The 81,872-nt window shown below is 38.8% G+C and carries 79 protein-coding genes, 1 riboswitch and 1 other annotated feature; of the genes, 25 read left to right on the forward strand and 54 right to left on the reverse strand.

All coding sequences use genetic code 11. The annotated features are described in order from the left end of the window. Positions 1–236: 236 nt before the first annotated feature. Positions 237–515 carry a DUF1292 domain-containing protein gene (locus tag JOC76_RS23120; RefSeq protein ID WP_205181135.1) on the reverse strand — a complete coding sequence of 93 codons (279 nt, stop codon included), beginning with the start codon at positions 513–515 and terminating at the stop codon, positions 237–239. 137 nt (positions 516–652) lie between these two features. Here JOC76_RS23120 and yxiS point away from each other — a divergent pair, with 137 nt between their 5' ends. Then, positions 653–949, forward strand: coding sequence for a protein YxiS (gene yxiS, locus JOC76_RS23125; RefSeq protein ID WP_205181136.1), 297 nt, complete (start codon positions 653–655; stop codon positions 947–949). Positions 950–995: 46 nt separating this feature from the next. Here yxiS and JOC76_RS23130 read toward each other — a convergent pair whose 3' ends face one another. The 13 genes from JOC76_RS23130 to JOC76_RS23190 form a co-directional block, all read right to left on the reverse strand. Then, complete coding sequence (locus tag JOC76_RS23130; protein WP_205181137.1) at positions 996–2,369, reverse strand: nucleoside recognition domain-containing protein; 1,374 nt, start codon at positions 2,367–2,369, stop codon at positions 996–998. A 3-nt stretch (positions 2,370–2,372) separates the two neighbouring features. Next, a complete protein-coding gene (locus JOC76_RS23135) occupies positions 2,373–3,062 on the reverse strand; it encodes a FeoB small GTPase domain-containing protein (RefSeq protein ID WP_205181138.1) in 690 nt (229 codons plus the stop codon). Continuing rightward, complete coding sequence (locus JOC76_RS23140) at positions 3,052–3,306, reverse strand: FeoA family protein (RefSeq protein WP_205181139.1); 255 nt, start codon at positions 3,304–3,306, stop codon at positions 3,052–3,054. Before JOC76_RS23140 ends, JOC76_RS23135 begins: the two co-directional genes overlap by 11 nt. Before the next feature lie 128 nt (positions 3,307–3,434). Continuing rightward, complete coding sequence (locus tag JOC76_RS23145; RefSeq protein WP_205181140.1) at positions 3,435–5,711, reverse strand: ATP-dependent DNA helicase; 2,277 nt, start codon at positions 5,709–5,711, stop codon at positions 3,435–3,437. Between the two features lie 82 nt (positions 5,712–5,793). Next, entirely contained in the window at positions 5,794–7,035 is a 1,242-nt protein-coding gene (locus tag JOC76_RS23150) for a glutamate-5-semialdehyde dehydrogenase (RefSeq protein ID WP_205181141.1), read from the reverse strand. Between the two features lie 6 nt (positions 7,036–7,041). After that, positions 7,042–8,154 (reverse strand): glutamate 5-kinase, encoded by a 1,113-nt coding sequence (gene proB / locus JOC76_RS23155; protein WP_205181142.1) that lies wholly within the window; start codon positions 8,152–8,154, stop codon positions 7,042–7,044. A gap of 59 nt (positions 8,155–8,213) precedes the next feature. Then, positions 8,214–8,416: a binding site (T-box leader), on the reverse strand. Positions 8,417–8,511: 95 nt separating this feature from the next. Beyond that, the gene (locus JOC76_RS23160; protein ID WP_205181143.1) at positions 8,512–9,840 is read right to left on the reverse strand and encodes an FAD-dependent oxidoreductase; all 1,329 of its coding nucleotides are present in this window, start codon (positions 9,838–9,840) and stop codon (positions 8,512–8,514) included. 50 nt (positions 9,841–9,890) lie between these two features. Then, positions 9,891–12,137, reverse strand: a complete 2,247-nt coding sequence (locus tag JOC76_RS23165) for an AAA domain-containing protein (protein WP_205181144.1) — start codon at positions 12,135–12,137, stop codon at positions 9,891–9,893. 900 nt (positions 12,138–13,037) lie between these two features. After that, positions 13,038–13,853, reverse strand: coding sequence for a uroporphyrinogen-III synthase (locus tag JOC76_RS23170; protein ID WP_205181145.1), 816 nt, complete (start codon positions 13,851–13,853; stop codon positions 13,038–13,040). Between the two features lie 95 nt (positions 13,854–13,948). Beyond that, positions 13,949–15,049, reverse strand: coding sequence for a GerAB/ArcD/ProY family transporter (locus tag JOC76_RS23175; protein ID WP_205181146.1), 1,101 nt, complete (start codon positions 15,047–15,049; stop codon positions 13,949–13,951). Then, a complete protein-coding gene (locus JOC76_RS23180) occupies positions 15,046–15,270 on the reverse strand; it encodes a hypothetical protein (protein ID WP_205181147.1) in 225 nt (74 codons plus the stop codon). The genes JOC76_RS23175 and JOC76_RS23180 overlap by 4 nt, the downstream gene beginning before the upstream one ends. A 4-nt stretch (positions 15,271–15,274) precedes the next feature. Then, positions 15,275–16,429, reverse strand: a complete 1,155-nt coding sequence (locus JOC76_RS23185) for a Ger(x)C family spore germination protein (RefSeq protein ID WP_205181148.1) — start codon at positions 16,427–16,429, stop codon at positions 15,275–15,277. Continuing rightward, the gene (locus JOC76_RS23190; RefSeq protein ID WP_205181149.1) at positions 16,426–17,985 is read right to left on the reverse strand and encodes a spore germination protein; all 1,560 of its coding nucleotides are present in this window, start codon (positions 17,983–17,985) and stop codon (positions 16,426–16,428) included. The genes JOC76_RS23185 and JOC76_RS23190 overlap by 4 nt, the downstream gene beginning before the upstream one ends. A gap of 212 nt (positions 17,986–18,197) precedes the next feature. On the opposite strand from JOC76_RS23190, the gene JOC76_RS23195 reads away from it, so the two are divergent. Continuing rightward, entirely contained in the window at positions 18,198–18,491 is a 294-nt protein-coding gene (locus JOC76_RS23195) for a hypothetical protein (protein WP_205181150.1), read from the forward strand. Positions 18,492–18,558: 67 nt separating this feature from the next. Here JOC76_RS23195 and JOC76_RS23200 read toward each other — a convergent pair whose 3' ends face one another. The 4 genes from JOC76_RS23200 to JOC76_RS23215 form a co-directional block, all read right to left on the reverse strand. Beyond that, a complete protein-coding gene (locus tag JOC76_RS23200; RefSeq protein ID WP_205181151.1) occupies positions 18,559–19,155 on the reverse strand; it encodes a branched-chain amino acid aminotransferase in 597 nt (198 codons plus the stop codon). A gap of 135 nt (positions 19,156–19,290) precedes the next feature. Next, complete coding sequence (locus JOC76_RS23205; RefSeq protein ID WP_205181152.1) at positions 19,291–19,770, reverse strand: PaaI family thioesterase; 480 nt, start codon at positions 19,768–19,770, stop codon at positions 19,291–19,293. A 35-nt stretch (positions 19,771–19,805) separates the two neighbouring features. Further along, positions 19,806–20,801: a VanW family protein gene (locus tag JOC76_RS23210; RefSeq protein ID WP_205181153.1), complete on the reverse strand. Its 996-nt coding sequence runs from the start codon at positions 20,799–20,801 to the stop codon at positions 19,806–19,808. A gap of 375 nt (positions 20,802–21,176) precedes the next feature. Next, a complete protein-coding gene (locus JOC76_RS23215) occupies positions 21,177–22,001 on the reverse strand; it encodes a formate/nitrite transporter family protein (protein WP_205181154.1) in 825 nt (274 codons plus the stop codon). A 292-nt stretch (positions 22,002–22,293) separates the two neighbouring features. On the opposite strand from JOC76_RS23215, the gene JOC76_RS23220 reads away from it, so the two are divergent. Continuing rightward, positions 22,294–22,731 carry a hypothetical protein gene (locus tag JOC76_RS23220; RefSeq protein WP_205181155.1) on the forward strand — a complete coding sequence of 146 codons (438 nt, stop codon included), beginning with the start codon at positions 22,294–22,296 and terminating at the stop codon, positions 22,729–22,731. Positions 22,732–22,821: 90 nt separating this feature from the next. On the opposite strand, the gene JOC76_RS23225 is transcribed toward JOC76_RS23220, so the two are convergent. Further along, positions 22,822–23,808 (reverse strand): proline dehydrogenase family protein, encoded by a 987-nt coding sequence (locus tag JOC76_RS23225; RefSeq protein WP_205181156.1) that lies wholly within the window; start codon positions 23,806–23,808, stop codon positions 22,822–22,824. Positions 23,809–24,005: 197 nt separating this feature from the next. Further along, positions 24,006–25,172 carry a cell division protein FtsZ gene (gene ftsZ / locus JOC76_RS23230; RefSeq protein WP_205181157.1) on the reverse strand — a complete coding sequence of 389 codons (1,167 nt, stop codon included), beginning with the start codon at positions 25,170–25,172 and terminating at the stop codon, positions 24,006–24,008. A gap of 341 nt (positions 25,173–25,513) precedes the next feature. Between ftsZ and JOC76_RS23235 the strand changes: the two genes are divergently transcribed. Both JOC76_RS23235 and JOC76_RS23240 read left to right on the forward strand, forming a co-directional pair. Continuing rightward, positions 25,514–26,488, forward strand: a complete 975-nt coding sequence (locus JOC76_RS23235) for a 2-hydroxyacid dehydrogenase (protein WP_205181158.1) — start codon at positions 25,514–25,516, stop codon at positions 26,486–26,488. A gap of 46 nt (positions 26,489–26,534) precedes the next feature. Next, positions 26,535–27,212 carry a YdeI/OmpD-associated family protein gene (locus JOC76_RS23240; protein WP_205181159.1) on the forward strand — a complete coding sequence of 226 codons (678 nt, stop codon included), beginning with the start codon at positions 26,535–26,537 and terminating at the stop codon, positions 27,210–27,212. A gap of 106 nt (positions 27,213–27,318) precedes the next feature. Here the strand turns inward: JOC76_RS23240 and JOC76_RS23245 are convergent, their stop codons facing one another. Continuing rightward, positions 27,319–27,822, reverse strand: coding sequence for a DinB family protein (locus JOC76_RS23245; RefSeq protein WP_205181160.1), 504 nt, complete (start codon positions 27,820–27,822; stop codon positions 27,319–27,321). 137 nt (positions 27,823–27,959) lie between these two features. Continuing rightward, positions 27,960–28,730: an NAD-dependent protein deacylase gene (locus JOC76_RS23250; RefSeq protein WP_205181161.1), complete on the reverse strand. Its 771-nt coding sequence runs from the start codon at positions 28,728–28,730 to the stop codon at positions 27,960–27,962. Positions 28,731–28,860: 130 nt separating this feature from the next. On the opposite strand from JOC76_RS23250, the gene JOC76_RS23255 reads away from it, so the two are divergent. Next, positions 28,861–29,001: a hypothetical protein gene (locus tag JOC76_RS23255; protein WP_205181162.1), complete on the forward strand. Its 141-nt coding sequence runs from the start codon at positions 28,861–28,863 to the stop codon at positions 28,999–29,001. A gap of 56 nt (positions 29,002–29,057) precedes the next feature. Here JOC76_RS23255 and adhE read toward each other — a convergent pair whose 3' ends face one another. Further along, complete coding sequence (gene adhE, locus JOC76_RS23260; RefSeq protein ID WP_205181163.1) at positions 29,058–31,661, reverse strand: bifunctional acetaldehyde-CoA/alcohol dehydrogenase; 2,604 nt, start codon at positions 31,659–31,661, stop codon at positions 29,058–29,060. A 117-nt stretch (positions 31,662–31,778) separates the two neighbouring features. Beyond that, entirely contained in the window at positions 31,779–32,006 is a 228-nt protein-coding gene (locus tag JOC76_RS23265; RefSeq protein WP_205181164.1) for a hypothetical protein, read from the reverse strand. Between the two features lie 292 nt (positions 32,007–32,298). On the opposite strand from JOC76_RS23265, the gene JOC76_RS23270 reads away from it, so the two are divergent. The 4 genes from JOC76_RS23270 (at position 32,299) to JOC76_RS23285 (ending at position 36,609) form a co-directional block, all read left to right on the forward strand. Further along, positions 32,299–33,432, forward strand: a complete 1,134-nt coding sequence (locus JOC76_RS23270) for a CAP domain-containing protein (protein WP_205181165.1) — start codon at positions 32,299–32,301, stop codon at positions 33,430–33,432. A 157-nt stretch (positions 33,433–33,589) separates the two neighbouring features. Continuing rightward, positions 33,590–33,768, forward strand: a riboswitch (Lysine riboswitch). 121 nt (positions 33,769–33,889) lie between these two features. Beyond that, on the forward strand, positions 33,890–34,777 hold the full coding sequence (dapA, locus tag JOC76_RS23275; protein WP_205181166.1) for a 4-hydroxy-tetrahydrodipicolinate synthase: 888 nt from the start codon (positions 33,890–33,892) through the stop codon (positions 34,775–34,777). An 80-nt stretch (positions 34,778–34,857) separates the two neighbouring features. Further along, on the forward strand, positions 34,858–35,694 hold the full coding sequence (locus JOC76_RS23280) for an SDR family oxidoreductase (protein WP_205181167.1): 837 nt from the start codon (positions 34,858–34,860) through the stop codon (positions 35,692–35,694). 132 nt (positions 35,695–35,826) lie between these two features. After that, positions 35,827–36,609, forward strand: coding sequence for an aldo/keto reductase (locus JOC76_RS23285; protein WP_205181209.1), 783 nt, complete (start codon positions 35,827–35,829; stop codon positions 36,607–36,609). Between the two features lie 34 nt (positions 36,610–36,643). Here JOC76_RS23285 and JOC76_RS23290 read toward each other — a convergent pair whose 3' ends face one another. Together JOC76_RS23290 and JOC76_RS23295 are read right to left on the reverse strand one after the other, a co-directional pair. Further along, positions 36,644–36,841 (reverse strand): hypothetical protein, encoded by a 198-nt coding sequence (locus JOC76_RS23290; protein WP_205181168.1) that lies wholly within the window; start codon positions 36,839–36,841, stop codon positions 36,644–36,646. Between the two features lie 404 nt (positions 36,842–37,245). Next, complete coding sequence (locus JOC76_RS23295; RefSeq protein ID WP_205181169.1) at positions 37,246–38,799, reverse strand: NAD(P)H-hydrate dehydratase; 1,554 nt, start codon at positions 38,797–38,799, stop codon at positions 37,246–37,248. A gap of 146 nt (positions 38,800–38,945) precedes the next feature. On the opposite strand from JOC76_RS23295, the gene JOC76_RS23300 reads away from it, so the two are divergent. Beyond that, a complete protein-coding gene (locus tag JOC76_RS23300; RefSeq protein ID WP_205181170.1) occupies positions 38,946–39,140 on the forward strand; it encodes an alpha/beta-type small acid-soluble spore protein in 195 nt (64 codons plus the stop codon). Between the two features lie 49 nt (positions 39,141–39,189). Here JOC76_RS23300 and JOC76_RS23305 read toward each other — a convergent pair whose 3' ends face one another. Continuing rightward, positions 39,190–39,363, reverse strand: a complete 174-nt coding sequence (locus JOC76_RS23305) for a hypothetical protein (protein WP_205181171.1) — start codon at positions 39,361–39,363, stop codon at positions 39,190–39,192. Positions 39,364–39,655: 292 nt separating this feature from the next. Here JOC76_RS23305 and JOC76_RS23310 point away from each other — a divergent pair, with 292 nt between their 5' ends. Next, positions 39,656–39,949, forward strand: a complete 294-nt coding sequence (locus JOC76_RS23310) for a hypothetical protein (protein ID WP_205181172.1) — start codon at positions 39,656–39,658, stop codon at positions 39,947–39,949. Between the two features lie 37 nt (positions 39,950–39,986). Here JOC76_RS23310 and JOC76_RS23315 read toward each other — a convergent pair whose 3' ends face one another. The 6 genes from JOC76_RS23315 to JOC76_RS23340 form a co-directional block, all read right to left on the reverse strand. Beyond that, complete coding sequence (locus JOC76_RS23315) at positions 39,987–40,718, reverse strand: TerC family protein (protein ID WP_205181173.1); 732 nt, start codon at positions 40,716–40,718, stop codon at positions 39,987–39,989. Positions 40,719–40,890: 172 nt separating this feature from the next. Next, positions 40,891–41,430, reverse strand: coding sequence for an NADPH-dependent FMN reductase (locus JOC76_RS23320; RefSeq protein WP_205181174.1), 540 nt, complete (start codon positions 41,428–41,430; stop codon positions 40,891–40,893). A 119-nt stretch (positions 41,431–41,549) separates the two neighbouring features. Beyond that, positions 41,550–42,041: an aminodeoxychorismate lyase gene (locus JOC76_RS23325; protein ID WP_205181175.1), complete on the reverse strand. Its 492-nt coding sequence runs from the start codon at positions 42,039–42,041 to the stop codon at positions 41,550–41,552. After that, positions 42,031–42,414 (reverse strand): hypothetical protein, encoded by a 384-nt coding sequence (locus JOC76_RS23330; protein WP_239557926.1) that lies wholly within the window; start codon positions 42,412–42,414, stop codon positions 42,031–42,033. The genes JOC76_RS23325 and JOC76_RS23330 overlap by 11 nt, the downstream gene beginning before the upstream one ends. 392 nt (positions 42,415–42,806) lie before the next feature. After that, positions 42,807–43,736: an aldo/keto reductase gene (locus tag JOC76_RS23335; RefSeq protein ID WP_205181176.1), complete on the reverse strand. Its 930-nt coding sequence runs from the start codon at positions 43,734–43,736 to the stop codon at positions 42,807–42,809. 72 nt (positions 43,737–43,808) lie between these two features. Next, on the reverse strand, positions 43,809–44,432 hold the full coding sequence (locus tag JOC76_RS23340; protein ID WP_205181177.1) for a hypothetical protein: 624 nt from the start codon (positions 44,430–44,432) through the stop codon (positions 43,809–43,811). A gap of 142 nt (positions 44,433–44,574) precedes the next feature. Here JOC76_RS23340 and JOC76_RS23345 point away from each other — a divergent pair, with 142 nt between their 5' ends. From JOC76_RS23345 to JOC76_RS23355, 3 genes are all read left to right on the forward strand, one after another. Next, complete coding sequence (locus tag JOC76_RS23345) at positions 44,575–46,164, forward strand: acetolactate synthase large subunit (protein WP_205181178.1); 1,590 nt, start codon at positions 44,575–44,577, stop codon at positions 46,162–46,164. A gap of 297 nt (positions 46,165–46,461) precedes the next feature. Continuing rightward, entirely contained in the window at positions 46,462–47,472 is a 1,011-nt protein-coding gene (locus tag JOC76_RS23350) for a 2-oxoacid:acceptor oxidoreductase family protein (RefSeq protein ID WP_205181179.1), read from the forward strand. An 18-nt stretch (positions 47,473–47,490) separates the two neighbouring features. Next, the gene (locus JOC76_RS23355) at positions 47,491–49,803 is read left to right on the forward strand and encodes a thiamine pyrophosphate-dependent enzyme (protein ID WP_205181180.1); all 2,313 of its coding nucleotides are present in this window, start codon (positions 47,491–47,493) and stop codon (positions 49,801–49,803) included. Between the two features lie 331 nt (positions 49,804–50,134). Here the strand turns inward: JOC76_RS23355 and JOC76_RS23360 are convergent, their stop codons facing one another. The 3 genes from JOC76_RS23360 to JOC76_RS23370 form a co-directional block, all read right to left on the reverse strand. After that, positions 50,135–51,085 (reverse strand): ribose-phosphate diphosphokinase, encoded by a 951-nt coding sequence (locus JOC76_RS23360; protein WP_307784758.1) that lies wholly within the window; start codon positions 51,083–51,085, stop codon positions 50,135–50,137. 155 nt (positions 51,086–51,240) lie between these two features. Next, positions 51,241–53,061 (reverse strand): ATP-dependent zinc metalloprotease FtsH, encoded by a 1,821-nt coding sequence (gene ftsH, locus JOC76_RS23365; RefSeq protein ID WP_205181181.1) that lies wholly within the window; start codon positions 53,059–53,061, stop codon positions 51,241–51,243. Positions 53,062–53,074: 13 nt separating this feature from the next. Beyond that, positions 53,075–53,686 carry a TetR/AcrR family transcriptional regulator gene (locus JOC76_RS23370; RefSeq protein ID WP_205181182.1) on the reverse strand — a complete coding sequence of 204 codons (612 nt, stop codon included), beginning with the start codon at positions 53,684–53,686 and terminating at the stop codon, positions 53,075–53,077. A gap of 237 nt (positions 53,687–53,923) precedes the next feature. On the opposite strand from JOC76_RS23370, the gene JOC76_RS23375 reads away from it, so the two are divergent. Genes JOC76_RS23375 through JOC76_RS23385 form a run of 3 tightly spaced genes read left to right on the forward strand, consistent with a single transcriptional unit; the run spans position 53,924 to position 55,813 of the window. Next, positions 53,924–54,127, forward strand: coding sequence for a DUF3311 domain-containing protein (locus JOC76_RS23375; RefSeq protein ID WP_205181183.1), 204 nt, complete (start codon positions 53,924–53,926; stop codon positions 54,125–54,127). Continuing rightward, a complete protein-coding gene (locus JOC76_RS23380; RefSeq protein ID WP_205181184.1) occupies positions 54,127–55,617 on the forward strand; it encodes a sodium:solute symporter family protein in 1,491 nt (496 codons plus the stop codon). Before JOC76_RS23375 ends, JOC76_RS23380 begins: the two co-directional genes overlap by 1 nt. A gap of 58 nt (positions 55,618–55,675) precedes the next feature. Beyond that, positions 55,676–55,813: a hypothetical protein gene (locus tag JOC76_RS23385; protein WP_205181185.1), complete on the forward strand. Its 138-nt coding sequence runs from the start codon at positions 55,676–55,678 to the stop codon at positions 55,811–55,813. A gap of 421 nt (positions 55,814–56,234) precedes the next feature. On the opposite strand, the gene JOC76_RS23390 is transcribed toward JOC76_RS23385, so the two are convergent. The 11 genes from JOC76_RS23390 to allC form a co-directional block, all read right to left on the reverse strand. Next, complete coding sequence (locus tag JOC76_RS23390; protein ID WP_205181186.1) at positions 56,235–57,350, reverse strand: NAD(P)/FAD-dependent oxidoreductase; 1,116 nt, start codon at positions 57,348–57,350, stop codon at positions 56,235–56,237. A gap of 89 nt (positions 57,351–57,439) precedes the next feature. Continuing rightward, the gene (locus JOC76_RS23395) at positions 57,440–58,003 is read right to left on the reverse strand and encodes a YitT family protein (protein WP_205181212.1); all 564 of its coding nucleotides are present in this window, start codon (positions 58,001–58,003) and stop codon (positions 57,440–57,442) included. A gap of 140 nt (positions 58,004–58,143) precedes the next feature. Continuing rightward, positions 58,144–58,872, reverse strand: a complete 729-nt coding sequence (queE, locus tag JOC76_RS23400) for a 7-carboxy-7-deazaguanine synthase QueE (RefSeq protein WP_205181187.1) — start codon at positions 58,870–58,872, stop codon at positions 58,144–58,146. Further along, positions 58,865–59,341: a 6-carboxytetrahydropterin synthase QueD gene (gene queD / locus JOC76_RS23405; protein WP_205181188.1), complete on the reverse strand. Its 477-nt coding sequence runs from the start codon at positions 59,339–59,341 to the stop codon at positions 58,865–58,867. Before queD ends, queE begins: the two co-directional genes overlap by 8 nt. Before the next feature lie 7 nt (positions 59,342–59,348). Beyond that, a complete protein-coding gene (queC, locus tag JOC76_RS23410; RefSeq protein WP_205181189.1) occupies positions 59,349–60,008 on the reverse strand; it encodes a 7-cyano-7-deazaguanine synthase QueC in 660 nt (219 codons plus the stop codon). Positions 60,009–60,153: 145 nt separating this feature from the next. Continuing rightward, positions 60,154–61,092, reverse strand: coding sequence for a carbohydrate kinase family protein (locus JOC76_RS23415; protein WP_205181190.1), 939 nt, complete (start codon positions 61,090–61,092; stop codon positions 60,154–60,156). Positions 61,093–61,122: 30 nt separating this feature from the next. Further along, the gene (locus JOC76_RS23420; protein ID WP_205181191.1) at positions 61,123–62,310 is read right to left on the reverse strand and encodes a MalY/PatB family protein; all 1,188 of its coding nucleotides are present in this window, start codon (positions 62,308–62,310) and stop codon (positions 61,123–61,125) included. A 206-nt stretch (positions 62,311–62,516) separates the two neighbouring features. Continuing rightward, on the reverse strand, positions 62,517–63,314 hold the full coding sequence (locus JOC76_RS23425; RefSeq protein ID WP_205181192.1) for a hypothetical protein: 798 nt from the start codon (positions 63,312–63,314) through the stop codon (positions 62,517–62,519). A 298-nt stretch (positions 63,315–63,612) separates the two neighbouring features. Then, positions 63,613–64,458, reverse strand: coding sequence for a spore coat protein (locus JOC76_RS23430; protein WP_205181193.1), 846 nt, complete (start codon positions 64,456–64,458; stop codon positions 63,613–63,615). 104 nt (positions 64,459–64,562) lie between these two features. After that, complete coding sequence (locus JOC76_RS23435) at positions 64,563–65,774, reverse strand: pyridoxal-phosphate-dependent aminotransferase family protein (RefSeq protein ID WP_239557930.1); 1,212 nt, start codon at positions 65,772–65,774, stop codon at positions 64,563–64,565. A gap of 54 nt (positions 65,775–65,828) precedes the next feature. Continuing rightward, positions 65,829–67,076 carry an allantoate deiminase gene (allC, locus tag JOC76_RS23440; RefSeq protein ID WP_205181195.1) on the reverse strand — a complete coding sequence of 416 codons (1,248 nt, stop codon included), beginning with the start codon at positions 67,074–67,076 and terminating at the stop codon, positions 65,829–65,831. A 199-nt stretch (positions 67,077–67,275) separates the two neighbouring features. On the opposite strand from allC, the gene JOC76_RS23445 reads away from it, so the two are divergent. From JOC76_RS23445 to uraH, 5 genes are all read left to right on the forward strand, one after another. After that, entirely contained in the window at positions 67,276–68,877 is a 1,602-nt protein-coding gene (locus tag JOC76_RS23445; RefSeq protein WP_205181196.1) for a PucR family transcriptional regulator, read from the forward strand. A 208-nt stretch (positions 68,878–69,085) separates the two neighbouring features. Next, positions 69,086–70,411, forward strand: coding sequence for a nucleobase:cation symporter-2 family protein (locus tag JOC76_RS23450; RefSeq protein ID WP_205181197.1), 1,326 nt, complete (start codon positions 69,086–69,088; stop codon positions 70,409–70,411). Positions 70,412–70,428: 17 nt separating this feature from the next. Further along, on the forward strand, positions 70,429–70,938 hold the full coding sequence (gene uraD / locus JOC76_RS23455; protein WP_205181198.1) for a 2-oxo-4-hydroxy-4-carboxy-5-ureidoimidazoline decarboxylase: 510 nt from the start codon (positions 70,429–70,431) through the stop codon (positions 70,936–70,938). Positions 70,939–70,980: 42 nt separating this feature from the next. Then, positions 70,981–72,408, forward strand: coding sequence for a flavin-containing monooxygenase (locus tag JOC76_RS23460; protein ID WP_205181199.1), 1,428 nt, complete (start codon positions 70,981–70,983; stop codon positions 72,406–72,408). A gap of 50 nt (positions 72,409–72,458) precedes the next feature. Next, on the forward strand, positions 72,459–72,812 hold the full coding sequence (uraH, locus tag JOC76_RS23465; protein WP_205181200.1) for a hydroxyisourate hydrolase: 354 nt from the start codon (positions 72,459–72,461) through the stop codon (positions 72,810–72,812). Between the two features lie 160 nt (positions 72,813–72,972). On the opposite strand, the gene JOC76_RS23470 is transcribed toward uraH, so the two are convergent. The 5 genes from JOC76_RS23470 to JOC76_RS23490 form a co-directional block, all read right to left on the reverse strand. Continuing rightward, positions 72,973–73,503 carry a chromate transporter gene (locus JOC76_RS23470; RefSeq protein ID WP_205181201.1) on the reverse strand — a complete coding sequence of 177 codons (531 nt, stop codon included), beginning with the start codon at positions 73,501–73,503 and terminating at the stop codon, positions 72,973–72,975. After that, entirely contained in the window at positions 73,500–74,081 is a 582-nt protein-coding gene (locus JOC76_RS23475; protein ID WP_205181202.1) for a chromate transporter, read from the reverse strand. Before JOC76_RS23475 ends, JOC76_RS23470 begins: the two co-directional genes overlap by 4 nt. A gap of 582 nt (positions 74,082–74,663) precedes the next feature. Further along, entirely contained in the window at positions 74,664–76,319 is a 1,656-nt protein-coding gene (ggt, locus tag JOC76_RS23480; protein ID WP_239557928.1) for a gamma-glutamyltransferase, read from the reverse strand. Between the two features lie 22 nt (positions 76,320–76,341). Beyond that, on the reverse strand, positions 76,342–77,547 hold the full coding sequence (locus JOC76_RS23485) for an amidase (protein ID WP_205181203.1): 1,206 nt from the start codon (positions 77,545–77,547) through the stop codon (positions 76,342–76,344). Positions 77,548–77,745: 198 nt separating this feature from the next. Continuing rightward, positions 77,746–77,997, reverse strand: coding sequence for a ferredoxin (locus JOC76_RS23490; RefSeq protein ID WP_205181204.1), 252 nt, complete (start codon positions 77,995–77,997; stop codon positions 77,746–77,748). A gap of 205 nt (positions 77,998–78,202) precedes the next feature. On the opposite strand from JOC76_RS23490, the gene JOC76_RS23495 reads away from it, so the two are divergent. Next, complete coding sequence (locus JOC76_RS23495; RefSeq protein WP_205181205.1) at positions 78,203–79,378, forward strand: sulfite reductase subunit alpha; 1,176 nt, start codon at positions 78,203–78,205, stop codon at positions 79,376–79,378. Positions 79,379–79,552: 174 nt separating this feature from the next. Here the strand turns inward: JOC76_RS23495 and ilvA are convergent, their stop codons facing one another. Next, entirely contained in the window at positions 79,553–80,764 is a 1,212-nt protein-coding gene (ilvA, locus tag JOC76_RS23500) for a threonine ammonia-lyase (RefSeq protein ID WP_205181206.1), read from the reverse strand. 75 nt (positions 80,765–80,839) lie between these two features. Then, a complete protein-coding gene (locus JOC76_RS23505; protein WP_205181207.1) occupies positions 80,840–81,232 on the reverse strand; it encodes a hypothetical protein in 393 nt (130 codons plus the stop codon). A 179-nt stretch (positions 81,233–81,411) separates the two neighbouring features. On the opposite strand from JOC76_RS23505, the gene JOC76_RS23510 reads away from it, so the two are divergent. Beyond that, positions 81,412–81,780, forward strand: coding sequence for an SET domain-containing protein (locus tag JOC76_RS23510; protein WP_205181208.1), 369 nt, complete (start codon positions 81,412–81,414; stop codon positions 81,778–81,780). The last annotated feature ends 92 nt before the right edge of the window (positions 81,781–81,872 follow it).

Genomic DNA, 81,872 nt, shown 5'->3' on the forward strand with positions numbered 1-81,872 from the left:
TTTAATAATTTTATTATAAAACAAAAAAGCAGTTGAAAGGTCGATAAAATCTACCTTTCAACTGCTTAAAATGTGGACTTTTTCAGTGCCCTCGCCAATGCGCCTGTGGGGTCTCCCCTGCCCCGTACTCCCGCAGGAGTCGACTGCCTTCCGCTCCAATCAAAATGGTTTCAAAATCAAAACGACCTTTAACATAGCAAAAAAAAGAGAGGTGTAAATCCTCTCTCTAAAAAAAATCATTCTTCCTCTTCTTCCTCATCCATCATTTCATCAAATGCAGCGGAAACCTTATCGAATTCCTCATCACTTTCAATAGCTGAAAAATCGCCATCCTCATCCACTTTTAAAAAGAAAATATCAATATCCTCTTCTGTTTCTTGTTTTACATCTTCCGCAAATGCAACAGCGACATAATCATTTTCTTCAATGGTCATCACACCCAAAACTTCTACTTCTTGCTCCTCGTTACTTTCATCACTAATCGTAAAAATTTCGCCTACTTCAATCTTGCTCATCACAAATTCCCCTTTAACTAAAAAATTTTATTCACTGACAGTATCTCATAAAAGCCTTTCTATACCAAATTGTGCTGATATTTTTATGGTAAAATAAATCGTATAAAGCTTTTTATCGTCACAAAGGAGAAATTAACATGCATTCAAAAGATTTAGAAGAAAAAATCGTACAACAATACCAAGGTGAAGAAAAGATGATGATTCTTGTTTTTGCCCAGTGGTGTGTGAACCATGATCTTGATCCAGAAGAACTCTATTTGCGGGCCTATCCAAATCAGTCATCCAATCCTGCTTTAAGAGAAGCCATTGAATTAACTGTCCCAAAAGAGGAAGCAGGGGAAATTGCCGATCAAACGCTGCTAGGTGTTCTTTCCTTGTTCGGCAACGATGATCTTGCATTTGTAATCACAGAGGAAATTCAAAAACGGAAATAAAAAGAGGCAGTAGTTTCCGGGTTACACCAGAAACGCTGCCTTTATTTTAAAGAATATCAAGAAATTTTACTGTCTGTGTAATAACCAATGGTACAATGATGGCAATTACGGTCGGAATAAGAAACGCTAGAAACGTCCACTTTTTACTCTTCGTTTCTTTATAAATATTAAGTAGTGTAGTACCGCAAGGATAGTGCAGCAGGGAAAATAACATCATATTAAGAGCGGTCAGCCACGTCCATCCTTGATCGAGAAAAATTTGTTTCAAATCAGCTAAATTATCGACTTCTGTTAAGGAACCGGTTGAAAGATAGCCCATTAAAAGAATCGGCACAACAATTTCATTTGCCGGAAGACCGAGGATAAACGCCATCATAATAAAACCATCAAGACCAAGCAACTTACCGAAGGGGTCTAAGAAATGAACTGCATACATGAGGATACTTGTGTCCCCGATATAAATGTTAGCAAACACCCATGTAAGAATAGCTGCAGGAGCGGCCACTTTAACAGCCCGAACTAAGACAGACCAAGATTTAGTTAAGGAAGATCGGATGACTGTATCAAGAATTTTAGGCTTCCGATATGGCGGCAATTCTAACGTATAGTGTGTGGGTACCCCTTTAAGTGCTGTTTTAGAAAGAACCCAAGAGACGAAGAAGGTCACGATAATTCCAAATAAGACAATCCCCACGATAACACCTGTAGTGATTAATGATTTTATACCACCTGTAAAATTAGCCGCCATAAATAACGAAGCAAACAGAATCAATGTACCCCAACGGCCATTACAAGGGACAAAGTTATTGGTTAAAATCGCAAGCATTCTTTCCCGTGGCGATTCAATGATTCTTGTTGAGATTACAGCCGCTGCGTTACAGCCAAACCCCATTGCCATCGTTAGCGATTGCTTCCCATGAGCCCCAACCCGTTTAAATAGCCGATCCATATTAAAGGCTACTCTAGGCAGGTAACCGTAATTTTCTAAAAGAGCAAAGGCTGGAAAGAAAATAGCCATTGGCGGTAGCATGACACTAACAACCCATGTGGTACCCCGGTATAAACCAAGTACAAGAATTCCATGAATCCAATTCGGTGCATGTATAGCCTGAAAGAGGGATGTTAGTTTCCCTTCAATGAAACCAAACAACTCTGCTAGCATAGAAGAAGGAAGATTAGCTCCGGCGATTGTTAAATAAAACAATACCCCTAACATAGTAATCATAATCGGGAAGCCAAATATTGGGGAAGTTAAGATGTGATCAAGTTTTTCTGTTCGAGTATCTTGTTTAGTTTTTGAATATGAAATCCCTTCATTACATAATTGCCGGCTTTTTGTATATAGCTGCTGGACAATTTCATCTCTAAGTTTTGCCGTTGACAGGGATTGTGCCTCTGTATAAAGCTCCTGAATGCTCATTGTTTACACCACCTCCGGCACCATTCGTTTATTGATTTCATTAAGAAGCGCTTCATCCCCATCTAATAATCTTAGAGAAACCCAGCGAGAAGATAAGTCACTGCCAAGCAATTTTTGTACCTTTGGTTCAATGATTTTTATCTTTTCTTCAATCTCATCAGGATACATCATTTGGATAGGAACACATGAAATTTTCCCCGTAATAATTCGATCAATAGTGTCAAGGAGCATCTGAAATCCCTTTTTATTTCTTGCCGAAATTTTTATCACCGGGACCCCTAAACGATTCGTTAGCAGCCGTTCATTGATATGAATGCCCTGCACTTCGGCGACATCGATTAAATTAATGCAAATCACCACATTTTTCGTCATCTCTAATACTTGCAGCGCGAGATTTAAATTTCGTTCAAGCGCAGTTGCATCCAAAACAACAAGAGTCACATCTGGTTTTTCAAAAACAATATAATTTCTAGCAACCTCTTCATCGGTTGAATTTGAAAAAAGGGAGTAGGTTCCTGGCAAATCAATTAAATGAAAGGTCTTATCCTTGAATGGAACACTGCCTTCCGCCATGGAAACCGTCTTTCCAGCCCAATTACCTGTATGCTGTCTAAGACCGGTTAAGGCATTAAACAAAGTGCTTTTACCCGTGTTGGGATTTCCAGCCAGAGCAATTCTGTATTCATTCCCCATACGATATCAGAACCCCCTCTATTTTTGAGCTTTCTTCTTTTCTAAGCGCGATGGTGGTTTGACTGACACGGAAAGCAATTGGATCGCCCAAAGGACTTTTTCGGACCACTTCCACTAATGCTCCCACTACAAAACCTAAATCTAATAATCTTCTCCTCATCACACCCTCTAAATTTAATGAAGTAATTTTAATGATATTTCCTTTTTCCCCATTAACTAATTGAATTTTTTTAGGTTTATCCATCTCTCTTTCCCCTTCTCTAAAGTTTTTCCCGTGCGCAACTTTTCTTTAATTATATGATACTTCCGAGAATTATGTCACGGAAAATAGAAAAAAAGCAGCCTTTTTTTGACCGCTTCATAAATCTCTATTTAAATCATTGTAAATTGTTTCCATTCCTTTGGAAGCAACTGTTGATACCTACTCTGTAAGAACCGATCGTCAATTAAGACAATCGTCCCATGGTCTGTTTCCGAGCGGATCAATCTCCCTCCTGCTTGTAAAACCTTATTGAGTCCCGGAAACACATAGGCATATTCATAGCCGTTTTTCCCTTGGTCCGCAAAGTGGTCTTTAATAAGATTTCGTTCGAAACAAACCTGAGGTAATCCAACGCCAATCACGATTACTCCATTTAAGCGGTCACCGATTAAATCAACACCTTCCGAAAAAATCCCGCCAAGGACAGCAAAACCCACTAAGGACTCTGTTTGATTTGGTTTAAATGCCGCTAAAAACGCTTCTCGTTCAACTTCCGTCATTCCTGCTTCCTGAACAATGGTGTTGGTCGCTTCATTGAATTGTGTAAATTGCTCATAAACTGACAGTAAATATTGATAGGAAGGGAAAAAGATAAGGTAATTCCCAGGACGATTAGTGATTAAAGTTTGAATCTCCAAAACTATTCTCTCTCTCGTCTTTTCCCGGTCATGGTAACGTGTGGACAGTGCTTTAATATAAACATCGACTTGCTCTTCTCTAAAGGGTGACGGGATGCTAATCGCATAATCTCCCTCTCCTCCGCCAAGAATATCCTGATAATATGGCATGGGCGAAAGGGTGGCGGAAAAAAAGATCTTGGCGCGATAGCCTTTTCCCATCTGGCGAAGAAGAAGGGAAGGATCGATACAAAACAATTTGATGGTTACATCGTTTCGTTCTTTTGCAGCATAAATAACAAAATGTTCATCAAGTAGTTCTGCTATTTTCACAAATTGATTGACCTTAAAATACGTTTCTAGTAGTAGTGGTGGAGCTTCTAATGGCAGAACTTCTTCAGCTGCAATCAAAAATTGATGGATTCCTGCTAAAAAATCTTCACCGAGTTGTTCTAAAACAAACTCTCTTTTATCCTCTTCAACTTTTTTTAATTGAATAAATAACAAATTGATTTTATTGGCTGCTTCATATATTTCTTGAACTTTCCCCTTAAAGTCCTTCTTTAATTGAAGGAAAGGCTCTTTGTTTAAGCTGGCAGAAAACATCTCCCGCCCTCGGTCTACAAGATTATGCGCTTCATCCACGAGGATGGCAGTCGATTTCTTTTGCTCTTCTAATAAGCGTTTTAACGAGACACGCGGGTCAAAAATATAATTATAGTCACATATAATGGCATCTGCTGAGTAGGCCAAATCTAGAGAATATTCAAATGGACAAACCCTATGTTTACGAGCATACTGTTCAATCACGTCCCGATTTAGGGTGTTTTCGTTCGTTAATATATCAAAAATGGCTTCATTGATTCGATCATAATAACTATTCGCGAACTCACAGGCCTCCTTTTGACAGTTGGTTTCCTCTTGAAAACATACCTTGTCTTTCGCTGTAATGGTCACGGTCTTCATACATAATCCACAGGAACCCATTCGCGCAAAAGCCTCTTCCACAGCTGTTCTGGTAATGGTCTTGGCTGTAAGATAAAAAACTCGATTAATCTGTTCTTCTCCCATTGCCTTCATAGCTGGAAATAGTGTTGAAATGGTTTTTCCAATCCCAGTTGGGGCTTTGGCAAATAAATTCTTTTGATCTTTAATAGTCTTATAAACAGCCCCAGCTAATTTTCTCTGCCCATTTCGATAGCCCTTAAACGGAAAGAGCAATTCTTTGCAACTTTCATTTCTTTTATTGCGATGGTCGTCCAGTAATTTGGCATAGGGAGCATAGCTTTGAATGACCTCTAAGACAAACCTTTCAAGCTCATTCAGTGTAAACCTCTGTTTGAGAAACCTTTTCTCTTCCGTCTCCACGTGTACATAGGTTAACTGTACATCAACTTCTTCCAGTTCCCTGTCCTTCACCGTAATATAGGCATACATTTTGGCTTGGGCCCAGTGAACAGCATATCCTTGCGGTTCTAATTGATTGAGCGGCTGTGAAAAGGATTTGATCTCGTCGATGACCATCCGACCATCTTGGAACAATAACCCGTCACATCTGCCATCAATCAAGAAGTTCAGTCCCTCATAGGGGATCACAGTACTGAGATACACTTCCTTTTGATCGCCTTCTTGATAGGTCTTCTGAATTTTTTGATGAATCTTGGTCCCATCCACCATGGCTGATTGCGAACGAAAGCGAGCATCAATACTGCCGCTCTTAAAAACATGTTCAACAAGTGTTCTTACTGATATTTGAATGTTAGTCGTCATGCGTTACCAACTCACTATATGAGAATATACGTTTGTATTTAGTATAACAAAAAATAGCGCATTTCTGCGCTATTTTCATATCTTAAGATCGAATTTGTCCAGTTCCGCGTACAATTGCTTTAGTCGTCGTTAATGCCTTAAGTCCCATTGGACCACGAGCATGCAGTTTTTGTGTGCTAATCCCAATTTCAGCACCATAGCCAAACTGTTCCCCATCCGTGAAACGAGTTGAAGCATTATGATAAAGAACTGCCGCATCGATCGCTTGGAAAAATAAGCGCACATTTTCGGCATTTTCACCAATAATGGCTTCCGAATGCTTAGTACCATATTGATCGATATGGCTAATCGCTTCTCTAACATCACTAACTTTTTTAACAGCTAAAATTGGTGCTAAAAATTCTGATGCCCAATCTTCCTCTGTTGCTTGTTTCACAAATGTATAATCAGCTACCAACGATTCATCACCGCGCAGTTCAACCCCTTTATCCTGCAAACTGCTTAATAATTCTGAAATATAAGGCCAGTTTTCATGAACAAGCACAGTTTCCGCCGCATTACAAACGGATGGACGATGTAACTTTGCATTGATGGCAATATCAATCGCCATTTTCTTTTCGGCGGTTTCATCAATAAAAACATGACAATTACCAACACCTGTTTCTAGAACAGGTACTGTCGCATTCTGAACAACGGTTTGAATCAGCCCAGCCCCGCCGCGTGGAATCAATACATCCAAATATTCATTTAATCTAAACATTTCAGCGGCAGTTTCTCGGCTAGTATCTTCAAGTAATTGTACGGCATCCTCTGGAATCGCTGTTCCTTTTAATGCTCCCTGCATTACCTGAACTAATGCCTTATTGGAATGAATGGCTGATGAGCTTCCACGCAACAGTACTGCATTGCCTGCCTTTAAACAGAGACTTCCGGCATCCACTGTAACATTTGGACGAGCCTCATACACCATGCCTACTACTCCAAGCGGAACACGGATCGTTTCAATTTGTAACCCGTTTGGTCTCTCCCATGCTTCAATGGTTTCACCAATCGGATCATCTAGATGAATTAACTGCCGTACTCCATCGACAATTTGTTCGATTCTTTCTTCTGTTAAAAGCAGGCGATCAAGTAGGGATGTAGAAAGTCCGTTGTCCTTACCTGCTTCGATGTCCTTGGCATTTTCACGCAGAATATATTCTTTTTCTGTTAATAGGTGGTCTGCCAGTTTCAATAGTGCTTCGTTTTTTTCAACAGTCGAGATCATGCCTAATTGTTTTGATGCCACTTTAAGTTTCTTTGCTTTTTCCAACAGTTCTCCCATACCCAATCACTCCTTCGGTAATGTGACCCAATTATCACGATGGATCACTTCTGCTTTTTTGTTAATTGAATAACTCTTCGCTTCATTGCTTGGCAACCCTTTGACCGTTTTAAGATCCTGTGCAGAATAAAAAACTTGTCCTTTGCCAACTGTTTTCCCTTTTTGATTTCTTACCTCGACGACATCTAAGGCATTAAAGTCTCCATTGACTTTAGTAACCCCTACGGGCAATAAACTTTTTCCTTGGAATAAAATCGCTTTTTCAGCCCCATCATCTATTTCTATGATTCCTCCGACTTGAGAATGATAGGCAATCCACTGCTTTCTCATTTGCATTTGGGAGTGGAACGGGCCGCCAATATAGGTGCCGTCCCCTTTTCCTTCTAAGATATCAACAAGCTTTTCTTTCCCTTTTCCTGTGCCTACAAACACACTGACACCAAGCGAAAGAGCCTTCTTCGCCGCCAGCAATTTCGATTTCATACCGCCAGTACCGACAGATGAACCACTTTCTCCAGCAAATCCAAGTAAGTCATCTGAAACCTCAGGAATGAAATTAAACTTTTTCGCATCCTTGGATACATTTGGATTGCCATCATAGAGTCCATTAATATCTGTTAAAATAATCAAGGCATTCGCATGTAAAAATCCACTGACAAGGGCTGATAGTAAATCGTTATCCCCAAAGGTTAATTCCTCAATCGAAACAGAATCATTTTCATTAATAATGGGCATGACCCCTCTTTGGAGCAGTTCATAAATTGTTGAGAATAAGTTTTGAAAGCGTGTCTGGCTATAAAAATCTTCTCTCGTTAATAACATTTGCGCAGGAATGATATTAAACTCGTTAAAAAGTTCAATATAATGTTGCATTAAGAGTCCTTGCCCGACTGCAGCGGCCGCCTGTTTCCCAGCTGTCGTTTTGGGTCTTGTCGGATAGCCAAGCGAGCCAAATCCCGCTGCAATAGCACCGGATGATATCAAAATCACTTCATGGCCCTGTGCTTTTAAATAGGCAAGTGCCTCCACATGATCACGCATTTTCTCTTCGGATATGGTTCCCGTAGCATTTGTTAATGAGCTGCTTCCAATTTTTACGACCACCAGCTGTTTTTTCATTTTTAGTACGACCTTTCATAATAAAAAATAAATAAAAAAAACGATTCTACTGTCCTTGAAAAAAGGACGGAAGAATCGTTTCCGCGGTACCACCTTTATTGATGCAATTGCATCCTCTTGAACCCGTAACGAGGGGAACGGCCTATGTTTGCATAAGCAGCTTTTAAAAGGGCAGGTTCAATTATCTTTCCGTGAGAAACCTTTCAGCCAATGGGTTTCACTCTCTAACACATTCCAATAATTTACTAATCCCATACCATTTTCAATTTATAATTTATTTGATTATCTTAAGAAATTGAAAAATTGTCAAGATGAAAAACATAAAAAGATAAATTGATTACTGTGACGAAGCCCTATTTATTTTTTTCGATTAAAGACTTCTTTTAGGGTCGATGGTTTAAAAAGGATCGTTGCAGGATCCACTAGATTCATTACCCTCACTAAATCTTTATAGATTGCTTGATTCTTAGCAGATAATAAAAATATTTTTTTTACATACCATTGTTGGAACGTCAAACCAAATGGTTTCTTCCCTTTCACATCACTATATCTAAAATCTTCACAAAGAACCATCGACCAAACGGGGGAAATAATTTTTGCTAATTGTTTTTGTAATTTTTTCATTGGACCTATGTGGGATGTTGTAGCAAAGTAATCTCCAATCGCAAGCGCTTCTAAAGCCGCAATACTCATGCCCTGTCCAAAAACGGGATTGATTCGGCAAATCGCATCACCTGCTACTAATAATCCATCAGGTAAATCTACTTTTTCAAAGTGACGCCACTGTATCTGAGGAACCTGATAAATAGCTGTATCCGATATGGAAGTTCCATTCTGTAATTCTTTAAAAATATCAGGCAGTGGTAACTTCTCCGTCATTTTGAGAAAGCCCTCAGAATCTTTGACATCGACAGGATTGAGAGTATTTAGATAACCGTTGATCGTAACTATACATTGATTGTTTTCCACCATTGACAATGTACCGCCTAATGTTTCCTTAGCGGGATCCGGATAAAGAATCTTTATTTTAAAATTCTTTGGCGGCTCAGAGAGTGTATATTTTCGTGTAGCATAACAAAGGCCTATTTCGACTGTTTCTTTAGGGACTGTCCTTCCCTGCTTTTCTAACCACCCTCTTGTAAAGGAGGCCGCTCCGCTCGTGTCAATGATCAAATCTCCCTTTATCCTTTTTGGCTTACTTTCATGAAGAACATCAACACCACAAACCTTGCTTCCGTCCTCTGATAATAGAAAGGATTGTACTTTTATACCGTATTGATAAGTCACATTGCCAATTTGCTTTACCCTTTCCTCAATATACGATTCTAGCAAGGTCCTCGTTTGTAAAAAAGTAATATTATTGCTTGGAAAACGCAGTTTCCAAACTCCGTGATGAAACCAAGCAAGGTCATTTAAGGAATCAATCTTGATTGATCCGTGTTTTACCATGTCCTCTTGAAATCCAGGAAAAAGGCGTTCTAAGGCATGGTCACCAGCATGAAGGAGCAAATGGAGATGATGTGCTTGTAGAACGCCATTTCTGATGGTGGTTTGACTTTCCGGTTTTGCATCTTTTTCTAAAATTCGTACTCTATGAAAATAAGGTGAAATCGCGGCGGCAATTAATTTGCCTGCTATTCCTCCTCCAATAATAATCGCTTGATGGTTCCCCTGGTCATACTTCAATTTCAACTTTTCCCCTTTTTTGTCTATATTCAATTGACGATACAGTAATTCTATTCCCGCGTGATAAATTGACTTAACAGATATTCACTGACCTTCTCTGAATCCAGTCTGGCTGCTACAAACGGAGGTTGAATTTCCTTTGTTCCTTCTAGTGGAAGACCTAGCCACAAAAACTGTTGATCCACGATGATAAAGGGAAACGACAAACCTTCTGCCACTCTATGATCCGGTCGAAGTTCCATCCATTCTGATTCAGAAATTACAGTTAATTTTACGATTTTTTCACGATTATTAAGCTTCTCCAGCCATTCTGGGGAAAGTCTTGTATGAGCAGGCAAGGAAATCACAATCGATGCCCTAGCAGTTTCAATATCTTGAAATACATTTTCTAATTTTCGGGCATGCATCCATTGTAACTTGAGGTGCTGATGTTTAATCCACTTACCAATATCCTTTGTTTCCACCGTCTGCAGTTGCTTTACCTGATGCTCGACTAACTGCCTTAATGTTTTCCCTTGAAATACATGTCTTCGGATAAAGGCTTGATTGCTGACATGGATAAACTTCCCTTTTGTCCTTGTTATGGCAACATTGATTAATCGTTCACTATCCTTACCCGTTAATAGCATACCTGCTCGACTTTGCGGTGCACCTTCGACCGTATCAAATATCATCACATCCCGCTCGCTGCCTTGGAATCTGTGAACGGTTGCCGCAATGATGTCTGCATTCAAGCGTTGTTCTTGATATAAATCCTCAAGAATCAATTCCATTAACTGGGCCTGAGCACGGTAGGGAGTCACATAACCGATAGAACGTAAGCCACTCAAATAGGACTCATGAATTAAGTGAAAGGATAACAGTACCTGCCAAATATTGATTCTTGATTGGGAGGTCCTCTCCGTCAAACAATAGGCCCCTGTAAAACTAGTATCAACTAGAATGGAGGCGCGATTTGGAAACGGAGCGCTTTCCACTATTTTGTTCCTGCTCTTTCTAACACTCTCATGGTCACCAACAAGTGAATGATAGATATATTGATTGGTAAAAGCAGAAATATCCGGGTGCATACGCCGTTGTTCTTCTAATAGAAATAGATGCGGATGTAGTCTACCGTCATTTACCCAATCAACTACTCCTGCTCGGTGAAAAATATCCTCCCTTAACCATTTCGTTACCAATGAGTCCCTTGAGGCAGCAATTGGCGGCAGCTGCTTAAAATCGCCGCAAATAATGACCCGTTTCCCAAGTGCGGCAGCGAATGCCGCTTGAGGTACATACGCCATACTCGCTTCATCGATGATAACGACATCAAATGTTTTTTCATAAATAGCCGGATCGCTGGCTGCTTTCGCGAGCGTTACCCCCACTATATACGCATCTTTAACAAATTCTATTTCCTTTTGACGAATTTTTTCCAATACTCTGGCAATCTTCGTCTCAAGCTCCAGAAGTTGATTCGTATCCCTTTTACTAAAAGAACGAGCAATGTCTTGCTTTACCAGTTTTCTATCTTCAAGTAATTTTTCCTTTTCTTCTGCAAGACTAGGATCTTGATTCTGAAGCAATTCAGTGGTGGTAATCGCCTGCCGATTATCCGTGCGTTCACCTGTACCGAATCCATAACGAAGAACGTCCCCTTCACGGAAACGGTCTTTCTTTTGGATAAAGTCCGTTAATTCACCGAGGAGAACATCTACTGCTTGATTGCTATGCGAGAGGATTAAAACACGCTTTTCTTGAAAATATTTATTGGCTGCCGTTCTCGCTAGTGTATAGGTTTTACCCGTACCAGGTGGTCCCCATACAAAGGTGACAGGATTGTATTTTGATCGAAGAACTAACTCATGTACATTGCTCTTTATTTTTTCAAGCGGGTGATTGGCTGGCATCGAAGGATCCATTAATTTTTTAACTCGAAGCCTCTTTTGTTTGTCCTTTTTGATTTCATCCAGTCGTTCTATTAGATGATCAAGAAGTTCCCATGGATCATGAAACAAAGTGGCTTCCGAAATGAGGTCTCCAAACGATTGTTCAAGTGCTAAGATGACTCCTTTTCCCTCTGAAGACAAGACTCTCCCTTGCTGAGACATACTTCCCCATTCGAGTCGAACGGATGAACCGACAGGTATCCTTAGTGAAGTGGTTGTTTCAAAATAATAGGAATAGGAACCATCTGTAGATAACAGCCTGCCGTTGCTAACAAGGAATTTATTACTGCCAAATTTTTTTAAAAATTGAATTTCACTCTGGAGTGCCTGCTGCCACTCTTTTATATAAGAAACTACGGTGTTCATTTTTCTCATCCTTTAATAGGGGTTACCTTGTGCTGTAAATTACTATAGCATTATACCATCAAAAAGAAAAAAGCATTCGGTTATTGGTTAACGGGTTCACTTCAGGAGGAGTTTTACCCAAAATAACCAAAAGATTAGTAGACCATATCGCTTAATCGGAATGGTCTACTTTAATTAATATAAAGCCGTTTTCAAGGTTTTTATGCGAAAAAATACGTTGGTTTCAGTAGTAGAAAAATAATGTACAATGATTTATGTTCTTGCTAATTTTGGTGGATTTTATTGTCTAAATCTACTGTTAAAATTGTGCAATTTTACAGTTTAAGGATCTGTTATTATTCATTGTTGATTTTCGTGTAGATATGAGAATTCATAGGCGGAGAATTTCCGGGTAATGTATAAAGAGGAAGGTTAAGAAGCAGATATAAGCGGAGAAATTCCGTTTAACTGCTCTAAATAAGACAAAATCCAAAGATTTGGATAATATAAACGGAAAAACTTCCTTTATTTTTAAGGAAAATAGTGTATTTCCCCATTTAGGCGGAATTTTACCGTTTATTTTTCAAACACAGTAAATCAACATTTAGTAATAACAGAGACAAGTTTAAAGGAATCTCTAGAAATGCAGTCCCTACCTGGCAAACAAGAGGAAAGCGAAATGAAGTTTATCGGGGATAAAGAATCATTAAATGGTGATTTGCAAGATTTATTTTTGTGGTATATGAAGAAAATAGATGAATGGAAAAGAGCACCTAAATGATGCTCTTTTCTTTTTAAAATAATGTTATTTTTGAGTAAATTTAGTTACCGAATTAGATGCGAAAGACTGTGTTTTTTTCACAACTCCCCATCAAGAGAACTCGTTAGTTATTGGTCGAATGCTTTTACAATATGGGCGGATTAGCAGCTTGCTTTCAGGTAATAATTTGCTAGGGTAATAATCATGGCACCCATTCGTTCATTTTCAGGTGCTAACACACGGTCAATTCCCTCTTCCTTTAACGCTTCTAGAGTGACCTTGCCAACAGCAACCGCTAGAGTATGTCCCTTAAATGCTTCAACCAGTTCATGAGCATAATTATGTTGCTTGGCATAGTTAAATAATGATCGAACTTGAACGGCTGTCGTAAAACAGACGGCATCACACTCTTGGTTTTTCAGTTCCTCACAGAGAGTTTTAACAGTCTCGGTTTCGGGTTCAATATGTTGATAGGGGAGAATTTTTTGGACTTCCGCACCCTGTTCTTCTAAATATTGAGTTAATGCTGGTGCGGTTTCGCCATGAAGCTGCAGCATGACTCGTTTTCCAGTAAAATCAATTCCTTCAAAAGCACGCACTAGACCCTTTGTCGTCCCATCATCTGCGGTTACAATAGGCTCAATTTGTAATTTCTTCAGCGCGGACAAAGATTTATAACCGCGTGATGCGACTTTTGCCATACGGATTTTGTCAATAAAAGCTTCTTCTAGCCCCAACTTTGCAGCAATATTTAATAATGTTTCGATTCCAATACCAGTCGTAAAAATGACCCAATCGGCGCCTTGCTCAATAAATTCAACTAAATCAGGCTCCACTTCCTTCTCTGCTAAAAACACAGTCCCTTGCAGTGAACGAACAACAGGAATGCCACCTTGTTTTTCGATTAATGTACTAATTTCTTCAAGTTTCCTAGAACCGCCAACCACGATTCGTTTTCCTGATAGACCCTTTTCCATTTAGGTACCTCACATCTTTTTTTATTTATAAATGTAACATATTTTGAAACAAAAAAAGATGGTTTTTCTCTCACTTTTTTCCGTTGATAAATGTATTAAGTCTCTGCTTCCTTGTTTTTTAACCTTATTTTTATATTTCTTTTAACAAAAAGGAAGAGAAAAATTAACATCATTTCGATGATAAGACCAACTATATTCCATGTAAAGAAAGAAAACCGTAAAAGGTCCATTGTATTCTTAAACATTAGGATGGACAAATAACCAACAATAAAAGCGATCGGAAACAAGAATTTGTTCGTATTTCCCTTGTATAGATAGCTAAAGCAATGATTGATTGCATAAAGAAGAAAGGCCACCTTCGTAAAAATGGTTGGCAGCCATACAACCGTAATGACCAAATCAAGCCGATCAAGAAAATCGGTAATATTAATTTGTTGAATTAACATGAGGCTAGGGTAAGTAGATTCTCGGATAATCTTTACTCCTAATACAGCTAAAGAGGAAAGGATTACAACTAAGAAGAGAAACAAACCAAGCCCGGTTCCTATCATTACTGCTCGACGTGCTTTATGTGGTGGGTCGATATTTGAAATAATGATTAAAAAAAATAAAATCTCTCCCATCCATGAGAAGGTTATAAAAGTCGCTCTTAAGATGGTTGTAATAGATTCCATCCCAAGGAGGGGCTGTAGATTTCCAAAATCCCATTCATTCATTAATAATAATGGAAGCATAGTCACAATAATGAATAGTAAAGTAAAGTGGATGGCCGTTACTCGGGCTATTACCTCAATCCCAGAAAGAGCAATGTATACCATCACTAAGATAGAAAGTACCATTAAGATATCATTTGGCGTCGTGGGCAAAAGGACTGTTGCCACAAAATCAAACATCCCTCTTAAATCCCTAATTAAAGTAAAAAGGACAAACAGAAGGAAGATTAAAATGAACCCCTTCTCGCTCCATTTACTTTTACTGCCAATCAACAGAACATTTTGTAACCATTCTTGCTGAGTGTTTTTACCAAAAATAATAAAGATAAAAGAAATTAAAAGCGGGTAGATGATAATCGGGACGACCCATGCATTTTGGTCGCCTTGTTGTAAAATGATTTGTGGCAGACTGATGATGGGTCCAGCAAATATTAAATTTGCTACTAATAGTGATAATTGAAAAGCCGAGACCTTTTGTTTCATAATTTCACAACCATTCTCAAAATACCCTCAAAAGTTACATTCAAAAATGTAGTAATGGTGCTGAGTGATAAGTGAAAAAAATCTAGCATTGAAATACCTAATGCAGCGCCTACAAAAACATACACCCATTTTCGTTCTTTTTTACTGACAATATTTTTTTTAAAGACAAAAAGGATATAGGAAATAAGACTTATCCAGACAACAATCATACCTAATTTCATATTGTCATTCCTTTTCTACAATTCCTGAATTCGCGGATCTTTGAATATCAGCGTCTACTTTAATCGTGACTTTTAAATTTGGCAGGATCGTGCGCCAGTCGTTCTTCCAATTTTGATTCCATTCTTGATGCTTATATTTAAAGAGATACCAGCCAAACCCAAACACATCTACTCCCTGTGAATGAGCATGATTTAAGATTGCTTCAATTTCTTTTTTTATTTGACCTTCCATTTTGCTAATAACTAACCGATATGTTTGGGGATCCTCAATTCGATAATTAGGCTCATTCTCGAATAAGACGCCTACAGTCTTGACAGTGAGGAGAAAAGTAGGTTTTCCGTCTACAATCTTAAGCTTTGGTTTAGTTTGATTTTCAAAAATCTGAACAGAAATCTCTTCATTTTTTGCTACCGGAAAGGAAGCAGATTTCTTTAGCATTTTTTCAAATAACCATAATACGCCTGCACTTTCATTCTTATTCGTAGAAAAGACAAGTTTATCATCTTTAAATACAGCAAACCTCTGCATTTGGACTTCTTTTTTTGTTTTATCTGTTTTCGTTGTACCAGCTGTATTGATCATAGGAATAATCATGTCCTTCCCTTCACGATACAAATCCTGAAGAGCACTGCGCACTGTCATATTAAGACTGTTTTTAGACATTTCTCTCATTCCCTCGCCCGAATATTGTTCCATCCTGGGTTGTGTCTTTAATAGATTTACGGCATCTCCCTTTGAAATAAGCAGAAAGGTTGAAATCCTTGAGCGAGGCTGTGTGAAGACTGCATTTAATGTTTTCTTGATCCCTGCTTCTGCTAGAGATTCTCCAATTATATGGACTCTTCGGTGACCTAAATAAACCCTTCTAGATAATTTGGTTTGGATTTCCTCCATCGCTTGGCGTTCATTTCCGCCTGTCCCTTGGGCTACTAGGTATGGACCTTCACCGCTTGTACCCCCGCCGCCGCCGCTTGACCCTGCACCTCCCATAGAGCTGGGAAGTGGAACCTGCAAGGAAAATAAAAATTGGTTTTTTTCTCCTTTATCCACCCCTGTTGCGACCACAAAAGCGATATCATTAATTTCCGAGCGATCCCAACAGCCTGTCAATAAAAAAATGGAAACAATACAAGGTAACGAAAGTCGGATTGCTTTCATGTTGGATTCCCTTCTTCACTGCCTTTTCCAGGACTTGGCTTTAGATCTTCCCCTTCTCTTGTTCGATCGTTTTTAACGGTCTGACTTGGACGCTTATTCATGGACCACCAAGGCGCCCTTATAAAAACATCCTTTTGACCTTCCTTAGACATAGGAGAAATTGGAGATAAATAGGGGATACCAAAAGATCTTAATTTGCTTAAATGGGTTAAAATGATCAAGATGCCTAAGACAATTCCGAATAAACCAAACATCCCGGCTAGAAATATAAATGGAAAGCGCAAAAGCCGGATAGAAATAGCCATATTGAATCTTGGAATCGTGAACGAGGCAATCCCTGTAAGTGAAACAACAATTACCATTGGTGCTGAAACAATGCCAGCTTCAACTGCTGCCTGCCCAATTACTAGTGCCCCGAGAATACTTACTGCTTGACCTACGATTTTTGGAAGCCTTACTCCTGCTTCCCTCAGAGCTTCAAAGGATATTTCCATGATTAATGCTTCTATAAAGGCTGGAAACGGAATCGCTTCCCTGCTTGATGCAATACTAAATAGGAGGTTTGTAGGAAGCATCTCTTGATGGTAGGTCGTCACTGCCACATAAAGACTCGGCAAGGTGAGCGCTATGAACACAAAGATAATCCGCAAAAACCGAAGAAAGATGGAAATATGGAAGCGATGGTAGTAATCCTCACTTGCTTGCATGAATTGCCAAAAGGTAGCTGGCATAATAAGCGCTAAAGGTGTACCATCGATAATGATCGCCACTCTGCCTTCTAATAAATTGGCTGCAATCGTATCAGGACGTTCAGAATTTTGAATTTGCGGAAAAAAACTCCAAGGATTATCTTCAATTAACTCTTCTATATAACCACTTTCTAAAACACCGTCTATTTTGATACGGTCAATACGAGCTTGGACTTCTTTTAAAAGTTCTGGTGACACCAAACCATCAATATACATGATGGCGATTCCAGTCTTTGTTTCTTCTCCAACATCTTTAGCGATCGCTTTCAGTCGATTTGAACGAATTTTTTGTCTGACAAGGGCTGTATTTACCCGGATACTTTCAGTCAGACCCTCACGGGGTCCACGAACGACAGACTCTGTTTCAGGCTCTGTTACCCCTCTTCTTTGTCCTCCTTTTGCATCAATAACAATTCCGGTTTTAACCTTATCGACTAAAAGAACAGTATTTCCTTTCAGAATATTTGTAACCGCATCATCGAGCAACGTTATTTCTAAAACCGAGCTTGCAGATAATATTTTCTCTACTAAAAAGTCGGCAGTTATTCGATCTGTTTCTATCTCCTTAAGAATCTGATGAATCCCATGAAGTTGGATGCTGTTGGTATCAATTAGCCCATCTACAAACAGTAGATAAGCATTCACATTACCGGCAACGATATGCCGAAAGACAATATCCGAACAATCGGCAAATAGTTCTTTCAATCGGTCAATATTAATTGATAAATCTGCCTCAATTTCCTTATCCATTTTCTCACTTGGGACTGATTTCTGACCTTCTTTAAGAAATTTTTTAAATTTTCTCATCGAAATACTCCGAATTGTTAAATTTTTAGACAAAATAAATCCATGACAAACGTACTATGTGATAACAGAATAGTTTCTAAAATTACTTTCTATAATTTGCACCAAGAATTGAAAAATATTCCTGAATCTCTTTAAATTAGGCTTGATTTTATAAGCATTGGACATACTGAAAAATGTCAAAAAATTTGTTGGTAAGGAGGAGCGGAATATCAATGGAAGGTCAATTTAGTAATTTTATTAATGAAGTATCCATTCAAGCAAAAATGGAAAATGTCTGGGGATATACATGTAGGTCTTGGCAAAATTGTAATCAGGAAACGATTCAATCGTTCCTCTCTCAATGTTTTGAATATAATATCGATCCTCAGTACTGTATGAGTTGGGTCGAGCAGCACAAGGACGAAATTCCGAATTGGGAGGCTGTATCTGAAACATCACTAGGCTGGGTGAACGAACACACATCCACTGGATCTGCGATTTCCATCACAGAGCAGGAATTAAGCTAATCAACTTAGAAAAGGACATACAGAAACTCCTAACCAGCTTACACGCTGATTAGGAGTTTTTTGGTCCCTATTGATTTTTTTCGATTGCTTCCACCAATTTGAATAAGAAATGATAGATTAACTGGAATGCCTCACCCATTGTTAAATCATCCTGGTATCCTTTTATGTAATTCAAAGCAAAATTGACATTCCATAATCCATCTTCATTGCTAAACATTAAATCGAACTTAGCTTCCTCACCATGTAAATTTGCATTTAAATACTCTTTTATCTTTTCGTGAAATTTTTTCTGAAACTTCAATCCAAGCATGACGTCATAGGTTCCAAACACATCATCTACTTCAAGAGAGATGGCATCAACATTCACAAAATCAAACCATTTAGATTCGAGATAAATAAACTCATTTTTATGCTTCATCAAATACTGAAGTGGTTCAGATAAGAAAGCGGAAGTCTCATTTTTTAACATATTTTCCGTCTCTTTATCACAACGTTCAATATAAGCATCTGCAAAACGGATACTTGCGTCCTTTTCCACGATATGACTCTCATTTGAAAGTTGGTTTTGTTCAGCAAATTCGATTTCCTCTCTAAAGAGAACAACTCCCTCTTTAGTTTGATTTTCCCTTCCCGAAATGTAGTTTATAATCTTTTCTTTTAACAATCAAAACCCTCCTATTTCACCTACTTGAACTAATCTTAAAACACTTTACGAAAAAAGCAAATTTTCTTGATGCAAAAAGATTAAAAATATAAACAAGCAAAAAAAGGTGCCAAGCCGTGCCTGACACCTTTCTTACTATTTAAGAAAACCTTTTGGCATAACGACTGCGACGACTTCACCTCGAGCGCAAAGATTCTCTTCAGCATATACTTCTGCTGTTACTTTAAATTTCTTTGGATGAATTTCTTCAACCTTACCGACTGCTTTTAATGGGACACCGTGTGGGGTCGGCTTTAGAAAATCTACATTTAAGGAAGCGGTTACAAAGCGAGGTGGTTCTGTGCCTTCACCTGGTTCAAATCCATTCTTCCTCAGCAGAGCTAAGGAAGCGGATCCGGTACCGTGACAATCAATTAAAGAGGCAATTAGACCTCCATATACAAACCCAGGCAAAGCCGTATGTTCCGGTTTCGGTGTAAAAAAGGTAACAGTTTTATCCCCTTCCCAGCCTGTTCGGAAATGATGGCCGGCATCATTTAAGCGACCACATCCATAACACCAAGCAAAATCATCTGGATACTCATCTTGAATGGCCTTTATCACTTTTTCATCCATTTGCTAACCCTCCGTTTCGGCAGCATCCTTTGAAGTTATTTTTTTATTTGATTCTGGTAAACTGCCGATGTTCTCACTTCAACCGTTAATTTGCCATTTGCGTAAATCGCTTTGATTAAAAACGGGACTCCTGTGGTGTTCTGAAAACGAAAATCCGGACCGCCATAGGAAACGGTAGCATCTCTTCCTTGTGGCACGTAACCAACGGTTAATGAATGATGGTGTTTTTCCACATACCTAACACTCACTTGGTCCACTGCATTAAATAACGTCGACGACGTCTGGCAAATGCCTCCGCCGATCCCCATTACCATTTGCTTATTAACAATTTCCTTTGCTGGTTGGTAGCCATGAGCAGCGTCACTTGGCCCAACCGTTGTATTAAAAGAAAATATATCCTGTGCTCCAACAATGACATTATTTATTGCTTGTGCCGATAGCTCGATATTTTTCGAACGGCCGACAACCCCACTGTTAAAATAGGTTGAATAGCTTGCAACGACCACATCATTTAAATGAGCTACATCTTCAGGCTTATACCCGCTGTCTGTCAACGTTAGAGGCAGTTCAACCGTACCTCCTTCTACCGAAGCTGTCATGACTCGATTCACTAATTCCGCTTCGTCTAAAATGATCAAAGGCTTCCCTTTAATGATTTGACCATTTGCATCGATTTTATCAAGAACCATCCGCTGGTCGTATCCCTTTGTAGTCTCGGTTCCTCTCGCCAAGTCCTTCGCCCATTGTTCCACATTTTGTTTATATGAAGCTGGATTTCTCGTAAACCCTAATTCTGCTGGTAAAAAGGTTTTCACGGTACCTTTTGTATTCGGATCTATGACGTTAACGACAACTGGTTTTTGTTCCTCTTCCTTTTGAGGCTGCACCTCGTTTTTTTGGACCGGCTGCTTTTGTGGTTCCTTGACCTTTTCTTGTTCGGGGGTCTTCGTTGCCGTGCCCCCATTACATCCTGCTAAACCTAGTAAACTCCCAATTAATAAAACTGAAATTGCCCATCTCTGCTTAGCCATTTCCTTAACTTCTCCTCTGTTCCTATACTGTATTTCTACAACAACTAATCAATTACCTTCATTCACCTATTTTATTCTCTTTAGAATGTAATATGATTGATAAAAAAGGGATGTAAGTGGGCATTTAAATATAAGATGTATTAAACATGGATGTTGATTTCCGCTCCAGGCGTTCGCTTTCCGCGGGCGTGCCGGGGAGCCTCCTCGGCGCTGAAAGCGCCTGTGGGGTCTCCCCTGCCCCGTACTCCCGCAGGAGTCGAGCGCCTTCCGCTCCAATCAACATCGTTCCAAAATCAACAAGTACCCTTTATCACAGCCTAAAAAATAAAATAGCAGCCTGAACAAATAGGTTCAAAGCTGCTTTTGGAGATATATTTACCTAGTTCCTGTTTTAGCCATTGGCTTAATCACTTTTGCTTCAGTTAAAACAGGCAGATATTTTTTATAAGTATGCCAATATGCCATCGCAATAAATATGGTACCTCCAACTGCATTTCCTAAAAAGACTGGGATAAAATTATGAATATAATCCATCCAGGTAAAATGTCCAGTGAAAATGGCTGCTGGAATCACAAACATATTAGCCACAACGTGTTGAAATCCAATGGCAACAAAAGCCATGGTAGGGAACCAAATACCTAAAATTTTTCCAGACATATCATCGGCTCCATAGGAAAGCCATACAGCTGAAGCAACCAGCCAGTTACATCCTATCCCTGAAATAAATGCCTGAAGAAATGTTGCTTCAAGTTTATGACCCGCAATACTAACTGTTTTATCTAAAAACGGAGCGGCTTCTGTTAATCCTACAAGATGACCAAAGAAATAGGCTACAAAAATGGCTCCTAAAAAGTTACTGATCGTTACTAAGAACCAGTTATATAAAACCTTTCCCGTGCTAACCCTTTTTGACATTCTTGCTAGTGGTACGGCCATCATATTCCCAGTCAATAATTCTCCACCTGCTAATAAAGTAAGAATAAGTCCGATTGGGAATACACTAGCTCCTATTAAACTGCCTAGTCCTTCCAGATTGCCGGTCAGTGTTGCCGTTACTCGGATAAATAATAAATATCCGAGAGCTATAAATGCACCAGCTTCAAAGCCTAAAATCACCGTTTGCACTGGTGCATACTTCGTTTTTTTAACCCCATTTTCTACAGTAATGGCCATAATTTGATCCGGTTTACTATACCCCATAATAATTACTCCCTCATTTTTTTTTCACTTCGTTTGTGAAATAATTAACATACTTCTATTTTATAGCATTTTCTTCAGAAAACCTGTGAATATTTCTTCAATAATTTTGTAGCGCTTACATCCACTTATTAAAAATAAAGTATGACAAAAGTCACTATTTACAATTGAAAGCAAGGAATATGTTATAATAAAAACATGTTTTAATTCTACTAGTAAAACACTTATTTTTATTGCATAGTCCTATTTGCCACGATATAAACATAATTATTACTTTATGAATGGATGTGTTAACTTGGAAAATACGATTGAAACGATTTATCGATTAGAGAATCCGGAGGAAAACATTATTAAATTTGTAACTGGAACACAGCTTCGTTATGAGGATGTGATTAAAGAGGTTTTTGGTGTGGCAAGTGTAAATGATTTACACATGATGATTCAATATAACAAAAATTTTCAAACAAGTATTTGTAACAGTTATGGGATAAGTGAAAAGAAAATTACATTAGATAAAATCATTCGCATTGCATCCAAAGCCGATATTCTCTTCCTAAAACAACAACTAATAAACGAAAAAAAATCGAACCCTCAAAAGGATGATCAAAACAATCCTGGCGAAGAGGATCACCATATCAACCGCCCCTTCGACACCATCATTCAGCTTCAAGAAGGAATCTACCAATGGGATGACAACAATTTCTCCTACAACGCTATAACAATTGGTGCCTGACACCAAAAATAAAAAATGGAAGATACTCTACAAGCATACGGATTTTAATGTAGTAGTAACCTTCCATTTCATATCTTGATTTATGTTTACTTAACTTCTATTTTTATTACTTTTTGATTTGGTCATTCTGCCTAACAGGAACGCTCCCGCTGCGACACCAATAATCGTATTTGTTTTCTTATTAAAAACCTGCTTTGCAATCAAATTTAAGTTTTGTGGTCTTTCAGCTAACCGTCTCATGAAATAGCCATACCAATCGTTCCCAAACGGAACATACGTACAAAAAGGATAACCTTCATCCGCTAAACTTAACTGGAGCTCTCTTCTGAAACCATACAACATTTGAAATTCAAATTGATCTTTTGGAATATTGTTTTCCTTTACAAATTTTTTCACATGATTAATGATCCGATGGTCATGTGTCGCAATAGATGTAAATTTCCCATTCAATAAATGCCATTCTATTAACCTAATAAAATTGGCATCAATATCCTTTTTATCTTGATAGGCAATTTCTGCTGACTCTTTATAAGCCCCTTTTACAATTCGAATACGGAAATTCTGATACCTTGCAAGATACTCCATAGCTTGATGAAAATAGGCCTGAATAACGGTTCCGACGTTATCAAATTCTAGCGAAAGGTCATCTAATAGATTAAAAGTTAAATCAAGATGCTTAAAGTCTTCCATATCGATATTAACGAACATATCATATTGGCTCGCTCGTTCCACAATTTCTCTAATATTAGTTAAGCAAAAGGAATAATCAATATCTAATCCCACTTGAGTAGGTTTTAGGGAAATATGGGCATTCACTTGGTTCTCGTGAATCGCCTCGATTACCTTAATAATTTGATCTTTCGCAGCTGTCGCTTCTTCTTCTTTAAAAACAAATTCCCCTAAATTGTCGACGGTACAAGAAATTCCACGAGCATTTAATTCCTTAATACTTTTTATCACTTCTGGAATATTAGTCCCAGCCACAACACTTTGTGCACCCATTTTCAAGCCATACTTTTTAGCAGCATTATTTAGAAATTGATTTTGTGATAAACCCATGAAAATATCCTTCAACATCGCGATTTCCCCTTGCTGACTATTTTTTAACTACATTATAGCATACGCTTTCAATAAAAATTATTTTGTGAATATTCCAAAATATGACGTTCTTATATGGCTGAATTTATGGTCCTCGGACTTAAAAATATAATTACCAGAAAAAATTAAGACACCCCCAATCCATCTAATTGGGGGTGTAAGGATCTACCTATCATTTATCGTCGTCTATTCCGATTACGTAAAAAAGTTGGAATATCTAGTGAGTCGTCTTGTCCCTGATAAGACCGATCACTTTCAAGATGTTCTTCATACTGATGCCTTTGTCCAGCACGTTCTTGAACTGGTTGTTCATACGTTTCTTCACGTTTTGGTTTCTGGGCAGCTTCTTTTGAAGGAGCGGCCGCCATTGATCTCTTGGATGACGCTTCTTCATTAGTAAATCCTGTTGCAATAACCGTAATCATAATTTCATCTTTTAAATTATCATTAATGATGGAACCAAAGATCATATTTAATTCATGATCAGATGCTGATGCGACAAGGTCCGCCGCTTCTTGTACTTCAAAAAGACTTAAATTGCTGCCGCCAGTAATGTTCATTAACACACCTTGTGCCCCATCAATAGAAGTTTCAAGTAAAGGACTTGAGATCGCTTTTTTCGCTGCCTCAACTGCACGATCCGGCCCTTTGGCAACACCAATCCCCATTAAGGCTGTACCCTGGTTCGTCATAATTGTTTTTACATCAGCGAAGTCGAGATTAATTAATCCTGGAACAGCAATTAAGTCAGAGATGCCTTGTACACCTTGACGAAGAACATTATCAGCTTCACGGAAAGCTTCTAGCATCGGCGTTTTTTTGTCAACAATTTGTAGTAAGCGATCATTTGGAATGATAATTAGTGTATCTACTGCCTCACTCATTAATGCGATTCCATTGGCAGCATTTACGGCACGCCTCTTTCCTTCAAATCCGAACGGACGTGTAACAACACCAATAGTAAGGGCTCCAAGTTCACGAGCAATTTCCGCAATAGCAGGAGCCGCTCCTGTTCCGGTGCCACCGCCCATGCCAGCTGTAACAAACACCATATCGGCCCCTTCGAGAACCTCTTGGAGCTGCTTTCTGCTCTCTTCTACTGCCCTTCTTCCTACTTCAGGGTTGGCGCCTGCCCCGAGTCCTCTTGTAAGAGTAGCCCCTATTTGCATTTTGATTTCCGCTTTTGAAAGATTAAGAGCTTGTGCATCCGTATTAACAGCAATAAATTCAACACCTTGAATACCATCTTCAATCATTCGATTAACGGCATTATTACCGCCGCCACCTACACCAATAACTTTTATTCTTGCAATTTGATCTATATTCATATCAAGATCCCACATTTGTAAATTCCTCCCAAACTATATTACTCCATTATTCAGAAAATTACCTTTAGAGTAAAAAGTACTTTTTTCCTAAACATTCCTCTTAGTATTTTAGCAAAATAATAGGCTACTTTGTATAGTACCACGTATTCATTTCAGCAAAAAATATAAAAAAAAACTCAAAATATGAGAGAATTTTATTTTTGCTATTCATTTTTCCATCTTTCCGCTCCAATCGAAGTGCACCAGTCATTTTTTATTTACGATATTAAGAAGGCTGTCTTAAGAAAAGTTGACTGTTTTATGCCGTTGTGTCACTTTAAAGAGGCATATAGTAAACAATGAGGAGAATGTTACAAGTGAAACGAAAAATCATTGCTTATAATTTTGAGCTAACAGAAGTTCTTGAGAAACTAGATGATCAGTTTGAAGTGCAAATTTTCGATAGTATCAATCCTAAAACTGATCCAGCTTTTATACATGCGCTAAAAGATGTTGAGGGAATTGTTGGTCTGGCCTTGCCGGTTGACCAAGAATTACTTGAGCGGGCGCCGAAATTAAAAATAGTATCTAATAATTCCACCGGCTATAATAACCTTTCGATTGAAGAGATGACCAAGCGGGGTGTTATGGGTACCAATACGCCTGGTGTCCTAGAGGAAACGACTGCTGATGCTATTTTTGGAATCCTGATTGCTTCTGCCCGCAGGATAGCGGAATTGGATCAATTTGTGAAATCTGGAAATTGGAAAGGACACTTAACCACCGCAGAATACGCCATCGATGTTCACCAGAAAACACTTGGGATTATTGGTATGGGAAAGATTGGCTCAAGAATTGCCAAACGTGCTCACTTAGGATTTGATATGAATATCTTATATTATAATCGTAACCGAAATTTGGAGGCCGAAGAAAAATATAATGCCACCTACAGCGATCTTGATACTCTGCTAAAAGAAGCTGATTTTGTCTGCCTCATGACACCACTTACAAAGGAAACAGAGAATCTTATTGGTGCTCGGGAATTTAACCTAATGAAAAGGTCTTGTATATTTGTAAACGGTTCACGTGGTAAAACCGTTGATGAGTCTGCACTCATAAAGGCATTAGAAAATAAGGAAATTCACGCCGCCGCGTTAGATGTGTACCAAATAGAGCCGATAAAAATGGATAATCCTTTGCTGCAGTTTCCAAATGTAGTCACCACACCACATCTTGGTTCATCAACCTTTGAAACAGAACGTAAAATGGCCGAGCTTGCCATCGAAAATTTACTTGCAGGGTTAACAGGAAAACGCCCTAAAAACTTGATTAATCCAGAAGTGCTCCATTAAGATAAGAGAGATCATCACTTTATTTGAACGTAAAGGAGTAAAAATCATGGCAGAGGCAAAGAGTGTCATTGAAAAATTAAATTTGCAGAAATATACTGACAAACTCATTCTAAATAAACCTGAACAAATTGAGGATTTTCAAGAACTAGAGTATGATTCTTCTATTAAGAAAGACAAATATGATTTAATCTTCCATTTTATTTTTAGCATAGAGGAGTTTACCAAAGTACTTGAAACCGTGATTGAGAAAAAAATGTTAGAGGACAATGGCTATTTATACTTCGCCTACCCGAAAAAGAACAATAAGGTATATAAAGAATACATAGACCGCGACAGTTTTATCAATGCCCTGCCTGCTGATGAGGAAGGTTATGTACGGGGTAGCGATATCAAATTCGCAAGAATGGTAAGTTTAAATGATGTTTTTACAGTGGTAGGCTTAAAATCTACACCAAAAAAGGCGAAAAAGACTGCTAGTACGAAAAGCAGCCAATGTGTGGATGACTACATCAACAATATCGAGGATATTAAGCTGTATTTACAAAAAAATGAGGAACTATTAAACAAATACAATGATCTAACCCCCGGCTATCAAAAGGATTGGGCTCGATATATTTATAGTGCCAAAAGAAAGGAAACACAAGAAAAACGTCTGCTCGACATGGAGACTGTTTTAGGCGAAGGCTATAAAACGATTGAATTATATCGACAAGCTAAAAGGTAATAGTATTTTAAAAAAGTGCCCGGTTTTGTTTCATGAACCAGACACTTTTTTCTATCCTTTATTAATTTAAATCATGTTATTATTGTCTTTCTTTTTTTATCGAAAATTATAAAGCCGGAGCTTCCATTCCCATTTGGCTCCATTCTTCCCTTGCCGGTCCATAGACACCTGGCACCTTTAAGCCTGCTTGACGCATTAAGACTGTCATTTGGCCGCGATGATGAATGATATGCTTAATTAATAAAGAAAGAGTAACAGCTTTTGGCATCTGTCTTCCAAACACATTTTGTACTTCGGTTAATGATTCATCCGTCCACTGCTTCTGTACCTGTTCTGCAACCTCCGCACTAACTTTTCTAAAAGTGTCAGCGATTTCTTTTGCAGATGTTGGAATAGTCTCCCCGCTGCCGACATTTTCAATCGTAATTCCAAATTCATTTAACATACCAGGTGTACTTGCAACAATATGCCAAGCAATTTTGCCTAATGTCCGATCATCTTTAGAGACTGCTTGTCCGAGAGATTCATCTGTTAAGGCATCCAATACCCTTTGAGTAGAAGCGGCTTCTTGGTTCCATTCCTGGCTAAATTCATTAATAGAAGTAAACATACATAACTCCTCCAATTTTCTAATCTATCCATATTCATCGCTAAATTATGGCAAATAAAGTATATCATTCCAGATAGAAAAGATAAAATAATGTCTACCAAGCTTGGGAACCATCTCAAAAGTAGTACAGCACTAATTCAGTTGAACTTCCCATCAATCATACTAAGGGTTTCTCCAATTGATTCTTGCATAACAAATGTATTCGGCGCATGGTCGTAAGGGGTATCTCCCTTATTAATAATAATTAACGGTACCCCAGTGTTCTTATATTGTGGAAAGGTGGAGAAAGGGGTCACTTTCAAACTAGTTCCTAATACAAGCAAACAATCTGCCTGTCGGATCTGGTTAAGGATATGGTTAAATCCTTCCATCGAAAACCATTCACCCGTATCCCCAAACAAAACCACGTCAGGTTTAATGAAATGGTCTTCCTCCCTTTTTGTTTTACAATGATTACAAATGTAAAAGTCATCCATTGTTTTTAAACGGTTGATCATCTCACTTGTAGAATATGACTTTCCACAGTTCAGACAAGTGGCTGTTTTAATGGTTCCATGAAACTCAATTACGTTTTCACTGCCAGCTTTTTGATGAAGCCCATCAATATTTTGCGTAATGATAGAAGTGACTTTCCCTTCCTTCTCCCACTTCGCCAAGATTTGATGGCCTTCATTAGGAATAGCATCAGGGTGGTACAGATTTTCAATAGCAAACTGATAAAATTCCTTTGGCTGTTTATAAAAATAATCCAGCGAGAGTATGTATTCGGGTGCTAGTTTATAAATCCCTGTTCGCGAGCGAAAATCTTTAATTCCTGATTCAGTACTGATACCCGCTCCAGTCAAAACAACCATGTTTTTGGCATTTTCTAATCTCTTAATGCATGTTTCTATAGTGTTACTAGACATTTTGATTCTCCTTCCAACTCGATTGTCCTCCCCTTCTTTTTGAACTCCTATTGTATTTTTCAAAAAATATCAGGGATATTAATCTTATAATGAACGATTTTAATAAAAAAACAAAGAAGGATGCTGAAAAATGATTGAAATCCCAAGAACCCTATATTGTGAACATTGCCAAAAGGAAACGGAACACATGGTTCGCGAAGATGCCCTTGAAATTGAATACACCTGTACGGAATGTCATAAACACGAAGATATTGTTAAGTCATTTTTTTAAAGACATGTTAACACAAAAAAACTCAAACCTAGGCTTGAGTTTTTTTAAATCTTTAATTAAATTCCTTTATAAGCTAAACGATAGATTTCTGCTAATTCACTTACTAACGGAAGCTTAGGATTTGCTGTTGTACATTGATCCTCAAAAGCTTTCTCTGCAAGGTAGTCAACTTTACTTTCAAATTCAGCTGCTTCCACACCATTTGCAGCAATGCTCATGGGAATTTCTAATTCTAATGCTAAGCGAATGATTTCCTGAACTAAGCTTTCTACACCTTCTTCGGTCGTTGCAGCTGGTAACCCTAAAGTTCTTGCAATCTCTGCATAACGCTCATCAGCCTTAAAGTGATTGTATTTAGGGAAAGCTGTAAACTTCTTCGGTTTAGTTGCATTATAGCGAATAACATGCGGCATTAAAATTGTATTTGAACGTCCGTGTGCAATATGGAATTCCGCTCCTAATTTATGCGCAAGGCTGTGATTAATACCTAAGAACGCGTTTGCAAACGCCATACCCGCAATGGTTGATGCGTTATGAATTTTTTCACGAGCTTCTTCATCATTTCCATTTCGATATGCTCTTGGCAGATATTCAACTACAAGCTGAATGGCTTTCATCGCTAGACCATCTGTAAAATCGTTCGCCATACAAGATACATATGCCTCAATTGCATGTGTTAAAACGTCCATACCAGTATCTGCAGTAATATGTTTTGGCACAGTCATAACGAACTGCGGATCAATAATTGCCACATCTGGTGTCAACTCATAATCAGCTAAAGGATATTTAATGTTTGCCTCTTTATCAGTAATGACAGAGAATGATGTTACTTCAGATCCAGTTCCTGATGTGGTTGGAATTGCCACAAATTGTGCTCTTTGACCTAAGTGAGGATATTTTACAATCCGTTTGCGAATATCAAGGAATTTTTGTTTTAAGCCAAAGAATTCAGCATCTGGATATTCATAGAATAGCCACATTCCTTTCGCTGCGTCCATTGCAGAACCTCCACCAAGGGCAATAATGACATCTGGCTGGAACTTAGCCATCATTTCGGCACCTTTCATAACGGTTTCGATTGATGGATCTGGTTCAACCTCAGAGAAAATTTCGCAATGTACATAATCTGGACGTTTACGCAAGTAGTAAAGCACTCTGTCCACATATCCTAATTTCACCATGCCAGGATCAGTAACAATAATGGCTCTAGAAATTTTAGGCATTTTTGCTAAGTACTGAGTAGAATTTTTCTCAAAGTAAATTTTAGATGGGACCTTAAACCACTGCATATTAACATTCCTTTTTGCTACTTTTTTGATATTAATTAGGTGAACGGCACCAACGTTTGTAGACACAGAGTTACCTCCATATGTTCCGCAGCCAAGTGTTAATGATGGCATATAGGCATTGTATATATCACCAATCGCCCCTTGTGAAGATGGAGCATTGACAATGATTCTTCCTGCTTTCATCCGTAGGCCATACTGATTAATCACGTTTTGATCGTTTGTATGAATAACGGCAGAGTGACCTAAACCACCAAACTCAAGCATTTCTTCCGCTCTCTTTAAGCCTTCATCAGTTGAATTCACTTTGTAGCAAGCTAAAACTGGGCTTAATTTTTCCCTAGATAGCGGATATTTAGGACCAACGCCTTTCAATTCAGCAATCAGGATTTTTGTGCCTTCTGGAACTGTTAAACCAGCCTTTTCAGCAATTTTATATGCAGGCATACCAACAATGTCAGGATTTACAGCACATGATTGTTCATTAATGACCAACTTCTCTACTTTTTCTTTTTCCTCTGCATTTAAGAAATAGCAGTTGTTCGCAATCATTTCATTTTTTACATCATGATAAATTTCTTTATCAATAATAACGGCTTGCTCAGATGCACAAATCATTCCGTTATCAAAAGTTTTGGAAAGAATTAAATCATTCACCGCTTGTTTTAGGTTTGCTGTTTTTTCAATGTAGCATGGTACGTTACCTGGTCCAACACCTAGAGCTGGTTTTCCAGAACTATATGCAGATTTCACCATTCCCGCACCGCCTGTGGCAAGGATCATGGAAATCCTATTATGGTTCATTAAAGCTTGAGTCGCTTCTAATGATGGTGTTTCAATCCATTGGATGCAATTCTCTGGTGCTCCAGCTTTAATAGCGGCATCCCTTAACACCCTTGCTGCTTCACTGCTGCATTTTTGTGCAGATGGATGGAAAGCGAAGATGATTGGGTTCCGAGTTTTAATAGAAATAAGTGCTTTAAACATGGTTGTAGATGTTGGATTTGTGACTGGTGTGACCCCTGCCACAACACCCACTGGCTCAGCAATTTCAATCATGCCTTCATGTTCGTTTTCGTTAATGATGCCGACTGTTTTGTTATATTTAATGTTGTGATAAACATACTCTGTTGCAAACATGTTTTTTATGATTTTATCCTCGTATACGCCTCTTCCAGTTTCTTCGACAGCAAGTTTTGCTAAAGGCATATGTTGATCAAGACCTGCTAAAGCCATTTCCTTCACAATCTTATCGATCATCTCTTGATCAAAACCTCTAAATTCCTGTAATGCTTTTAAACCTTTTTCTACTAATCCATTAATCATGTTAGCTACATTTTGTTTGTCTTTCACTGTTTTTTCTACTACTGACATGTTAATCCCTCCAATGATTATATGTGTGAAACATTTCACATATATTTTTTAAAAAAAGATTTCATTACTGCATTTATTTAATTTGTGAATTTTTTCACAATTAAAACAAAAAATAAATCATTCACATACAGGGTTGCGTGGAATTTTTTCGAATTGGATCTCAGTTAAAACTTTAGAGTATTTTTTTACATTGACGACATAATTGACTGTCCAAATATAATTTGGGATCTCTTCATTTTCTTTTATTAACATTGCCTCAAATGGATCACCTACAATTTCTTCGAAGGTTTCTTGAGTATAGGTTTCAGCGTCTGTTGCGAAGGTTTTCCATTCACAAATCATCATGTCTTATCACTCCTTGTTTCTTTATGATTACATCATATCATGAAAAAAAGATAATTGTTTGTGAAATATTGAACAATCTTTGAACGTTGGTTCGTTTTACTAATTTTAGTTCTTTGGTACTAAAAACGCATTTTTTCCCATTATTAAGGATCCTATTTTGAATTAGCAACGAAAACGCTTCCATTTTAAAATTATATTAATATAACAACCTTCAACAGTAATTACCATAAGCAAATTACTTATATATTTAAAGATTTTTGGTTAAAATTCTAATAGAAATGGAGGAAATTCAATGTTTCGTTTTCTTATGATTATTATTACTATTTTTTTAATACATTCTTCTTGGCCATTTATAGAAAAAGAACTTAACAATACCAGCATTACCAACGGTATTTCCGAAGTAAATACACTAAAAGATAGCCCTGAAGTAAAAACAACCATTCAAAATATTTACACTGAAATTCAATCAGCCTTGGAACAACTTGTTTCTCTATTAAATTCCCCTAGTGAGCAGAATCAAAAATCAGCAGAATCAAATAGTGTGCCCAAGGTAGAATTAACGAAACCTGCACAACAGGAATTTTCTATTTTTAACATTGAGCTTGGCGATAGTAAAGACGACGTTGTATCAAACATAGGGACACCAAACCGTTCTACCTTGAATGAATACGGGACCAATTGGAATGCCTATCATGACAATTACCATCATTTTTTTATGGTGATGTATGATAATCAAAATAAAGTAGCTGGCTTATACACCAACCAAGATTTAATTGCCTCTAAAAATGGGATCAAATTAGGGACGGCAAAAGACACAGTCCGTAACTTGCTCGGAAAGCCTCTGACCAGTATTCAAAAGGGGCTTGTCCTTTACAAATTACCCGAACAGGATGAATATGATATGTTCTTGATTGATAACACCTATGTAACGGTTTTTTATGATCAACATCAAAACAACACCGTGACGGCTGTTCAATTAATTAGTAAGGATTTAGAAGATAAGAAAACCGATATTTACTCAAAACCTAGCTCCCAATTAAAAGCTGGCTTTGAGTACCAATTATTTGATTTAACCAATGCGGCACGGGTTCAGCATCAGCTCCCAGTCCTTACATGGGATGAACATGTTCAAGCTACCGCTCGGAAGCATAGTACAGATATGGCAGTTCATCACTATTTTGATCACACCGACCTTAAAGGACAATCACCATTTGATAGAATGGCAGCGGATCATATTGTCTTTCAACTTGCCGGTGAAAACCTTGCTTACGGTCAATTTAGTAGTATCTTTGCCCACGAAGGTTTAATGAATTCACTTGGGCACCGAGAAAATATACTACGTAATGGTTACAAATATTTAGGCGTTGGCGTTGCCTTTAATAATGAATCACAGCCATACTTTACAGAAAACTTTTATGCTAAATAAAGAAGGAATCACGGGGACGGTTCTATTGATTTTTAAGAATCAATAGAACCGTCCCCACTGCTTCTGCAAAAATTGGCGGATTATTTTTCTTGAATAAAGTTAAAAAATTTGATATATTACAAACAATTACATATCTTCTTACTTCAATAACTCTTGAAGTGAGGATAGAGGCGCAAAGACCATTAGTATACTATTAGAGGATAATGAGGTCCTATGACTTTAGTAGAAAGGGGAATTTGCCGAAGCGGAAAGAATCTCATTGATCTTGAAGCTGGTTCTGTATTGAATAAGTACAGAATTGTCATATAGGGAACTATATGGAGGGCTATCTCACGCATAGGAACTTGTACTTAGATGTTTCTACAGCAGCAGCGAACCCTCGATGCTGCTTCTTTGCGTTCACACTAGGATGTCCTTACCCCTCTAATTTATAAACAATTACAAAGGGTGAGAAAAAATGAATTTTGGCAAAGTAATAACTGCAATGGTAACACCATTCGATGAAAAAGGTGAAGTGGATTATAGCGCGACAAAAGCGTTAGTTAATCATTTAATTAACAATGGAACAGAAGCATTAGTTGTTAGCGGTACAACGGGTGAATCCCCTACCTTAACAACAGAAGAAAAAGTATCCTTATTTAAGTTAGTTGTTGAAGAAGCAGCTGGTAGAATTCCAGTTATTGCGGGTACAGGCTCCAATAATACTAGAGCATCAATCCAATTAACAAATCTTGCAGCTGAAGTAGGTGTGGATGGTATTTTACTAGTTGTACCATATTACAACAAACCTTCACAAGAGGGAATCTATCAGCATTTTAAAGCCATTGCCGAATCTACTGTTCTACCAGTCATGTTATATAATATCCCTGGTCGAAGTGTCGTGAACATGTCTGTTGAAACAGTCGTTCGTCTTTCAAGCATTCACAATATTGTAGCGATTAAAGAAGCAAGTGGCAACTTAGATGCAATGGCGGAAATCATCAGTAAGACCCCTGATCATTTCTCTTTATATACTGGTGATGATGCACTAACCCTTCCAACCTTGGCAATCGGTGGTACGGGGGTGGTTTCGGTTGCTTCCCACATTATCGGCAACGAAATGCAGGACATGATGACGAAATATAAAACGGGACAGCTCGAAGAAGCAGCGGCTGCACATCGTAAACTCCTCCCGCTAATGAAGGGTTTATTTGCTGCCCCTAACCCAACACCGGTTAAGGCTGCTCTTAACATGACGGGCATCCGGGTTGGTGATGTGCGCTTGCCATTAGTACCATTAACAGAGCAAGAAAAAAACACATTGGAAATGCTCCTGCCAGCTGACAAACTCGTAAGTGTAAGTTAAAATTAGGCTGCCTTTAGAAAGGCAGTCTTTTTTATTCATGAAACTCCCCTTTTAATTTGATCCATGAAAGGAAAATCGGAATGAGTAGAAAAACTGCCATTGTGACGGGCTCGTCAAGCGGCTTTGGTTTTTTATGCGTAATTGAACTTGCCTTGAAAGGATTTACGGTTATTGCCACAATGAGAGACACGAACAAGGCAAAAGCTTTGTTGGACCTCGCCAAAGAAAAGGAATTAGATAATGATATTCACGTTACCTCCCTGGATGTTACTTCAAGTGACTCCATCCATGATTTTAAAAAATACTTAGACAATTACTCTCAAATTGATGTATTGATAAACAATGCCGGCTTTGCCGTCGGTGGTTTTAGCGAGGAACTGTCTATAGAAGATTATCGGCGTCAATTTGAAACCAACTTCTTTGGCGTGATCGCAGTAACAAATGCCGTTTTGCCCATCATGAGGGCAAGCAAACAAGGTCGAATTATCAATATGAGCAGCATTAGTGGAAGATTTGGTTTCCCAGGCTTATCTGCTTATACTGCCTCCAAACATGCGCTTGAAGGCTACAGTGAAAGCTTGAGACTCGAACTCCGTCCTTTTGGAATCGATGTGTCCCTCATTGAACCGGGATCATACCAAACCAATATCTGGACGAGTGTGGACCAACTCGAGAACAACCCGGATTCTCCTTATACCTTTTATACGGAGAGTCTTTTAAAAGAAATAAATAATGGCAAAGCGGATTATGGCGACCCTAGTGATGTGGCTAAGCTAGCAGCCCAGATTGCTTCCAATCCCGGACCCTCTGACCTCCGCTATCCTGTTGGCAAAGGCGTAAAAACTAATCTTTTTTTAAAAAAGACACTGCCGTGGAAATTGATTGAAAATGTGGTCTTAAAAAGATTTAAGCTTTAATTTGTGCAGTTAAGCTTCTGTTTGGTTGATTCTTCCACATAAGAGGGACTATACTAAGTCTTGAATGAAGATAAGGAGGAGAAGCTCTTGAACAGCTTACAGTCAACCACTACGCTACATAATGGTGTGAAGATGCCATGGTTTGGTCTTGGTGTCTACAAGATCCCAGAGGGTGAAGAAGCTCTCGAATCAGTCAAAATGGCTATAAACGCAGGTTACAGAAGCATTGATACAGCGGCACTTTATCAAAATGAAGAAAGTGTGGGTCAATCCATTAAAGAGTCAGGCGTTCCCCGCGCAGAGCTATTTATCACCACCAAAGTTTGGAATGAGGATCAGCGCAATAATTCCGTTGAAGAAGCTTTTGAAACAAGCTTACAGAAGCTTGGTCTTGACTATGTAGATTTGTATTTAATCCACTGGCCAGTTAAGGAAAAATACAAAGACTCATGGAAGGTGCTTGAAAAGTTATATAAAGATAAGCGTGTTCGAGCAATCGGAGTGAGCAATTTCAACATTCACCACTTAGAGGATTTGATGTCTATTGCAGAAATTAAGCCTATGGTAAACCAAGTAGAGTTACATCCTCTTCATTCACAGCCAGAACTTCGCGATTATTGCAAAAAACAGGAAATTCAAATTGAAGCATGGGCTCCGCTTGGACAAGGCAGACTGCTCGACCACCCTGTTCTTCAAGATATTGCTTCAAGCCACCACAAGTCAATTGCTCAAGTCATCTTACGCTGGGATATTCAGAATGAAATTGTGACAATTCCAAAGTCCGTTCGTGAAAACCGTATCAAAGAAAACGCTAATATCTTTGATTTTACGTTATCTTCTAGTGATATGGAAAAAATAAATGCACTTAATGAAAATCAACGTTTTGGTGCGGATCCAGATAATTTTAATTTCTAATACTAGTGTGACTGTCCTTAAAGGGCGGTCTTTTTTATAGATGATTGTAAAAATATTCATCAAAGGCCTGTTCAATGCGGCTCTGAATTAAGTTGTACTCTGCTAGGGCAATGAAAGGTCCGTTCATCGACCGTCTCTTACCTCTTTGACCTCGCCTCGGGCAATGAAAAGCCGTTTCATTTACCGTTTGAACCAATTTGACCTTCGCATGGGCAATGAAAGACTGTTTCATTTACCCTATAAACCATTTGACCTCCGCTCGGGCAATGAAAGACTGTTTCATTTACCCTATGAACCAATTTGACCTTCGCATGGGCAATGAAAGACTGTTTCATTTACCCTATAAACCAATTTGACCTCCGCAGGGCAATGAAAGACTGTTTCATTTACCCTATAAACCAATTTGGCCTCCGCTCGGGCAATGAAAGACTGTTTCATTTACCCTATAAACCAATTTGATCTTCGTATGGGCAATGAAAGACTGTTTCATTTACCCTATAAACCAATTTGACCTTCGCTCGGGCAATGAAAGACTGTTTCATTTACCCTATAAACCAATTTGATCTTCGCATGGGCAATGATAGAACGCTTCATCGACCCAAAATCAAAAAATCCTTCAACCCCATTCCATGACCATCACTCCCCCAACCCCCTTAACTGCTCCCTGACCCCATCAATCAAATCCAACGGACCTACCCCATAACTTGATAACTCCTTCGCTTTCTCTTCCCCAGCTCTAGCATGTAGATAGCTCGCAGTCACTAGAGCCTGAACAGGTGATCCACCTTGTGCAAGAAACGATGCAATCATCCCGGTCAAAACATCCCCACTTCCGCCTTTACCAAGTGCATCATGACCAAGCGGGTTAACAAAAACCTCTCCATGTGGAGTAGCAATAATCGACCGATGTCCCTTCAACAGCAAATAAACGCCATAATCTTTAGCAAAAGTCTTAGCAATCTCGATTCGGTCCTCTTCCACTTCTTTTACCGTCTTATGTAACAATCTTGCCATTTCCCCTGGATGCGGCGTAAATAGAACATCCCCTCTATACTCTCGTACCAGACCCAACACACCCCGAAGCAAATATAACGCATCCGCATCAACCACTACAGGCTGTGTCGTTAATAACGACATGAAAGCTTTCATCCACGCCTCGCCGCCAGGAAATCTGCTAATCCCCGGACCAACCGCCACACTAGAAAATGGACCAATCAATGCTTGCAATTCGGTTAGAGCATCTGCAGCAAAATGTCCATCTTCTTCTGCTAATGGCAAAAATAAGGACTCTGGATTTTGCGCAGCAGCCATTGGGTAAATACTCTCCGGCACCGCTAAGGTAACAAGTCCTGCACCTGAATTTAAGGCCGATTTTGCCGAAAATATTGGTGCTCCAACATAAAACTTTGATCCGCCTAACACCAAAACATGACCGAACGTTCCCTTATGCCCATGTTTTGGTCTCGATGGGATCATCTCTTGCACCAAATCCTCTGTTATTAATCTCGGCATAGCAAGTCCCAACTCACCAACAATCGAAGGTGGAACAGAAATATCTACAGCCTTCCACTCCCCTACATACTTCGGACCATCCTGCAAAAAGAACCCTCTTTTTGGAAAAACAAACGTAACAGTCTTGGTTGACTTAATAGCGAGCCCTTCCACCTTGCCAGTATCACTATTCAAGCCTGAGGGAATATCGACAGACATTATTAGTTTTTCCCCTGCATGCTCATTTACCATAGCGATGATCGTTCCAAACGGTTCTCTTAAAACACCTTTCACACCTGTTCCTAAAAGTGCATCAACGATAACATCCGCTTGATTCAGTTCTGAGCGAACCATTTTAATCGAGGTTTCATGCAGGAATACAAGTGGTAGCTTACGGTTTCGATACACCTCAAAATGAACTTTCGCATCACCCTTAATGCGTTCAGGTGGTATAACTAAACATAGCAGCACATTAAATCCTAAATCCACCAGTCTTCGACCAATGACAAACCCATCGCCACCATTATTTCCACCGCCCGCGAGGACCATCACTCGTTGGTTTCGTGAAGGAACGCTTGCCACTATTTCCTCAACAACCTTTGCTCCAGCATTTTCCATTAACACAATCCCAGGCAAGCCAAGCTTGTCCATTGTAAATTGATCCATTAATTGCATTTCCTTCTGCCCTGCAATAAACATAACATTCCACCTCTTTCCTCCATTATAAACCTTTCCCCTCCCCTTTCCAGTTACCGCCAATACGAATTTCAACAAAACAAATGGGGCAAAATATATACGAGCAATTTTTATATTGCTCAAAAAAAATTCGTCGGGAGTGATGTATCATGGGTAGAAACAAACTTTTGGTTCCTGGTTCAGGTGATGTCCTAAATCAAATGAAAGAGGAGATTGCCAACGAGTTTGGCGTTCATCTTGGTGCTGATACGACCGCGCGAGCAAACGGTTCAGTCGGCGGCGAAATGACCAAACGTCTTGTCGCTTACGCTGAACAAACATTACGAAATCACCAAAATCAATAACTGGTGAAGTCAAAAGGGTGTCCAATCTGGACACCCTCCTCAGATAAATTTAATTAGCAAAAAGAATCTTTATCTCACTTTCCGCTTCAACCATCCTGCCAAATCGATAGCCTTCGATTAGTAGATGTCGTTCATGGTCCGTTAAACGACGGTTCCATTTTGTTTCTAAGTAAAGGATTACTTCGTTATAAAAAATTTCCGGATATTCAAAAGGGGTATTCATCTCCTTCTCCTCCTTTTCTTCATCGCCTCTTCCTTTACCATCATGTCCAAATTCTCGACTATTTAAAAAGGATCATCGCAATATGGCGAAAGATCACAAACGAGTTTTAGAATAATCCCTTTTCTTTTTATTTATGCAGAAATTTAAAATTGGTATAGGTCAATCGATTTAGGCAAGATTCATTATTTTTGAAAAATAGGAAATAATAGTCTTGGAACTGGTTAAAGAACTATGTAAATGGATGGTAATCGGTTTATAAATATTATATTATGAGAAAGCGGTGAACGTGTTTATGAATCAAGATTTTACCATTAATCATGAACAGATACCCAATTTTAAGAGTCATGACGAAGCACGAACATATTTAAAAAATCTTTATGGTGATCGTTTTTTATTAAGATTGACAGAAATGAGGGATGGGAAACGCGTAAATATGTACCATCTTGTGAAAGATCCTGAGGTTTATCAACCTTATATGGAAAGCTTTTCTCATGACGTTAAACATGATATAACCAACATTGATGTATTTAAAAGTTATAATACCATCGAAATAGATGAAAATGGACACGTGCGTTTTCAATCATGAAAAAGGAAGGCATATTATTTGCCTTCCCTCAATAGCTTTAAATGGTGCTCTGTTTCCCCAAGATTTTTCGGATAAAATGAACAATAAAAGTACTTAAGAAAATGCCAATTAAGATACTAAAAAACACAAATTCATCCATATGAAATCCAAAAGCAGAAACAATCATCTTCACGCCAATGATTGCCACAAGGACAAATGCAGTCGTTTCGAATTCTGGCACCCTTTCGATGAGTGCCAGAAATAGGTGTGCTACTCCCCTCATCATCAAGATTCCAATTACTCCTCCAAGCAACAAAATCCACTCTTGATTTGATACACCAAACGCAGCGATGACGCTGTCAAAGCTAAAAGCAATATCCATCAGCTCTACAGTTATAACGGTCTGCCAAAAACCCTTCTTTCTGCTCGTAACTTCGTCTTCCTCATCATTTTTATTTAAAAGGTTTTGAAACACAATCCAAAGGAGATAGTGCCCTCCAACAATTTTTATCCAAGGAATGGTTGTTAAGGTTACGCCAACTCCAATGGCAAATACTCGAAAAAAATACGCGCCAAATATCCCATAAAATAAGGCTTTTCTTCGCTGGTTCTTGGGCAGGTGTTTTACCATCACCGCTAAAACCAGAGCATTATCGGCCGACAATAACCCTTCAAGAATAATCAAGGTACCGATAACTCCCCAACTAGCAGGATTCGTAAATACTTCTTTGAATGCCTCGAATGAAAAGATGGTTGTATAACTATTTATCATTTCATGTAAGAAGTCCATCTGGATCTGTTTCTCCCTTTCTTTTTCCAGTAATGTTTGTCCAATTAAACAGGATTGTCTTCTTACTTAAATGTATGTAGGGTAAATCGATATATGACAAGCATTCTCTATTGTTACCAAGTTAACAAAAAACCTGTATACCATTTACTAAACGGTATACAGGCGGTAGTTCCTATTCATTGATTAGATTGATAAAACGCTCAACGACTTCATCGACAAATTTCACCGTTGCCTCATCTGTAAGACGACCGGAGTTCACATCAAATTTCGTCATAGCTTGATTAATGAGAATTTCGTTGCCCACTGGTGATAAGAGCTTAACTTGTAAAGCTGTTAAAATTTGTCTTAATTGAAGCTGCGCACGCAATGTTCCCATTAATCCGGTAGCAGCCCCGGCTGTCATGACTGGCTTCCCAATTAATACTTTATCTACTCGTGATAACCAATCTAAGGCGTTCTTTAACACCCCTGGAATCGACCAGTTGTATTCCGGAGTAATGATGATGACACCGTCAGCTTCATTTACTTTTTGTTTAAATTCAACTACTGATTCGGCAGGATTGAATTCTTCATCCTGGTTAAAATACGGAAGCAAGCCGAGATCTAGTACCTCTAGTTCAAATTTAGCTGCAAATCGATCCTGAATCGTAAAGGCTAGTTGCTTATTATATGAATCTTTCCGCAAACTTCCTACTAGTGCTACAATTTTCATACTATTTCCACCTTTTTTATGTAATTTAATTCGATTATAGAAATAAATATAGTTAAATTCAAATGACTTGCTCCTATGTTAGAAAAAAAGCTGATTTCAGGTGAAATCAGCTTTTGTCATTATTTGTAAATAGCAGCCACAACCTGGTCATAGGTCATTTTACTATCAACCACATATACACCAGGTTTTAATTTATTTTCTAGTCCTTTTCTCTCGATATCCTTTGAAAATTCAAAGGCGTTCTTCACCAGATTTGCTCTAACAAGGGTTCTGCCCACATCAATACTAGTCATTCCATCAGATACATTAACAACAACACGTGTGACTGTGTTAGAAGCAGGAGTGGCAGCAGTCGCTTTTGCTTGTACCGATGCTTTTGCATCTTGTACCTGCTTATCATTTTCAGCCTTCGTTTGTACAATATAGCCAGTTGCTTGAAGTTGCTTTTTCATTTCATCAGCGGTTAGTTGAACCTTCTTAGTGACCGTCGTCACAGCTGGTTTAGTGGTTGTTTTGGCAACATCATTTTTTCCAGTAAGATAAATTGCTCCACAAATGGTGGTCGTGATCAGCATACCGGCAGCAAAACTGCTAAGTAAGTTAAATTTCATTTGCAACCTTTCTCCCTTCCTTTATTGTCCGGTAAGGAGCAAGTACCTGCTCGATTTTTTCAATGCTTACTTGTTTCATGTCGGCAATACTCTCGGTCGAGTAATTCCGGTTCGCTAAATCGAGGACTTCACGCATGAACACTTTTTCTTCAGAAGAAAGTTGAACGCCTGCTTCCTTCATTATGACTTCAAGATCAAGTTCGATGTTTCTAATTGACTCTTGAAGAGCATTGATTTCCTTCATAGTTTCAATATGAATTAAATCAATTTGTTTATGTTGTGCCTTTGATTTTTGAGAAGTTCTGGAAATAGAAATCACTAGCAAAATAATAGAAATCCCAAATAACCCGGCTAAAGTCCATAGCATCATCATTAGTACCTCCAATAATTAATAACAATACACTATTATACAACCATTCTAGTTTTTTTGGCTAATTTTATTGCAAAATACAGCTAAAGTCGTAGAGATTTGGAAAATTTCAGCGAAATATGTAAACATATTTTTCAAATTCGACATTAATCTACCAATAAAAAAACGATGAGATACAATTCTCATCGTTACTTTTTATTAAGCTTTGTTAAATTGGGCTGTTAATTTCCGCTGCAGGTGCTCGCTTTCCGCGGGCGTGCCGGGGTGCCGGGGTGCCTTCACGGCGCTGAATGCGCCTGTGGGGTCTCCCCAGCCCCGTACTCCCGCAGGAGTCGAGCACCTTCCGCTCCAATCAACAGAATATAAAAACAACCATATCGTTTAATAGAGCCTTTTTAAGATTGGAAAACTCGATCGATTTCTTGGATTTCAGCATCCGTTAATTGGATTTCTAAGGTTTTGAGGTTGTTCAATACTTGCTCAGCTCGTTTAGCACCCGGAATAATGACATCAATCGCCTCACGTGTCAAATACCATGCAAGGACAACATGGGCAACCTCTGCTCCCTTTCCATTGGCAATGTCGCGAATATGTTCCATTTTTTCCAATGTCGCTTCAAATGTTTCTTTTTGAAAGAATTTACCGCGCTTTTCTTCTAGATTTGTATTCTTGTTGTATTTGCCAGTTAACAAACCAGAAGCAAGTGGGAAATACGGGATATAAGAAATTCCATTATTAATGGCATAAGGAAACAATTCTTTTTCTGCATCTCGGCTCAATAAGTTATACTCACCTTGATAAACATCAACATAGCCATCTTTATTCGCTTCTCTTAACTGCTCAATTGAAAAATTGGATACACCGATTGCGCGGATTTTCCCTTCATCTTTCAGTTGTTTTAATACACCAACAGCTTCATCTTTTGGTGTATCTTTATCAGGAAAGTGAATATAAAATAAATCTATGTAATCGGTTTGCAAACGCTGTAAACTTTCTTCGACAGATTGCTTTAAAAAGGAAGGTGAATTATCGATGACGATGTCTTTCCCTACGAATTTATGAGCTGCCTTTGTCGCGATAACAAGCTGTGAGCGCGAGCCGATTTCTTTTACGACTTCCCCAATGATTTCTTCCGAACGTTTTGGACCATAAATAAAAGCGGTATCTAAGAAATTAATGCCATTCGCAATTCCCGTCCGAACTAACTCCCTTCCCGCTTCTTCGTCAAGGTTTTGGAATAGATTGTGACCACCTACTGCATTGGTGCCTAACCCAATTGGATTAACATATAAGTTAGTTTTACCAATACGAACTTGGTTTGACATTTCTAATCATCTCCTTTTTTTGCCTATGAATATAATAGCAGACTTTTGATTTTTCAACTAAGAAAAGGCTTTCTAGCTTCTAAAAATTAACTTCTTTAACTCATCCTCTGTATAGTGATCCTTAATCCCAGGTTTTGTTTGTAAATAATGAAAAATTTCTTCATTAGGATAGTCTACTTTTAATCCCTTAATAATTGTGGTTAAGTATGCATGTGAGGGCTTTTTCGATTCAACATCATTAATATTCCAAGGAGCTGTAAAGCTGAAAACAGGATAGCCCTCTTCCTCACCCAAATACAGTATATTTCCGTACCAAGCATCTCGGAATACTTTTGATCCATTTTTGATCACTTCATCCATATCAATATGAAAATCGATTCCGTTGTTTTCCTGGCTTACAATATCCCTAAACTGCTCCAAGGTAATTAAATATCTTTTACTTAACGTAGCACAGCCGGGATCTTCGGTTAGGTCTATAAATGCCACCCCTTTAGATCCCCATTTGCGAGCTTCTTTTGCAAAGTAAAGTGGATAGTTCATAGTGAATGTAGATGAAGCGATTGGAAGTGAGGGATCTTTACATCCGGTCTCTACCTTTGTTGAACCCTCAGGTTTGCCTCCTTTTATATAGCATAAAAAACGCTCAGTATTAATATTTGAACCATAACTCGCATACCAGACATACTTTTCAGTCAAGATTGATCACCCACATTCTACCTGTTTTTATCTATTTTAACACTCTTTAAAGAAAGGTTATTCCTAACAGTACAATATTAATAGACCATTTAAAAATAGCTCAAACTATTCACATACTATTTCCTTTTAATAGGAGGATAAAATGAAACTAACCGATCTACTTATAAAATGCTTAGAAAACGAAGGAGTTGAATACATATTTGGAATTGTTGGGACCGAAACATTGGATTTCGCAGATTCTTTATCAAAATCAACTCAAATCCAATATGTAAATGTCAGACACGAGCAAGGGGCGGCTTTTATGGCTGATGTTTATGGGAGATTAACAAAAAAAGCAGGCGTCTGCCTATCAACTCTTGGTCCTGGAGCAACCAATCTCGCTACAGGTATCGCCAGTGCACAGCTCGACCATTCTCCACTAGTCGCAATCATTGGACAAGCGGGTGTAGAACGGCAGCACAATGAATCACACCAATTTATCGACGTCAAAAGTCTACTAGAACCGGCTACTAAATGGAACACCCAAATTCAAGATTCAAAAGCGGTTCCAGTTAGTATCCGAAAAGCTTTTAGATTAGCCCAAATGGAGAAACCGGGTTCAGTCGCCATTATCCTACCGGAAAACTTTGCAGCCGAACAGATCATGAATGAACCTTTACCCGTGACCCCAACACCTGAGACCGTTCCGGATGTAACATCTTTACAGGCTGCGAAGGAACTTATTCAAATGCATAGTAGACCATTCATTATCATAGGAAACGGTGTTATACGCCAGGAGGCGGCTATGGAGCTTGAAACCTTTATCAATACCCTTCAAGCTCCTTGCACTCACAGTTTTATGAGCAAAGGGGTATTACCGAAGGATCATCCACTTAATTATTTCACTTTTGGATTGAAAGAACACGATTATGTTCTCCTTGGAATGGATGAAGCAGACCTTTTAATTGTCATCGGTTTCGACTTTGTTGAACAATTGCCCAATGCTTGGAATAAAAATAAACTCCCGGTTTTACATATTGATACCTTACCAGCCGAAGTAAATGAATATTACCCTGTTAAATGCGAGCTGGTCGGTTCACTAAAAAAGACGATTCATGCCTTAAACCAAGCAGAAATACCAGTCAAACCATGGCAGCCATCAGGGGAACTTCAAATACAAATAAAAACGAACTATCAAATTTACGACCAATCGGATGAATCCCTAACAATAGAGAGTGTCCTACATCTTATCGAAAAGCTTTCAACAGAGAATACGATTGTCATTTCCGATGTGGGCGACCATAAAGTATCGATTGCTAAAACCTATCAACCTAAAAAACCAAACCGGTTAATCATCTCAAATGGATTAGCCTCTATGGGCATCGCGATTCCAGGGTCGATTGGAGCCAAACTAGCCTGCCCTGATGATCCTGTTATTTGTATTACGGGTGATGGCGGGGCTCTTATGAATTTTGCTGAACTGGAGACTGCTAGGCGGCTTGGTCTTTCCTTTACCATTATTATATTAGATGATTCCATGTTAAAACTCGAAGTAAAGCAAATGGACAAAAAGTTTGGTGACCACTATGGAGTAACCTTCCAAAACCCTGATTTCGTCCAATTAGCAAATAGCTTCGGGGTGAAGGGCATCCGACCGAAATCAAAAGCTGAACTGGAAAATATCCTTAAAGAGCCACAGAGGGAAATAGTTGTCATCGATCTTGTAACCAAAAATAAATCCTATCCCAAGTAACCTTGGATAGTCACAAAAAAAATAAGACCATGCCTGTAGCCAAGAATGGTAAAAGGCATGGCTTTATTTGTTATATAACAAACTAAACTGTACTATATCAAACAGATGAAAAATTGTAACGGGAGCTAAGACAATTATTACTTATCATGAATTTAGAGCTAAGAAAACCGCTTACAATTTTATAACAAAAATTCTGTTGTAACTAAATTTGCATCCTGTTACAATCAAATCATAGAATTTATAGAAAATTTATAAAATTCTAATTGTTATATCCACTTGTGATTGGAGGAGTATTGGTTGTCAAAATTACCAAAAGTGAATGAATTAGGTTTCTTTGAAATCCGATTGGAATCGATTGGCGGTTTAGGAGCCAATTTAGCCGGGAAACTGCTTTCCGAGGATGGAGTGGTCGGAAACGGACTCAATGGGGTCGGTTTTTCATCCTATGGATCTGAGAAAAAAGGATCGCCTGTAAAAGCACATATCCGCTTTTGTGACCCAAAAATAAATATACGTGACACCACACCAATTGAACGTCCTCATGTAGTCGCTATTTTCCATGATGCCCTTTTCAAGACCAACCATTGTACAAGTGGAATTTACCCTGATAGTACCATTTTAGTCAACTCTCAAAAATCTTCTGATGAACTTAAAAATGAATTGAAAATTCCTAGCGGCACCATTGCCATTGTTGATGCAACAGGAATTGCCCTCGAAGAACAAACCAAAGCCAACACTGCCATGCTCGGAGCGCTTTATCGAATTTTAACTTTCTTAAACCCAGAGTCCATGAGACAGACCATCCGCCGCACATTCGAAAAAAAATACCCACACCTAGTTGAACCCAACATCCGTACATTTGATCGAGGCTTTAATGAAGTCATTTTCCAAACGTATGAAAATGATGACTCGATCCCATTAGCACCATTTAAGCGAGCTGAGCCAATACTTGGTTATGAAACACAGACCATTGGCGGGACCATAACCAATCCCGGAAATAGTATCCTAAAAGACTTAAGTATTTCTCGAGCCGGGATGCTTCCTCATTTTCATGAAGATAAATGCATTAATTGTGCCGCATGCGATACCGCTTGCCCAGACTTCTGCTTTGTTTGGGAAGAGAAAGCAGACAAACGCGGGCGTCCGCAAATGTTCCTGCAAGGAATTGATTACCAATATTGTAAGGGCTGCTTGAAATGTGTTCATGCTTGTCCTGTTGACGCCTTATCAAGTGAACGGGAATACAATGACGGTTACGCAGACAAAAATCGCGTACCACATTTATGGGATCTAGTTATTCAAAACTAAGGAAAGGGGCAGAAATTGATGACCATTGAAATAAATCAAGAAAATATAACCGTTCCAAAAGGAACGATTGAACAGAGTATTGTCTTTGAATCTGGTAACGAAATGGCTGCCTATGCAGCCCACCAAATTAATTATCATGTAATGGGCTATTATCCAATCTCCCCTTCCACTGAAGTCGCTCAATTCCTTGATGGGATGAAAGCGAAAGGTGAACATGATATTGTTCTCATTCCTGCTGACGGAGAGCACGGTTCAGCTGGTATCTGTTATGGCGCATCCACTGGCGGCGGACGTGTGTTCAACGCCACTAGTGCTAATGGTTTTTTATATATGTTAGAGCAGCTGCCGGTTCAATCCGGTACTCGCTTTCCTATGGTCTTAAATTTAGTGAACCGGTCTGTGTCAGGTCCATTAAATATTCATGGTGATCATTCTGATCTCTATTTTGCATTGAATACCGGCTGGCCGATTCTAATGGCGCGTGACCCGCAAATCGTTTATGACATGAACATTATCGCTATTAAACTAGCAGAAGACCCTGAAGTCCGCCTTCCGGTTATTGTGTCATTTGACGGTTATTTTACCTCACATCAAAAACGACGTGTACAAGTTGTAAAGAATCGGGCAGATGTTCAAAAGTTTATCGGCGAACCGCCAAGAAACTTCCCGCATGCGCTCGACCGTGAGAATCCTGTTACGATCGGTCCCTATATGAATGAACCGGACTATATTAATAATTGCTATCAGCAATCGGAAGCGATGTATAAGGCTGAAGCTGTTTTCGAGAAAATTTCAAAAGAATATGCGAAATTAACAGGCCGCGAATATCCTGTTCTTGATTTATATCGGATGGAAGATGCGGAGATTGCGGTATTTATGCTGAATTCAGCTGCTGAAGTATGTAAAGACGTTGTTGACAAGTTACGTGCTAAAGGAATGAAAGCGGGGGTCATCTCCCCTAATATGATTCGTCCATTCCCACAGCAAAAGTTAGCTGAAGCATTAAAAAATGTTAAAGCGGTTACAGTTGGTGATCGTGCAGATTCTTACGGTGCACATGGCGGTAACATGGCCCTTGAGGTACGTGCTGCACTCCAAACGGTAGGTAACAGTCATACCAAAGTGGTAAACCGTGTGTATGGATTAGGCGGCAAGGATTTTTATGCGGATGAAGCTGAAACTTTTTTCCAATTAGCTGAAGAAGCTGCTGATAATGGTTTCGTAGAAAAGCCATTCGATTACTTTGGCCACAATCCAGGAAAGGCAGAGTTTGCACCGAAACGAGTTTTAAATCCGATGAAAAAAGAAGATTTAAATTCCGGATTAATTAATGTCACTCCTGACGAAGAAACGGGAGAATTAAAAGTAAAAATTCCTCCATTAAGAAGCCTTACGAAAAAACCAAAACGCTTGGCATCAGGGCACGGCGCATGCCCTGGGTGCGGAATCTTCTCGGGATTGGAGCTATTTTTTAAAGGCATTGAAGGAGATATTGTGGCGCTTTTCCATACAGGATGTGCGATGGTTGTTACAACTGGATTCCCTTACAGTTCTCACAAAGCAACCTATATTCATAATCTCTTCCAGAATGGATCGGCGACATTATCCGGTCTTGTCGAAATGTTTCATGAGAGAAAACGTCGTGGTGAATTAGATGAACTGGGATTGTCAGATGATTTTACTTTTGTGATGGTAACCGGTGACGGTGGAATGGATATTGGCATGGGGCCTGCCATTGGAACCGCTCTTCGTAATCATAAAATGATCATTCTTGAGTATGATAACGAGGGTTACATGAATACTGGCAGTCAATTGTCTTATTCAACACCGATGGGTCATATGACAAGCACTTCTAGTGTTGGGAAATTCCAAAAAGGAAAACCGTTCCATCACAAAGACACGGCGCAAATAATGGCGGCAACTCATATTCCATATGTCTTTACGGGAACTGAAGCGTTTGACCGGGATCTTTTGAAAAAGGCAGCTAAAGCTCAATGGTTCGCGCAAAATGAAGGATTGGTGTACGGAAAAATTTTAATTACCTGTCCGTTGAATTGGAAATCAAAAGATGAATTAGGTCAGTCAATCGTCGAGGCGGCAGTAAACTCCTGCTTCTTCCCGCTCTACGAGGTGGAGAATGGACTTACCACCATTACTTACGATCCTGAAGCTAAAAACAAGCGATTACCGGTGACGGATTGGCTAAAGATGATGGGCAAAACCAAACATTTGTTAAACGAAGACGCACAAGATTTATTGAAAATGTTTGATGATGAGGTAGAACGACGTTGGCTGAGACTGAAGGCAAAACATGAAAGTCCATACTTATAATTTGAAGATTTTTTATTTTCACTGATAAATTTTAAAAAACGCTGATTTATGGAAAAAATCGCTGAAAAGCGTTTAAAAATCGCCGATATATGAAAAAAATCGCCGATAAGGTGTAATATTATACGAAAATAAACTAAAAATCCCGCTGCGAGCACTCTCACAGCGGGATTTTTCTAAAAGTTAAGCTAATAAATTTGGACTTCGAGAAATGTCCAGCTCCAGGCGCCTTCGGCTCGAGGTCACAAGTCAATCCATCCAAAAGGTTAAAAAACAACCTTTCGACCGGCTCGCCTTGTGCTTGTCGCCGATATGCGGGCGCCTTACGCTTTTCTTATTCAAACAATGGACTTACTGCTTTTTGATTATGAATTCGATCAATCGCCTCTACTAGTAATGGGGCAACTGATAAAGTTGTAATTTTGTTGATCCGCTTTTCTTCTGGCATCTCAATCGTATTGGTTACAACTAATTCTTTAATCGGTGAAGATTCAATTTTACTAATCGCATCAGCAGAGAATACAGGATGGGTACAGCAAGCATACACGGTATTTGCTCCCCTCTCTACTAAAGCATTTGCAGCCATGGTGATTGTTCCACCAGTATTAATTAAATCATCAACAATAATGGCATTTTTACCTTCAATATTCCCAATGACATTCATGATCTCCGTTTCACCGGATTCATCCTGTCTTCTATCAATTAAGGCAATCGGCGCATTTAACATACTTGCCAACTTTCTAGATCGAATGACTGCACCATTATGAGGGGCAACCACTACGACATCCTCTAATCCTTTTTTCTCAAAATAAGTTCCAAGGATGGGGTTGGCAATCAAGTGATCAACCGGAATATCAAAAAAGCCTTGTACTTGTGGGGCATGAAGGTCCATTGTTAAGACTCTCGTTGCTCCGGTTCTTTCTAACAGTCTTGCTACTAATTTCGCTGTAATTGGCTCACGAGGTCTTGCTGTACGGTCTTGGCGAGCATAGCCATAGTAAGGTATAACTACGTTAATCATTCCAGCTGAGGCTCTTTTCAAGGCATCCACCATAACCAAGAGCTCCATAATATTATCATTAATAGGATGTGAAGTGGATTGCATCAAAAATACTTCACTGCCCCGAACACTTTCTTCAATATTAACTTGAATTTCCCCATCACTAAATTGGGTACTAGAGCTTTTTCCTAGTTCACACCCTAACAACTTAGCCATTTCATTAGCTAGCTCACGATTCGAATTTAATGAAAACATCTTAAAACTCTTCTTCAGTTGATACGTCACCTTTGATCCCCCAAAATATGTTTATTGATTCATTATTAACTCTTGTCCATTTCTCTATTCTACATGAAGAAAAGAAATCAGGGTAGAATTTGCACTTAAAAATTAAACAAAAAAACCAAGGTAGTGCATTCTACCTTGGTTTTCTATTTTACCATTTATTCATTTGCTAATAAAATAGACATAAATTCATCGCCTGTGATGGTCTCTTTTTCTAACAGATATTTAGTCAATTCATGTAATTTATCCTTATTTTTTTCTAAAATCTCAATTGCATTTTGGTGGCAAGATTTAATAATCTTTAGAATTTCAGCATCGACTCTTGCAGCAGTTTCCGCTGACACCATAAGTGATGTATCGCCGCCTAAATAAGGGTTATTTACGGTTTCCAGTGCCATCATATCAAACTCTTCACTCATACCAAACCTTGTTACCATGGCTCTAGCAATTTTTGTAGCTTGTTCAATATCAATGGAAGCTCCTGAAGTCACTGTTTTAAAAATAATCTCTTCAGCGGCACGGCCTCCCATATAGGTAGTGATTTTATCCAAGGCCTGTTCTTTCGTCATTAACACCGTCTCCTGCTCGTCTACTTGCATGGTGTAGCCTAGAGCACCAGAGGTTCTTGGGATAATCGTAATTTTATGAACAGGTGCTGAATGGTTTTGTTTGGCTGCTACCAAGGCATGCCCGATTTCATGATAAGAAATTGTTAGTTTATCCTTCATAGAAATCACTGCATTTTTGCGCTGGTAACCGGCAATCACGACTTCAACAGACTCTTCTAAATCATTTTGTGTTACTTTGTTACGACCTAATCTCACCGCTCTTAAAGCTGCTTCGTTAATAATATTGGCTAAATCAGCACCAGAAGCTCCAGATGTCGCTCTAGCAATTAAATCAAAGTTGACATCATCAGCTAATTTCACTTTGGCTGCGTGCACATTTAGGATCGATTCACGCCCCTTTAAGTCGGGCAATTCTACTGGAACTCTTCGGTCAAATCGGCCAGGTCTTAAAAGTGCTTTATCAAGTGTTTCTGGTCTATTCGTTGCCGCTAGGATAATAATACCTTTATCGGCTTCAAATCCATCCATTTCCGTTAATAGCTGATTCAAGGTTTGTTCTCGCTCATCATTGCCCCCAGGCATGCCAGAATTACGGCTTTTTCCAATCGCATCAATTTCATCGATAAACACGATACATGGGGCTTTTTCTTGTGCTTGTTTAAACAAATCTCTAACTCTAGCAGCCCCCATTCCAACAAACATCTCAACAAACTCAGAACCAGACATGGAAAAGAATGGAACTTTCGATTCGCCTGCTACTGCTTTGGCTAGCAATGTTTTACCAGTACCAGGAGGTCCTACTAACAAGGCACCCTTCGGGATGTTTGCGCCAATTTCTTTATATTTTTTCGGATTATGAAGGAAGTCAACAATCTCTTGAAGTGCCTCTTTCGCTTCATCTTGACCAGCGACATCTTTAAACGTAATCCCTGTTTCTTTTTCAACGTATACCTTGGCATTACTTTTGCCAAATGATAAACCGCCGCCGCCCATCATCTTTCCTTGCATCTTCTTTGTTAGCCATTGTCCAAGTGCAATAAAAATGGCAAACGGTAGAATCCAGCTAAGAATAAAATTTAACAACGGTGAAGTCTCTTTTGGAATGACCTTTGTAAATTTCACATTTGCATTATGCAAACGATCTACTAATTCAGGGTCTTCAATTGTCCCTGTTTTATAGACCTTCGTTTCGTTATTTTGTTTTGCCTTAAAGGTAATTGTACTATCATCAATTTCAACCTGTGTAACATTCCCCTTATCAACCATCGTTAAGAACGTGCCATAATCAACTTCTTTTACCGAGTAGTTTGTAAAAAATGGAAAAATAAATGAATTTAATAACAGGATAATGACGATGGTTATTCCATAATAAAAAACAAGCGGCTTCTTTGGTGGTTTTACTTTTTTCACTTTTGTTCCTCCATTATGAACTTTTTCGGACTAGTCCATTTTTTAAAAGATTCATCTCTATTTTATAATTAGCCAATGCTTCTTCTTGCGAAAGCTCATTGGCAAACTTTTCAACCACATTTCTTAGTGTAATGGTAAAAACGATTTGCAAGAGATGAAATAAATCCTTGTGATTAGAGATATTTAAGTTACTCGTATTTAATAAAGATACAAGTTCAAGTAATCTTCCGTTAGATTCTTGGTCTTTAAAAATTTTTGAAAAAGATAATTCTATTTTATAAGTCATATTTAAGAATGCATTTTTGAGAAAATGAACATCCTCTTCTTCCATAATGATGTGTTGATAAAACTCAATCATGGTAGTAAATAAATCGCCATTATATTTTTCTAGCAGAACACCAAATTTATTTCTTATACTTTTAACCAATTCATTTAATAGAAAAAAGAAGGCATCTTCTTTATCGTCAAAATATTGATAAAAGCTTCCACGCGGAATATTCGCTGATTTGATGATATTTGAAATTGATGCATCATATAGCGGAACTCTTGAAAATTCTTTTTTCATTGCCACAATTAGTGTCTGTTTTTTTTCATCAGGTAGATTTATAAAAGTGACTTTGGGCAATGGGAACTCCCCCAATTCTAACTAATATATTTTATGACATACTGTCATTATGAATACATTCTAGATGACACGCTGTCACTTGTCAAAGAAATAGTATTGAACATTATTTATAATAAGGAAAAATAAATATTTCAATATAAACGAATTTTATATATTTTCTAAAAATTTGTTGTCTTTATTGAGAATTATTGGTATTATTACTATCGTTAAAAAATTATAAATCAGGGGGTTATGAAAATGGGCAAAAAGTCCATCGTTGTTTTACTATCTATTGTGCCATTTATATTGATGCTGGCAGCCATTCCATTTGTTAACCGCGTCCAGCCAATTATCTTTGGATTACCCTTTTTGGCGTTTTGGTTATTTTTCGGAATGTTAATAACGCCATTATGTACTTATGCTATTTTTAAATTACAAAAAACAGAAAGAAGTGCAGAGTAATGCAAGGAAATGTTACAGCTTTGTTAATCACAGGAATCATTGTTTTAGGCGTTGTTTTAATTGGATTTTTATCCGGGCGAGATAAATCAAACAGGAGCTCTGTTGAAGAATGGTCCGTTGGCGGAAGACGATTCGGTACTCTACTTGTCTGGTTCTTAGTCGGTGCAGACCTTTATACGGCTTATACTTTTTTAGGCTTAACAAGTACCGCTTATACTGGCGGAAGTCTTGCATTCTTTGCCATTCCATATACGATCATTGCGTATTTTATCTCTTATTTTTTCCTTCCTAAGCTTTGGAAATTTTCAAAAAGTCATAAAATAACCACACTTGCCGATTATGCGAAGGTACGTTTTAATAGTAAGTTTTTATCCTTCTTAATTGCAGTGGTTGGTGTATTAATGCTTATTCCTTACATAGATTTGCAATTAGCAGGGATTCAAGATACGTTGACGGTTGCCGGAACAGGTTATATTAACGTAAAAGTAGTTGTGATCGTTTCATTTCTTTTAGTTGCTTTATTTACCTTCTTTAGCGGTATAAAAGGACCAACCTATACAGCAGTCATTAAGGATGTTTTAGTGTGGGTCGTTATGTTATTCCTTGTGGTTAATCTTCCGATTATGCATTTTGGAAGCTGGGGAGCCATGATTGATAAAGTTGCAACCGATTCTCCACAGTTATTAACCATCCCGACTACAGGACCAAAAGGGATTCCGTGGTTCTTGACCGCTTCCCTGGTTTCCGGATTAGCATTATTTATGTGGGCTCATGCAGCAACTGGTGTCTTTACGGCTAAAAGTGCTGATGCGCTTCGAAAAAACGCTATCTTTTTACCATTATATAATATCGTTTTAATTTTACTGATTTTCCTTGGTTTCGTAGCCTATCACGTGCTGCCAGCAGGAACAAATCCTAGATTTGCGTTATTAAATTTGATTCAGGTTTCATATGGTGGAACCGTCCAAGGTTTAGCATATGCTACTATTGCCCTTGCTTCACTGATTCCTTGTTCAATTATGGCGATTGGGGCTTCAAATCTGTTTGCCAATAACATCTACAGAGATTTAATAAATCCAAAGGTCAAACCTGCAAAATTAACATTGATTACACGCTGTATGGTATTTGTCGTTATTGGATTAGCATTAGTGTTTGGGATGGTATTCCCTTCAGCACTTGTTTCATTGCAATTGCTAGGGGTATCCGGTATGGTACAAATCTTCCCAGCAATCGTGTTTAGCTTATTTTGGAAAAATCAAACGAAAGAGGCAACCATTGCGGGATTATTTGTTGGTTTAGTAGTTACTTTCACAGTCTATGCAACTGGGAAATCCTTTGGTATTTATGAAGGGTTCTGGGGGTTATTGGCTAATGTGGTCGTTACTTTTGTCCTTAATCCTATGTTTGTGTCGAAGATCAAGAACAAATCCAATCCTGTGCTAGATCAATTATTTGGTAAGCAAAAAAGCAGTTTAAGAAAAGGCGCTTAAAATTTAAAAAGACCTATTCTTCTATTTTAATAGATAGAGGAGTAGGTCTTTTTATACTTTGTTATGGCCTGTCATTGCCCAAGCAGAATTGAAATGGTTCAGCTTGTCCATGAACCTGTCTTTCATTGCCCGAGTGAAGGTTAAATTGATTCAGATTGTCCATGAACCTGCCTTTCATTGCCCGAGTGAAGGTTAAAATGATTCAGCTTGTCCATGAACCCGCCTTTCATTGCCCGTGCGAAGGTGAAAATGGTTCAAGTTGGCCATGAACCCGCCTTTCATTGCCCGAACGAAGTTCAAAATGGTTCAGCTTGTCCATGAAACATATTTGAGAACATTTATAACAAGCATAGTATCAGGGTTGTTCTAGAACCATTCATGCGTACACCACTCTCTGATTTTTGGTATGATTTGTCCGCATGGGCCCTTCATGTGGACACGATCCTCTGATTTTCACTCTGTTTTGTCCGCATGAGGTCTTCATGAGGACACCACTCTCTGATTTTCGGTATGATTTGTCCGCATAGGCCCTTCATATGGACATAATACTCTGATTTTCAGTTTATTTTGTCCACATGAACCAGTGATGCCAAAAAGAATTCACATTAATACTCCACTTACCCAATTGCCCCGGCTACATCATAAAGACTAAAATCGATCTCAGTTGCCTCTCCAATAACATGCTTAGCAAGCTCAGCACCTATGAATGGTCCACTTGTTAAGCCGGATGCACCCAGACCGTTTGCCACAAAAACTCCTTCATAATGTGGCAAGGCACCGACTACTGGCAAAAAACCAGGTGTAAAAGGACGAAACCCTACACGCGTCTCCATGTATGTACCATTCGAAAGCCCTGGGGCTACCTCGATGGCCTTATTTAAAATTTCTTGAATTCCCCCGATGGTTACTCGATGATCAAACCCTGCCTCATTTTCATGGGTAGAACCAATAACCACTCGACCATTTTCAAACGTAAGGATATATTGATTGGTGACCGGCATTACCACTGGCCATGAGGACGTATCCACATTAGGCAATTCGAGATGAACGATTTGCGCCTTTTGCGGCTTTACTAAAAACTCAACCCCTAACGGCTGAAATAGCTCATTTGACCAAGCCCCTCCCGTTACAATGACCTGGTTGGCTGCTAAAAATGTCCCCTCAAGGTTTACCCCAACAACAAGTTTTCCTTCAGAAACCAACGAGGCATTTCCTCTCATATATTTAGCCCCATTTTTTTGAGCACCACGAATCAAGGCATCACGTAATGAGCGACCATCAACCCGTGCACCTCCACTGACATGAACGGAACCAAAGTCACCAGAAAGCGGCGGAAATAAGCTCTTTGTTTCTGATGGAGTTAAAATTGTTATTTCCCCAATTTCAGGAGCATCCTCCCGGCGTTTCCCTGCCCGCTCTGCCATCTGTTCTAGCTTTGCAGGATCAGTATGGAGGCTAATCGCGCCAACACGTTTATAGCCGGTATCTGTTTCACCATCCGCCTCCAACTGTGCAATTAACTCGGGATAATAACGGGCACCGCCTTTTGCCAGCTGATACCAGGCTTTATTTCGTCGCTGTGAAAGCCATGGACATACGATACCAGCTGCAGCATCAGTGGCTTGACCAGTATTATGCCGGTCTATTAAAATAACCTCTACACCAAACTTGGCAAGATGATAAGCGGTCGAAGCCCCAACAATTCCCGCTCCAATGATAATAACATTTTGCATATAACACCTTTTCTATGTAAATTTTTAAATATGATTTTAATATCCAAAATTATAACATGAAAGTGTTCCTAAGATTAAAATACCTGACATCAATTAGGTTTTGCTATCAGTGAAGTAATCATTCCGATGATAAAGATCGATAGGCATGAATAAAGAACTGCGGACAACCCTATGATTTGTAATGCAGCTAAGGCAATCAAACCATCGATTATTAAAATAACCATCCCGATATTTAATGAAAAAGCTTCTGATAATAAGCTGGCTAATAAATCCGTCCCGCCTGTGCTTGTCTCGTATCGAAGCATGATTCCAACTCCTAAACCGATGATGATCCCCCCTAAAAGCACACTGGTAAAGATAGGTAGCAAGAATTGGTTACTTAAAGGTTCTAACCAATCTATACTAATAGAAACAATAACTAAACCTAGAAAGCTATTATAAAAAAAGATGGGTCTGTAAATCCATGTATAAATACACAAAGGAATGCTTAAAAGGAATAATGCTAAACCCGTCGGAAAGCCAGTATAATAATGAAGTACAAGAGCGATTCCGGTAATGCCACCATCAAGTAAATGATGCGGTATTAAAAAACCGTTTAAACCTATACTCAATAGTAAGCTTCCTATAATGACAGCAAAGACTTTCTGAAAGATATCAATCACCTTTTATTGTTTTTTATCTCATTATATGTCCAAGCATTCTAATTAGAATGAGATCATTTTTTCACATAAAAAAGAAGTGCCTGTCCCACTTTCATTAAAAGTAGTGGAACAGGCACTTTGCCTATTAATGGTTAAACCCCTCTTTTATTTCCCCATAAAAAAGTATGCAATTGAGGGAGCACTTTAACGTTGTTAAGGTCAGGATCGAGCATTACTTTATCAATGAGCTGCTCATATTGATTTAACAAATGTAACAGCAATTTCTGGTTATCCCCAGTCGTAATATCATTATTTCCTACCTGTACAAAAAACGGAACATCAGGGTAGCGGAGATGAATATTTTTGGCATATTGATAATCGGCATCGTCAAATACAACGACCTTTAAGCTGACATTCCCAGATTGATTATTTTCTTTTAGATTATCAATAATTAGATCTAGCACTTGGAAATCAGTTTGCATAGAAGAACTAGGCGGCTTCGGTGAAATCGTTAATTCATCAATCTTATAAAACCAATCCTGCCACTTGCTTCCTTGAGTTTCCAATCCTATTTTCACATGATGATCTTTTAAAATATCAATCAATGAATCTAAATTTTTTAATAAAGCAGGATTTCCACCAGAAATGGTGACAAAAGAAAAATTCTCGCCACCAATTTGTTTTAGTTCATGCAAAATCTCTTCAGCTTCCATCATTCGGATATCATTTTTTCCAGTGCCATCCCATGTAAAAGCAGAATCACACCAACTGCAGGAATAATCGCAGCCCGCGGTTCTGACAAACATTGTTTTTTGACCGATAACCATCCCTTCACCTTGAATGGTCGGTCCGAAAATTTCCATTACGGGAATTTTACTCATTTTCCATCCACTCCCGTCTAGCTTCTGAATAACTTGTTGGGGTTTCGAATAAACGGACAAACTCCATCCTTGCCCCTTTATACTCTTCCTGTTTATCTTTTAATGCATCAGACATTTTTTCGTAAATCCAAACCACCATGTTTTCTGCCGTGGTATTCATTGGCGGCAGAGTCTCATTGAGATAGCGATGGTCAAGGTAAATTTCAATTTCCTTTTTCCAGATTTCTTTAATATCACCGAAATCCATCATAAGACCACGGTCATCGACAAAACCGCTAATACCAAAAATAACTTTATAGGTATGACCATGAAGATTTTTGCATTTCCCTTCATAGTTATGCAAATGATGTGCGGCATCAAAGGTGAATTCTTTGCTTACTAAGACTCTTTTATGATGGTATTTTAATTGATTAGGTTGAATGTCTTCGTTTATTTTTTGAAGTTTATCGACAATGTGGAATCCGTACATGTAATGATCACGCCTCTCTAGTTGACAAGTATTTCTCAAGGCCTTTTTTCCTTAATTGACAAGAAGGACATTCACCACAGCCGTCGGCAATAATTCCGTTATAGCAAGTTAAGGTTTTTTCACGTACAAATTCTAAGGCATCCAGTTCATCTGCCAGCTGCCAAGTTTCTGCCTTATCCAGCCACATTAACGGTGTATGAATGACAAACTCCTTATCCATCGACAGGTTTAAGGTGACATTTAGTGATTTAATAAAGATATCACGGCAATCTGGGTATCCACTAAAGTCAGTTTCACAAACACCAGTAACAAGGTGCTTTGCCCCAACTTGACTCGCTAAGACTCCAGCAAATGAGATAAATAACAGATTCCGACCAGGAACAAAGGTCGATGGCAGCTCACCATCTACACCTTCTTTTACCTCAATGTCATCTCGTGTTAAGGCGTTCGGAGCTAATTGGTTTAAGAGTGACATATCTAGAATATGGTGCCTGACACCAAGTTCATTTGCTATATTTTTAGCACATTCAATTTCTAAAGCATGCCTTTGATTATAATCAAATGTGACTACTTCTACTTCTTTAAATTGTTTGAGGGCCCAAAACAAACAGGTGGTGCTATCTTGCCCGCCACTAAATACTACGACTGCTTTTTCATCCTTTAACATAATAGGAATCTCCTTTCAAAAGAAAAAACAACACCCCAAGATAGAAGTGCTGCTTCATCTTAGTTTTTTTAACGAGGGGGACTAGAACCTCTTCTATAAAAATTCAATACTAAAAATTATATCATAAAAACATTACAAAGGGTACCTATTTTATATGTTTTTTCAATTCGACCAGATCAAATTTAGCCGGCAAGGAACCAACTTGCGTTGTGGCTACCGCTCCCACTTGATTGGCGAACTGGAGATACGCAGTTAAATCCGTTTGGTCAACTGGTTTCCCTTTGTCGTGAAAGCGATACAGAAGTGCGGCCATAAAGGCATCACCTGCCCCATTGGTATCAACAGCATTTACTGATGGAGCGGGTACGAAAACCTTGTGTCCATTCCCAATCGCATAAGCACCTTTCCCTCCCATTGTAACAAACAGGAAAGGGATCTTCCATATGGATAATTTTTCTAAGCCGATCTCTAACGAATCCGTTTCCGTTAAAAAAGATAACTCATCCTCAGCGATTTTAACAATATCGGCTTTTTTTAGAAAAGAGGTAATGGTTTGACGGCATTGTTCTTCACTTTCCCATCGTTGCAAGCGAATGTTCGTATCGAAGGCTATGACATTACCGAATTCCTTGGCATACTTTAAGGAAGTTTCAGTGGTCTCTTTTGCTTTGGGATGAAAAAGGGTTCCCGAACCAAAATAAAAAAACTTTGACTTCTCAAACACTTCTTTTCTAATTTCATTTGCGGTTAAGACTTCATCTGGCGTTTCATTTATATAGGAGTGAAAAAATCGCTCTCCGTTTTCCTTTGTATGAACATAAACTCCGCAAATTTTTTTACTGGAAGTGTGAACTGCATATTGGGTGTTGATGCCTTCTTTTATTAATTGTTTTTTAACAAACTGGCTTGTATCATCTTCCCCTAATTTACATAAGTAGTATGTAGGAATTCCGAACCGGCTTGTTCCTACTGCAACGTTTACAGTTGCACCTCCTAAAAGCGGCTGAAAATGCGTGTTGGTATTGTCGACTGGAATATAGTCAACAAAAGGTTCGCCTAATGATATGACTCCTTGTTTTTCCAAAATAAATCTCCTTTGAACCATTTCCTTATTCTATTGATCCGCAAATTCTCTAGCAATTCTCTCAAACGCTTCTTTAATCATTGGACGAGGAGATGGGATACAAATTCTTTGATAGTTGAGTCCCTCTTCGCCAAACATTTTTCCATCTTCAAGAATGACATTTGCTTTATTATAAATACGGTCATGAACCTCTTCAGGGGTTAAACCGTACCCGCTAAAGTCCATCCACATAATATACGTTCCCTCAGGGATTCTTACCTTCACTTTTGGCATATGTTTCGCTAAAAACTGGGCCACCCATTCCATTGTCCCATCAATATACTCCTTAAGCTGCTCAAGCCATTCTTCACCATCATGGTAGACAGAAATCAAGGCAGACACTGTGAACGGGGAAGGTAAATGGTTGCCCATCACATGAGTGAAAGTTTTTCGATGTTTAGGGTTTGAAATAATAGCATTGGTACAATGAAGCCCCGCAAGATTAAATGTTTTGTTAATCGCTGTAAATGAAATAATATGGTCGGCATTCTCCGCTACTTTTGCAATTGGTGTAAAAGTTTGATTCCGCCTGATTAAATCACCGTGAATCTCGTCTGCAACAATCAGAACGTTATTCCGTGCACAAATATCGGATAATTGCTGAAGTTCTTCCTTAGTAAAGATTCTTCCTGTTGGATTATGAGGATTACATAAAATGAACATTTTTGTGTTTTCGTTTTTTGCTTTTTCCTCAAAATCCACAAAATCAATATGATAATAGCCCTCTTCATCGCATTTAAGGGCGTTATTTAAGAGTTCCCTACCGTTAGCTTTAATTACAGCAGAAAACGGAGGATAGACAGGACGTTGAATAATAACCCCTTCTCCAGGATTGGTAAATGCTCTAACCGCGATGTTTAATGCATGGACAGTCCCAGGACTATAGATAATCTCTTCCTTCTTGATGTCCCAATCATGTCTCTTTTTAAACCAATGTTGAATTGCTTCAAAATATTCATTCGGAAAAATGGAATATCCGAAAATTCGATGATCAACCGTCTTATGTAAGGCATCTATCAAGGCTTGAGGCACAGGTAAATCCATATCTGCTGTAAATAACGGAATGGTTTCTTCATCGTATCTGTCCGTAAGCCCCATCTTTTTAATCAAGTCCCCGCCATCCCATTTGATGGAATAAGTCCCTCTTCGATTCACAATTTCATCAAAATTATATTTCATGCCTATATCACCTTTCGTCGTCGAATAGATGTTGTACCTTATAATCAGTCATTTTATATCATCTGCATCTTATTCAAATCGTAACCTACAACGGCGAAATTTTCCATTTAAATGTCTTCCAATTCAATAAATCATGCCAGGATAGGATTATTGGTGACAGGCACTATTTTTCCTATCCTGGCATGATAAATGGTGACAGGCACCATTTAGTAATTCAGTTTAGCGAGCATGTAGAGTTCGGCTTGGAGCTTGTCTAGGATTTGGGTGAAGGGGGTGTGCATGAAGAGTGGGAAGAGGTCTTCGAGTGCGTCTTCGTAATCTTGTCCCATTAGTTCTCGTAAATTTACATATCTTTCATAGAGCATGGCTTTTTCGAAGTCGATTCCTAATTCATAGAGACCCTGGAATAATGCTTCCTTTGGAATTTTCTTAATCTTTCTAAAGACCACTTCATTTTTATCAATTAACTTTTCATTTAAGTAATGCGTTACATAATCAGTATAAATGATCTGTCCAACATCATCTGTTTCCTGCTTGGAATAGTTAAATCCAATCACATGATGCTCCTTATTTTCATGAAGAATAAACGTTTTATTTCCTCTTAAATGAGTAATAAAACTTTTTACATTTCTGTCAAAAATCTTATCAAACTGGATGATTTGCTGGAGCTTATAGGCAAACTCATTATGTTCTTCCCCTACAACAAACAACCTGTCCACAATCGGTAGTAGTTTTAATACCCCTTCAGATAATTGGCTTGAGGCATCATATATCGTGATGTCGTGGGCTTTCTTCATTCGCTTAACTTGACGTTTTTGTTCAGTAACCGATAACTTAGAGAATTCGTGAATCAGTTCATGTGATGTATTTTCTTTAAGTAACGATCCATAGGAAATGAATGCAACGGATAAATTCGTATTGGCTTTAAGCCAATGATAAACCGATACAGACAACTCTGTTACACCTGAGTTTGACTTTGGAGAATAAAAACCAACTAAATACAATTCTATCACCTGCCTTAATAAATGATATTCGCTGGCAGAGAAATGGAATGGGACAAATCACCAGTTCCAAAACAAAAGCGCAAGCGCCTTGAACAGCCCCGACAAGCATAAGACGCTCAGGGAATTAAGGCGTTTTTTGCCTTCATTCCCTGAGCGTCTGTAGACCATCGAGGGGCTAGGCGCTGGAGCTGGACGTCGACAGTCCTTTTATTAACAGTTATCCACAAGCGAAAATTTATAATTTCCTTGAAGATAACAAAAGTGGACATGGTTTTTAACCATGCCCACTGATAAAAGATTAATGATTATAATGTTGAGATCCCTGTTGCATATTAGTTTGATTTCCTAACATCTGGCCTTGCATCGGATTCTGACCATACATTGGATTCTGACCATGCTGTATGGCAACACTAGTTGGAGTACCACCCATTTGGCCCATTGGCATCATGTTTTGACCTGATCTTGAAACATGTAATGGTTGGTTCATTTGTTGATTCATTGTTTGGTTCATTGGAGCATTCCCCATTATGCTACCCATCATGGCTTGGTCAATTCCCTGTGGTTGTCCAGGATTCACAACATATTGGGCTTTTAATGATTCACTTACAGGCTGAAAACTGTGTAAATAGGTTTTGGCTGTATGATCTTTCATGGTTGGAATCTGGTATTGACCTTGCTGATTCATAAATAAAAATACTTCATATGCCTGGTTTACACAGTTAACAGCACCATTTAATAGAACTTGGCGAAGATTTGGGTCAGCAATTTCTAAAGTAGCTTTCACTCCATTAGCAGCCCCATTTTTATGGCAAATCAACAAAGCACTTGCGATTTCAAAATCATTAAAGGTAGAATTGACCTCAGGAGCTACCATACTTGGATTATCGAGTCCATACTGAATCTGATTTGGTTGAACAGAACCCATATTCGTGTTGGCTGACACGGGTGCAAAATTTTGATAATCGTGTGTATATGAAACGACCGTATCATAAGATTTTATTTCTTCCTGTAAATGACGATGAATCATTTCTTTTAATTGTGGGTCTTTTGCTTGTGCTGCGTACATATGAAAATGATTGATCATATTGATTTTTTCAGTTAGTATTTCATGAACTTCCATTGCTTCATGTGCTCCGAACGGCATGAATAACACTCCCTCTTGTTTTTTCCAACAAAGGTATTATCCACATGCCTCAACACATGTATGTGTCCCATTATTTCTCCAAAATGGTAAAATTACAATAATTATTAATCAGAGATAACTGTAACACGTTCTACTTTGTAGACATCTAGAGCTGCCTGCAATGCCTCACCTCGATTAACGCCAACGCCGTTCCGAATTAAAACGGCTTCTAATGCTCCTAATACAGATAGGACGTTTTCCTTCCGGCAGCTATATCCCATTGTTCCAATTCGCCAAATTTTTCCATGTAAAGGTCCAAATGAGGAAGCTATTTCAATGCTAAATTCATCTAACAACATTTTTCGTACCTGTTCACCATCCACACCTCTGGGAATTTCGACACACGTTACACATGGGAGTTTATGATCGGAATGGCCAAACAGACCTAGCCCCATCGCCTTAAGCCCTGCGACCAAAGCTTCTTCATGCAGTTTATGGCGGTCAAATCTCTGTTCGAGACCTTCTGTTAAAACAAGCCGCAAACCTTCATGGAGTGCATAAATCATCGAAGTAGCCTCCGTATGATGATTTAGTCTCCTAGGTCCCCAATAATCCTGTAGCATACTTAAATCAAAATAATTGCTGGCGATGACTGGTCTCATTCGTGTATATTGTAAGTCTTCCATTGTGGCAATACCACGTTCAACCTTTTTCCGAGAAAATAGAATATTTTCAATCCGGTCATTATACGTAATGGGAGCCATCCCAGATGGTACAGATAAGCATTTTTGGGTTCCGCCAATTAGACCATCAATAAACCAATCATCGGTTTTGACTTCCACTCCTCCTATGGAGGCCACAGCATCAACCACAAGAAGGATATCATTTTCCCGGCATGCTCTGCCAATTTCCTTTAAGGGCTGCATCCTGCCTGTTGAGGTTTCACCATGAACGATGGCCACTATTTTTGGTTGAACTTTTTTGATTTCAGCAATCACTTCTTGCGGTTCAAACACCTCTCCCCAAGGGCATTCGATTGTATGAACCTCAGCTCCATATCGTTCACAAATTTCAACAAGCAAATGTCCAAATCTCCCGAAAATAGGAACCAGTACCTTATCACCTGGTTCAATGATGCTGCATAGAATCGCTTCATTTCCTGACCGGGAAGTGCCGTCAATTGGAAAAGCCCATCGATTCTTTGTTTGAAAAACCTGACGAAGCATTTCCATTACTTCATTCATTATATTGGTAAAAGCCGGATCAAATTGTCCTAGAATAGGTGTACTCATGACACGTAAAACGCGAGGATCCACTTCCACTGGACCAGGTGTCATTATTGTTCGTGCAGGTGTGTACAGCTCAGAAAAAACCATTTCTTCCATCTCCCTTTAATACGCTAATTTATATAAAACCTCTGTTAATAACTCAATTCCGGTTTCTAAATCATCCCGATTGGTAAATTCATGCGGGGAATGACTAATCCCATTTTGACTTGGAACAAAAAGTAAACAGGTCGGATAAGAACTACCAAATACTTGGGCATCATGACCAGCACCACTAATCATTTCTTGATAACGCATGTTTTTTTCTTCACCAATCCTGCGAGCCAAATCACCCATTTTTACATCCATCCTCACAGGCTTCACATCCATCCACTGTGCAATGGATACTTCTATATTTAAGTTTTCCGCAATCCGTTTGAATTCAGCAAAGATCTCATTGCAGTATTGATCAATGATTTCCTCCATGTGATGCCGGATATCTAAACTAAATTCCACCTCACCCGCTATCACATTAGGGACATTTGGTGAAGCCAACAATTTGCCAACCGTTGCCACTAAATGAGGATCCCATTCCTTTGTTTTTTCTGTTAAAAAAGCAATCAAATAAGCGGCGGTACTGACAGCATCTTTCCGGTACTGCATTGGCGTGGTTCCTGCGTGATTACTTTCTCCCTTAATACTGATTGTATAACGGCGTTGTCCCACAATATGCGTCACTACACCAATTTGGTTGCCATTTTTTTCTAACACCATCCCCTGTTCAATATGAATTTCAACAAAACGTTCAATATCATGTCGTACAGGAGGTGTATACTTTTCTGGGTCAAAGCCAGCAAACTTCATAGCCTCCAAAAATGAAGTCCCACCGGCATCTTGTACGTTTTTCACACGTTCAAGATTGTAAGAACCCGTAATATTTCTTGAACCCCAAAAGGTTAAGGGAAAACGACTTCCTTCCTCTTCACTTAAAGAGACCACTTCAATCGATTTTTTCGGGTAACCATATTTGTTAAATAACCTATTTACAGCAAGTAAACTAGCAACAATTCCATATGCACCGTCATATTTTCCACCCTCTACTACTGTATCAATATGTGAACCTGTTAGAATGGTTTTTTCATTAGCATCTGTTCCTTGTAGTCTACCAAATAAATTCCCTACACAATCAAAATAAGGAACTAATTGCATGTCTTCCATTACTTTTTTTAACGCATGCTGGGCTTCCTGCCAGGAAGGTGAGTATAAAAGCCTCGTGACTCCGCCATTATCCTCTCGCCCAAATGAAGCAAGCCATTCAATCATTGCTTCAACTTGACCCTTATCCATTAATTGTTTATTTACTTGAATGGCCATTTTTTACGCCCCTCGCTATGTTAATTTTAGTCACATAAAACGTTATAGATATAGTTTACATTCAGAATAACTAGACTTCATTAGCTAATCAGTAAAAATTTTCACAATTTTTTATGCAAATTAACCAAAATCTGTTACAATGATAAAAATATATCTAACATTACATGTTACTTTTTCTTACATTAGAGAGGTGTTTCAAATGAAAATCTATGAACTTTTAGCCATTCCACAACTAACGGGAATGCAGGTGATTGCAGGAGATTCTGGAACAGAGCGGGAAGTGGAATCAGTCAATATGATGGATGCGCCTGATATTATTCAATTTTTAAAAAAGAATGAATTTCTGGTTACAACCGCGTACCACTTTAAAGATCATCCATATATGTTAACAGAACTCGCAAAAGCTATGGCTGAACAAGGCTGTGCTGGACTCGGAATTAAAACCAAACGCTTTTTAGATGAAGTTCCAGAAGAAGTCATTAAGCTAGCCAATCAGGTAGCCTTACCAATCATTGAACTTCCTTTAGAATTGTCACTAGGAGAAATTGTGAATCTCACGTTTCAAACCATTCTTGATAAAAGAGCGGCCGAATTACTACTAGTATTAGAGACTCATAAGCAATTCACCACTATTATTATGCAAGGAAAAGGGATTCAATTATTACTCCATGATTTATCCAGGATCATTGATCGGCCTGTCCAATTAATTGATCAGCATCATAAACCTATAACCCAACCTATAACCAACCTAGATTTTTATGAACTATTCGACGGAATTACATTCCAATCTACTAAGCCGTCACCGATCTCATTTTCAATCCTTTCGACAAAAGAGGAGTGCACACTCTTTCCTGTTCACATCAGCGATAAGAAATACGGTTTTCTGATCATAATCGGTAAAATTGATAAAACTGATCAATTAACCTTGTTAACCATTGAACAAGCTACGAATGTCATTTCCTTTTCATTAATGAAGGAAGTTGCACTCAAACAACACGATCGAAGCATCCGCAATGATTTCTTCCTTCACTTTTTGGATGGCACTTTGTCATCACAAGAAGAAATCATCGGTCGAGCCGCAGAATTCTCTTTACAAAACCAGCAAATGTATATATGTGCCGTGGGAAAAATTGACGGGGAGCTTCAACAGCCCACTTATATCCAACAGCACGAAGATACGGATGAATTATTCGATTTTATCGAAAGTGATTTAGCAGAGAAAACACCTCACATCCACTTTTTCAAGAAAGGAGAGAGATGTATTTTATTATTCGAAGTCCAAGAGAATGTCTCGACCCCTTCAGAATTTGTAGAAGCAAACCTTTTACAAGTTCAAGAGAGAGTTGCTAAATTTTTTGGAAAAACCGTCTCCTTTGGAGTGAGCACATTATGTCAGAACTTCTTACAAACAAAAAGCGCTTTTAAGGAAGCAATCGATGCCTTGTCACAAGGAAAGCTCTCTAAGAAAAAGGCGTACATTCAAACCTATCACACCAAAGACATTATGGAGTTAATGCGGCAAATACCACTTGAGGATTTAAAGAATTACTACACTATTGCACTTAGCGGTTTTAACGATACAAAAATTGAAGAGGAACAATCCTTACTCGAAACACTTTCCGTCTATTTAGAAACACATTGTCAAATATCCGAGACAGCCAAGCGCTTATTCGTTCACCGGAACACGGTAGTTTATCGAATCGAAAAATGTGAAGAAATTCTTGGTAGAAGCTTAAAAGATTCAGAAACAACCTTACAAATTAGACTCGCCCTTAGAATTAAAACCTTATTAGAAAAATAACAGCTGCTGTAAAACACGGCAGCAAACGCGACATAGAGGTCCTTCATCTTTTATTTTTTGTGCGATGTGAATAGAGAAAATCTGAATTTTTAGTCATCATAAACAATGACACATTAGGACTAATTGTTTATGATGTAACTAATCATAACATCACATGTTACATTTTATAACATAAGTGATACCACTTTATTAAAGGGAGGATTTTCTCATGAAAGAAGTAATCGGAAAGCCAAAAGTTATCTCATTAGGATTACAGCATGTACTAGCGATGTATGCAGGTGCCATACTCGTTCCGCTTATCGTAGGTGGAGCACTTAAGTTTTCACCACAACAACAAGCGTTCTTAATTGCCATTGACTTGCTTACCTGCGGAATCGCTACGTTACTACAATCAATCAACAATAAATATATCGGGATTGGCCTTCCGGTGGTGTTAGGTACTTCATTTGTCGCTGTATCACCAATGATAACGATTGGTTCCAATTATGGAATCACTGCCATCTATGGATCGATCATTGTAGCAGGAATATTCATCATTCTATTTGCCAATGTATATGGAAAACTATTAAAACTATTCCCACCTGTAGTAACAGGTACCGTCGTGATCATTATTGGTTTATCACTTATTCCTACAGGTATTAAAAACATGGGCGGCGGCGCTTCAAGCCCAGAATTTGGTTCTGCCGAAAACCTCCTTCTTTCATTTGGCGTCCTTTTCCTCATCTTATTGATGAATCGTTTCTTTACCGGGTTCATGCGTGCGATTTCCGTTTTACTTGGAATCATTGCTGGGACCATTGTAGCAGCCTTTATGGGAAAAGTGGACCTGCAAACCGTTGCAGATGCAGCTTGGTTCCGTATCCCAACTCCTTTCAATTTCGGTGTTCCGAGCTTTGAGATTGTCCCCATCTTAACCATGATTATTGTTGGAACTGTAATCCTTGTAGAATCAACAGGTGCCTTCTTAGCTTTAAGTAAAATAACTGAAAAAGAGCTGTCTGAAAAAGACATTATCCGCGGCTACCGTACAGAAGGAATTGCTTTTGTACTCGGAGGAATATTTAATGCCTTCCCATACAGTACGTTTGCTCAAAATGTCGGTCTCGTACAGCTTTCCGGCATTAAGAAAAGAAGTGTCACGACTGCAGCTGGTATCATTTTAATCGGCTTAGGACTGGTCCCTAAAATTGCCGCGTTAGCTACGATTATTCCAACAGCGGTTCTAGGAGGAGCAACCGTAATTATGTTTGGCATGGTAGTGTCTTCTGGAATTAAAATGCTAAGCAATGTGGACTTTTCAGACAATAACAATCTATTAATTATCGCTTGTTCCATTTCATTAGGCCTTGGTTCCACGGTCGTACCTGAGTTATTCAAAGTACTTCCAGAAACACTTCGAATTCTTGTTGGAGATGGAATTATTACGGGGAGCATTTGCGCTATTATTTTAAATCTTATGCTTTCTAAAGGCTTGAAGAGCTCCATAAGTGTCGTACCAGATTCACCCATAACATCCGATGTCAAAACCTTGTAAGGAAAGGATTCATTCATATGTATACAATCTCTGAGATAAACCATACAACCAGCCAGCAATTCTTAGAAATTGCTGGTGGTATTTTTGAACAGTCACCATGGATTGCTAACAAAGCAGCAGAATTAAAGCCATTCATTTCCCTTTATCACTTACACCAAGAAATGGTTAAGATCGTTGAAAACTCGACCTACGAACAAAAATTCGCCCTTATTCAAGCACACCCGAATTTAGGCGAACGAGCAGCGATGACGACAGAGTCAACCCAAGAACAGCAAGGAGCTGGATTACAAAATCTTGCTCCTGAAGAATACGAGGAAATAATTTCTCTTAATCAGGAATACATGAAGAAATTCGATTTCCCTTTTATTCTAGCTGTTCGCGGAAAAACCAAACTGCAAATTTTTGAAGCGATGAAGGAAAGAATCCATCATTCCATAGAGCATGAATTTAATACAGCCCTATCCGAAATTTATCAAATCGCCTTGCTCCGCTTAAAAGAGAAAATTACTGATATTCCCAAAATGTAATGAAAAAATTTTTTCCAAATATATTGAAAGAGATGATATAAGATGAGCCTAGAAGCTTTAAATAAACAAGTCAAAAAAGATCTTTCGTATCTTGCCTTTGGCGGTACGGATTGGGTACGTCCCGTTCAACATCAGGATGGTCATGTCTATGATGTAGTCATTATCGGAGGCGGTCAAAGCGGTTTAGCAGCCGCTTTTGGACTTATGCGGGAACGGATTAGCAACATCCTTGTCCTGGACGAAAATCCGGAAGGCTTTGAAGGTCCGTGGGAAACTTACGCCAGAATGGTAACCTTAAGGACACCAAAACACCTGACCTCGATCGATCTTGGCATCCCCTCCCTCACCTTCCGTTCTTGGTGGGAAGCGCAATTTGGTGCAAAGAGCTGGGAAGCAATTGACAAGATTCCTCGTGGAGACTGGATGAACTACCTGCGCTGGTATCGAGAGGTCCTTTCCCTTCCTGTCAATAACGAAGTAAAGTTAACTTTGATTGAGCCCTTAGAAACGGGTGTGTATCGTTTACACGTGGATGGTCATGGCACTTTAGATAAAACACTATTTGCCCGTAAAGTGATTTTGGCTACCGGAATTCAAGGTGGCGGTGAGTGGCATGTCCCTTCCTTTATAAAAGAAAAATTACCTACACATCTCTATGCACATACTTCAAATTCAATTGATTTTACGGTCCTACAAGGGAAAAAGATAGCGATTTTAGGTGGTGGAGCCTCTGCCTTTGATAATGCTCATTTTGCTTTATCAAAAGGTGTAGCAGAAGCACATGTTTTTGTACGCCGAAAAGAAATGCCGCGCATTAATCCGATTCGTCAAATGGAGGGTTCCGGCTTAATTGAACGGTTCCAATTCTTATCGGACGAGGATAAATATAAAGTAATGTCACATTTCTTCAAGCATAATCAGCCGCCAACTAATGATACCTTTGGGCGCGCGTCCTCATGGCCAGGGTTTAAGCTGCACTTAGGTTCTCCGTGGCTTGACGTAAAGGCCACGAGTGAAGGAGCAGTTGTCACGACACCTAATGGGGAATTCACCTATGACTTCTTAATTATTAGTACCGGTTTAGTGACCAATCCGTCTTTACGGCCTGAGCTTAAGTTAGTGGAAAAACATATTATCCGCTGGGGCGATTTGTACACAGCTCCAAATCAAATAGCTAATCCGATGATAGATGCACACCCTTATTTAAGCCCAGGTTTTGCTTTCCAAAGCCAGGATGATGAGGGGAAGAAACACCTTTACGGACTGTTTGCCTTCAACTATTCAGCACTGATCAGCTGTGGTATTTTAGCCTCTGCCCTTTCAGGAATGAAATTTGGTATTCCACAACTAGTTTCAGAAGTATCAAATCAATTATTTCTTGATAATCGTAAAGAAATCCTAGAAGACTACTTTAATTACAACGTGCAAGAATTTATTGTTGATTTAACAACCACCCAAGAGTTAGCTTAAGCTTTCTCTTGGTGGTGTTTTTATTTGTACATAAAGGAGAGATGCCCCCTATGTCTGGTTTGACTACACATATTCTTGATTTAACCCATGGCCTCCCGGCTTCAAATGTCACGATAGAGCTTTATTCTGTCTCAAACGCGGGACGGTATTTATTAAAGACCACCGTAACGAATGCGGACGGACGATTAGATCAGCCGTTATTGTCTGGAGAAGAAACGAAGGTCGGTACCTATGAACTTGTTTTCCATATCGGGGATTATTTTCGCAGCAAAAACCTTACACTCCCCGATCCCCTCTTTTTAGACATAGTCCCAGTCCGGTTTGGTATATCTAACATAGAAAGTCATTATCATGTCCCATTGCTGGTATCCCCTTATGGTTATCAAATCTACCGGGGGAGTTAGGAAAGCGCAAGGCGCCTGGAGCTGGACAATTCTCGAGGTCATTTTATACTCATATTTTTTGGAAGAGCTTAAGCGTCTTATCCTGCGCTTAAGCTTTTTTAGTTTAGTAATAAAAAACGACATTCTATCTAATTACTCGATAGAATGTCGTTTTTGTTTTTTAACTTAAAAACATAGCACCGTAAGCCAAGCCGCCTACAATCACAAAGGCCGGATGCACCTTCCATTTTTCTAATAATAATAAACTTATTATGGCAATAATAATCGTTTGCAAAACTCCATTGGAGCTAATAGAGGTTTGAAAAAAATCAAAAGTAAGTCCTGCCATTAAAATGGCTACAGTAGGAACAACAATCTTAGATAATCTCTTCACTCTTGGTGAATCTTTATGTCGAAAAATTAACTGCAAAAGTACAATCATTAAGATTAAGGAAGGAGCAATGGTAGCAAATTCTGCAATGACCGCGCCGATTGCTCCTCCCACTTCAAAGCCAATATAACCAGCCATCTTTGTGGCGATCGGCCCTGGCAAAGAATTCCCTAATGCTAAAATCTCACTAAATTCACTGGTTGTAACCCAGCCATAACGGTTCACTACCTCATGCTCAATTAAAGGAATCGATGCAGGACCGCCGCCATACCCCACAATATTCGGAACAAAAAACGCGAAAAATATTTGTAAATAGATCATAGGCTTTCACTTTTATCCTTCATTGGAATTTCATTCTTTTCTTTTTTATCCGGAAACACTAATGCGGTTACTAGTAAGACTGCAACCACAATACCTGGATTTACATGGAAGATTTCCATCAAAATAAAACTACCGGCGAGTAGGAGGAGACCCTTCGTCCAGCCCCAGCCTGCCTTTGATTTTTTTAAAAACTCCCATGTTAAGGTTGCCATCATCACACCCACAATTGGTACCACAGCACCGGTCATCCCTTGGACTCTTGGATTATCCTTGAATTTATTAAAAGATGTTAATAGAACCAACATCATCAATATGGTAGGCAACACTGTTGCCAAAATGGCATTGATCATGCCGAGGATTCCACCTAGTCGGTAACCGATATATCCAGCCATCTTTGTGGCGATGGGTCCAGGAAGTGTATTGGCGAGAGCCAAAACATCCGTAAATTCTTGGTCATTCATCCATTTAAATGTACCCACTATTTCTTTATGTACGAGTGGAATCGCAGATGGTCCACCGCCAAATCCTAACAGTCCGGACCTGAAAAATGCAATAAATAGATCCCATTGAAGTTTCACTGTTTAACCACCCTTTTTCTTGTTTGCTTTTGTATTATTGTTCAAGATGAAAAGCTCATTGACCGAAGGAGTACACTTTGCCTCTTTTCGGACAATGAACCGGTCTTTCATTTACCGCGAGAGCTCTCTTTGACTTTTTTCGGGCAATGAACCGCTCTTTCATTTACCGCGAGGGCTCTCTTTGACTTTTTTCGGGCAATGAACCGCTCTTTCATTTACCGCGGGAGCTCTCTTTGACTCTTTTCGGGCGATGAACAGCTCTTTCATTTACCGCAAGAGCTAACTTTGACTTTTTTCGGGCAATGAACCGCTCTTTCATTTACCGCGGGAGCTCTCTTTGACTCTTTTCGGGCAATGAACAGCTCTTTCATTTACCGCGGGAGCTCTCTTTGACTCTTTTCGGGCGATGAACAGCTCTTTCATTTACCGCGAGAGCTAACTTTGAACTTTTTTCGGGCAATGAACGGGCCTTTCATTTACCACAAGAGTACTTTTTAACTCTTTTCGGGCAATGAACAGCTCTTTCATTTACCGCTGGAGCACACTATTCCACTTTGCAGTCCATGAAATAACTCTATTAATCTAGAATCCTAGTGCCGCCCCATCACCTCGAGGATCTGCACCGCCAAATTTCACTTTACTATTCGGATCTATCTGTATGACCCCTGCATGCCCCATGACATCCGTAAAGGTATCTACCACCTCTACCTGATGTCCTCTTGTTTGCAGTGATTCAATAATATCGTTGGCAACTCTTCCTTCAATTTTGACACTATTGGATTCTGCTCCCCATGTTCGCCCATATAACCATCTTGGGGCCTCAATCGCTGTCTGTATCGGAAATTGATAATCGAGAATCCTTGTTACTAAAGCAGCTTGCGTTTGCGGCTGACCTTCTCCGCCCATCGTCCCATAAACCAAATAAGGCTGATTTTCCTTAAAAATCATCGCTGGATTTAACGTATGATAGGTTCGTTTTTTAGGATAAAGACAATTTACATCGTTCGCATCTAGCGTAAAAAAGCTACCCCGATTTTGCAATATAATTCCCGTATCTTTTGGAATGAAACCAGAGCCATACTCATGGTAAATACTTTGAATAAGCGAAACTGCATTTCCATATTGATCCACTACGCCAAGCCAAACGGTATCCCCTTTTGGATCCAATTGTTTTTGAAGATTGATTGGTTTAGTATAGTCGATTTTAGCGGATAATTCTATTCCCCTTTTAACAGATAAGAGCTCCTCTAAGGGAATAGGCGAAAATTCTGGATCCGTCAAATACTTGTCTCGATCCTCAAATGCGAGTTTTGTTGCTTCGATTAGTAAATGAAAATAATCCGCAGACCCTTCTTCAATGGCAGGGAGATCAAATTGATTCAAAATATTTAAAATCGATAAGGATGCAAAACCTTGTGTATTCGGAGGAAGGTTGTAGGCACGGTATCCTCGGTAGTCAACGGAAAGAGGCTCGACCCAATTAGAATGATGTGAAACAAAATCGTCGTAGGTTAATAAGCCGCCATTTGCTTGGAGATTTTTACTAATCGACTTAGCAATATCCCCTCGGTAAAATAAGCCGCTCCCCTCTTTGGATATTCCTTCTAAAGTCAAGGCTAAGTCCTTCTGTTTTATTATTTCACCTGTTCGATATGAAAAGCCAGATGTTTTTGTGAAAATTTTCTTAAATTCCGAAAATCGTTGCAAATGCCTAAATTGATTGTTTGTGTCATCTAAGTTAATATTGGTCCAATATTCTTGGCTTGGGGTTACTGGAAAGCCCTCCTTCGCATAATGAATCGCTGATTTTAACAGTTCCTCCCAGTGAATACTTCCCTTCATTCTTTCGGTTGAATAACGATATGCTTTTTCCCAGCCGGCAACTGCCCCTGGAACCGTGTTAGCGCCAAGCGGTCCCCGAGCAGGTATCTTCTCTAGTCCCTGCTGTTTGTAAAAATCAATGGATGCATTTTCACCAGAACGACCGCTACTATTTAATCCTTTTAATTCTTGGGTCTCGGCATTGTAGATTAACCAAAAATTATCGCCGCCAATTCCATTCATATGAGGGTAAACAACACCGATTGTAGCTGCAGCTGCAATCGCAGCCTCAACAGCATTTCCTCCCTCTTGCAGAATCTTCATGCCAGCTTGAGAGGCCAAATAATGCGGGGTGGTAATCATGGCATTCGGGGCCATCGTTGTTGGACGAAAGGACCAGTTTACACCATTTTTCAATTAAATTGCCTCCTTTCCATTTTTATTTAGTTGCAATATTCACACTTTTCTCAACAAGAACAGACGTCAATCGCTTGGCACATCTGAGTAACTGAATATCTTGGTATTGGTTAGCAATGAACGATAATCCGATTGGGATTCCATTACTTTTCAATAAAGGAATCGTTACCTGTGGGAACCCCGTTAATCCAGCTATACAGGTCAGCTTCATTGCTCTTGTGCGATAAGTCTCCATTTCCTCCAATGATGACTTTCGTAATGGTGCATCTCCTGGTGCAGTGGGTATGACTAATAGGCCGTTTGTTTTTAATAAACTTGAAAGCTTTTGTTTTATTTTTTCTTTATGATGATTTAAAGAGTTGAGCTCAAGTTGGTTCAAAGTACTAGCCCATTCAAACCGTTCCCTTATTCCAGGTCCAAAGGTTGGATTTACGGCTTCAATCCACGCACCATGTTCTTGCCAAATTTCAATTCCTTGAATGCTTCTAAAAAGTTGTGACCAATCTGTCAGCCCCTCATCTGAAATAACAATTGAGTCAGAATTGTCATACAATTCAGATAATATAGTTGCTGCGTTTATTAAGCAGTCCTTTGTATCTCCTTCGACAAAGGACCAGGCTTCTCTTTCAAAATAGATCGAATCAAAGTCCTCATGAATTTCATTATCATGCTGAATGAGAACTTCTCCAACTCTTAATAATACTTCGGCGCTGTTTGCCATCCATCCTACCGTATCAAAAGATTTAGCTAATGGGACCACTCCCTCAATATTCACTAAACCATGTGTCGGTCGATATCCAAATAACCCGCAATAGGATGATGGGATCCGAATGGATCCACCTGTATCCGTACCGAGTGCAAAGTCCACTAATCCTGCAGCCACCGCTACAGCTGAACCACTGGAAGAACCCCCTGGTATTCGATCTTGTGCATATGGATTAGTTGGGGTACCATAATGGAAATTTTCACCATTTAAACTATACATTAATTCATCTGTATGGGTAGTTCCTTTTAGATATGCCCCTTGGTCCAATAACAAGTTAATAACAGGCGCGTTTTGAGTTGCCGGTTGATGGGTTTTGAGCCAGTCTGGATTTCCAGCACTAGCAAGATAATCTTTTATATCAAATACATCCTTAACTGCAAACGTTCGACCATTTAATTTTCCAGCGGCAGTAGGAACTATATTTAACTGATCATCCATAAAAGCATTCCACTGATTTTTCATGCCGTACCCCCAGTTCACTAATGAAGTTTATATATAATTATAATGAGAAAATTCAAACGAGTCATTAGTATTCCTTCTAAAGATTTAAATGTTTTTGGTTAATATCACTAAATAAAACCTGCCAATAAAAAAAGAAACTGACTCCATCTGAGCAGCTTCCTTTAAGATTCATTCTCTATCTTATTTTTCTATAAAATATTATTCAAACTTGCCTGGATCGCTATTAAAAGGCTCGTTCGAGATTTTTATGGAGCCAGATGGACATCCATCATATGCCTCTATTACATCCTCTATTGATTCTTCTGGGATTTCAGCATTTCCTTGGTTTTTATCTAAATAAACAAATGAAATGCCGTCGTCATCATAATCAAAAACCTCTGGAGCAGAAACAAAACATGCCCCACACGCAATACATGTATCTCGATCAACAATTGTAAATTTTTTTGTCATAATATTCTCCTATATTTTTCTAGATGATGGGTTTCTTAACAACGTTTTTCATGATAAAATTAAATTCTTAATTTTATCTTAATATTAAAATTTTTTACAAGCATTTTTTAAGGGAATTTTAATGCTAACCAGTTATAATAGGTGGTGTAAGTAAGAAACAGTTAACCTAGATATCCTAGTAAATACACTTTAAGAGGTGAAACATATGCAAATAACAGCAGAAAATAAGAATGAAGGTAAAAAAGTACCGCCAACATATTCAAGAATGAATCCTTTTCAAGCGAAAGTTCTAAAAAACATCAACTTAAATGGGGCTAGCTCAAATAAAGAAACAAGACATATTGAGCTATCATTAGAAGGTTCTGGCCTTTCCTATAACCCTGGGGATGCTCTAGGTGTCCTTCCTCAAAATGATCCAGAACTAGTGGCAGCACTTCTTGAAGAAATGAATTGGGATGGAAAAATCGTTGTAACCGTTGGTAAACAAGGTGAAACACTCCCATTAATAGAAGCATTAACAAACCATTTTGAAATCACGCTTTTATCTAAAAAGATTCTTTCCGGGGCAGCTGCATTTACAGAAAATGAAGAACTGCAAAGGCTTGTCCAAGTAGAAAATGCTGCTGAATTAAAAGAATATACAAATGGTCGAGATTTACTTGATATGTTACGTGATTTCGGACCATTTAAGGCTACTGCCGAAGAGTTTGTATCTCTTTTAAGAAAAATGACAGCTCGTCTTTATTCGATTGCAAGCAGCATCACTGCTCATCCTGGTGAAGTACATTTAACCATCGGTGCTGTTCGTTATACAGCTCACGGACGCGATCGGAAAGGTGTATGTTCTGTCCAAGTTGCAGAACGTACGAAGGAAGGAGATACACTTCCCGTTTTTGTACAGCCCAATAAGCACTTCCATTTGCCAGAGTCGCAAGAAAAAGATATTATTATGGTCGGTCCTGGGACAGGCATTGCACCATTCCGTTCATTTATTGAGGAACGAGCAGTTACAAAAGCAGAAGGCAGAACATGGCTTTTCTTTGGTGATCAGCATGCATCCACAGACTTCCTTTATCAAGATGAGTTAGAAAAATATCAACAAGACGGAGTTCTAACAAGATTAGAGACTGCGTTCTCCCGTGATTCAGACAAAAAAGTTTATGTACAGCATAGAATGCTTGAAAACAGCAAAGAATTATTTGAATGGCTGGAAAATGGAGCTTATTTCTTTGTTTGCGGTGATAAGCAATATATGGCGAAGGACGTTCACAGCGCTCTCTTAAGCGTGATTGAAAAAGAAGGATCTATGACGCCTGAAGAAGCAGAAGCATATCTTAACAGTATGAAAGAACAAGGCCGTTATCAACGAGATGTATATTAAATAGATGGTTTTAAACCAATCTAACAAAGAGGGACTCCATTTAATGGAGTCCCTCTTTGTTAGATGATTATTTATAACTCAAGCCAAAATCAAATCCGTACTGACCCCACTCTTATTTTTATAATCATATGATGGATCTTCTTCATATCCAGGAATATCTCTAAATTCTTTAAACTAGTTCGAATCCTTAACAACATAACCATTATTTTTTAAAAGTAACCTAATTTCCTCTATATGGTCCTGATTTTTCGTTTCTAACGCGAGCTTCAGCTGGGCATAGCCAGGATAAATATCCTTGCCAAAATGATCGTGATGAACCGATTGGATATTAGCATCTAAATCTGATATAAAACGTAACACTCTTTGCAATTCCCCTGGCTTATCTTTTACAATCAAAGTAAAATTAGCATATCGTCCGGATTCGACCATACCACGCTCAATAATGCGTGAAATGAAATTTACATCCACATTTCCACCACTAAGAACTGCTACTACATTCTTTTCTTTGAAATTAACTTTTTGATATAATAGAGACGCCAAGGAGACGGCCCCTGACCCTTCTACCAGAAGCTTATTCCGCTCTAACAGAAGTAGCATGGTTCTAGCAATTTCCATTTCATCCACACACAAAACATCATCTACATATTTTTCTACCAGCTCAAAATTATGTATACCTGGTTTTTTGACGGCAATCCCGTCAGCCATTGTCGGGGTAGAATCCACCATGACAGGCTTATTTTCGGCTAAAGATTGTTTCATACTAGGACATGCTAACGTTTGAACACCATAGACACGAATATCGGGATTCTTCTCCTTAACCGCTAAGGCTATACCACCAATGAGTCCCCCACCTCCTACAGGTACCATAATGGCTTCAACATCTGGAAGTTGCTCAAGTATCTCTAGACCAACTGTCCCTTGTCCAGCAATGACAGCATCATCATCAAAGGCATGGATGAAAGTTGCCCCCATTTGCTCTTTTAATTCCAATGCGTAAGCTAAAGCATCGTCAAACACATTCCCTTGCAGCACTACTTTTGCACCATACTGTTTAGTTGCGGATACTTTACTTAACGGCGCCCCCTTAGGCATCACAATGGTACAGGGGATCCCTAGCATTTGACTGGAATAAGCCACACCTTGAGCGTGATTTCCGGCGGATGCCGCCACCACCCCTTTTTGTAACTCGGATTCTGATAAGGATATCATTTTATTATAGGAGCCTCTTACTTTAAAAGAGCCTGTTTTCTGTAGGTTTTCAAGCTTGAGATAAACTTTATTATTTCCAGAAATATTGCTAAACGTTTGCGAAAAATCAAGTGGAGTTGTATGAACAACTCCCTTCATTTTTTCCCGTGCAAGAATAATATCATCTATAGATATCAAATCTAACGACCTCTCATATCCAAATTTATTATTTTTAGGATATACCTGGTTCACTTATTTATACTTAGTCTTTTGTTACGGCACAATTCTCGGAAGTTTAACGGATTCTTCTTCAAGTACTTTCAGACCCCCCAATACCTCATAGGCAGATCCAACAGACACAAGGAAATCCCCAGTTATGGCAATTTTTTGTTCAAGCAAAAGTTTCATTTTATCGGTTTCTCCAATTTGGCTTTGTACCGACAAAGCCTCTAACAATTGACCGATCGTTCTCACCCACGCGCCTGTAAGAATTTGCTGTTCACCCATTTTAAAGGGGTCTTCTTCTAAGACATATAATCCAGATAATCCCTTAATCTCAATAAACTGTCCGATTACTTGAATCCATAACCCAAGAGCAACCTCATTTTCCAACTGCAGAATTTTCTTTTCTTTGATTTCTTGTTCGCTACTTGTTTCCTTAGACATTTCCATCCCCCCCAATCCCGGAACACAAATTTCAATTATTTTATGTGAAACTACCTAAATCGTGTGTTTTTTATAAGATTCAAACACTTTGTAAAGTACATAATCAAATTGCTTTCGCCTAGCATAGAGTGGAATAAGAATAATTGAAGAGTTTATGAAAAAAAGGCGGTGGATCGGTTTTGTTTGAAGTAAAAAAATCTAAATATGGCAGAGGAATCTTTGCAACCCGTAATATTGAAAAGGGCGAACTCATCCACGAGGCTCCAGTCATTATTTCACCAAGCAAAGAATATAAAAATTTGAGGAAGACGGTGTTTATAGAGTATGTATTTTGGTGGGGAGAAAATTTGGAGGAATGTGCGCTTGCATTAGGCTACGGTTCACTGTTTAACCATTCCTTTCAGCCAAATGCTTTATATAAATTAAACTTAGCTAACAAAACGATAGACTTTTATGCTCATACCAATATAGTAGAGGGCGAAGAAATTTTAATAAACTACAATGGAGACCCCGATAATGATACCCCTGTGTGGTTTGAAATGTTATAAATAAAGTAGGGAAACCTCTCACGAGGCTTCCCCCTTATCAAACCGCACGTGCCCTACTAAGGCATACGGCTTACCAACATGTTACATTGAAT

The sequence above is a fragment of the Neobacillus cucumis genome, from assembly GCF_016908975.1.
Classification (GTDB): Bacteria; Bacillota; Bacilli; order Bacillales; family Cytobacillaceae; genus Neobacillus; species Neobacillus cucumis.

Coding starts and splice junctions, on each gene's coding strand:
- JOC76_RS23120 (WP_205181135.1), bottom strand. CDS start 515: ATGAGCAAGATTGAAGTAGGCGAAATTTTTACGATTAGTGATGAAAGT.
- yxiS (WP_205181136.1), top strand. CDS start 653: ATGCATTCAAAAGATTTAGAAGAAAAAATCGTACAACAATACCAAGGT.
- JOC76_RS23130 (WP_205181137.1), bottom strand. CDS start 2,369: ATGAGCATTCAGGAGCTTTATACAGAGGCACAATCCCTGTCAACGGCA.
- JOC76_RS23135 (WP_205181138.1), bottom strand. CDS start 3,062: ATGGGGAATGAATACAGAATTGCTCTGGCTGGAAATCCCAACACGGGT.
- JOC76_RS23140 (WP_205181139.1), bottom strand. CDS start 3,306: ATGGATAAACCTAAAAAAATTCAATTAGTTAATGGGGAAAAAGGAAAT.
- JOC76_RS23145 (WP_205181140.1), bottom strand. CDS start 5,711: ATGACGACTAACATTCAAATATCAGTAAGAACACTTGTTGAACATGTT.
- JOC76_RS23150 (WP_205181141.1), bottom strand. CDS start 7,035: ATGGGAGAACTGTTGGAAAAAGCAAAGAAACTTAAAGTGGCATCAAAA.
- proB (WP_205181142.1), bottom strand. CDS start 8,154: ATGAAAAAACAGCTGGTGGTCGTAAAAATTGGAAGCAGCTCATTAACA.
- JOC76_RS23165 (WP_205181144.1), bottom strand. CDS start 12,137: ATGAACACCGTAGTTTCTTATATAAAAGAGTGGCAGCAGGCACTCCAG.
- JOC76_RS23170 (WP_205181145.1), bottom strand. CDS start 13,853: ATGGAAAAGGGTCTATCAGGAAAACGAATCGTGGTTGGCGGTTCTAGG.
- JOC76_RS23175 (WP_205181146.1), bottom strand. CDS start 15,049: ATGAAACAAAAGGTCTCGGCTTTTCAATTATCACTATTAGTAGCAAAT.
- JOC76_RS23180 (WP_205181147.1), bottom strand. CDS start 15,270: ATGAAATTAGGTATGATTGTTGTCTGGATAAGTCTTATTTCCTATATC.
- JOC76_RS23185 (WP_205181148.1), bottom strand. CDS start 16,429: ATGAAAGCAATCCGACTTTCGTTACCTTGTATTGTTTCCATTTTTTTA.
- JOC76_RS23190 (WP_205181149.1), bottom strand. CDS start 17,985: ATGAGAAAATTTAAAAAATTTCTTAAAGAAGGTCAGAAATCAGTCCCA.
- JOC76_RS23195 (WP_205181150.1), top strand. CDS start 18,198: ATGGAAGGTCAATTTAGTAATTTTATTAATGAAGTATCCATTCAAGCA.
- JOC76_RS23205 (WP_205181152.1), bottom strand. CDS start 19,770: ATGGATGAAAAAGTGATAAAGGCCATTCAAGATGAGTATCCAGATGAT.
- JOC76_RS23210 (WP_205181153.1), bottom strand. CDS start 20,801: ATGGCTAAGCAGAGATGGGCAATTTCAGTTTTATTAATTGGGAGTTTA.
- JOC76_RS23215 (WP_205181154.1), bottom strand. CDS start 22,001: ATGGGGTATAGTAAACCGGATCAAATTATGGCCATTACTGTAGAAAAT.
- JOC76_RS23225 (WP_205181156.1), bottom strand. CDS start 23,808: ATGTTGAAGGATATTTTCATGGGTTTATCACAAAATCAATTTCTAAAT.
- ftsZ (WP_205181157.1), bottom strand. CDS start 25,172: ATGTGGGATCTTGATATGAATATAGATCAAATTGCAAGAATAAAAGTT.
- JOC76_RS23240 (WP_205181159.1), top strand. CDS start 26,535: ATGGCAGAGGCAAAGAGTGTCATTGAAAAATTAAATTTGCAGAAATAT.
- JOC76_RS23245 (WP_205181160.1), bottom strand. CDS start 27,822: ATGTTTACTTCTATTAATGAATTTAGCCAGGAATGGAACCAAGAAGCC.
- JOC76_RS23250 (WP_205181161.1), bottom strand. CDS start 28,730: ATGTCTAGTAACACTATAGAAACATGCATTAAGAGATTAGAAAATGCC.
- JOC76_RS23255 (WP_205181162.1), top strand. CDS start 28,861: ATGATTGAAATCCCAAGAACCCTATATTGTGAACATTGCCAAAAGGAA.
- adhE (WP_205181163.1), bottom strand. CDS start 31,661: ATGTCAGTAGTAGAAAAAACAGTGAAAGACAAACAAAATGTAGCTAAC.
- JOC76_RS23265 (WP_205181164.1), bottom strand. CDS start 32,006: ATGATGATTTGTGAATGGAAAACCTTCGCAACAGACGCTGAAACCTAT.
- JOC76_RS23270 (WP_205181165.1), top strand. CDS start 32,299: ATGTTTCGTTTTCTTATGATTATTATTACTATTTTTTTAATACATTCT.
- dapA (WP_205181166.1), top strand. CDS start 33,890: ATGAATTTTGGCAAAGTAATAACTGCAATGGTAACACCATTCGATGAA.
- JOC76_RS23280 (WP_205181167.1), top strand. CDS start 34,858: ATGAGTAGAAAAACTGCCATTGTGACGGGCTCGTCAAGCGGCTTTGGT.
- JOC76_RS23285 (WP_205181209.1), top strand. CDS start 35,827: ATGCCATGGTTTGGTCTTGGTGTCTACAAGATCCCAGAGGGTGAAGAA.
- JOC76_RS23290 (WP_205181168.1), bottom strand. CDS start 36,841: ATGAAACAGTCTTTCATTGCCCATGCGAAGGTCAAATTGGTTCAAACG.
- JOC76_RS23295 (WP_205181169.1), bottom strand. CDS start 38,799: ATGTTTATTGCAGGGCAGAAGGAAATGCAATTAATGGATCAATTTACA.
- JOC76_RS23300 (WP_205181170.1), top strand. CDS start 38,946: ATGGGTAGAAACAAACTTTTGGTTCCTGGTTCAGGTGATGTCCTAAAT.
- JOC76_RS23305 (WP_205181171.1), bottom strand. CDS start 39,363: ATGAATACCCCTTTTGAATATCCGGAAATTTTTTATAACGAAGTAATC.
- JOC76_RS23310 (WP_205181172.1), top strand. CDS start 39,656: ATGAATCAAGATTTTACCATTAATCATGAACAGATACCCAATTTTAAG.
- JOC76_RS23315 (WP_205181173.1), bottom strand. CDS start 40,718: ATGGACTTCTTACATGAAATGATAAATAGTTATACAACCATCTTTTCA.
- JOC76_RS23320 (WP_205181174.1), bottom strand. CDS start 41,430: ATGAAAATTGTAGCACTAGTAGGAAGTTTGCGGAAAGATTCATATAAT.
- JOC76_RS23325 (WP_205181175.1), bottom strand. CDS start 42,041: ATGAAATTTAACTTACTTAGCAGTTTTGCTGCCGGTATGCTGATCACG.
- JOC76_RS23330 (WP_239557926.1), bottom strand. CDS start 42,414: ATGATGATGCTATGGACTTTAGCCGGGTTATTTGGGATTTCTATTATT.
- JOC76_RS23335 (WP_205181176.1), bottom strand. CDS start 43,736: ATGTCAAACCAAGTTCGTATTGGTAAAACTAACTTATATGTTAATCCA.
- JOC76_RS23345 (WP_205181178.1), top strand. CDS start 44,575: ATGAAACTAACCGATCTACTTATAAAATGCTTAGAAAACGAAGGAGTT.
- JOC76_RS23355 (WP_205181180.1), top strand. CDS start 47,491: ATGACCATTGAAATAAATCAAGAAAATATAACCGTTCCAAAAGGAACG.
- JOC76_RS23375 (WP_205181183.1), top strand. CDS start 53,924: ATGGGCAAAAAGTCCATCGTTGTTTTACTATCTATTGTGCCATTTATA.
- JOC76_RS23380 (WP_205181184.1), top strand. CDS start 54,127: ATGCAAGGAAATGTTACAGCTTTGTTAATCACAGGAATCATTGTTTTA.
- JOC76_RS23390 (WP_205181186.1), bottom strand. CDS start 57,350: ATGCAAAATGTTATTATCATTGGAGCGGGAATTGTTGGGGCTTCGACC.
- queE (WP_205181187.1), bottom strand. CDS start 58,872: ATGAGTAAAATTCCCGTAATGGAAATTTTCGGACCGACCATTCAAGGT.
- queD (WP_205181188.1), bottom strand. CDS start 59,341: ATGTACGGATTCCACATTGTCGATAAACTTCAAAAAATAAACGAAGAC.
- queC (WP_205181189.1), bottom strand. CDS start 60,008: ATGTTAAAGGATGAAAAAGCAGTCGTAGTATTTAGTGGCGGGCAAGAT.
- JOC76_RS23420 (WP_205181191.1), bottom strand. CDS start 62,310: ATGAAATATAATTTTGATGAAATTGTGAATCGAAGAGGGACTTATTCC.
- JOC76_RS23430 (WP_205181193.1), bottom strand. CDS start 64,458: ATGCCGTTCGGAGCACATGAAGCAATGGAAGTTCATGAAATACTAACT.
- JOC76_RS23435 (WP_239557930.1), bottom strand. CDS start 65,774: ATGACACCTGGTCCAGTGGAAGTGGATCCTCGCGTTTTACGTGTCATG.
- allC (WP_205181195.1), bottom strand. CDS start 67,076: ATGGCCATTCAAGTAAATAAACAATTAATGGATAAGGGTCAAGTTGAA.
- JOC76_RS23445 (WP_205181196.1), top strand. CDS start 67,276: ATGAAAATCTATGAACTTTTAGCCATTCCACAACTAACGGGAATGCAG.
- JOC76_RS23450 (WP_205181197.1), top strand. CDS start 69,086: ATGAAAGAAGTAATCGGAAAGCCAAAAGTTATCTCATTAGGATTACAG.
- uraD (WP_205181198.1), top strand. CDS start 70,429: ATGTATACAATCTCTGAGATAAACCATACAACCAGCCAGCAATTCTTA.
- JOC76_RS23460 (WP_205181199.1), top strand. CDS start 70,981: ATGAGCCTAGAAGCTTTAAATAAACAAGTCAAAAAAGATCTTTCGTAT.
- uraH (WP_205181200.1), top strand. CDS start 72,459: ATGTCTGGTTTGACTACACATATTCTTGATTTAACCCATGGCCTCCCG.
- JOC76_RS23470 (WP_205181201.1), bottom strand. CDS start 73,503: ATGATCTATTTACAAATATTTTTCGCGTTTTTTGTTCCGAATATTGTG.
- JOC76_RS23485 (WP_205181203.1), bottom strand. CDS start 77,547: ATGAAAAATCAGTGGAATGCTTTTATGGATGATCAGTTAAATATAGTT.
- JOC76_RS23490 (WP_205181204.1), bottom strand. CDS start 77,997: ATGACAAAAAAATTTACAATTGTTGATCGAGATACATGTATTGCGTGT.
- JOC76_RS23495 (WP_205181205.1), top strand. CDS start 78,203: ATGCAAATAACAGCAGAAAATAAGAATGAAGGTAAAAAAGTACCGCCA.
- JOC76_RS23505 (WP_205181207.1), bottom strand. CDS start 81,232: ATGTCTAAGGAAACAAGTAGCGAACAAGAAATCAAAGAAAAGAAAATT.